General features: G+C 56.7%; 87 protein-coding genes, 2 tRNA genes and 3 pseudogenes (1 of these 92 cut by a window edge). 48 read left to right on the forward strand and 44 right to left on the reverse strand.

The genetic code is table 11. From position 1 onward, the window contains the following. The 3 genes in view from BN871_RS00885 to BN871_RS00895 are tightly spaced (at most 15 nt apart) and all read left to right on the forward strand, a layout consistent with a single transcriptional unit that may run on beyond the window. On the forward strand, positions 1 to 748 hold the 3' portion of the coding sequence (locus BN871_RS00885; RefSeq protein WP_048743773.1) for an ROK family protein. 149 nt of this gene lie to the left of the window's left edge; the window shows 748 of its 897 coding nt (coding positions 150-897); its start codon lies beyond the left edge, outside the window; its stop codon occupies positions 746 to 748. A gap of 15 nt (positions 749 to 763) precedes the next feature. Then, positions 764 to 1,681 (forward strand): dihydrodipicolinate synthase family protein, encoded by a 918-nt coding sequence (locus BN871_RS00890; RefSeq protein WP_232312735.1) that lies wholly within the window; start codon positions 764 to 766, stop codon positions 1,679 to 1,681. A gap of 1 nt (position 1,682) precedes the next feature. Further along, positions 1,683 to 2,384 (forward strand): N-acetylmannosamine-6-phosphate 2-epimerase, encoded by a 702-nt coding sequence (locus BN871_RS00895; RefSeq protein ID WP_048743776.1) that lies wholly within the window; start codon positions 1,683 to 1,685, stop codon positions 2,382 to 2,384. 107 nt (positions 2,385 to 2,491) lie between these two features. On the opposite strand, the gene BN871_RS00900 is transcribed toward BN871_RS00895, so the two are convergent. From BN871_RS00900 to BN871_RS00935, 8 genes are all read right to left on the reverse strand, one after another. Further along, positions 2,492 to 2,857: a hypothetical protein gene (locus BN871_RS00900; protein ID WP_021879667.1), complete on the reverse strand. Its 366-nt coding sequence runs from the start codon at positions 2,855 to 2,857 to the stop codon at positions 2,492 to 2,494. A 230-nt stretch (positions 2,858 to 3,087) separates the two neighbouring features. Then, positions 3,088 to 3,723 carry a DUF1796 family putative cysteine peptidase gene (locus BN871_RS00905; protein WP_048743778.1) on the reverse strand — a complete coding sequence of 212 codons (636 nt, stop codon included), beginning with the start codon at positions 3,721 to 3,723 and terminating at the stop codon, positions 3,088 to 3,090. A 290-nt stretch (positions 3,724 to 4,013) separates the two neighbouring features. Continuing rightward, complete coding sequence (locus BN871_RS00910; protein WP_053086922.1) at positions 4,014 to 4,745, reverse strand: hypothetical protein; 732 nt, start codon at positions 4,743 to 4,745, stop codon at positions 4,014 to 4,016. A 420-nt stretch (positions 4,746 to 5,165) separates the two neighbouring features. Further along, positions 5,166 to 6,305, reverse strand: coding sequence for a toxic anion resistance protein (locus BN871_RS00915; protein WP_048743783.1), 1,140 nt, complete (start codon positions 6,303 to 6,305; stop codon positions 5,166 to 5,168). A gap of 17 nt (positions 6,306 to 6,322) precedes the next feature. Continuing rightward, positions 6,323 to 8,011 (reverse strand): VWA domain-containing protein, encoded by a 1,689-nt coding sequence (locus BN871_RS00920; RefSeq protein ID WP_048743785.1) that lies wholly within the window; start codon positions 8,009 to 8,011, stop codon positions 6,323 to 6,325. 10 nt (positions 8,012 to 8,021) lie between these two features. Next, on the reverse strand, positions 8,022 to 8,411 hold the full coding sequence (locus BN871_RS28740) for a hypothetical protein (RefSeq protein WP_232312737.1): 390 nt from the start codon (positions 8,409 to 8,411) through the stop codon (positions 8,022 to 8,024). A 575-nt stretch (positions 8,412 to 8,986) separates the two neighbouring features. After that, positions 8,987 to 10,591: a helix-turn-helix domain-containing protein gene (locus BN871_RS00930; protein WP_048743787.1), complete on the reverse strand. Its 1,605-nt coding sequence runs from the start codon at positions 10,589 to 10,591 to the stop codon at positions 8,987 to 8,989. Between the two features lie 24 nt (positions 10,592 to 10,615). Next, positions 10,616 to 12,322: a sensor histidine kinase gene (locus BN871_RS00935; protein ID WP_048743788.1), complete on the reverse strand. Its 1,707-nt coding sequence runs from the start codon at positions 12,320 to 12,322 to the stop codon at positions 10,616 to 10,618. A gap of 303 nt (positions 12,323 to 12,625) precedes the next feature. On the opposite strand from BN871_RS00935, the gene BN871_RS00940 reads away from it, so the two are divergent. From BN871_RS00940 to BN871_RS00950, 3 genes are read left to right on the forward strand one after another with little or no spacing between them, the layout of a single operon-like run. After that, on the forward strand, positions 12,626 to 13,552 hold the full coding sequence (locus tag BN871_RS00940; protein WP_048743883.1) for a sugar ABC transporter permease: 927 nt from the start codon (positions 12,626 to 12,628) through the stop codon (positions 13,550 to 13,552). A 13-nt stretch (positions 13,553 to 13,565) separates the two neighbouring features. Beyond that, the gene (locus BN871_RS00945) at positions 13,566 to 14,492 is read left to right on the forward strand and encodes a carbohydrate ABC transporter permease (RefSeq protein WP_232312738.1); all 927 of its coding nucleotides are present in this window, start codon (positions 13,566 to 13,568) and stop codon (positions 14,490 to 14,492) included. A 58-nt stretch (positions 14,493 to 14,550) separates the two neighbouring features. Beyond that, positions 14,551 to 16,152 (forward strand): extracellular solute-binding protein, encoded by a 1,602-nt coding sequence (locus BN871_RS00950; RefSeq protein ID WP_021879658.1) that lies wholly within the window; start codon positions 14,551 to 14,553, stop codon positions 16,150 to 16,152. 140 nt (positions 16,153 to 16,292) lie between these two features. Here the strand turns inward: BN871_RS00950 and BN871_RS26425 are convergent. Beyond that, positions 16,293 to 16,481: pseudogene (locus tag BN871_RS26425) on the reverse strand (methylated-DNA--[protein]-cysteine S-methyltransferase); the annotation flags it as partial. 10 nt (positions 16,482 to 16,491) lie between these two features. Between BN871_RS26425 and BN871_RS00955 the strand changes: the two are divergent. From BN871_RS00955 to BN871_RS01040, 18 genes are all read left to right on the forward strand, one after another. Next, positions 16,492 to 17,139: a LysM peptidoglycan-binding domain-containing protein gene (locus BN871_RS00955; RefSeq protein WP_083436175.1), complete on the forward strand. Its 648-nt coding sequence runs from the start codon at positions 16,492 to 16,494 to the stop codon at positions 17,137 to 17,139. Beyond that, a complete protein-coding gene (locus BN871_RS00960) occupies positions 17,136 to 18,218 on the forward strand; it encodes a hypothetical protein (protein WP_021877141.1) in 1,083 nt (360 codons plus the stop codon). The genes BN871_RS00955 and BN871_RS00960 overlap by 4 nt, the downstream gene beginning before the upstream one ends. Further along, on the forward strand, positions 18,215 to 18,586 hold the full coding sequence (locus BN871_RS00965; protein WP_048743794.1) for a DUF2577 family protein: 372 nt from the start codon (positions 18,215 to 18,217) through the stop codon (positions 18,584 to 18,586). Before BN871_RS00960 ends, BN871_RS00965 begins: the two co-directional genes overlap by 4 nt. Continuing rightward, positions 18,555 to 18,941 (forward strand): DUF2634 domain-containing protein, encoded by a 387-nt coding sequence (locus BN871_RS00970; protein WP_048743796.1) that lies wholly within the window; start codon positions 18,555 to 18,557, stop codon positions 18,939 to 18,941. The genes BN871_RS00965 and BN871_RS00970 overlap by 32 nt, the downstream gene beginning before the upstream one ends. A gap of 42 nt (positions 18,942 to 18,983) precedes the next feature. Further along, entirely contained in the window at positions 18,984 to 20,030 is a 1,047-nt protein-coding gene (locus tag BN871_RS00975) for a baseplate J/gp47 family protein (protein WP_048743798.1), read from the forward strand. Between the two features lie 18 nt (positions 20,031 to 20,048). Beyond that, positions 20,049 to 20,435, forward strand: a complete 387-nt coding sequence (locus tag BN871_RS00980) for a hypothetical protein (protein ID WP_021877144.1) — start codon at positions 20,049 to 20,051, stop codon at positions 20,433 to 20,435. A 12-nt stretch (positions 20,436 to 20,447) separates the two neighbouring features. Next, the gene (locus BN871_RS00985) at positions 20,448 to 21,335 is read left to right on the forward strand and encodes a putative phage tail protein (protein ID WP_021877145.1); all 888 of its coding nucleotides are present in this window, start codon (positions 20,448 to 20,450) and stop codon (positions 21,333 to 21,335) included. Then, on the forward strand, positions 21,336 to 23,231 hold the full coding sequence (locus BN871_RS00990) for a right-handed parallel beta-helix repeat-containing protein (RefSeq protein WP_021877146.1): 1,896 nt from the start codon (positions 21,336 to 21,338) through the stop codon (positions 23,229 to 23,231). It begins immediately after the preceding gene. A gap of 16 nt (positions 23,232 to 23,247) precedes the next feature. Further along, on the forward strand, positions 23,248 to 23,550 hold the full coding sequence (locus tag BN871_RS00995) for a hypothetical protein (protein ID WP_021877147.1): 303 nt from the start codon (positions 23,248 to 23,250) through the stop codon (positions 23,548 to 23,550). A gap of 1 nt (position 23,551) precedes the next feature. Next, entirely contained in the window at positions 23,552 to 23,971 is a 420-nt protein-coding gene (locus BN871_RS01000; RefSeq protein ID WP_048743801.1) for a holin family protein, read from the forward strand. Next, on the forward strand, positions 23,952 to 24,617 hold the full coding sequence (locus BN871_RS01005; protein ID WP_083436168.1) for a M15 family metallopeptidase: 666 nt from the start codon (positions 23,952 to 23,954) through the stop codon (positions 24,615 to 24,617). The genes BN871_RS01000 and BN871_RS01005 overlap by 20 nt, the downstream gene beginning before the upstream one ends. Positions 24,618 to 24,743: 126 nt before the next feature. Then, positions 24,744 to 25,001, forward strand: a complete 258-nt coding sequence (locus tag BN871_RS01010) for a hypothetical protein (protein ID WP_021877149.1) — start codon at positions 24,744 to 24,746, stop codon at positions 24,999 to 25,001. Between the two features lie 238 nt (positions 25,002 to 25,239). Then, on the forward strand, positions 25,240 to 25,566 hold the full coding sequence (locus tag BN871_RS01015; protein ID WP_021877150.1) for a hypothetical protein: 327 nt from the start codon (positions 25,240 to 25,242) through the stop codon (positions 25,564 to 25,566). A gap of 345 nt (positions 25,567 to 25,911) precedes the next feature. Further along, positions 25,912 to 26,265 carry a hypothetical protein gene (locus BN871_RS01020; RefSeq protein ID WP_048743804.1) on the forward strand — a complete coding sequence of 118 codons (354 nt, stop codon included), beginning with the start codon at positions 25,912 to 25,914 and terminating at the stop codon, positions 26,263 to 26,265. Further along, entirely contained in the window at positions 26,262 to 26,927 is a 666-nt protein-coding gene (locus BN871_RS01025) for a M23 family metallopeptidase (RefSeq protein ID WP_048743805.1), read from the forward strand. Before BN871_RS01020 ends, BN871_RS01025 begins: the two co-directional genes overlap by 4 nt. A gap of 13 nt (positions 26,928 to 26,940) precedes the next feature. Further along, the gene (locus BN871_RS01030; protein WP_021877154.1) at positions 26,941 to 29,352 is read left to right on the forward strand and encodes a hypothetical protein; all 2,412 of its coding nucleotides are present in this window, start codon (positions 26,941 to 26,943) and stop codon (positions 29,350 to 29,352) included. A 187-nt stretch (positions 29,353 to 29,539) separates the two neighbouring features. Then, a tRNA-Leu gene (locus BN871_RS01035) sits at positions 29,540 to 29,625 on the forward strand. Positions 29,626 to 29,886: 261 nt separating this feature from the next. Next, entirely contained in the window at positions 29,887 to 30,144 is a 258-nt protein-coding gene (locus BN871_RS01040) for a YuzF family protein (protein ID WP_374725866.1), read from the forward strand. A gap of 253 nt (positions 30,145 to 30,397) precedes the next feature. On the opposite strand, the gene BN871_RS01045 is transcribed toward BN871_RS01040, so the two are convergent. Beyond that, on the reverse strand, positions 30,398 to 31,369 hold the full coding sequence (locus tag BN871_RS01045) for a DMT family transporter (RefSeq protein WP_021877156.1): 972 nt from the start codon (positions 31,367 to 31,369) through the stop codon (positions 30,398 to 30,400). Between the two features lie 119 nt (positions 31,370 to 31,488). Between BN871_RS01045 and BN871_RS01050 the strand changes: the two genes are divergently transcribed. Continuing rightward, positions 31,489 to 32,925 (forward strand): PLP-dependent aminotransferase family protein, encoded by a 1,437-nt coding sequence (locus BN871_RS01050; protein WP_021877157.1) that lies wholly within the window; start codon positions 31,489 to 31,491, stop codon positions 32,923 to 32,925. A gap of 70 nt (positions 32,926 to 32,995) precedes the next feature. On the opposite strand, the gene BN871_RS01055 is transcribed toward BN871_RS01050, so the two are convergent. Further along, positions 32,996 to 33,253, reverse strand: coding sequence for a hypothetical protein (locus tag BN871_RS01055; protein ID WP_021877158.1), 258 nt, complete (start codon positions 33,251 to 33,253; stop codon positions 32,996 to 32,998). 181 nt (positions 33,254 to 33,434) lie between these two features. Continuing rightward, positions 33,435 to 33,704 carry a hypothetical protein gene (locus BN871_RS01060; protein ID WP_048743809.1) on the reverse strand — a complete coding sequence of 90 codons (270 nt, stop codon included), beginning with the start codon at positions 33,702 to 33,704 and terminating at the stop codon, positions 33,435 to 33,437. A gap of 111 nt (positions 33,705 to 33,815) precedes the next feature. Between BN871_RS01060 and BN871_RS01065 the strand changes: the two genes are divergently transcribed. Together BN871_RS01065 and BN871_RS01070 are read left to right on the forward strand one after the other, a co-directional pair. After that, a complete protein-coding gene (locus tag BN871_RS01065; protein ID WP_083436170.1) occupies positions 33,816 to 34,601 on the forward strand; it encodes a uracil-DNA glycosylase in 786 nt (261 codons plus the stop codon). After that, on the forward strand, positions 34,591 to 35,406 hold the full coding sequence (locus BN871_RS01070) for a radical SAM protein (protein WP_048743811.1): 816 nt from the start codon (positions 34,591 to 34,593) through the stop codon (positions 35,404 to 35,406). The genes BN871_RS01065 and BN871_RS01070 overlap by 11 nt, the downstream gene beginning before the upstream one ends. Here BN871_RS01070 and BN871_RS01075 read toward each other — a convergent pair. Both BN871_RS01075 and BN871_RS01080 read right to left on the reverse strand, forming a co-directional pair. Then, positions 35,369 to 36,295, reverse strand: a complete 927-nt coding sequence (locus tag BN871_RS01075; protein WP_198157986.1) for an S-layer homology domain-containing protein — start codon at positions 36,293 to 36,295, stop codon at positions 35,369 to 35,371. The genes BN871_RS01070 and BN871_RS01075 overlap by 38 nt on opposite strands. A 231-nt stretch (positions 36,296 to 36,526) precedes the next feature. After that, entirely contained in the window at positions 36,527 to 36,865 is a 339-nt protein-coding gene (locus BN871_RS01080; RefSeq protein ID WP_048743816.1) for a L,D-transpeptidase, read from the reverse strand. Positions 36,866 to 37,114: 249 nt separating this feature from the next. Between BN871_RS01080 and BN871_RS01085 the strand changes: the two genes are divergently transcribed. The 4 genes from BN871_RS01085 (at position 37,115) to pstA (ending at position 41,335) form a co-directional block, all read left to right on the forward strand. Then, positions 37,115 to 38,485 carry a hypothetical protein gene (locus tag BN871_RS01085; protein WP_021877161.1) on the forward strand — a complete coding sequence of 457 codons (1,371 nt, stop codon included), beginning with the start codon at positions 37,115 to 37,117 and terminating at the stop codon, positions 38,483 to 38,485. Positions 38,486 to 38,548: 63 nt separating this feature from the next. After that, complete coding sequence (locus BN871_RS01090; protein ID WP_021877162.1) at positions 38,549 to 39,409, forward strand: phosphate ABC transporter substrate-binding protein; 861 nt, start codon at positions 38,549 to 38,551, stop codon at positions 39,407 to 39,409. 98 nt (positions 39,410 to 39,507) lie between these two features. Further along, the gene (gene pstC, locus BN871_RS01095; protein ID WP_021877163.1) at positions 39,508 to 40,440 is read left to right on the forward strand and encodes a phosphate ABC transporter permease subunit PstC; all 933 of its coding nucleotides are present in this window, start codon (positions 39,508 to 39,510) and stop codon (positions 40,438 to 40,440) included. Position 40,441: 1 nt separating this feature from the next. Next, positions 40,442 to 41,335 (forward strand): phosphate ABC transporter permease PstA, encoded by an 894-nt coding sequence (gene pstA / locus BN871_RS01100; protein ID WP_048743819.1) that lies wholly within the window; start codon positions 40,442 to 40,444, stop codon positions 41,333 to 41,335. 57 nt (positions 41,336 to 41,392) lie between these two features. Here pstA and BN871_RS01105 read toward each other — a convergent pair whose 3' ends face one another. From BN871_RS01105 to BN871_RS01110, 3 genes are all read right to left on the reverse strand, one after another. After that, positions 41,393 to 41,626, reverse strand: a complete 234-nt coding sequence (locus BN871_RS01105; protein ID WP_021877165.1) for a hypothetical protein — start codon at positions 41,624 to 41,626, stop codon at positions 41,393 to 41,395. Between the two features lie 120 nt (positions 41,627 to 41,746). Then, a complete protein-coding gene (locus BN871_RS26430) occupies positions 41,747 to 41,890 on the reverse strand; it encodes an aspartyl-phosphate phosphatase Spo0E family protein (RefSeq protein WP_021877166.1) in 144 nt (47 codons plus the stop codon). A 135-nt stretch (positions 41,891 to 42,025) separates the two neighbouring features. After that, positions 42,026 to 42,469, reverse strand: a complete 444-nt coding sequence (locus tag BN871_RS01110; protein ID WP_164762994.1) for a VanZ family protein — start codon at positions 42,467 to 42,469, stop codon at positions 42,026 to 42,028. A gap of 208 nt (positions 42,470 to 42,677) precedes the next feature. Between BN871_RS01110 and BN871_RS01115 the strand changes: the two genes are divergently transcribed. Further along, positions 42,678 to 42,750, forward strand: a tRNA-Val gene (locus BN871_RS01115). Between the two features lie 147 nt (positions 42,751 to 42,897). On the opposite strand, the gene BN871_RS29825 is transcribed toward BN871_RS01115, so the two are convergent. Continuing rightward, positions 42,898 to 43,119 (reverse strand): DUF6199 family natural product biosynthesis protein, encoded by a 222-nt coding sequence (locus BN871_RS29825; protein WP_048743823.1) that lies wholly within the window; start codon positions 43,117 to 43,119, stop codon positions 42,898 to 42,900. Positions 43,120 to 43,284: 165 nt separating this feature from the next. Between BN871_RS29825 and BN871_RS01125 the strand changes: the two genes are divergently transcribed. From BN871_RS01125 to BN871_RS01140, 4 genes are all read left to right on the forward strand, one after another. Continuing rightward, a complete protein-coding gene (locus BN871_RS01125) occupies positions 43,285 to 43,791 on the forward strand; it encodes a DUF3231 family protein (protein WP_048743895.1) in 507 nt (168 codons plus the stop codon). A 222-nt stretch (positions 43,792 to 44,013) separates the two neighbouring features. After that, positions 44,014 to 45,360 carry a spore germination protein gene (locus tag BN871_RS01130; RefSeq protein ID WP_048743826.1) on the forward strand — a complete coding sequence of 449 codons (1,347 nt, stop codon included), beginning with the start codon at positions 44,014 to 44,016 and terminating at the stop codon, positions 45,358 to 45,360. After that, positions 45,353 to 46,423: a GerAB/ArcD/ProY family transporter gene (locus tag BN871_RS01135; protein WP_048743828.1), complete on the forward strand. Its 1,071-nt coding sequence runs from the start codon at positions 45,353 to 45,355 to the stop codon at positions 46,421 to 46,423. The genes BN871_RS01130 and BN871_RS01135 overlap by 8 nt, the downstream gene beginning before the upstream one ends. After that, positions 46,420 to 47,502: a Ger(x)C family spore germination protein gene (locus tag BN871_RS01140; RefSeq protein ID WP_048743831.1), complete on the forward strand. Its 1,083-nt coding sequence runs from the start codon at positions 46,420 to 46,422 to the stop codon at positions 47,500 to 47,502. The genes BN871_RS01135 and BN871_RS01140 overlap by 4 nt, the downstream gene beginning before the upstream one ends. A gap of 79 nt (positions 47,503 to 47,581) precedes the next feature. On the opposite strand, the gene BN871_RS01145 is transcribed toward BN871_RS01140, so the two are convergent. Together BN871_RS01145 and BN871_RS01150 are read right to left on the reverse strand one after the other, a co-directional pair. After that, on the reverse strand, positions 47,582 to 48,604 hold the full coding sequence (locus tag BN871_RS01145) for a cytochrome d ubiquinol oxidase subunit II (protein ID WP_048743833.1): 1,023 nt from the start codon (positions 48,602 to 48,604) through the stop codon (positions 47,582 to 47,584). Then, complete coding sequence (locus BN871_RS01150; RefSeq protein ID WP_021877173.1) at positions 48,601 to 49,944, reverse strand: cytochrome ubiquinol oxidase subunit I; 1,344 nt, start codon at positions 49,942 to 49,944, stop codon at positions 48,601 to 48,603. Before BN871_RS01150 ends, BN871_RS01145 begins: the two co-directional genes overlap by 4 nt. A 162-nt stretch (positions 49,945 to 50,106) precedes the next feature. On the opposite strand from BN871_RS01150, the gene BN871_RS01155 reads away from it, so the two are divergent. From BN871_RS01155 to BN871_RS01180, 7 genes are all read left to right on the forward strand, one after another. Next, on the forward strand, positions 50,107 to 50,529 hold the full coding sequence (locus tag BN871_RS01155; protein WP_048743835.1) for a hypothetical protein: 423 nt from the start codon (positions 50,107 to 50,109) through the stop codon (positions 50,527 to 50,529). Positions 50,530 to 50,758: 229 nt separating this feature from the next. After that, positions 50,759 to 51,919 (forward strand): YhgE/Pip domain-containing protein, encoded by a 1,161-nt coding sequence (locus BN871_RS01160; protein WP_048743837.1) that lies wholly within the window; start codon positions 50,759 to 50,761, stop codon positions 51,917 to 51,919. 64 nt (positions 51,920 to 51,983) lie between these two features. Next, positions 51,984 to 52,589 carry a TetR/AcrR family transcriptional regulator gene (locus BN871_RS01165; RefSeq protein ID WP_048743838.1) on the forward strand — a complete coding sequence of 202 codons (606 nt, stop codon included), beginning with the start codon at positions 51,984 to 51,986 and terminating at the stop codon, positions 52,587 to 52,589. 82 nt (positions 52,590 to 52,671) lie between these two features. After that, complete coding sequence (locus BN871_RS01170) at positions 52,672 to 52,962, forward strand: hypothetical protein (protein WP_048743840.1); 291 nt, start codon at positions 52,672 to 52,674, stop codon at positions 52,960 to 52,962. A gap of 140 nt (positions 52,963 to 53,102) precedes the next feature. After that, complete coding sequence (locus BN871_RS01175) at positions 53,103 to 53,384, forward strand: phage holin family protein (RefSeq protein WP_021877179.1); 282 nt, start codon at positions 53,103 to 53,105, stop codon at positions 53,382 to 53,384. Between the two features lie 6 nt (positions 53,385 to 53,390). Then, a complete protein-coding gene (locus BN871_RS27315; protein WP_021877180.1) occupies positions 53,391 to 53,558 on the forward strand; it encodes a hypothetical protein in 168 nt (55 codons plus the stop codon). A gap of 77 nt (positions 53,559 to 53,635) precedes the next feature. Then, positions 53,636 to 53,923 carry a hypothetical protein gene (locus BN871_RS01180; protein WP_048743842.1) on the forward strand — a complete coding sequence of 96 codons (288 nt, stop codon included), beginning with the start codon at positions 53,636 to 53,638 and terminating at the stop codon, positions 53,921 to 53,923. Positions 53,924 to 53,947: 24 nt separating this feature from the next. Here the strand turns inward: BN871_RS01180 and BN871_RS27320 are convergent, their stop codons facing one another. Further along, entirely contained in the window at positions 53,948 to 54,103 is a 156-nt protein-coding gene (locus BN871_RS27320) for a hypothetical protein (protein WP_021877182.1), read from the reverse strand. A 109-nt stretch (positions 54,104 to 54,212) separates the two neighbouring features. Here BN871_RS27320 and BN871_RS01185 point away from each other — a divergent pair, with 109 nt between their 5' ends. The 4 genes from BN871_RS01185 to BN871_RS28130 all read left to right on the forward strand — a co-directional run bounded on the left by BN871_RS01185 (position 54,213) and on the right by BN871_RS28130 (position 55,972). Next, entirely contained in the window at positions 54,213 to 54,464 is a 252-nt protein-coding gene (locus BN871_RS01185; protein ID WP_048743844.1) for a DUF3892 domain-containing protein, read from the forward strand. A 141-nt stretch (positions 54,465 to 54,605) separates the two neighbouring features. After that, a complete protein-coding gene (locus BN871_RS01190) occupies positions 54,606 to 54,818 on the forward strand; it encodes a hypothetical protein (protein WP_021877184.1) in 213 nt (70 codons plus the stop codon). 209 nt (positions 54,819 to 55,027) lie between these two features. Further along, complete coding sequence (locus tag BN871_RS01195; RefSeq protein ID WP_021877185.1) at positions 55,028 to 55,588, forward strand: stalk domain-containing protein; 561 nt, start codon at positions 55,028 to 55,030, stop codon at positions 55,586 to 55,588. Between the two features lie 75 nt (positions 55,589 to 55,663). Continuing rightward, positions 55,664 to 55,972 carry a DUF1292 domain-containing protein gene (locus tag BN871_RS28130; protein WP_049867624.1) on the forward strand — a complete coding sequence of 103 codons (309 nt, stop codon included), beginning with the start codon at positions 55,664 to 55,666 and terminating at the stop codon, positions 55,970 to 55,972. A gap of 180 nt (positions 55,973 to 56,152) precedes the next feature. Here BN871_RS28130 and BN871_RS28745 read toward each other — a convergent pair. From BN871_RS28745 to ahpC, 23 genes and pseudogenes are all read right to left on the reverse strand, one after another. Next, positions 56,153 to 56,617: pseudogene (locus BN871_RS28745) on the reverse strand (glycosyltransferase); the annotation flags it as partial. A gap of 16 nt (positions 56,618 to 56,633) precedes the next feature. After that, positions 56,634 to 57,782, reverse strand: a complete 1,149-nt coding sequence (locus BN871_RS01205) for a glycosyltransferase family 4 protein (protein ID WP_048743848.1) — start codon at positions 57,780 to 57,782, stop codon at positions 56,634 to 56,636. Further along, the gene (locus BN871_RS28135; protein WP_048743850.1) at positions 57,779 to 59,176 is read right to left on the reverse strand and encodes a hypothetical protein; all 1,398 of its coding nucleotides are present in this window, start codon (positions 59,174 to 59,176) and stop codon (positions 57,779 to 57,781) included. Before BN871_RS28135 ends, BN871_RS01205 begins: the two co-directional genes overlap by 4 nt. A gap of 8 nt (positions 59,177 to 59,184) precedes the next feature. Then, positions 59,185 to 60,180, reverse strand: a complete 996-nt coding sequence (gmd, locus tag BN871_RS01215) for a GDP-mannose 4,6-dehydratase (RefSeq protein WP_048743853.1) — start codon at positions 60,178 to 60,180, stop codon at positions 59,185 to 59,187. A gap of 204 nt (positions 60,181 to 60,384) precedes the next feature. Continuing rightward, positions 60,385 to 61,323 (reverse strand): GDP-L-fucose synthase, encoded by a 939-nt coding sequence (locus BN871_RS01220; RefSeq protein ID WP_021879274.1) that lies wholly within the window; start codon positions 61,321 to 61,323, stop codon positions 60,385 to 60,387. Between the two features lie 25 nt (positions 61,324 to 61,348). Next, positions 61,349 to 62,020 (reverse strand): sugar transferase, encoded by a 672-nt coding sequence (locus BN871_RS01225; RefSeq protein WP_021879275.1) that lies wholly within the window; start codon positions 62,018 to 62,020, stop codon positions 61,349 to 61,351. 79 nt (positions 62,021 to 62,099) lie between these two features. Then, positions 62,100 to 63,866: a sensor histidine kinase gene (locus BN871_RS01230; protein WP_048743858.1), complete on the reverse strand. Its 1,767-nt coding sequence runs from the start codon at positions 63,864 to 63,866 to the stop codon at positions 62,100 to 62,102. Beyond that, positions 63,863 to 65,476: a response regulator gene (locus BN871_RS01235; protein WP_048743859.1), complete on the reverse strand. Its 1,614-nt coding sequence runs from the start codon at positions 65,474 to 65,476 to the stop codon at positions 63,863 to 63,865. Before BN871_RS01235 ends, BN871_RS01230 begins: the two co-directional genes overlap by 4 nt. Positions 65,477 to 65,618: 142 nt before the next feature. Beyond that, the gene (locus tag BN871_RS01240) at positions 65,619 to 66,647 is read right to left on the reverse strand and encodes a YhcN/YlaJ family sporulation lipoprotein (protein WP_048743861.1); all 1,029 of its coding nucleotides are present in this window, start codon (positions 66,645 to 66,647) and stop codon (positions 65,619 to 65,621) included. A gap of 204 nt (positions 66,648 to 66,851) precedes the next feature. Further along, positions 66,852 to 67,274: an OsmC family protein gene (locus tag BN871_RS01245; protein ID WP_048743862.1), complete on the reverse strand. Its 423-nt coding sequence runs from the start codon at positions 67,272 to 67,274 to the stop codon at positions 66,852 to 66,854. A gap of 41 nt (positions 67,275 to 67,315) precedes the next feature. Then, the gene (locus BN871_RS01250; protein WP_373864517.1) at positions 67,316 to 68,065 is read right to left on the reverse strand and encodes an amino acid ABC transporter ATP-binding protein; all 750 of its coding nucleotides are present in this window, start codon (positions 68,063 to 68,065) and stop codon (positions 67,316 to 67,318) included. Positions 68,066 to 68,084: 19 nt separating this feature from the next. Then, a complete protein-coding gene (locus BN871_RS01255) occupies positions 68,085 to 68,729 on the reverse strand; it encodes an amino acid ABC transporter permease (RefSeq protein WP_048743864.1) in 645 nt (214 codons plus the stop codon). A gap of 84 nt (positions 68,730 to 68,813) precedes the next feature. After that, positions 68,814 to 69,692, reverse strand: coding sequence for a transporter substrate-binding domain-containing protein (locus tag BN871_RS01260; RefSeq protein WP_048743865.1), 879 nt, complete (start codon positions 69,690 to 69,692; stop codon positions 68,814 to 68,816). Positions 69,693 to 69,762: 70 nt separating this feature from the next. After that, the gene (locus BN871_RS01265; RefSeq protein ID WP_083436176.1) at positions 69,763 to 70,344 is read right to left on the reverse strand and encodes a TetR/AcrR family transcriptional regulator; all 582 of its coding nucleotides are present in this window, start codon (positions 70,342 to 70,344) and stop codon (positions 69,763 to 69,765) included. Between the two features lie 305 nt (positions 70,345 to 70,649). Then, positions 70,650 to 71,957 carry a glycosyl hydrolase family 18 protein gene (locus BN871_RS01270; protein ID WP_021879593.1) on the reverse strand — a complete coding sequence of 436 codons (1,308 nt, stop codon included), beginning with the start codon at positions 71,955 to 71,957 and terminating at the stop codon, positions 70,650 to 70,652. A 199-nt stretch (positions 71,958 to 72,156) separates the two neighbouring features. Continuing rightward, a complete protein-coding gene (rpmG, locus tag BN871_RS01275) occupies positions 72,157 to 72,306 on the reverse strand; it encodes a 50S ribosomal protein L33 (protein ID WP_021879594.1) in 150 nt (49 codons plus the stop codon). A 97-nt stretch (positions 72,307 to 72,403) separates the two neighbouring features. Then, entirely contained in the window at positions 72,404 to 72,748 is a 345-nt protein-coding gene (locus BN871_RS01280) for a DUF3024 domain-containing protein (RefSeq protein WP_021879595.1), read from the reverse strand. A gap of 9 nt (positions 72,749 to 72,757) precedes the next feature. After that, positions 72,758 to 73,027, reverse strand: a complete 270-nt coding sequence (rpsN, locus tag BN871_RS01285; RefSeq protein ID WP_048743869.1) for a 30S ribosomal protein S14 — start codon at positions 73,025 to 73,027, stop codon at positions 72,758 to 72,760. A gap of 69 nt (positions 73,028 to 73,096) precedes the next feature. Next, entirely contained in the window at positions 73,097 to 74,008 is a 912-nt protein-coding gene (locus BN871_RS01290; protein WP_083436174.1) for an AAA family ATPase, read from the reverse strand. A gap of 37 nt (positions 74,009 to 74,045) precedes the next feature. Continuing rightward, entirely contained in the window at positions 74,046 to 75,248 is a 1,203-nt protein-coding gene (locus tag BN871_RS01295) for a GTP-binding protein (RefSeq protein WP_048743870.1), read from the reverse strand. Positions 75,249 to 75,716: 468 nt separating this feature from the next. Continuing rightward, positions 75,717 to 77,255 (reverse strand): sensor domain-containing diguanylate cyclase, encoded by a 1,539-nt coding sequence (locus BN871_RS01300; RefSeq protein ID WP_048743872.1) that lies wholly within the window; start codon positions 77,253 to 77,255, stop codon positions 75,717 to 75,719. Between the two features lie 368 nt (positions 77,256 to 77,623). Further along, the gene (gene ahpF, locus BN871_RS01305) at positions 77,624 to 79,153 is read right to left on the reverse strand and encodes an alkyl hydroperoxide reductase subunit F (protein ID WP_021879601.1); all 1,530 of its coding nucleotides are present in this window, start codon (positions 79,151 to 79,153) and stop codon (positions 77,624 to 77,626) included. Positions 79,154 to 79,165: 12 nt separating this feature from the next. Beyond that, positions 79,166 to 79,729, reverse strand: coding sequence for an alkyl hydroperoxide reductase subunit C (gene ahpC, locus BN871_RS01310; protein ID WP_048743873.1), 564 nt, complete (start codon positions 79,727 to 79,729; stop codon positions 79,166 to 79,168). Positions 79,730 to 80,262: 533 nt separating this feature from the next. On the opposite strand from ahpC, the pseudogene hxlA reads away from it, so the two are divergent. Beyond that, positions 80,263 to 80,899 (forward strand): annotated as a pseudogene (gene hxlA / locus BN871_RS01315) (3-hexulose-6-phosphate synthase). Positions 80,900 to 80,994: the final 95 nt, after the last annotated feature.

Consider the following 80,994-nt stretch of genomic DNA (forward strand, 5'->3'; position numbering starts at 1 on the left):
GGAATCGCTGCTGGCCAGGCATCCCGGCATAGCGGGAATCGGGGTCAGCACCGCGGGAGTCGTCGATCCCGGCAGCGGGGAGATTCTCTACGCCGGAGGGACGATTCCAGAGTACCGGGGCACGAATTGGAAAAGCGCTCTCGGCCGCCGGTTCGGCCTCCCGGTCTCGGTCATGAACGATGTCAACGCCGCCGCGCTGGGCGAATGGTGGAAGGGCGCGGCGCGCGGCTGCCCGCATTTTGCCTGCATCACGCTCGGCACCGGCATCGGCGGCGCGCTGTTCACAGAAGGAGCCGTCATGGCCGGGCCTCGCTTTCGAGCCGGAGAAATCGGCCATTCGCTCTATGACAAGGATGCCGGCACGACGTACGAGCAGCGGGCGTCGACTTCGGCTCTGCTGAACCGCGCGGCTGCGCAATGGCCCGGCTTCAAAGGCTCCGGCCCGGAGCTGTTCGCAGCCGCCCGATCCGGCGACGCCGCATGCGGAGCGCTGATCGACGAATGGGCCGCAGAGGTGGCGCGCGGAATCGCGGAACTGATGCTGCTGTTCGACCCGCTCAAGGTGCTGATCGGCGGCGGCGTGTCTGCCCAAGGCGAAGAGTTGCTCCGCAGGATCGGCCCTCATGTGCGGAGCTGCCTGCCTGCCGGGTTCGCTCCCGCCGAGCTGGCCGTCGCCGAGCTTGGCAACAGGGCGGCGCTGTATGGAGCCGTTCATGCTTACTATACGAAAGAGACGGAGACGATCTAGATGAGGAAAAGCAATGTGTCAAATTTCCAAGGGATGTATGTCGCCTTGTACTCCGCTTATGACGAAGCGGGCGCCGTAAGTCCCGGGCGCGCGGCCAAGCTGGCTCGCTATTATGTCGGCAAAGGCCTTGCCGGCCTCTATGTCGGCGGCAGCTCGGGAGAAGGAATTCTCCAGAGCGTCGAGGAACGCAAGGCGATGCTGGAGGCGGTTCTGGAGGAAGTGCGCGGCGAGCTCAAAATCATCGTGCATGTAGGAGCCAATTCCACGGCGGACAGCGTGGAGCTGTCCCGCCATGCCGAAGCCTGCGGCGCCGATGCGATTTCGGCGGTGCCGTCGATCTACTACCGGCTGTCCGAAGCCGCGGTGGAGAACCATTGGCAGCAGATGATCGATGCGGCCTCGCTGCCGTTCATCATCTACAACATTCCGCAGACGACCGGCTTCAGCTTGTCCGCTTCCCTATGCGCCAAGCTGGCCAAGCAGGACAAGGTCATCGGCGTCAAGATGTCCGGAGAGAGCACTTATGGACTGCAGCAGCTGAAGGCGGCGGGCGGGGAAGACTTCCTCGTTTTCAACGGTCCCGACGAGCAGTTCCTGGCCGGCCGGATGATGGGGGCGGACGGCGGCATCGGCGGCACCTACGGCGTCATGCCGGAGCTCTTCGCAGCGCTCTGCAAGCTCGCGGACGAAGGAAGGATGAAGGAGGCGCAGGCGCTTCAAGTCCGAATCAACTCGGTCATCTCGCAGCTGCTGAATTATCCGTCCCTGTACGGTGCCTGCAAGGCGATTCTGTCGCTGCGCGGCATCGAGACGGGCTCGCCGCGGCTGCCACTCCTGCCGGTAAGCGCTGCAGACGGCGATTCCTTGAAGGCTCTCAATCGGGACATCGAGGCGGCCGTCGCCGAGTACGCGGCATTTCCGGGGAAATACTGATATGCTGGAGCGGATCAGAGGCGGTCTGGTCGTCTCCTGCCAAGCGTTGGAGCAGGAGCCGCTGCACAGCCCGTTCATCATGGCCAAGATGGCGCTGGCGGCGGAGCAGGGTGGAGCGGCAGGCATCCGGGCGAATACCAAGCCCGATATTCTCGCCATCAAAAGCGAGGTCGGCCTGCCGGTCATCGGCATCGTGAAGCGCGACTATGCGGGCAGCGAGGTGTTCATTACGGCTACGAGGCGGGAGATCGACGAGCTGCTGGAATCAGGCTGCGAGATGATCGCGCTGGATGCCACGTCGCGCCCGCGTCCGGGCGGCGAGACGCTGAGCGGACTGGTCGGCTACTGCCGCAGCGTCAACTCTTCCGTGCAGCTGATGGCCGACATCTCGACGCTGGAGGAGGCGGCCGAAGCACAGCGGCTCGGCTTCGACTGCGTGTCCACGACTCTGCACGGCTACACGCCTGGCACTTCGGGACGGCATCTGTACGATGACGACTTCCGGTTTCTGCGTGATGTCGTAGAGACAGCGGCGATTCCGGTCGTCGCCGAGGGCAATGTGCTGACGCCGGAAATGTTCAGCCGCTGCCTGGAGCTCGGGGCGGCAGCGGTCGTCGTAGGAGGGGCCATTACGCGGCCGAAGGGAATTACGGAGCGTTTTCTCTCGGCAGCGGGCGGCAAGGCTAGCATGCAGCTGAAATAGGCAAAGCCGGTCCCGTTTGGGGACCGGCTTTTTTGCATGTTGAGGATTTTTGTTTCAAAGACTCTAAGGGTTTTGATTATTGATAGGGACAATAGCGCCGCCATCAATTAATGATCCGATTTGTAAATCAATTTGATCGAGTTGGGATCCGATCCCTGGAGGTATATTTCATGAATATCGCCACAGGTGTTTTTAATATGGATTTCAAATTCGCCGCTAGAGTGGGGCCATTTAATGAGGCTCCCCTTTATTTTTAGAACTAATTTATTTTCAGGGCAGGTCTTGCTGTATCCGCTATAATTTAAGGCACTATCCATGAATGTTCCCTTCAACAAAATCGTTTCCTCTTCAATTCGGGTACTGGTTATTGCGATGGAATTAGGATTCATTACATTTGTGAGCATGAAATAGGCTGCTGCCAATCCTAGTATGACAACGATCAGGGTCGTTAGCAGCAGAATTTTACCTCTCATTTGATCCTCCTGAGCCTCGCATAAATAAACTTGCATTTGCTTGATGCATGGAGCGAGAACTATCGCGTTGCTATACTCAGAATACCATTTATTCTAAATAATGCCATAGCTAATGAACAAAGATTGCGGATGAAGATGGAACTTTGACAGCATTCGCCTGCTGCCGAGAGAGTGATTGAAATCTGTCATCTTGCCAAGCCGGGTGCAGCGAGCTATCAGCCGCATCCTTTTCAACGATGGCTTATGCCGGAAAGAATCTGCCTCCAGTAGACATCGTTGTCATGGAAGAGATCGGCGACCTGAGGAATATGCAGGGCGCATACATGGGGAATCCGCCAGCCAAGCTCCTCGATTCCGGCCGCCGGTCCATGCTGCACGTAGAGAATGTTGAACTTGCCTCGGACCATTTTGCTCAGCACCTGCTGAAGCTCGTACAGCTCCGGGTAACTTCCTTCCGTCCGGATGAACAGCATCCTTTCGGCTGTGCCGATTTTATGCAGCATTCTTTCGGTGCGCCGCTTCATCTTGGCCCTGAACTCCGGATAAGGAAGCAGGGCGTACGGCGTATCCGGATGGATCGCAGGAAAGTCGTGATTGGAGACGATTCCATAAGCTTGATCCTTGACGAGATAACAGCCGGCATTGGGGTCGATCCCGACGATGCTCATGTTTTCGAGCTCCATGAAGTGGGCGAAGCGTTCCTGCAAAGCTCTCGATACGCCGGACAGATGAGGCGAGCCCATCCAATCGATCGGACCGGAGTAAAGCCGAAGGCCCGAACGGGTCATCTGCACGCCTGGCAGGCAGTTGTGGCCAAGGCTGTAGATCGCGTCATACGATCCTCCCAGGTCGGATAATGTAAGCACTTTCCATCCCTCCCGTTTTTCCCTCTCGTATAGTAAATGCAAGACCGATAGAGCCGGGCCGGGCAAGCTGTCGGGGAAGGGGGAAATATGCTTTTGTCCCGGAGACTCTCGCCATGGGCATGATCCGCCGAATATCGTCCGACTGGCAGGCTAGTCCGCCATTGCGGCGGAGACCGCCGTCGCCTGCGCAATCGGAACACGCGGAAGGCAACGTTCGGTCAGGCTGATGAGGAGCGTTTTCGCATCAGGCATACGTTTCGTTCCGGCTTTCCGTTCGACGCCGCTAAGGCTTACGACTCGACCGGCGTTATTTTCAAGGAAGCTTTGCCGTTGTTCAGCGTCAGCACGCCCTCGTAATATCCTCTGCCGCAGCCGGTCGTATCGCATTTGCACTCGTAATCGCCGGAACACCCGCAGACGTAGAATTGAGTTTCGTTGAAGCCGGGGTAGATATGCGATAAGTTCTGGTAGAACGTATGCGCGTGATGGGTGAAGATCGCCAGCACTTTGTCTCTGACGTTGGCCGGGATAGCGTGGAAAAAATGGGCTGTCTCCTGCGCGTCCAGCACATGCGAAGGATCGACGGTGATGCCGTTTACTTTCAGCGGCCAGTGACAATCGATGATGTAGTAGAAATTCGGATCGAGCTTGGTCAGCAGATCGATGCTCGCGAAGCTGAATTTTCCCGGAGCGTTGTCGAGCCAGACGTACTTGACCTTGCCCTGCGTGCCGGGAAAATCCATCTTGCCCATCACGTCGCCAAGGTATTGTTTGAACTGGGCGCGCGTGTTGTCCTCCCAGTTGCCGATCGACGCTTTGAAAGGAATGTGCTTGGGGCCAAGAATGCCCGTCGCGACGTTCTTGAACGCCTTGTAGTCCGTCGTGGCTTGCGTTCCGGTCGATCCGTGCTTGTTGTCGCCGCCAAAAATGCAGAAGCTCTTGCGGCCGGACTTCACCGCTTGCTGAAGCAGACGCTTATAAATGCTCAGGCTGTTCCCAAAACCGACATGGCTGTCGCCCATGACGAGGAAGTTGACGGTTTGGACGGCATTCAGGCGCCTTTTTTTGAGTGGGCAGGCGGTTATTTTGCGTTTCGCAACGCGCTGGACGGGTTTAACGCTTTTGATTCGCTTGGCCGGTTTGGCGTTTTTGACGCGTTTGGCGGTTTTGGCGGCGGGAGAAGCGACACCGGATTTCTTGTAGAAGCGATTAAGCCGCAGCTTCAGCTTGAATCATCCTTTCATAGACCGGAATGGACTATATATATTCTCGCCCCGCCGGCATTGGAAGACGGAGGCGGCCCAATTCGTGCCGGATCTGTCTCGTCAGGCAGACCCCATGACGAAACGAACAAAAGCAGGCACCTATATATGTACAGGTGCCTGCTTTTGGGTGTGCTCGTTGTTCGAAGGGAGACCGCAGCGGCATCGTTCCGCTGGAGGTCAAAGCCCCAGCTTATGCCCCTTCTCCAGCCGGACGATCTGCTTCTCGCCGTTGTCGGCGAGCTCGCGGAACTGCAGGATGGTGTCGCGCATCTTGGGCAGAGCCTCCTGCTTGTAGGCGCTGATGGAATCGAGAGCCGACAGCACCTCGGTGAACGCCTGCTTCAGCGTATCCACGGAGATGCTGGCCTCCAGAGACTGCTTGTGGATCGCGGCTCCCTGCGTATTGAGCATCCGGGAGGTAGAGGAGATGATGTCGTTGGTCGTCTGATTGAGCAGCTCGATCTTCTTGAGCACGATCTTCTGGTTGTAGAGCGCCGAAGCGACGATGACGGAGATTTTGAGCGCCGAGATCGTGACGTTCTTGGCTCTGTCGACGCCCCGGATCAATTCCTTGTTGTTGCGGATGACGACCTCGATTGCCATGATGCCCTGCTGGTTGACGACGAGCATCTGCTGCAGGTCCATCACGCGCTGGCGCATCGGGAACAGCACCTCTTCGGTAATGAAGCGAACCTTCTCGGGATCCTCGCCGCGGATTTTGGCGGCCTCGATCTGGGCTTCGATCGATTCGTCCATGAGCCCGCCGAGCTGGATTTCCTTCTGGAGCTTCTTGGTCAGCTCCCGAAGGGCCTGCTGCTCGATCTCCAGCGTCGTGTTGTCGTTCTTCAGCGTCGACCGGCCCTTGTCGAGAGAGACGACGATATCGGAGATGACGGCGTCGGCCTTCTGGAATTTCAGGAAGTACGCCCGCAGCGGATTGAACAGCTTGCCGAGGAAGCCGCTCTTGGCAAAGTCGACAGCGCTCGGGTCGAGATCCTTGAGCTGCGTATGCAGCTCGGACAGTCCCTTGGCGACTTGGCCGCCTTCGTCTCCCGTCCTGGAGAGATTGCCGACCGATACCTGGAGCAGCGAGTTTTTGTCCGAGGAAGCCTTCATCGTTTTCATGCCGAAGCCGTCGATCGTCTGGAGTATCTCCCTGCGTTTGTCCAGCGATTCCGTGTCCAGCTCCATGATGGCGGCGACGTTGGCGTCCGCCAGCTCCTTGAGCTTGCGGATCTCCTCCGGCACGGGCTTAACTTCTTCTTCTACCGCCGCCTTGATCTCTTCCGGGCTGGCTACCTCAAGCGAAAATGTCATGGTCATCCTCCTCCGAGTTACATCTGGACATTGAACAGATTGCCGATCTTGTAGACGACATCATCCGTATCCGCATTGATGCTGGCGGCCTCGTTGATGCTCGATATGCTTTGCAGCGCCTTGATGTTGGCATTGTAGCCGATCGTATAGATCGGGACCTTGTAGATTTCGACGAGCTCCTTGATGTCCTTGAGCGTATGGCCCTCATTCGTCTCGCCGTCGCTGAGCACGAAGATGAGCGGTTTGACGCCGGGGTTGGCCGCCATCTCGTCCTGCAGCATCTTGAGCGCGACGATGATGCCGTCGAAGGTGGCGGTGCCGCCTCCGGCCTGCAAGCCTTCCACCGCGCCGACGAACATGGACTGCTGGTTCGTGTCGTACTTCTTGATCGGAAGGTTGACCGTGACCGAGCTGGAGTAGGAGACGAGGCCGATGCTGTTGTCCTTGCCGAGGTATTTCTGGCCCTTGAGCAGCGATTCCTTGAGCTGGTTCAGCGGCGCGCCGTCCATGCTGCCCGATACGTCGGCGACGAACACGGCCGCGATCGGCTTGCTGCCGTTCTTCTTCTCTTTCCATACCTTCTGGGCGGAGCCGAGCAGGCTGCCGTCGACCGAAGGGAGCTCCGACTTGTAGTCCTGCAGGCCGTTGAAGCCTTTGTCCGCCGCGGCCTTCTGGTAGTTGTCCTGGGCGGTGAATTCGGCGAATTTCTTGATGATGTCGAGCTTCTCCCGGGGGAGCTCGCCCAGGGCGTACAGCGGGCTGTCATGCCGCGCTCCGAATGGCGTGAACACGTATCCGCTCTTCAAGTCGGCCGCATTGACGTATGTCTGGTATTCCAATACGAATCCGTCCAGCATGCCCGACTTGGCCGCATCGCGCATCTGGATTGTCGTCGACGCGGTGAACGGAATGTTGGCCTGGAACTTCTCGAAGCCTTGGACCGCTTTGTCGCTGAGAATATTGGCGCTGTCGAACGTGCTCAGCGCCGTGACGAGAAAGTTGAGTCCGGTGGAGCTTGCGAACGGATCCGTGTAGCCCATGGAAAATTCGTTGTTCGCGATCGCTTCCGTCACCGTTTTGACGTTGACCGAGCCGTATGTATCCACGAGGGCATCATACTTGGCTTTGGCGATGACGATGCCGGGAACGTTGCCGGTGAGCCGCTTCGAGATCAGCTCCGTCTTGACTCCGGCCGCTTTGACCATCTCGCCCCACAGCTCGTTGGACGGGGTGAACGCATCGGGGATATATTTGCCGGACTTAATGTAATCGGCTGCCGTGCCGGAAGCGATGTTGCGGATCTTGACCGATGCCGGCTTGCCGTCCACGACGATGCCGGCCTTGTTGAACTCGGCTGCGGTTTCTGTCAGCCAGCCATCCACGCCGGTTCCCGATTTTTCGGTCGACGAGAAGATTTCGACGAATTGATCCGTGGAATTATTGACCGTGACCGGAAACTTGGAGATGTCCGGCAGCGATTCGGCAATGTCCGCAGGGTTCAGGTCGATCTGTCCTTTGACCGGGGTTTCCGTCGCGACCGACAGATCGCCGTACAGCTTGTTCAGACGTTTGCCCGCATCCTCGGCCGATACCTGGGCTTTGCTCTTGCCCAGGTTGGAGGTCAGGGATATGCCCGCGTAGACGCCCGCGAACACAAGCACGACAATGACGGCGGATAGAAGGAAAAACCTGCTTTTCTTCGGCATTCTGCACCTCTTACTGTTTGTAGAATTTGGTCTGCTTGATGAGGGAATCCAGCTCCTGCATGCCCGGCATCGCATCGATGTCATCGGGATCGATGCCGTCGAGGCGGGAGATTTCGAGGAGCAGCCGGTCGAGCTTCATCAGCAGCTCCTCGTTGGCGGACAGGGAGCTTTTGACGAAGGCAAGGTGGTCGTTGTACATGGCCGCCTTCTCCTGGATGAGCTCGCTGGAGAAGGAGCTTCTCTTGCGGCCCGACATGCTGGAGAACTCCGCCTCGTCGAACACATGCAGCCGGTTCAGCAGGCTGCGCACGTTGAGATAGAACAGCTTCTCCGCCTCTTCGGTTACGGAGGCGAACTTCTTGAAGCTCAGCTCGCCGCGGTCGAAGCGCTGCTCCAGCACATTTTCCAGCGCGAGCTTTTTTTTTCTTCAGCCGGGCGATCTGCTCCAGCGCCGTCGCGATATCGTTCTCAAGCGCCTTGACGCGCCTGTATGGAGACAGCGCTTCCGCGTAATCGTCATAGGATTTGATCTGCTTGACGGGCAGAGCGGCAGGCTCCCGGAATACGATCGCATAGCTTCCGTAGAACAGCGCCAGCGCGCTTGCCAGCAGCAGGCTGACGCCGGAGGCGGTCTCCAGCGCGCTGCCGCCGATCTCGACGTTCAGCAGTCCGGGCGACAGCACCGCGATATCGGCGGCAGCCACGACGACGATCAATCCAGCGAGTCTGAACAGCTTGGAACCGTTCATTTCTTCTTTCCCCCCTTGCCCTGCGCCGAACGGGGCTCTCAATCTATCTTCCAATGTTTTACTAGGAAAAGTATACCATAGGTTTCGCTGCCTCTCTCTTGCAAGAAGCGAAATAATCCTCAGAGTTTTAAAATATTCCCAATCTGTCCGTTATATGTTCCGGGCCGCGCTGCAGCTCCCCGGGCCGGCTTTCCCTTCAGCGCAAAAAAAGCCGGCCCGGACCGCGTCACGGTCTGGCCGGCTTTTGGAACTTCTTGCGGTAGTCGGCCGGACTGCAGCCGGTCTCCTGCTTGAACAGCTTGGAAAAATGAGAGTCGTTGGCGTATCCGACCTGATTGGCGACGGCGCGGACCGGCAGGGAGGTGTCCTGCAGCAGCCGCTTGGCCTCCGAGAGCCGCGCCTGGATGATATAAGTGCCGAGAGGCATGCCTGTCTCCTTCTTGAACAGCCGGGCCATGTAGTCGGGATTGAGAAAGACCGTCTCCGCCAGGCTGGTGCGGGTAAGATCATGCGCGAGATGGGCATGGATATGACGGGCGACCTCGTCCGCGATGGACTTGGGATGCTCGGCGAAAGGACGGGAATGCGCCGCCGTACGGACCAGATACCGAAGGTAGCCCTGCATGTCTTCGACGGAATGGAGGGACTGGGCATGCAGCCGGTCCCCTTCCGAGCCCGCATACAGCTGATGGGCCTGAATTTCCCTGCTCTTCAGATGGGCGTAGACGATCTGGACCATATCGTGCCGGAACGGCCGTAGCACGGAAGCGCATAGAGCGTTCTCCCGCATCAGGCGCTTCAGATACGCCTCGGTTTCATCGAGAAAAGAGCCGTATGCCCCCTCGCCAAGCAGCCGCTCGAGCAAGTCCAGATTGGGCGGCATATAAGCCGCCTCCTGACTGGAGCCGCTTTCGACGAAGATCGTCTCATTGCGGTGCTTGATCCATTCCTCATTGACATGCAGCAGCTCCTTGACGGCTTTGCGGATCTCCCCGAGCGGCCGGGACGTCGCGATATGGCAGCTGCAGTCGCATTTCAGGAATTTGCGGACCTCGGATATCAGCGCGTCGCAGAGCCGCATCGGGATATCTCTGTCGGGAGCAAGCGTCCATTTCAAGATGAGCATCCAGTTGCCTTCCTTGAACTCGGAGATGGCTTCGACGGATAAGGAGGGGTGCTGAAACAGCTCGTACATGACATTGAGCAGCGCGTAGTCGAACAGCGGCTTGTCTTCGCGGCCGAGGCTGGCCTCATGCGGAAACAAGGTCACAAGCACGGGCAGGAACAGATCGCTCAGCCGGTAGGGTAGATTCTCTTCCGTGATGGCGCCTGCAGCCGCAGAAGGACTGGAGGGGAAGGCCTTGCCGGCGACGAGCCGGGTCCAGAAATCCTCCAGCACGCTCTTGCGGCTCTTTTGCCACAGCTCCCCTTCATGGATCGCCAGCTCGTTATGCTTCTGCTCGCGGGCTTTGGCGATCGCCTTCCGGATAATCAGAGTCAGCTTGTCGACCTCGATCGGCTTGAGGAAATAATCGAAGCTTTGCAGCTCGATCGCTTTCTGCGCATAGTTGAAGTCGGCGTAGTTGGTCAGAAAGATCGCCTGGACCGGGCAATTCTCCTGTCGGATCCAGGCCAGCAGCTCGAGCCCGCTGCCTTGGGGCATCTCGATATCGCAAATGAGGATCTGCACGGTATATTCCAGCAGAATCTCCCTTGCCTGCGCGACATTGTAGGCGGTATGGACATGCTCGACGTTCATCGCGCGCCAATCGATTTTGCTCTCAAGCGCCTTGACGACGAAGTAATCGTCGTCCACAAGAAGGACGTTCATGGCAGGCTTCCTTTCGGGATGGGATTAGTCGCTGCCGGCCGGGAGCGTCATCGTGATGCGGGCTCCGCCGTCGATTCCATTGGCGAAGTCGACCGTCGCCCGCTCGCGGTACATCAGCTTCAGCCGCTGCAGCGTGTTCATGATGCCGATCCGGTTGCCTCCTGTCTGATCGAGGCTCTCTCCGCTGTGCAGCCGCTCCAGGATGGGAGGCGGGAATCCGGGGCCGGTGTCCGCGATAGCGATGACGGCCATCTCCTCCTCCTCCTTTCTCTGCATCGACACCGTGATGGAGATGCTGAGCTCCCGCTCTCGCGAGACAGCATATTTGACGGCATTCTCGATGAACGTCTGGATGACGAGAGGGGGAATCTTTACGCCCGAAGCACGGTCCGGCTGGCAGATCGTATAGGACAATGCGCTCCGGTAGCGGGATCGCTGAATATCGAGATAGATTCGGGCATGCTCGATCTCGTCCTCGAGGAGGACCAGGTTGTCTCCGCTCTGGAAGATATAGCGGAAGTAGCGCGTCGTGGCCATCGACATGCTCTCGATCTCCTCGTGCATTTCCATTTGCGCCATGCTGTAAATGCTCGTCAGGCAGTTCAGAAAGAAATGCGGGTTGATCTGAAGCTTCATGTAATCCAGCTGAATCTTCTTTTTTTCCAGCTCCTGCTCGTACATTTCGATCTTGTATTTCTTGAGCTGCCTGACGAGATCCCGGAACTGCGCGTTCGCCTGCTCCAGCTCGATGATGCGGCTTCCGGCGCCTGATCCGGAGTCGCCGTCCTCGTAGATGCGGGCCAGATTGTAGGAGAAGCTCTTGACGGGCCCGAGCACCTGCTTGCGGAAGAGGAACAGGAACGCGCTGAGCGTGCAGGTGACGAGAAAGAAGAGCAGCATGATCAGCAGCTGCACAATCATGATCTTCTCGAACGCCCCGTAGTGGATGACCAGCTCGGCGGTGAAGGTGGCGTTGCTGAAGCTGCTGTCCACGACGGTCGGCGCCCGGAGCAGATTCAGCCAGAACGGCTTGCGGGCGCCGGGCGGGCTGCCGCTCTGGGGAGCGGACAGGCTGCGGCCTTCCTCGTCGACCAGCGATGCGTACCCGCTTGCCCCGAGATCCATCTGCCGGAGCGGCCGGATCATATTGTCCGCCGAGACGAGTCCGATCAGGTAGCGGTCATGGTAGGGGACGATGTTGACGATGTAGGAAATTCCCCGAACCGTAAGCGGCGTCCATTTGGAATAATAGTTTTCATAGACCCCCTTGTCTTCCGTCAGCGATCGGATCTGCTGCTTCAGCTCGAGAAAATGCCCGTAGGATATCCCCATCGGCGCGCAGTTCTGGAACAAGTCCCGGCTCTTCAAGTAATAGAAGAAGTTGTATTCCTGCTCGTAGTTTTTCGTCAGCTCGGTGAACCGCTTAAAGAGCTTCTCCTGAGCCTTCAGGAATTCGGTGCTGTTGTCCGGATAATCGTTCATGTCCGTGATCGTCTCGTCGTTGGCCAGCGTCCAGCCCATGTAATGGTTGATATAGGCGAAGTCATGGTCGATCCGGTTGACATAGAGATCGGCCGTATCCTGGACATTGCTCGTGGATTGCTGCTTGACCAGGGACATGGAGATGACGCTGATGACAAGGTCGAGCGCAAGGGCCAGGAACGAGAGGAAAACCAGCAGCCTGACATAATGGATGATCGGGTAGGGCTTTTTCCGGTTGGATGGATTCATAGGCGGGAGGCTCCAGTCCTTTCCGCGCTTCCAATCTTGAATGCGCTTTATTTCTAGTATAAAGGTTTTCGTCCAGAAAATGGATCGGATGTCGGCGGCTCGGAATGCCAAAGTCCGGATAGCGCAAAAACAAGTCCGGATAACCGCATGGAGGGAGGGATGACCGAGGGCGGATTCCTCCCGGCGCGCCTCGGAAGTCCGGATAACGGTCCTTCAGGTCCGCCGTCCGCGCCCTGGGCGGGGCTATACTGGAGGAGTTCAAGAGGGACAGCGACAGTGCCGCTGCATGGGGGGGGAATGAAGATGGCATCCGGTCAAGCCGGAACGACGGGACGGACGGTCAGGCAGATCAGAAGGGGAGCGGGACTGTATGTGCTGCTGCTGCCCGCATTTATCCTGACGCTGCTTTTCGCGTACAAGCCGATGTACGGCGTCGTGATCGCGTTCAAGGATTACAGTCCTGCGCTTGGAATCATGGACAGTCCATGGGCGGGATTCAAGTATTTCGAGAAATTTTTCCAATCGTATCAATTCGACAATACGATCCGGAACACGCTGGTCATCAGCCTGTACAGCATGGCCACGTTCCCGATACCGATCGCGCTGGCGCTCATGGTGAACCAGATGCGGGCCAACCGGTTCAGACGCTTCTTCCAGACGGTGACGTACATGCCGCATTTCATCTCGACGGTCGTCATGGTGGGGCTGATGCTCATTCTGTTCTCGCCAAGCACAGGCCTGCTGGGCAATCTGTACGCGCTGTTCGGAGTGGAGCCTCCCGATCTGATGGGCTCCTCGGGCCTGTTCACCAGCGTTTATGTCTGGTCGGACGTGTGGCAGCATGCCGGCTGGGACAGCATCATCTATATCGCGGCGCTGTCGGCGGTCGATCCTAGCCTCTATGAGGCTGCGACTGTCGACGGAGCGAGCCGCTGGCAGAAGGTCCGCTTCATCGATATTCCGATGCTGCTTCCGACGGCCGTGACGCTGCTGGTATTGCGGGTCGGCGGGCTGCTCGGGGTAGGCTTTGAAAAGGTATACCTGATGCAGAACGATCTCAACATCACCTCGAGCGAGATCCTCTCCACCTATGTGTACAAGATCGGCCTGCTCAGCAGCCAGTACAGCTTCTCCTCCGCGATCAACCTGTTCAATACGGTCATCAACTTCGCCCTGCTCGTCATCGTCAATCAAATCGCCAAAAAAACAAGCAGCAACAGCTTGTGGTAAGCCGGAGGAATTCATGATGGAGACACGGAATGCCGCTGTTGCGGGCAAAACGGCCGGAGGCGTCAACACCCGCTCTTCCGATGCCGTCCTGGAGGCGGTTCTGTACGGACTCGCCGTCCTGATGCTGATCGTGCTTTTGTATCCGCTTTATTTTATCGTCATCGCCTCCTTCAGCAATCCGTCCTCGGTTGCCGGCGGCAAAGTGTGGCTCTGGCCGAGCGGCTTCACGCTGGACGGATACAAGGAGCTGCTGAAGCATGCCAACATCTGGATCGGCTACCGCAACACGATCCTGTATACGGCAGCGGGCACGGCGATCGGCCTCGCAGTCAACCTGTCTGCGGCGTATGCGCTGTCCCGCAGGGATCTGCCCGGGCGCAAGCTTCTGTCCCTTTACTTCATCTTCACGATGTTTTTCAGCGGCGGCCTCATTCCGATTTTCCTGACGGTCCGCGACTTCCATATGTACGATACCTTTCTCGTCATGGTGCTTCCCTTCTCCGTGTCGGCCTACAACATCATCGTAGCCCGGACGTTTTTCCAGACGAGCATTCCGGGCGATCTGTGGGAAGCGGCGCAGATCGACGGCTGCGGCAATCTGAGGTACTTCGCGCAGGTCGTGCTTCCGCTCTCCAAGGCGATTGTCGCCGTGCTCGGATTGTGGATCGCCGTCGGCTATTGGAACTCCTACTTCAACGCGCTGATCTATCTGAAAAATCCCGAACTGTACCCGCTGCAGCTCATCCTGCGCAACATCCTGATCACCAATCAGATGCAGTCCGGCATGGGGAGCGGGGAGGCGGCGCAGATCGCGCTCAGGCTGGCCAGCCTGATGAGGTATTCGGTCATCATCGTCTCTACCGTTCCGATCATGCTGCTGTACCCGTTCGTGCAGAAGTATTTCAATCAGGGGGTGATGATCGGCGCCGTGAAGGAATGAGCAATCGGCTTGACCGTCATGTGATCTCGCGACAACAATTAATCGGGGGGAATGAAAGATGGGTTACCGTTCCGCATCTAAAACCGTGATGGCCGCGCTGCTCTCCGGAGCTCTGCTGGTCGGGCTGACCGCCTGCAGCGGCGGCGGAGGAGACAAGGCCGCAGCCGTGAAGACCGGCGAGTTCAACAAGGAAGGCCTGCCGATCGTCAAGACGCCGGTAACGCTCAAGGCGCTGACCGTCCGCTGGGGCAACATGGGCGACACGTTCACCAAGAACCAGTGGATGATCGATCTGGAGAAAAATACGAATGTGAGGATCGAATGGCAGGTCATGTCCTCCAACGACTGGAACGAGCAGAAGTCGATCATGCTCGCCAGCGGCACGCTGCCGGACATCATTTTCGGCGATCTCGCGTTCTCGGACTCCGACATCGTCAACAATCTGAGCTACTTCCGCCCATTGGACGAATACATCGATTCCTACATGCCGAACCTGAAGGCCGCGCTGCAGGAAACGCCGGAGCTGAAAAAGCTGAGCACGTTCCCGGACGGCAAAATCTACTCCATGCCGGCAAGGCTGCCGTCCCGTCCGAAAACGAAGTTCCAGCCGGTCATCAACAAGACGTGGCTGGATAAGCTCGGCCTCAAGGTGCCGGATACGATCGACGATCTCTACAACGTGTTCAAGGCGTTCAAGGAGCAGGATCCGAACGGAAACGGCAAGAACGACGAGATTCCGTATACCGAGAAAGGGCTGAGCATGGACTTCCTCAATCCGTTCGGCATCACCGATCCGAACGGCAACAACATGCTCGTCAAGGACGGCAAGCCGGTCTATTATCCGGTGACAGAGGAATACAAGGAAGGGCTGAAGTGGGCCAACAAGCTGTATGAAGCGGGCCTCATCGACAAGGAGATGTTCACGCAGGACGCCACCATGACCTCGGCCAAGCAGCAGAACGCGGACGCGCCGATCGTCGGCTTCTCCTACCAGTGGACTCCGGACGCCGTGTTCGGCAAATGGAAGGACCAGTACGTCACGATTCCGCCGCTCGCAGGACCGGACGGCAAGCGGTATCAGTCCGGCATTCCGGTCGGCATGAGCCTGTACCGCAACGAGCTGCTCATTACGGCCTCCTGCAAGCAGCCGGAGATCGCCGCGCGCTGGGCGGACCAGTTCTACACGAACGAAGCCGGCATCCAGAACTTCTGGGGAGCGATCGGCACCGTCATCCAGAAGAACGACAACGGCACGTACACCCTGATGGACCCTCCCAGCGGCACTAGCGCCGACGCCTGGTACTGGGAGCAGTCGGTCCGCGACTTCGGACCGAAGTACGTGAGCCCTTCCTTCGAGAAGAACATCGTGCTCAATCCGAAGACCGGCGACGGCCTGAAGCTGGAGATCGACAAGCTCGGCAGCGAATACGTGACGACGCCGTTCCCGAACGTCATGTACAGCGCGGAGGAATTCCAGGAGCTGCCGACCTTGACGACCGACATCGACGGTTATGCGGCGACGATGCGCGCCCAGTGGGTGACCAAGGGCAACATCGATGCCGAATGGGATGCTTACATCAAGAAGCTGAACGACATGAAGCTGGATCAGCTGCTCAAGATCCGCACAGCCGCGTATGAACGGTATATGAGCGTGAAATAGATCGGGCGGGCCGCATCGCGGCCCGCTTTCGCTATTCCTCGGGCGAGCTCCGCCGCGCTGGATCGGGCTGGGCATATGCTGCTGGCCAAGCAAGTGAAAACGCCCCGGGACCGTTTCCATGTCCCGAGGCGCTGCTTTTGCTATGCCTTCCCTTGATTACAGGCCCTTCGCGCTCGCTCCAGTTCCAACAGCGTCGTCTTCATTTCCATCCCGCCCCGGTAGCCGGTAAGCGCGCCGCCCTTGCCGATGACCCTGTGGCAGGGCACGGCGATCAGCACGAGGGGTTGGCGCACAGCATCGCGAAACACAKCGCGTGGTAAAGGAGGACGCTAATTGGAAATGTACCTGAAATTCAATAATGGCGCGGAGTCTCTATGGCTCCCGGTAAACCCCGAACGAATCGGAGCAACGTCGGCGGGCGCGTACGAAGATGTTCCAATACTCAATTTCGGCGAGTATACCGTACCTTCCGCGCCAAAGACAACGACATATACCCTATCGTCCTTCTTTCCGCGCGATTACAACGCGAGCTATTGCAATTATATCGATTTACAGCGGCCGTGGGATATCGTAAAGACGCTCCTGCGCTGGCAGGCGTCGGGCAAGCCGTGCCGCTTTATCGTTACGGGAACGCCGATTAACGTAGCGGTGACGATTCGAACGTTTGAGTACGAGGAGCGCGCAGGCGAGCCGGGCGACGTCTACTATACGCTCGAACTAAAGGAATACGCGTTTATCTCGCTACCGAAGAAGTCCGACGCGCCAGCCACGAAAGCGGCCGCTATAACAACGTCAACAGCGCGCCCAAGCACGAAAACGGCGCCCGCAACGTATACCGTTAAGTCCGGCGACACACTGTCCAAAATCGCAGCCCGGACGCTCGGTAGCGCGGATAAATGGCGAGCGATCTACGATAAAAATAAGGCGGTCATCGGCGCTAACCCGAACGCGCTCAAGCCGGGTACGAAGCTGGTGATGCCGTCATGATTCGTGTGTTATACGATGGCAAAACGTATATCGATGCGCTAGTCACATCGGTCGAATGGTCGGGCGATATCGCGAAGCCTTACCGGACGCTAACGGTGCAGCTCTCCAATACGCTTGATGGCGATGAACAGGCGATTAATTTCGAGGTCGGCAAAGAGATCCGGTTTTATGCGGACAATGCCGGCCTTTTTCGCGGCATCATTTTTACCTACGAAGTCAGTCAATCCGGAAGCGCGACGATAACGGCGTACGACGAAAACGTGTATCTTACGAAAAACATGGATACGCGCAAGTTTGTCGGCAAGACGGCATCCGCAATAATACGCGAAATATGTTCGGCGTTCGGCGTACCGGTTGGAACGATTGCCGAAACGGGCTACGTGATTCCGCGCATGGTTCTCCGCAATAAAGACTTATGGGATATGATGCTGACCGCGCTGACCGAAACGAGTAAACAAAACGGTAAGAAATACCGCGTGTACTCGTCGTCCGGTCGCCTGTATCTCGCGGAACGTAAAGACGCCGCCGTCCGATGGATGCTCGAAGATGGCGTGAATATCCTGACCGCAAGCCGTTCGCAATCAATCGAAGAAACGCGCACGACCGTAAAGGTCATCGGCGGGGATGACGAAAAGGCTCCGCTAACGGCGACCGCGACAGATAGCGCGATGAAAGCGAAGTATGGAACGATGCAACATCTCGAAACTGCGGACTCAAAACTGACGCAATCGCAAATACAGCAGCTCGCGAAACAGCGGTTAGCCGATCTCGCGAAAATAGGCGAAGAAGTAACGGTTGAAGCGCTCGGCCTGGCGGATGTGGTCGCGGGCTCCGCCATCTACGCATTCGAGTCGATGACGGACGTGGCCGGCGGCTATTACGTTTCTACCGACCGCCATACGTGGGAGGGCGGAGTACACCGGATGAGCGTTACCTTATCGCGTACGTATGACTTGCCCAAGCTTCCGTACGAAGACGACGAGGCCGCGAAGGCTGCCGCGAAGAAGAAGAAAAAGAAAAAAGGCGGCGCGGAGGATTGGCTGCTGGCCGAAGTAAAGGCGGTGAACGGCATTAAATGAGTACGATTGAACTACCGGAAGGGTCTGGCATGGCAAAGCTTGCTCACGTAATTAAGGCGCTAGGCTACAACAAAGACGTAGACTTCGAATTCGGAACGGTGACGGCTGGCGGCGTTAAACTCGATAACGAAACATTCGAACTCGATGCGGAGGACTTCGATATCGCGGAGCATCTTACCGCTCATACGCGAACAGCAACGATAACCGGCAACGGACTCCCGTATTCCGTTTCGATCGCGTTCGACTCCGCCCTTACTATCGGTTCCCGTGTCATCGTCGCGTCATACAACGCCGGCCAACGTTACATTATCCTTGATCGCGTAGGAGGTGCGGCCGATGGCGTTAAGTCCGCTGAGTATGGACAATGATTTGACGGATGTGAGCGCGGCCGACACATCGATTACGGAGCCATTACCGCTAAAGACGTACGCGCTCGATTTTGCAGGCGGTAATATTGGCGGCATGGTAGACGGGCAAGAAGCGATCCAGCAGGCGGTAATAAAAGCGATTGCGACCGCGCGCTACCGGTTCCCTATTTACGATTTTGATTACGGCTCGGAGCTAGACGATTTAATCGGTCAGGGCGCGCCGTTGTCCGTTTTGCAAACGGAGGTTCCGCGTGCCATAACCGAAGCACTTATATACGACGACCGGATAAGCGGTGTCCATACGTTTTCAATCTCGAAAGAGGCGGACGCATTGTACGTCTCTTTTTTTTGTTGACGTCGACAACGACTCAATTCCGGTGGAGGTGACGTTATAGCGATGTTTGACGATCAAACAACGGCCGCGATTCTTCAGCGCATGCTTACCGCAATCGCGCCGGATATTGACAAGCGGCAGGGCTCGGTCGCGTACGATTTGCTTGCGCCGTCTGCGCTAGAACTCGCGCAGGCTTATATCGCGTTGACGACCGCGTTCGATCTCGGATACGCGGAAACGGCGAGCGGCGAATACCTGGACCGTCGCGCTGCCGAGCGAGGGATCACGCGTAAGGCCGCCGCAGTAGCGGAGGGCTACGTTACCTTTGCGGGGGCGGCCGGCACAACAATTCCGGCGGGAACGACCGTCACGACAAGCGGCGATATTCCGATCGCGTTTACAACGCAAGCGGCGGCAGTCGTCGGCCAGTCGGTCGCGGTCAAGGCGGTCGTGGCGGGAGCGTCCGGTAACGTTGCGGCAGGCGCGATCAATCTCGTAGTCGGCAACTTGGCCGGCGTATTGACCGTTTCGAACGTGGCGGCGATGACTGGCGGATCGGATACGGAATCGGACGATAGTTTGCGCTCCAGATACCTCGAAGACGCCCGCACACCGGCGACCAGCGGCAACGAGGCGCATTACCGCCAGTGGGCGAAGGAAATCGCAGGCGTTTACGATGCGCGCGTATTCCCCGTGTGGAACGGTCCCAATTCGGTGAAGGTCGCGCTATTGGCGGACGATAAGACGGCGCCGAGCCAGTCGGTCATAGACGCAGCCAACGCGCATATTCAGGAGATGCGGCCGATTCTCGCTAACGTGACGGTGGTGGGCGTGACTGAAATTCTGGCGAACATATCCGTTAAGTTGACGCTCAAGGAGGGCGGCGTGCTGGCGGATGCGGTCGAACAGATTCGCGCCAATGTGACGAAGTACCTCGCGGATCTCGCGTTTAACGACCTCGTCGTTCGGTACGCGAAGATAGCGGAGTGCATTCTTAACGCGCCGGACGTATTGGACTACGAAAACTTGACGGTTAACGGTGGCACCGGCAACTTCCAGCTCTCTGCGGATCAGGTCGCGGTTACGGGCGCAATAGTAACGACTAATTAACGAAATGGGGACGAATAAATGGCGGGAATGAGTACGTATCTCGAAAATAAGCTGCTCAATTACGTTTTAAAGGGAACCGCGTATGCAGCGCCAACAACGCTTTATGTCGCGCTCTTTACGAGTGACCCGACGGATGCCGGCACAGGAACGGAAGTAACCGGAGGTGCTTACGCACGCCAAGCGGTCACGTTCGCGACTTCTACGGCATCAAAATCGAGTACGGCTACCGACGCTCTGTTTCCGGTTGCAACCGCGGCATGGGGAACGGTTACACATATCGGTATTTACGACGCGCTAACGGCGGGCAATTTGTTGTTCTCTAGCGCGCTGACGACGTCTAAATCCGTATCGGCCGGCGACCAAATTAAGATTGCGGCGGGCGACGTCTATATCACGCTCGACTAAGGAGGATCGCGCATGGCAGTCGTAAATATCGGCGCGATCGTAACGTCGGCGGCGGCCCTATCCGGAAAGGTGACGCTAGTTACTCGTGCGGGTAGCGCGATTGCTTCGGCAGCGGCAGTTAGTGGCGCGGTCATCCGGAGGGTAAGCGCGAAGGGCGGCGCGATTAGTAAAGCGGTGTTGGCCGGAAATACGGTGCGACTACTTTATACTGGCGCTCCTATCGCATCAAAATCCGCAGCCATCGTTCGCGACGTCAAGCAATATAAGACGCTGACCGCCGCTATCAGCGCCAAAGCAACCGTTGAGGCTTACCGGTATGACCGTGATATCTCGCGCGATGTTAGCGAGTATCTTCCAAAGTATTACGAAGATTTCCGCGTTGTACTTGAAATGATGGCGCGCACGGCTAACGAGTCGACGCGTCTCCACGCGTTGGTGCAGCGGACACTTGACGACATGTATCCGGATACAGCGAGCGAGGCGGGCATTGAGCGGTGGGAGCGCGACTACGGGATTACTCCGGTGGACGGGGCGACGTTGGTGCAGCGGCGGGCGGCGGTTGTGGCGCGGATGAAGGCGCCTGGAGTAACGACGCTTGGGCGGTTTAAAGCGTTGGTGAACGGGTTTTATGACGTCAATGTAACAGAGATATACGATGCTGGGCGCGTCAAGTCAACGATTATGTCTAAGCGCGGCGTGCCGGACAACATTGCGGAAATGGTAACGGCGGTCGGCGAAGTTATTCCGGCACATGTCGCGCACGACTTCGAGTTTACGTATCTGCCGTGGGATGAGGCGGAACAGGTCGCTTTAACGTGGGATCAGGCGGAACAATTTCCGTCAGGTGACGCGTTGGAGGCGGCTTTTTTAATTCCGTATAGCGGAGGGAGCAACGGATAAATGGCGTCAAAACGAACGACAAATATGGGCATGAACGACTGGATCGGCTCGGACGGAATTCGGCGCGATGAGATGAGCGTTAACTTTCAATATATCGACTCGGAATTTGAGCAGCGCGGAATTAGTGTAAAGTGGTACGGAGCGGTTTGCGATGGAATTGCGGACGATACACAGGCACTTATCAATGCGTTTGGTAAGTTGAAGGACGGGGACACTCTTGTCTTTCCGAAGAAAGGCCGCTGTAAGACGAATGTTATCGGATTCCTAGCTACTGTCTCGAAGAAAAATATAACCGTGCTCGGAAATGATTGCGTAATTCAAATTGAAGATCAGGGTTTAGGCTTTACGAATTGCCGAAGCCTCAGGGTTTCACGGCTGCAAATAGAGCGCAGAGTACAGGCACCTTGGGGAGCAGGGAAAACTGGTGTTTATATTTACAACACCGTTGGAGTGGATTTCGATAGGAACGAGGTATCAAAGTTTACCGACGCGGTGTCTTTTACAAGCTGCACGAACGTTCGTGCTTACAAGAACGTCATGCATGATCTTGGAGAGGAGCCATTCGCAGCTCGTGTTAGCAAAAACGTTATCATCGAGGAAAATGAAGCATTCAATTATCTCGGCGACGGAGTTTTAAACAAGGGTACGGAAGATATGTCGGTCATCCGAAATTATCTCCACTGTGAAAACACCAAGACATCTAACTTGGCCCTATGGAATGCCCTTTCAGGCGCAAACCCCGCTGCACCGGTTCAAGGCGGAGGAGTCACGAGCAACGTAGAGGACGGCAATTATAACAACCTCAACATGACCATCGATGACAATCGGATTTACAGCACTATCTATGGCATCATTCTCTCCGGGGTAACAGTTGCTAAGATCATTAATAACCGGATCAAGAATGTCGGAGTTGCGGCGGGAATTGCGCTATCCGATTCGGCTACGTATAACCCAGGGAAGGTCGGTAACTATGACGTCATTATCGCGCATAACCATATCGACAACCTGCTTAACCCTGGCCCGCAGTACGGGATTTACGTTAAAACAGGCGCAGTATTGACGGATCGCGTTCAAATCGGTTTCAACACGGTCCGTCCTGTAGGGCCGCATAAAGGAATCTCAGCGAGTGGTAAGGCACATCTATTCGGGAACACAGTCGATAAGTGCGAAATAGGCATTGAGCTGTTCGCGGGAGCAAAAGCAACGGGTAACACCGTTCTTGATTCGTTCGTTACTGAATATGGTCGCGCAATGTCGCTCTACGACAACGCCATCGCAATTAACAATACGATTAATTCGAGTACGTCTGTCCTTCTATGGGGCAGCGGCGCAACATTCTCGAATAACGAAGTTATGAATACGGGCGTCAACGTATGGGCCGTCTATGTGACTGCGGGAGCTGTAGGAAATACGGTAAAGGATAATATCATTTCTTCCGCAGGACTAAAGGAAGCCGCGGGCGCTGATGCAGACTGGAAGGATAAAAATGTCTATTCCGGATGGCTTGATCGTGCAGGCGTGAAGACTTATATTCCGCAAGGTATGCCGCGATACGCTTCTCGTCCGACAACCGCTGAAGCAGGCCGCATAACAGGCGCGCCTATATTTGATACGACAATCGGCCTTCCAGTCGTCTGGAACAATACGCGCTGGGTTGAAGCAAACTACGGGCGCGTTACGATGAGCGGGGACGGGGTGACGAAGTTTGTTCAGATTCCGCACGGTCTTTATGCAGCCCCGTTAATTTGCACGGCAACAGCTAGCACGAAAGATGCCGGAACAGCCCGCATTGGATACGTCGATGCAGACGCAGTCAACATAACCGTACACTTCGATAACCCCATGCCAGCGGGTACGAACAATATCGTTCTGTACTGGGAAGCGAAAAATAAATAAGGGAGGCGCGCTAAAGTTGCGAAAAATTAACGAGGTTGTAACGTCGCAACAACTTTCTATCGTGCAAAAAACGGTAATCAGCGAAGATGTACAGTCAATTTACGAACATCAAACAGAGAGGTTTGTTAACGTAACAACCGCTTTGCGGGACACCGAAGGGGCAATCGTCAGCACGCGAGTACATGCGATAACCGGAGTATTCTACGACTTACTAATGTCGCAATCGCCAGATTTTGCTCCCGGAAAGCCGGCGAACGAGTATCGCGAAGCTGACATTTGGCACGTTATCGATTTAATTACAGCGGAGGCGGGCGCGTAAAATGAACGGTCAAACCGCAATAAACACGGTCGTAGGCGCAGCCGCCGGCCTTATTTCGTATGCCTTCGGGTCGTGGTCGCAAGAGCTCGCCTTCCTGGCGCTGCTAATCGCGCTCGACATCGTAACGGGACTTACCGCATCTGTACGCGAGGGCTCCGGCCTATCTTCCGCAGTCGGTGCGCTCGGTCTCGCGAAAAAGGGGCTGACGTTTCTCGTAATTTTACTCGCGCATCGGATGGACGTACTCGCGGGGACAAACGTAATCATGGTCGCGGCGGTATGGTTCTATATCGCGAACGAGGCGGTATCCGTGCTCGAAAATTTCGGTCGGGCCGGCGTACCGATTCCGGACATTATCCGCGATAAAATCGCCGTACTCAAATCGAAAGGTGGCGTTAAGGATGACGTTGACACTCGATAACGTACGCGCCAAATCCTCCGCGAAGCTGATCGGCCTCTTTCCCGTTGTGGCTGCGGCGAGTAACGTTCTTATCGAACGCTGCTATAATCGCGGCGTGCCGATCGTCATTACGCAAGGTCTGCGGACTTATGCGGAACAGGACGCTCTCTATACGCAGGGCCGAACGAAGCCCGGCGCAATCGTAACGAATGCTCGCGGAGGCTACTCGAACCATAACTTCGGCGTCGCGATTGACTTCGCGCTACTCCTGCCGGATGGTCGTACGTGTTCCTGGGATACGAAGCGCGACGGTGACCGCGACGGCGTGGCGGACTGGAACGAAGTTGTGGCGGAAGCTAAGCGCCTCGGCTTCGAATGGGGCGGAGACTGGCGGACGTTTACGGACCTGCCGCATTTCGAAATGACATTCGGAATTTCTACGGCTGCCTATCGCGGTGGTCAGCGGCCGACGGCGGCACAGGTTGCGGCAGCCTACGCGAAAATTAACGAGGGGGCAACGGAAATGAAACGTGAAGATGCAGACGCGGTAATTGCGTATCTTAAAACGGCGTACGGCGCCGCCAAGACGGCAGCCGAACGTAAAGAACTCGGCAGACTTGCGGATGTACTACGAGTGGCATCCGGACAGCAACCGCAGAATAAATAACGAATCATAACGCGCCCATCGGCGTATCTTAACGATATAAATACGTTGAGGTACGACGGTGGGCGCTATTTTCGTTTCCGCTCAAAACTGGTAAGATTACGGTAATTACGTCGAGGAGCGTGCGAGATGATCGATAACGCGGAGATTAGGAAACGCCAGCGTCGCGAAAAGGACTTCGTTATATACGGGTGGGCTACGGTAGTCGGCGTCTTTTTAACTCCGCTGGTTATCGGCATACTTTTCGCGGCGGCCGGCGTCATTGTCGGATATCACGTTAAAAAGAAGTACGGACGCGATACGATGGGGGTCGCGATCATGGTCGGAAACATTGCGGCGATACCCGTCCTAACCGCGCTACTATATACGCTGAGATTATTCGGATAGGACACGCATCATATACAAGCCCGCCGGCATACGCTGGGGGTAGCGTAGCCCCTACGGGCGTAGCGCTTGGAGCGATCTGGACGGTTAACGCCGCCTGGGTCGCTCCTTTTTTGCGTTTAGTGCTGAATTGGACATACGCTAGATCTTCGCAAACTCTGCGTTAATTTGTCGTCAACATGGGCAAGCGCCCCGCATAACATGTAACATACGCAACACGACACGCAGAGGAGATGAGTGCATGGATAGGACGCTTGTTAAGAAGATGGCGCGCGAAGTATCGGTCGAAACGCTGGGCGGCTTTATCGTTAGTTACGCGCAAGAGTTCGCCGGTAAAACGGATGTCAACGCGGAAATGGAGGAGACGCTGGCAACGCTGGAGGATTTAATCGCGGAAATGAGGCGGCGTGTAGGCGGAGGAGAAACGAAAGCATCGCGCAAGCCCCGCAAGCCGAGGACCGAAATTCCTACGCCAATAATAACGAACTCTAACGCAGACGAAACGGATGACGACGATACACCATCGCGGCCGACGTCATTCATCGGTAACGGCGGTGGTAGCCGATGAGCTTCGTTAATAAACCGGTCAGCTTCAACCTCGCTAACGCACATCAACGCGAACTATACGAATGGGTGTCGGCCAAAAGCGCAGGCAATTTCAGCGGCTACGTTAAAGCGCTCCTGTTCGCGGCAATGTCCGCCGATAACGCGAAAAAGGACCGGAAGTAATCCGGCCCGATATCGTATGAGAGTGGCAGCGCGCTTCTACAGCGAACAGTTAACGATAAATCCAATAACCGCGCCAACAATCACGCCAATTACGAAATGCATTCGCCGCCACTCTCCTTCACCGGTTTATAGCTGTATTATTGCCGTCTGACTGCGTCAATATTCGTGAGGGAGCGTGGAGGTAATGGGAAGCGAAGCGTTAGATTGGAACGCGTTTATGCAGGGCGAAATCAAGGCGAAAACATGCGCGCCAAGTTCGTTAGGGCTCGTTGGAAAAACGGCGGCCGGCGTTCACATGTTTCTGATTCCGAAGGCTGTATTCGCGGCGGGGGCAGACGGTGGGGATACGTGGCTGGAGATCTTTTCGACCGTTCTCAATATCGCCGATTGGCTCTGCGTCGGCATCATCGTATTTAGCGGCGTAACGTGGATGTTCGGCAATCGTACAAAGGCGATGGAGCTGATAATGGGAGGAGGCGCCGGCTACCTTATTATCCGCCATGCGGTCGATATCCGTAACTGGCTGAAGACGCTATGATTACGCGCATAAACGGATACCCGATCTCGGCGGGCTTCGGCGACATTGACTCGGTCCATAAGATTCCGCATAAAGGCGTAGATATCGCTGTTCCGATCGGCACGCCGCTGCACGCCATCTCTGACGCAACAGTAACGAGAGTAAACGATTCTGGCGCGCTCGGCTTCGGCAAGAGTGTCCGCATGAAAACGGAAGACGGCACGGAAATCATATACGGTCATCTATCGCGTGTAACGGCGCAGCATGGTGATCACGTTTCGGCGGGCGACATCGTAGCGCTTAGCGGCAATACCGGCCACTCGACCGGTCCGCATGTTCACGTTCAAATCGTCTCGGACTCTGGCGCGCTTATCGATCCGACGCCAGTCGCGCAGCTCGCCGCGGAACCATCCGGAATTATGGACCACGTGCGCGGATTCGCGGATTGGTTCGTAGGCAAGGAGCGCGACATTATCGCAGGACCGGTCCGGTCAACGTTAAGCGCGTTTCTACACGATTTAATCGCGGTGCTGAATATTAACTCGGCCGAAATTATAACGCTCGCCATCGTATCTTGCGCTGGCGGCATGATGATATCGCCAATCATCGGTGATCGCGGCAAATGGATGGGGCGCCTCTTCATCGCGTTTTGGGGCGGAATTATATGGCGAGTCACAACGTAAGGAGGTCGTAGTCATGCCGCTTGTCGAACGCGTTCAACCGCAGCGCGTCATCTTCCGAATCATTCCGCATCATACCGTCCTCAACTCGGCTTCGCGTAATTTTCAGCGCAGCCTATACGAACTTTTTTCCGTACGACACGCGCCAGAACGACGCGGCCTTCACGTTGTCTTGCGGCCGGCTCCCGACTTTTGGTGGATAACGAAACTTGCCACGGACTCGATCGAATACTTTGTCGCGATGCCGGCCGAGTTTGCCGATGCCTTCCGTACGAAATTTCGCAATCACGAGCAATGGCGCAAGTCGACGCTGGAACTGGCGCCGGACTTCGAGATGCCTCCGGAGGATAATACGGAACTCTACGCGATCAAGTATCGCCGGCACGACATGTTCTCGCTCGACTTTCGTTATAACGAGCAAGCGACGCCTGTGCGCGATCTTGTCGGGGTAACGCGGGAGTTGGCGCCGGGCGAGTCTGTAGCGCTATTTATCCGCCAGGAGACGGTCGGCCGCGCCCGCTGGAAGAAACTCGCCGACTACGCATGGCAAACGTGGGATAAAGGCGGCGTACCTTATCGCGCTGGCTTCGACCCTTTGCGCATGCTGCGTACGGTCGCGTCAGCCGCGGTCCATATCGCGTTCGAGGTGAAGACGTTGGCCGACGATTTGCTCGCGGGCATTGAGCGGACTTTTTACGCCGGAAGTAGCGCGCCGAAAACGAAGGCCGCCCGCCCAACGCTGCCTAACGCTGATCGCGCGGAGCTACTCGTTAACGGCGACCTGAGCGCCTTGACGAAGAACAAGCGCAACCTGCCGGTATTCAAAACGTCGATTCGATACGCGGTAACGTCAGCGGACGAAGTGCGACGCGGGATGCTGGCGCGGTCAGTCGCGAACGCATACGGCGAGCTGGCGGGCGATAATCGGCTTGAATCGGTGCGCGTCAATATCCGCGGTAAACAGGCGCTCAACGATTTGCGGGGTTGGCGTTTACCCGAAATGACCGCGCAGATGATGAGCGTAGATGAGCTCGGCAAATTAACGCAGTTACCGACGGCCGACATACAGGCGGAGTTCGCGGATCTCATGCGCTCGAACAGGCGCGTTGAGACGGAGCTGCCGCGCGTATTTCTCGATGACAGCGGGATTCTCGCCGGCACAACTACGGATCGCGGCGCTACTCATAACGTACACATACCGACCAAGGACGCCGATTTCCTGTTCACGCCGCGCATCATCAACGGGTCGCCGCGCATGGGCAAGGATCAGCACGCGATCAACCTTATAGTCGAGGCGAAGTGTAAGCACGGAATAGGCGCGGTCATTATTGATGTCATCGACGAGCGCAACGGCCACCGCGGCATGAGCGATGCTGTGCGCGATCACCTGGCGCCGGCCGACGTAATCGATATCGATCTCGGTGATACGGAACATCCGGTCTATCTCGGATTGGATTCGATTATGCGGAACCTCACCGACAAGCGGATTGCCGCCGATAGGATCGCGGAGGAAATCACGTCATTCTTGTTATCGGATGGTGACGCGGAGCACCTGCAGACGGCGGATTACTTGCGCGAGGCCGCGAAGATAACCGGCGGTGACATTGGCGGAATCAAGCGCATGTTTACGGACGACGCGTATCGGGGCCGCATGATCGCGAAGAATGAAGCGTTGTTCGATGTCGATATCTGGCGCGACTATACGAAGATGTCCGAGAACATGCGCGCTCAAAAATACGCTCCCGTTGCGCGGCGTATCGGTCAGATTATGGGAAGCGAGTTCCTGCGTCCGTTATTCTGTCAGGCGCCGGACCCGCGCATCGATTTGTTCCGGTGGATATCCGAAGGCAAAGTCGTCCTGTTCCGCGTGCCCGCCCGCCAGATATCGGAGCGCGCGGTCGAGATAATCGCTTATTGGCTGACGCTTAACGTATTCCTGGCGAAGGTGGCGCTCGGCGGTCGCGGTGCCGGAACGTATCTCGTATTGAACGAGCCGCATCAGTTTCTTAGCGCCGGCCTCGTGCATTTTATGGAGCGCATGTTATCGGAAGGACCGAAATACCGGCTGGCTCCGATTATCATCTTCCACCATTTCGCGCAATTCCGTAAGTATCCGGGCTTTGTCGATATGATGATGGCGGCGTCCGCAAACTGGCACATCTTCAAAAATACGAACGAGGGCGTCTACTCGCGCTTGATGCCGTACCTATCGCGTACGTTTGCCGACGCTCAACATGCGTTCGAGGCGACCAAACGCTTCCAATATATAGGCGTATGGCTGAACGCGTCTGGCGAATATGAAGCGCCATTCGTTGCGGACGCGCTGCCGATGGTTGGCGATCGTTACGAGGCGCGCAAGGCTGGCGCTCCGTTGACGCGATATGGGCGTCCGATTGCGGAAGTGCTGGCGGGGATAAAGGCGCGCTAAGTAAACGTTGACGCGAAATGGCGAAGTATGCTATGATAGCGTTCGTCAATGTTGGACGTACAGGTACGCGACAATTGCGCGATTGTGCATTTACGAATGCTTTCGCCTGCTGACCGCATCCCATACGCCGAGACGAATAAAGCGCGGTGCGGTATCGTAAAGAATCGCATAACAGCGCGGTTAATGCGCCGAGGTGGCGGAACTGGCAGACGCACAGGACTTAAAATCCTGCGGTAGGTGACTACCATACGGGTTCGATCCCCGTCCTCGGCACTTCTTATCGGCTGAGATTCGGTCTTGTTGCCGAACTAGCGGATCAGCGATTAAATGTCCTGCTTTGCGTGCAACTCATTAAAAACGCAAACCTCGTTGAAAACCTCCTTTCACTCTGTGAAAGGAGGTTTTTGTTGCACAGGTACCTTTCGGTACGAGGAGGATAGAGAGCTGCTCCCGAGCAGCCCAAAAGGCAATTTTGGCAAAATCCATTAACCTCCGCTAGGCTGCTGCATATACTGCCGTATCAACCTAATGGGAGTGAAGAGTTTGTATTATCAAATGCCTCAGCAGGTATCCCCTCAAGCCACAAGCCCTATGCACACGGTTTTTCCCGTCAATCCATATGTCGTGGAAACGCTTATGTCCGTCAAAGGAAAATGCGTCATCATTGAAACGACCAGGGGCCGTATCGAAGGGACAGTCGCAGGCGTCAAGCCCGATCATGTCATCCTGCAGCTCCATGAAAAAACCGCTTTTATCCGGATTGCCGAAATCGTCTGGATCATGCCGGAATAAGGATCAGGCTCGGGAGCTGCGCATCGCAGCTCCTTTTATGTTGGACAAGGCTTGTTTTTTCAAGTCTTGAATGGCTTTCAATCCGAATCGAATCGATAAGAAGAGGACTGGCGTCTCATTTGCCGATAGAACGTCCCGAACGTACGGGCGGCAGCGTAACGGAACCGCCGCGCTTGAGCTGGCAGCCGGCTTGCGATGTGAACACAAATGGAACTTTACCCTTGAAGCAGGCAGGGAGTTTGCCCAGGGTGGTTTACAGGCTAGTAGTTTTTTCGGTCTGCCCTACGGTCGAATTTTTGATATCTGCGGCATGAGCAGTTCTGCTGCCGATCAGCAGCATGCCTCCGATGACGAGCGCTCCGCCCAGCCACTGGACGACCGGCGGCTTCTCTCCCAATAGGAGCATGGACAGGAGCAGGGACGTCAAAGGCATCCAGCCGGCATAAGCGGCGGTGGTGTATACGTCGCAGCGCTTGATGCCCGCATAGAAGCAGCCGTAGGACAAGGCGGTTATCGCCAGTCCATACCAGGCGAGCGCCAGCCATTCTCGAGACCCGATATTGCCAAGCGACGGCACCGGATGCTCCAGCATGGCGGGGACCGCGCACAAGGCCAGCGCGGCGGCGCCTACCAGCAGCGTCTGAACCATGGGATGGGCGTCTGCCATCGCTCCGGACGAGCCTTCATTCGAACGGGAATTGCGGGACAGCACATTGAAGATGGCTTCGCAGGAGACGGCGCAGAGGATGAGCAGGTTGCCGGCCAAATGGTCCAAGGGAAAGCCGTTGCCTCCCAAGCTCATTCCCTGCAGCAGCGCGATTCCTGCCGCTGTGCAGCCGACTCCAAGTCCGGCCTTGGCCGTCAGCGGCTCCCGGAGGACGAAATAAGCGAGGCAAGCAGTGAGAGCCGGAGCGGCGCCGGTCAATATCCCCGCTTCGCCGGCGCTTGTCATCGTCAGGCCCAGCAGAAGGAAGGTGCGGAACCCGAAAATGCCGAAAACCGCCTGGAGCCAGACAGCCTTCCAATCTTGCCTACGCATGGATCGGATGGTCCGCACGGCCCGCGCGGCATAAATAGGAGCCAATCCTAAGAGCAAAATGGCCAGGCTCACCGAAGAGATGGTGAACATGCCGAGCGAAGCCGACAGCAGCCGGGCGGTGACGACCGAAGTGCCCGCCAAGGCAAAAGCGAAAAACAAATACATTTTACCGATTTGAATGCCCACGTTTCACGATCCTTTCCTGTCAATGTCGATTGCCATGAAATCAAGTATAAGAGTAAACTGGACTTATGGAAGATCCAGTTCAAGGGCAATGATAGAGATCCAGTTGGAGGCGATTATCAATGTGGGGAATCCGGCTGCAGCCGGGTCAAGAGGTGCCGATGTCCAGGCAGCTGTTTCTGGCGCTCAAGGATATAATTCTGAGTGGAGAGATCGCGCAAGGGGAGGAGCTGCCCTCGACGAGGGAAATGGCGAAGCTTCTCGGCGTATCCCGCAATACCGTCACCGAAGGGTATGATATGCTTCTCACCGAAGGATTTGTCGTGAGCCGTCCCGGCGCCGCCACTCGAGTGGCGGACGGCCTGCGGCTGAGCCCGTCCGCTGCCGATTCCGGCGATGGGCAGGCACAGAGGGGCGGGCTCCAGTCCCTGGCCCCGCCGCTCCTGGCCGACTTCAAAACCGGCCAGCCGGATCTGTCCCGGTTTCCTTGGACGGCGTGGAACCAGCTGCTCCGGCAGGCCGCCGAAGGCATGACACCGGAGCTGCTCGGCTACAGCGGGCCCAAGGGGCATGAGCCGCTCTGTACGGAGATTGCCGCCTGGATGCTCCGCAGCAGGGGAGTGAAGGTGGATCCTCGTCATATTTTCATCACCGCGGGAACGACTCAAGCGCTTCACATTCTGGCGGATCTGCTTCATAAGGACGGCTGCAGCTTCGTTGTGGAGAATCCGTCCCATCCATCCACCTCGACGATCATGATGGATAAGGGATATTCTTGCCGCTGGCTGAAGGCGGACGGGGCGGGAGCGGATGTCGACTCTCTGGATGGAGAGCGGGTATCGGCCGTCTGCGTGACTCCTTCGCATCAGTTTCCGCTGGGAGGCATCCTGCCGGCCAGCCGCAGAGCCGCTCTGATCCGCATGGCCGAGGAGCATGGCTTCTACATTGTCGAAGACGACTACGACAGCGAGTTCCGGTATTCGGGAGCTCCTGTGAGCCCGATCTATTCCATGGACAGTTCGAGGACGATTTATGCGGGCACATTCAGCAAAACGCTGTTTCCCGCCCTGCGGATCGGCTTCGTCATCCTGCCGGAGCCTCTTCATGAGGAGTGGAGCAGGAGGCGCACGTTCGCCGGCGTCCAGAATCCGATGCTCGAGCAAGCCGCGCTGGCCGAGTTCCTGCGCAGCAGAAGGATGGACAAGCATATGCGTCTGATGCGGCGGGAGTACGGCGAGAAGCGCTGTCTTCTTTTAAGCGCGATCGACAGGGTTTTCGGCAGCGGCGCAAGCTGTCAGGGCGACGCCTCGGGCCTGCATCTCGTTCTGGAGGTTGCGGGATTGCAATGCGGGAAGACGTTTGCGGCGGAGAGCCTGGAGGCAGGCGTGCGTGCGTATCCTTTAATCGAGTATTGCCATGACGGGGAGGATGGAGAGAACGGCTTCCGGAGCAAGCTGCTGCTCGGGTACGGCCATCTGGATCCCGCGCGGATCGAGGAGCAGGTACGTATTTTGCATGCTTTTCTGGCTCGGTGGATGAGCAGGCAGGCGAGGATTTAAGCAGGGCTTCCCGTTGAAAAAAAGCCCACGGCCGTTTTCCTCCAAAGGAAAACGTTCATGGGCTCCACTATCATTTGCTGCCGTCCTTCACCGGAACGGCGCTGCCGGGCACGGCTTGCTCCGCTTGGGCGCGTATGGCCTTGGCCTGCACTTTCTGTGCCGGATTGCCTCCGGAAGAGGCGGATAAGAGAGTGGCTGCGAGCACAGCCAGAAGCACGGCCGTCCAAAGGCCGCCCCAAGCTTTTGCCGACCCGGGAAGTTTCCTCCACAGCGCCGGCAGCATGAGAAATGGAGCCACGATCCAGCCCGCAACCATCATCGCGCGCATTTTCCGCTCTCCTTTCGTTCCCTTTTTTCCTATATCGGCAAGTTTTTAATGGAATTAAACCATTTCCCGAAATTGGAAACGATGTTTTCGAGGAGCCGCCTTCGGGGTAAGCTTTCCATGCCGCTTGCCGCAATAGGAATGGAGAAAAAAAGAGAAAGAAAAAAGAGCCTCCGAGGGGCTCTTACTTGGATGCCGGCTGAGCGGCCTTCAGTTCTTCCAGGTCGACCTGACCGGAGATCTCTTCAACGAAGTTGTCCATGCAGCTGCAGTAGTAATCCCTGCGGCACACCGGACATGGGGTCGTTTGCAGACGGTTGATTTTGGTTCCCAGCGGACTGTAGAACAGACGGCATTCGCCCCCGTCTTTGAGCTTCACGACAACCTGGTACAGCCCCGTGGAGTCATTGCGCTCCGCAAGCTTGCTGCCGGTAACGATCGGACGGTAACTCAAGGTACAATCACCTGCTTCTTTCTTTCATATATACGCTTGATTTATCTTACTTTCTACAGCTATCATTGTCAAATTACAGCGGGTCGATCCCGTCATGGAGGAGGGGCTTGCATGGCCGCATATTTCAGCAACGATTGGGACGGACTGCTGCAGGAGGAGATGACTCTTCCCTATTATAAAGAGCTTCGCAGCAAGCTTGCAGAGGAATACCGCACCGAGACCGTCTATCCAGGCATGCACGATATTTTCAACGCTCTTCATTATACGTCTCTGGCGGACGCCAAGGTGGTGATTCTCGGTCAGGATCCGTATCACGGTCCCGGACAGGCTCACGGCCTCAGCTTCTCGGTCCAGCCGGGTGTCCGCATTCCGCCTTCCCTGAAAAACATCTACAAGGAGCTGAAGGAGGATGTCGGCTGTGCCGAGCCGGAATCCGGCGATCTCCGGGGCTGGGCGAGCCAGGGAGTGCTGCTGCTGAACAACGTATTGACCGTCCGGCGCGGACAAGCGGCCTCGCATCAGGGACTTGGCTGGGAGAGGTTCACCGACCGCATCGTCCGCCTGATCGGAGAGAGGGAGCGTCCGGCTGTCTTCATTCTCTGGGGCAGGCATGCCCAGGAGAAAGCTTCCTTCCTCGACGGAAGCCGGCATCTGCTGATCGCTTCCCCGCATCCGAGCCCGTTTTCGGCGCACAGAGGGTTCCTGGGCAGCCGGCCTTTCTCGAGGGCGAACGATTTCCTGCTTCAAAACGGCATGACGCCGATCGACTGGTGCCGGACATCTTCCCTGGATGCGGACGGCCTCGGCGACGGGAAGCGCTCGGCAACGCTCGGCGCCTCCGGATCGGAGCGGAAGGCAGAGGCCTCAGCGCGGGGGAGGGCGCAGGATGGCCGTTAGTCAGGGACGCAAGCCCTCGCGCTGGCTGAATCCCGCAGGCGGCTACCTCGCCGGCTACAGCCATACCTTGAATCCGTACAGCGGCTGCAGCTTCGCATGCAGCTACTGTTATGTCCGCCGCATGCCGGTCGGGCTGTTCCGGGGCGAGCCGTGGGGCAGCTGGGTGGACGTCAAGCAGCTGGACGAAGCGGCGTTCCGCCGGGAGTGGGCAAGAGAGTCCGCCAAAGGAGCGGTCAGCGTCTTTTTCGGCTCGGCGACAGATCCCTATCAGCCCGCGGAGGCCGAGCACAAGCTCACCGGGCGGCTTCTTGAGCTGATGCTTGAGCGGCCGCCCGGGTTCGTGCTGCTGCAGACCCGGAGCCCTCTTGTGACGAGAGATGCCGCTCTGTTCGCTGAATTCGGCGATAGGATTCGAGTCAGCCTGACGATTGAAACGGATGACGAGACGATGCGGAGGCGCTTCTCGCCCTCGGCTCCGCCGCTTGCCGCGAGGTGGAAGGCGCTGCATGCCCTGCGTGAAGCCGGCGTGCCTGTACAGGCGGCTGTGTCTCCGCTGCTGCCGCATACGTCCGAATTCGCGCGCAGGCTGGCCGAATCCGGCGCCAGAATCGTCGTCGACGATTTTCACCGCGGGGACGGCAGCGGCGGCCGGCGCTCGGAGCAGCTCGGCATGCGGGAGCTGTACCGCAGCCTGGGGCTGGAATCCGATTATGCGCCGGCCGCCGCGGACCGGTTCTATGAAAGGTTAATCAGACGATATCCCGGCGTCAACGCGCATTTTTCCCAGGAAGGATTCCTCCCTTGAACGGACGGGCCGTTATGCCGCCTTCATCCTGCGTCTGCCGAAGCTCTGGCGTATAGGAGGAGCCGATGTACGTAACGGCCGATACCTCGGTAATGACTTGCGGGTTCATCTGCCCCGGCTTCGGCGGGACGACCTCCACGGAGAGGATGGCTTTGGTGCCGGAAAATTCGATGCCGGTAATGACGAGGCCGTAACCCGGATTGGGCGCCTGCGCCGTGACCTTCACCTCCTGCACCTTGTCGCTGAGCTTGCTGGCCGTCAAGGCCAGCTTCTGCAGCGGCGATACCGAAGGAGCAGGGTTTTGCACGCTTCCATTGTCTTCATTCATTTTGTCCACAAAAGTCACCCCTCCATTGATCCATGCGGCCGCCTCGCTTCGAGTTGCGGCCGTTTTCGGCTTGAATTCCTTCCCATCATCCAGCTTGGCGATGCCGAGCTTGAGAAGCATCTGCACGCTTGCCCGGTAAGGCTCGGCTACGGCGCTCTCGTCCTTGAACACAACCGCTTGCTGGGTGAAGGAGTAGTCGCCCGAATGATGGATGCCCTGGGCGACCAGATCGGCGAACTGCTCGCGCGTTACGGATGCTCCCGGACTCATGTCCTTGGGGAACTGCACGCCGTTCGCGGCTGCGGCGAGAAACGGGGAGGCGTACCAGGCCTTATCGTTCATGCCGGGGAAATACTGGCTGGCCAGCGGCTCGCGGATGAAGCGCAGCCTGTCCAGATTGAATCCGAAAGCCTTGACGACGAGCGACACGGCTTCGGCGTAGCTGAGCTTCTCCTGCGGCTTGAACTGCCCGCTGCCGGATCCTCCGACAATGCCGGATTGCTCCAGCTGCCGGATCGCCGCCGCATGGGGATCATGGTCGATATCTGTGAATGCCGACACCACAGGCACGCATCCAAGCAGCAAGGCGCAGGCAAGGGCGCCGGCCAAAAGCGGCCTTTTTCGCATCCGCAGGCTTTTTTCATGATCATGGCCTCTATCTTCTGCATTCGCCGGATGTGCCGGCGAAGCCGGTTTGCGGTGCTCTTTCAATTCCATCGCCTCCATAAGGGAAGTATTCCCACACTCACCCATACAGACGCAGAAATCAGAGTGGATGTTGCGTTCTTCCGCTCAGGAACGGATCGTCACGCGCGTCCCGACAGGCGCCATCGCGGAGAGGGCGAGCACATCCTCGTTGTACATCCGGATGCAGCCGTGCGAGACGGCTTTTCCGATGGAGGAGGGATCGTTCGTGCCGTGGATGCCGTAATGCGGCCGGGACAGCCCCATCCAGAGCACCCCGAACGGGCCGCCCGGATTTTCCTGCTTGTTGATGATCCGGTATTCTCCCTCGGGAGTGGAGGTGAGCACCTTGCCGACGGCGATGGGGTATTGGCGGACAACGGTATCCCCGTCGAGCAGATACAAGGCCCGGTCGGACAGGTCCACGATGATGCGGTAGCTGGCCATGGCATTCACTCCTTTGGAACCAGTATATTCCGCTCCGGCAAGTCTCTGTACGGAGTTTTCTTTACAATAGATCCACATTGCCAAAATATTCCCTAAACAATCCGTTGTTAGGATGAGGTTGTACAGGACATTAGTCATACATACGGCTTCAACAGCCAGAGGTGTGACAGGCCCGAACAACAAGCCGACTGGGCCGTCGGTCATACATTACAGGCGACAATCGTCGCGAAGAAGGGTGAGCATCGAACTATGTCCACGGGATCCAAGTTAGCCGCAGTCGTACTTACCGCTGTGCTCGGCACAGCATCCGCAGGAGCCGTTCAAGCTGCCGCATCGCAACCAAGCACGGGAAAGCTTCAATGGACCGTCAACGGCCAATCCTCCGAAATCCGCACGCTCGTTCTGAACGGGCAGCAGCTCGTCTCGGTATCGGACGCAGCCAAGGCGCTCGGCGCCGAAGTGGAAATCATGCCGGAAGGTGCGGGAATCCGCATTACGCTTGGCGAGCATTCCGTTCTGGTCAAAGCCGGTTCCAAGCCTCTGAATGAAGACGGAACGGCTTTCGGTCAAGTGGTGCAGTCGTGGAAGCAAGCGAACTACGTCGACGGAGCCTCGTATGTGCAAGCTCTCGGCGGAAGCTATTCGCTGCTCGACGGCAGCGGCATCAGCATCCAGACGCTGCAGCTGCTTGAAGGCGCGGAAACGGCTCAATGGGCCGGCGACGGCCGCCTGATCGTCTCCGTATCGGACGAAAGCGGACGCACCGACTACTTGGTCGATGCCACCACGGGCGCATACAGCCAGCTGCTGAGCTCGAGCGGCGCTTCGGATCTCGTCGTGTCCCCGGACGGCGGAAAAGTCGCTTTCTCCGAAACGGACGGCACGCTCCGCACGGTCGACCTGAGCACCCTCCGCATGGCCAAGATCGGCACGGACACTTCGATCAAGAGCAATCTGCAATGGTCTGCTGACGGCAAGTCGATCTACTTCCTGCAAGGCGACAAGACGAATGTCATCGCGGCAGCCGACGTGGCGACGGGAGCCGTCAGCAAAGTGCTGGACGACAAAGTCGAATACAAAGGCGATCTGTCCGTAACGGCCGGCGGCCTGTCCTACTCCGTCGTCAAGGCCGGCACGGTGACGGCTGACGCTTCCAAGGCGGTCGATCTCGACGATGTCTCCATCGACGATTCCCAGACGAACCCGCAGCTGTTCGATCTCGATCTGAGCAAGAGCGATGCGAAGCCGGTGCAGGTGACCAAATCCGACGACGGCAAGCTGTTCATCCAGCGTTCCGCGGCCGGCAAAGTCTACTATGTGCAAGCTGGAGACGAAGGCTCGAATTCCAAGCTGGCCTCCGCCACGGCAGCCGGACAAGCCGTCGCGTTCGACAAGGAGGACGTGCAGGAAGCTGTGCAGGCCGGTTCCTATGTCGGCATCCTGACAGACCGTTCCGTCTATGTGCTCAACGAGGAGTCGGGCAGCGTGAGCAAGCTCGCCGACGCTCCGGAAGGCGCGAGCAATCTTGCTCTTTCCAAAGACGGCAGCAAGGCGGCTCTTATCGCGGACGGCAAGCTTCAAGTGCTGAGCGGCGGCAAATGGATTTCCCTGACGAAATAATCGTTTCGGTCTGAAGAGGCCTTATTCGGAACATTCCCCCAATACGAGAGGAGATTTTACACAATGAAATGGTATGGAAAACTTACGACTCTTACACTCGCGGCAACACTTCTGCTTGGTGCGGCAGGCGGCGGCGCGGCTACGGCCGCAGCCTCCAAGCTGAGCGGCAAAATCGTCGTCAACGGATCCTCCGCTCTGCTTCCGCTGACGCTTCAAGCCTCCAATGAATTCAAAAAGCTGAATCCGAAAGTCCGCATCTCCGCATCGGCAGCAGGCTCCGTAACGGGTCCGCAAGCCGTGCGCAAAGGCATCGCCGACATCGGCGCCTGCGACTGGGACGCTTCCACGGACGTTCCGGGCTTCAGCAAATTCGACGGCCAGGTAGCGAACAAGGTAGCGGTCATTCCCTTCGCAGCGATCGCCAACAAGAGCGCAGGCGTAAGCGGACTGACGACCAAGCAGCTGCAGGACATCTTCTCCGGCAAAGTGAAAAACTGGAAAGACGTAGGCGGCAAGGATGCCGACATCGTCGTCGTCAACCGTGCATTCGGTTCCGGCACGCGCGTCAACTTCCAGATGAAAGCCCTGCAAGGCACGGACTTCATCACCAAAGGCGACAATTACAAAGAAGTCAAATCGAGCGGCGACATGAAAACCGCCATCGAAACGACTCCCAACTCCATCGGATACATCGACCTTGTATACGTGACGGACAAAATGACGGCTCTGAAAATCGACAACGTCGCTCCTACGACCGACAACGTCATCAACGGAAGCTACAAAGTATGGAGCTACGGCTACTTCATGACCAAAGGCCAGCCTACAGGCGCGACGAAAGCATTCATCGAGTACATCCAAAGCGCGAAGTTCCAGAACGGCTCGCTGAAAAAGCTTAAATTCATTCCGCTTACGGCCATGAAATAAGATTCATCCTCTCTTCGATTCTTGAACAAAGTCCGAAGCCGAGCTGAAGCTCGGCTTTTGGGCATCCATTATACGGCCAGAAAGGACCGGCCCTTCCTATGAGCAAATCCATTTCCGCACCCGCCCGGCAGCAATCCGGCGGAGTGCCTGCAGGCATCGGTCGCAGGATGCGTCTGCGGCTTGCCCATCGCTCCTTCCGCATACTGTGCGCGGCAGCGGCTGTACTCGTGAGCGGCGTCCTGCTGACGATGCTCTTCTTCATGTTCCGCACCGGCGTGCTGACCTTCCAAAGCGTCTCCTTGCGGGAGTTTTTCCTGTCCGCCGAGTGGGAACCGGAGAACGACAAGTACGGAGCGCTCGTCTTCATCGCGGGCACCTTCATGGTTACCGCCCTTACGCTGGCGATCGCGGTGCCTATATCTATTCTGGCGGCATTGTTCCTTGCCGAGCTCGCTCCGTCCAGACTGGCCCGGGTAATCCGTCCGATCCTGGATCTGCTCGTCGGCATCCCATCCGTCGTCTACGGATACATGGGGCTTACGCTGCTCATTCCGGCGCTGCGCACCGTGACGGGGAGCAATCTCGGGGATGGGGTGCTGGCGGCCTCGCTGGTGCTGGCCGTCATGATCCTGCCGACCATAACCCGCATCAGCGACGATGCGATCCGCACCGTTCCCCGCAAATATATTCAGGGCTCGTACGCTCTGGGAGCGACCCGCTTTCAGACCGTGACCGGCGTCATCCTGCCCGCTGCGAGCCGCGGCATCGTCCAGGCGTGCATTCTCGGCATGGCCCGCGCCATCGGCGAGACGATGGCCGTCGTCATGGTCATCGGCAACACGCCGCAGCTGGCCGACAGCCTGCTGAAGCCGACATCCGTGCTGACGAGCAACATCGTCATGCAGATGCCGAACGTGCCCTTCGATTCGACCTGGAACAACGCCCTCTACATGATGGGCTTCCTGCTGCTGGCCATCTCGCTGCTGATGATCGCGGTCGTGCGCCTGCTGCAGAAGAAAGGGGAGAATTAGGATGAGCATGTCCGCAACTGGAATGTCGGACCGCAGGCAGGTCAGGCGCAAGCGCAGATCGGACCGGATGTTCACCGCTCTCGTGTGGGCCGTCGGCATCGGCTGCACGCTGTTTACGCTTGCTCTGATCGCCATGATTCTGGAAAAGGGCATGCCCGGCCTCAGCTGGAGCTTCATCTTCGGGCTGCCGAGCGAGATCGATGCCGGAGGCGGCATTGGGCCGGCGCTGTTCAACTCCTTCTATATTCTGATCCTGTCGCTCGCCATCTCCATCCCGCTCGGGCTCGCGGCAGGCATCTATCTGGCCGAATTCGCCCCGGACAACAAGCTGATCGGATTCGTGCGGATTTGCGTGGAGGGGCTAGCCTCCGTGCCCTCGTTGATTTTCGGGCTGTTCGGCATCGCCCTGTTCGTCGAGGGAATGGGAATCGGTCTGACCATCCTTGGCGGAGCGATCAGCCTGGCGCTGCTCAATCTGCCGCTCCTGACAAGGGTGACGGAAGAGGCGATGCGCTCCGTTCCGCCGGAATACAAGCAGGGTTCGCTCGCACTCGGGGCGACGCATACCCAGACCATCTTCAAGGTATGTCTTCCGGTCGCTCTGAACGGCATCATGACCGGCATTTGCCTGACGGCGGGCAGGGCATTCGGCGAAAGCGCCGTGATCGTCCTTGTGGCAGGCGTATCGACCTCCGGCATCATGTGGGATTTCGATCCGTTGTCTCCCGGAGCGACTCTTGCCGTGCATCTCTGGTATGTACAGTCGGAGGCTATCGTTCCGGATGCGGCCGAGATCGCAAGCAAGTCTGCGGCTGTCCTGCTCATCGTGGTGCTTCTCATCAACATGGTGCTGAGAATTCCGCTGTGGCTGGTCGACCGGAAAAAACAGGCTTGAGTTTATACGATAATAACCGCCTCCGGCAGGAGGCGGTTATTTGTGCCGGTCGGAAGCTCAACCGGTTTCGGATGCCTCCGAGGAAGCGGGCCGTACCTGCTGGCAGCTCTCGAACTGGCATTCGTCCCGGAAATAATAGTTCCCCCGGATCTTGACGGTATGCTCATTGAACAGCTGCAAAGGAGCGCCGGGCTCCAAAAGTCTGCCGTTGCGGTATACGGCGACGGAAGCTTTGGCCGCAAGGGCCGCTTCAAAATGGGCGAGAGTGGTGAGCATACGAAACAGCAGCATGGGCAGCTCCTAAGCAAGGATCTTTTAATGATACAAATCGTATCATAAAAAGATCCCGGATAGAAGAGTTCTTTGCCAACTGCTGATAAAAATACAACTATATGACGATAACGGGACCGTTTACCCGGCTTTATAATAGGAAACAATCAATTCATCCAGGCGTTGGCTAAGCTCCAGATTGTATCCGGATTTTCCCGTAGCCGTTTTGTTCAAAATTTCTCTCAATATTTCGATATTTCTCATGATTTCATGTTTATTCGACATTGTTCATTCTCCTATTCATTAAAAGATCAATAAGATGTCGAACTTACGGACAAATTTATACCTAAAATTTAACATATCGCATATTCAATATTAACCGATCTAATTGCATTGAAACAGAATGTTGATTGAATATGACTATTGCTTTTTTATTGGTGCAGAGATCGGATGCAGTCGGAATAGAGAGCGGGAGACGAGTCCGGCTGTCAGGGCTCCAAAGGAATCAATGAGCACATCGTAAAGGCGGCCGTCGCGGTTCAGATATAGCTGCAGGATTTCAGTCGCCAAGGCGAACAAAATGGACACAAGAAGCGAGACGGGCCGGTTGCGCAGCCAGTTGTATACGAGCAGATCAAGAATGCCGAAGCCGATGAAATGGCCCAGCTTGACGATGACCCAGACGTGATGAATGCGGGTAACGTCGGCCCAGTTGAAAAATTCGCCGAAATCCGGGTGGGGATTGAAGACAAAGACGAGCTGCTTGTGCAAGAGCAGATTGTTGAGGTTTTCGGTGCCGGTAAAGATCAGCAGCACAAGAGCCCAAAGCAGGGCCGCGGCCGCCCTTGTACGTTTCGAAATCATATCGAGCAAGCCCCCCATGAAAAAACTTCCATTTTGTAAATGCTGACGACACGGAAGGGGCAATGGTTTCGGTGGAGAGAAGATGTAAACGCTCCCTAAAAGAAAAATAAAAATATCTAGAAAAAGTGTTGACTGTGATCTGGGGTTTTGATATATTAATAACTGTCCTCGAGACGAGGTCGAAAAACAAAAGAGAAATACTTAACATGATCTGTTAGCTCAGCTGGGAGAGCACCATCTTGACAGGGTGGGGGTCAGTGGTTCGAGCCCACTACAGATCATACTGAAAAACCCTTGCGGAGCAAGGGTTTTTTGCTTTCTACGGAGAATTAGCGTACTGAATTTAGTGCGAGCTATGCTGCGTGCTGCTTGCCGGACCGGCCGCAGAGGGTCAGCGTGATGACAGCCTGCGTAAGGCCAGGCGGATCTTATAATAAGTAGGCAAATCCAATAAGCAGAAATATGGATCCGAAGAGGATAATTGCCACGCCACCTGCTTTGGAGAGAGCGAGATACATGTCGCTTGGCTCTGAATCCCCGTCTACTTTCCATCCCTCTCTTATGTACCAAGCAAACGAAGGATAAATGACGTTTACGATTCCCAACCCCAGTAAAAATAAGCCGCCTAAAAGATACCCCACCCGAATCATCTCCTTTGTTAATAACTACGCGGTAAATGGAAATTTGTTGCCATGTTGATGCCGAACGATTCGAAAACGACAGCTAAAAGCTGGGATGATAGGGATGCATACAAGCTATATCCAGAGGGAACCATCTTAACCGTCGATATCAATTTGCTAAAAAGGAGCATGGAAATGTCTATTTTAGGCGGGAACCCGAAAGATGAGCCCTTGCATTACGGAGAGATATTTGCAATTTGGACCTACTCTGTAGGTGCGAAAGGAATGGTCTCGGCCTATCAAGCCTTCCTTTCGCATGCTGGAGACAAAGATCTGAGGAAAATACTTGAAAACCTTATCGAACAGGCAAAGAAGGAAGCCAAAGAAGTGGATGTTTTATTGACAGCAAACGGCATCGCACCTGCACCTGCTCTTCCTGAGCGCCCTCCCGTTAATCTGGAGGATATCCCCGTCGGGGCAAGATTCAGTGATCCAGAGATTGCAGCTGCATTGTCGATGGACATTGCTGCAGGCTTAGTCAGTTGCAGCCAGGCGATGGGAATGTCCATTCGTGAAGACGTCGGCGCTTTGTTTTTGAAATACCACACCGTCAAAGCAGCCGATGGCGTGAAAATCTTGGAAATGAATAAAGAAAAAGGCTGGCTGATTCCACCGCCTCTTCAAGTAAAACGGCCCGAATAGGCAAGCTTCACTAAAATCACTAGAAGAGGTAAAGGCCGCAGCTGTTGTTGCGGCCTTTATTCTTGAAGCATGAGCACATCCTCGATTGTACATTTTTTTCTGATGTCTCCGAGACCTTCATGCCCTTTAACCGTCCGCGCTTCATACGCACAGGAAAAGCAAGAGCCAATTGCATAAAGAAGTTGGAAAACCGGCATAATACCTCCAAAGAGGTGGTAAATTTTGCAGCATTTTGATCCGGAAATTGTTCAAAGCTTGGAGAGCGGGCTGCAGGAGCGTTTTCATCAAAGATCGGATTTTCTTTGCAAGCACGTTGTCATTGCAGGAGAGAAATTCAAAGCCTATTATTTCCGTACTCTAGTCAACCTTCCGAAGACGCTGTCGATTCTAAATCAGATCGGCATCGATAGAAAGAATGACTTGAAATGGAATTCCATTCATTCAATGGAGGTCGATGCTCCCGTCTCGTTGAATGAGTTGTACAATCATTTGCTGCGAGGAAAGCTTATCCTTCTTGGCCAAGAGGGATTTGTCGCCGTTATTGAACCTGAACATGCGGAACTTTCCAGGCCGGTCATGAGTCCCAACAGCGAAAATCCCCTGCAGTCGGCATTTGATGCCTTTACGGAAGATCTGGATACCAATATCGGGCTGATCCGAAAAAAAATGATTTCGGACCAATTGGTGATCGAAACTCGATCCGTCGGCAGCCAATCGATAAAGAAAATCGCCCTTGTGTATTTAAAAGGAACAACGCTTCCGGAAGTAATTGAATCGGTGGAGAAAAAGCTGGAGGAAAATGCCCATCATGAGCTTACCACCGTACGGGACTTGACCCAAATTTTGGGGCATCCTAAATTCACTCTTATTCCAACCTATATTTCCTCCGAGTTGCCCGAGGAGACGGTGCAAAATCTGCTCAATGGAAAAGTGGTTATTTTAATGGACCAATTTTCCTTTGCTTTCGCATTTCCAGCAATCGTCTCTGATTTGTGGTCCACCACCCTGGATGTCCAATACCCGCTTCTGTTTCAACAGTTTCTCCGAACCATTCGCGGCGCATCCTTATTGTTATCCGTCACGCTTCCAGGCTTATATGTTGTTCTCAACTCCGTGAACCCAGAGCTTCTCCGCATCCAGCTGGCCATCACCGTAGCCAAGAGCAGGGAGGGCGTACCGTATCCATCGCTCATTGAAGCGCTGCTGGTTTTATTGCTGCTGGAGTTGATCGTAGAAGCGACCATACGGCTGCCCAAAAACATTGGTCCGACCATAACGATGATCGGCGGCATCCTGCTGGGACAGGCGATCGTACAGGCCAAGCTGGTCAGCAATCTGCTTATTATTATTTTGGTGGCGTCTGCCATTTCGAATTTTGCCTTGACGAGCTACATGAATGCGGTCGGAGTAAGGCTGTACAAGTATGTGGTGCTGGTGGTCAGTTCCATTTTCGGCATTTGGGGTTTAGAGGCTGCCCTAGTTTGGGTCATTCTTTACTTCGCGTCGTTGACGACCTGTACGGTGCCTTACTTGAGCTGGAGTGTGAAGGGAAAGACGGCTGATGAATAAATTCCCGACGATCATCCTTTTCTTCCTGCTGCATTTGGCTTCCATATTCGCCATTTTTCCCGAGCGAATGATGGTTTCCGCCTCCAAAGGACACTGGATGCCGGTTGCGATCATTTTTTTGGTTGAGCTGCTTGTCGTGAGGCTCTACCTGAAGGCCCTGTCCAAATTTCCTGGGAAAACGATCCTGGATCTTTGCTCGGATGCAGCCGGAAAATGGGGGGCCAGGCTGATCGTGCTCCCGCTGTTGGTTTTTTTATTCCTGGAAGTAGTCCTGCTGACTTATTATCTGTCTGTAGAGATCCGAACCGTTCTGCTCCCGAAAACACCTACATACGCTACATCGGCCATTTTTGTCGCCCTCTGTTTCTACGGAGCCTGGAAGGGACTCAGCGTAATGATCCGGGCGAGTATGGGATGGTTTATTTTGTTCATGCCTTTCATTCTTTTCTCCATGCTGATCAGCATAGGCAATTTTAATGTCCGCTATATTTTTCCGGTCTGGGATAGCCAGTTTTCTTTCCTGTGGCGGCCGGATTTTTATGTGGGGACTGTTATTTTCGCGGGTTTTCTGTTTCTTGGCATGACTCCGTCCCATTTGAGGATCCGTTTTGGCACTGCTGCTGCGCTGGTCGGAGTTATCTTCCTGTTTGCGCTGACCGCCGTCTACGTCCCTTTGCTCATTTTCGGACAGGAAACGGCGATTCATTTTCAATATCCGATGCTCATGGCTTCGGATACCGTCGATTTGGAATGGGTCGTTTTTGACTGGCTTCCGAGTTTTTATGTCGTGTCTTCCAGCGGACTGGGATTAATAAAGGTTGCTGTTTTGCTCTCGATGCTGATGACTATGCTGAAACAGCTCTATTTGCCTAAGGCGAAAAGCCGATGGATCCTGGCCGTTGTATGCCTGTTTCTGTATGCCGCTTGCCAGTGGATCCCAAATGCAAAAGCTCTCGATAAATTTCTGTACATCAACTCCTGCTTATGCTTGTATTCCACCATAGGTTTTCCAATCATCGTTTACCTGTCGACAAAGTGGCGCAGAAAGGAGGCTCGCGCGTGAAAAGCTTCAGGGTGAAGATCATTGCCGTCATCATGGGAATGATGGTTTTGCTGGAAGGATGTTGGGATATGAAAGATATCAATAAGGCTTATCTTCCTGTCGTTATGGGAATCGGGAAGGGAAGCAAGGAAAAATATAAGATTATTCTGGAAATCCCCGATGCGGCCGGAAAAATTCAGTTTTTGGAAAAGGAGGCGAAATCCATCAGCAAAGCGATCGACCTCATTCGCACCGATTCCGAAAAAAGCATTAATCTGGTGCATTTAAGGCTGATGTTGTTTGATCGGAAGGTTGTCGACGATGGAATTCGGGATATTATCGATTATGCCGTAAGAGCAAACGATATTTCCATAAAAGGAATGATCGCGATTGTGGATGCAGATTTTGACAAGACGCTTTATCACGTCATTTCGCCGACACCTGAAATATCGACCTATGATTTTTTCAGCAAAGAAGCAGGATGGACGCCAAATCAATCGCTGGTAACCATATGGGAAGCCTATCGCAGCCAGAATTCCTATTCCGAAGATATGGCCGTACCGCTTCTTCAGAATGGCGAGCGCACCATCTACACCTTTAAAGGAACGGCTGTCATGCGGGAGGACCGCATGGTCGGAAAGCTGAACCGGGAAGAGACGTTTCTGTACAATTTATTCAAAGGAAACTATTCCGGCGGAACGATCGAGATTGCGGAGAATACGAGCGTTCTGATCAAACAATCCAAAATAAAGCATCATCGCCATTGGTCGGATAAAGGGCCATCGCTGGCAACGGATATTACGCTCGATGTGGTCATTGCTGAAAGCCCGAGCGGTAAAAGCAATGTGCAAATTGAGAAAGAGGTCAGGGATCAACTGAATCGGAACTTTGAAATGACCCTAAAAAAAATAAAAGGCTACCGGTCGGATGTTCTAGGCATCGGGGTTATGTATCGTCCGCAGTTGACTGAAGAGCAGATCAAGAATTGGAAATCAAAATGGTTTCCAAAACTGGAGCAGAAAATCAATGTTCGTGTGAACGTCATCAACGAAATCTTGATCAAAGATGAAGCTCATCTTGATCAGACCTTCATTCGGTAGAAGTGCAGCATCTTATGAATCAAAGGCTCATCAGGAAAGAGGCTTGCAGCCGCAAGCCTCTTTTTCCATGCCTTCCTTCTCAAGGCTTCAAGTAACGCTTGTCCTTGAGGAACAGCAGCCAGAACCAGATGAACACCGGGACGAGAACCAGTGTGCTCACGCTGTAGCCTGCCAGCAGCGACACGAACATGGCGTGGTTCGTGAAGCCCTGCTCCACCGTCATATGCGGGTAGATCAGATAAGGAAGATGGGCGCTGCCGTAGCCGAAGCTGGCCATGGCGTATTGGATGATGACCAGCACGACGGCAGCGCGGGGAACACCCGTCCAGCCGCCTCTTCCTTTCCACCATAAAGCGCTGTACCCGGCGACGAAGAACAGCGCGGACAACGCGAACCAGATCCACTGCTCCTTCATTCTCTCGACAATCCACTGGGCTTCCGGATTCATGGCGACAGCGGCCAGCATGCCGGTCAGGAGAGTCAACGGGCCGATGGTCATCGCAATATTGCGGTAGATGCCGTACGCTTGGCGGTCTTCCGATTCCCGGGCGTAATCGGCCAGAAATACGGCGGACAGGAACAGCTCGCTTGCGATCCCGAAGCCGAGATGGGCATAGAGGGTACGGCTGGTCAGCAGCTTGTCGGCAAGAACCTGAAGATGGCCTTCCCGGAGCTCCACGAACCCTCCAAGGGTAACCGGAAGCACGGTAATGAGCAGGCCGGGAATGAGCAGGCCCGTCACCCCCGAGACGATCCGAAGCTGGGCCACATATTTGGCCGACATTTGCGAGTAGACCATGAAGGTGCTCCGCAGCGCAAGCAGCAGCAGCACGAGACAGACCGGCACGACGAGCAGGGAGCTGAGCATCGGCATCGCGAACGGGAAAAAACCGACGAAGGCGACGACGAGCAGGACGAGAAAGACGTTGGTGACCTTCCAGGTCGGGGACAGGTAGCGGTTGGCGATATCCGCCGCCGTGCTCCCTTGCCGGCCGGCAAACACCATCGACCAGAAGCCGGCGCCGAAATCGATCGAGCCGAGTATGGAATACGCGAATACGAATATCCAGATCAGCAGGATGCCCAGGCTGGAATCGCTCATCGGCCGCTATGCCCCATATGCTTGACCGTCAGCTCGGCATGGACCGGATTGCGCTTGAAATAAGACCACAGCACCAGGATGGTGATGCACATCAGCATCACATACAGTCCGATGAAGAGGATGAACAGCGTTCCGAGATTCTGCGACGCGGTTGCGGCTTCGGCCGTGCGCTGGATATGGTAGATCGTCCATGGCTGCCGGGCGCTGCAGCTGAAGATCCAGCCGGTCTCGATGCCGATCAGAGACATCGGCCCGGTCAGGACGAGCACCCTCAGCATCCAGCCGGGGAGGGGGCGTTTTTTTCTCCAGCGGTAGAACAGCGCCCCGAAGGAAATTACGATCAGCAACGATCCGAGCATGACCATCAGATTGAATAGGGTATGCACGAATAGCGGCGGCCAATTTTCCACCGGGAACTCATTCAAGCCTTTGACGACCGTATCGAAGCGGTTGCCGGCCAAAAAGCTCAGCGCTCCGGGAATCTCGATGGCGCCTTTGATCTCTCTGCTTTCCTTGTCGACGATTCCTCCGATGGCGAGAGGGGCATAAGCCTGCGTTTCGAACAGCCCCTCCGCTGCGGCCAGCTTCTCTGGCTCGTATTGATGAAGCATTTGAGCCGTACTATGGCCGTTCAAGGCGGTGGCAAGCGACATTACGCCGCCGATGACGAGTGCAAGCATGAGGCCTTTGCGGTGATAAGCCGTCTCGCGCGGCTCCCGGTTCCGGGAGAGCAGCTTCCAGGCTGCGATCGAAGCGATCGCGAATGCGCCTGTCATGTAGCCGGATAAGGAAACATGGAGCGCCGTGTTGAAAAAGCTGGGGTTGAAAACCGCCGCCCACGGATGCACATTCGTAATTTTGCCGTCTGCAATCGTGAATCCTCGCGGCGTATTCATCCAGGCATGCGCATCGGTGATGAGGACGGCGGAGCCCGTAGCTCCGACAGCCACGAAAACAACGCTGACGATTCTCATCCATGGACTCAGCCTGTCTGCGGCATAAACGTATATGGACATGAACAGGGCTTCCAGGAAGAAGGCCCAGATCTCGATCTGGAAAGGCAGCGAAATCACTTGCCCCACGATTTCCATGAAGCCGGGCCAGAGCAGGGCGAGCATGACGCCGACAATCGTTCCCGAAGGGATCGCGACGCCGAGCAGGATGGCAAAACCTTTGGTCCATCTGCGGGCCATGGTGGCGTAGTCCGAATCCTTGCGGAGCTGGAACAGCACCTCCGCCGCGATGATCATCAGGGGAAGGCCGACGCCGAGCGTCGCGAAGATGATGTGGAAGGCCATGGAAGAGCCGAATAGAGAACGGGCGAGCTGAACATGATCCATACCAAAAACTCCCTTTTCAAATTGATGCGGGTATTATTGGCAGAAGCACCCATGATTATGTAAGCCTCCGTCTCTTCCATTAAAAGGCGCATTCCCTCTCACAATCTATCAATCTGCGAATATAGTATAGTATTCTTCGCCGGAGAAAGGAGGTGCACGAACATGTCTACTTTCCTTGATGCACGAACATCCCAGAACGCCAGCACCGCCGGTTCGATCGCCATTCCGATCACGGTTCTGAACACCCCTCAGCTGTGGGCGCAGCTGGGATTGATCACTGCGGGCGCGGGCGCCAACCCGCGGGCCATCTTCACGGGAACGATGACCGTCACGCTGCCGCTCGCGCTTGTCGGAATTACGATTACGGTCGTTCGCGGAACCGCGATCACGGATCCGGTCATCTTTTCCGCCACTTCCACATTCGAGCTTACCGTTCTCGCTCCGCAAATCATCACCTTCACGGCTGCGGATTATCTCCCTCCCATTACACCCCAGCTCACGTACACCGCATTTGTCTCCTCCAACCTGCTCGGCACGGTGCGCGTCGGCCCCGAAAGCTTCCAGGGCATCCTCGTCAGCGACTAATCTCGTCCACGCCGCCAGCCAAACACAGCACGCCGAAGGGGCGCCTGAACCAGACTTCCATCATGAGGAAGCCAGGGGGAGGCGCCTTTTTTTCATGCCCGCCGAAACCGCTTTAATTGAAGCGGCTTGAAAATTTATTGACAACTTAAAGATAAAGGAGATAAACTTCGTTTAAACATTTGTTTTAAACAAGTGTTTAAATACAGATAGCCTGGGAGGGCATATAGGCATGTGGAGAGGGATCACTCTGTTTTTAAGAAAGCCGATGACGATCGTCGGAATCGTGACGGCTGTTTTGTTCCAGGTCATTTTCTCGAGCATCTGGATGACGGCTTACAAGGGCGTCAATGACCGGGCAGGCAATCTCAGCGTCGGCATCGTCAACGAGGACAGCGGCCTCGGCGCCAAAGTGGTCGAGTCGCTGGAAGCCCAGTCGGCCTTCCATCTGATCTCGCTGGGATCGGCCGAAGAGGGCATGGAGCGGCTTAACGCCCGCGAACTGCAGATGCTGGTCACCATTCCCCCCGACTTCACCAAAAAAGCGACCTCGCTTCAGGACAAGGCCGAGCTGAAATTTACGGTCAACGAATCGAACCCCGCTCTCATCAAAAGCATCATGACCTCGGCGGCAGGCGGAATTGCAGGAGCAGTCAATGGACAGGCCGTTCAAATGGGAACTGCCGGCCTGCTTGAGCAGCTGAATGCGCCTGGGGAGCTGGCGAAAACCGCAGCGGCCGGGCTGGGGCAGCGGGTTGTCGCCGACATCCAATCGGTCAATCCGGTCAAAGGCATGAACAACCAGATGGTTCCGATGATGCTCGTCCTGGCTTCTTACGTCGGAGCGATGATCATGGGCATGAACTTCGAGCAGGCATCGATGATGCTGCGCAGGGAGGGAATGGGCAAATGGCACCGTCTGCAATCCCGATTCGCTCTCAATTTCGCAGCCGCGATTCTCGTATCCCTGATCGGAACGATCATGCTGTTCTCTCTCGGAGGCCAGCATGGCCACGGCTTCCTGGCACAGTGGGGCTTCCAGGCATTGTTCGTCGCCGTCTTCATGTTCGTATCCCAGATGTTCCTGGTCGTGCTGGGAATGCCCGGCATGCTGTTCAATATCCTGCTGTTGTCCGTGCAGCTCGTCACGTCCGGCGCCATGGTTCCGCGCGAGCTGCTGTCCGGCTTCTACAGCCGTCTCGGCGATTTCCTGCCGGCAACCTATGCGGTACAGAGCTGCATGAACCTGCTGTTCGGCGGCGCGGGAACCGGCAAGGCTTCGTGGCTGCTCGTCGCGATCGGCGCCGCCGCAATCGTCATCAGCGCAGCGGGAGTCGCTGTGCGCAAGGAAACAGCGCGTCAAGCCGAAGCATCGCCGGCGACCGCTTCATAAGGCGGCGGAGCCGGCATCGGCAGCAGCTTCGATGAAGAATCAAGCCTAAGAGGAGATGAGAGCCGTGAGCGAGGAGACGTCTATCCGGGAAAGGCTGCTTGCCTCCGCCCGCTGCCTGTTCGCCAGGCAAGGCTATGAAGGGACATCCGTCCGTCAGATCTGCGAAGGCGCAGGGGCGAACCCGGCTCTCGTATCTTATTATTTCGGTGGAAAGGAAGCGATGTTCGAGGAAGTGTTCCGGAGCCTGGAGATGTCTCCGGCGCTCGCTTCCTTGCTCTCGCAGCCTCATCAGGCGCCCGATGAAGGCCTGAGGACCTTCATCCGCGAGGTGATCGCGCACAGGCTGGACAATCCGGATATTTCCCGCATCATCCAGATCGAGAAATGGACGGAAAGCGAGCGGAGCCAACTGATCCGGGAATGGAGCATGCCGATCTGGAGAAACCTTCGCACCTTCATCGAAGAAGGCGGCAGGCAAGGCTTGTTCCGTTACCGTTCTCTGGATACGGCGCTCAGCTGCGTGCAGGCGCTGCTTCTGAACAACAGCTCATCCCCTTATTGGAAGGACCTGATTTCGTACGGGACAGAAGAAAGGGAAGCGTTGGTGGAGGATATGACGAGGTTCATATTCAGAGGACTCGACTACGATCCCAATCGTTCCTGCCCGTGACACGGGTTCTGGGCCGGGATTTTGAAGCATGCTTCTAGGTCCTGCCTCCTGTTTATTAATACTTGACAGGAGGTTGAGAGAGATGATGAGTACAGATGATCGCCATGCGCTGCAGCATCTGCAGCTTAAAGTTGTCGAGCTTGAACATAGCAGGGACTCGCTGCGCCGCATCAGCCTGGAGCAGGCCGCTGTCATCCGCTCCCAAAACGAGAAGCTTGATGCCTTGGCCGCCATGCTGGCGGCTCCGGACTGGTTCATGGCCGAATTCGGGCCCGCAGCCGCGCAGTCCGGGGACAACCCGGCCAATATTCAGCGCACAACCGAGTTCTGGAGCGGAATCGCCGCAGCGCTGCGGGCGGCGGACCGCCGTTAAGCGAGGCGCCTAGAATATCGATCAAGCCAGCCGCATGCCAGCGGCTGGCTTTTTTTGTGCTTGTTCCGCTTCAATTCGAAGTCATGAAGAGGCTCACCGCTTCATATAGTAGCTTGTCGAAGAAATAGGGGGTGACCGCCATGTCGTTGGATTCGCTGTCGGAGGTTCTAGACCCGGGCTTGGCCATCGTCGTTGCCGCATGCTGGGTCATCGGCATGATTCTCAAGGGGACGCCGCAAATCCCCGACTGGTCGATCGTTTACGTCGTGACTGCGCTTGCCGTCGTTCTGGCGATGGCTTTGCAGGGCTGGACGCTGCATAATGCCCTGGAAGGGCTTGTCGCTGGCGCCATGGCGATATACGGCCATCAGCTGTTCAAGCAGACGCGGGAAGCGGTTCAATCCGTTTCGGGAAAGGAGTGAGGGGAGATGGCCATCTGGACGGCTCACCTGGCGGTATGGCTGCTTGGCCTGGGGGCGCTGATCACGGCTGCGGTCGTTCCGCTCGCCAGGCTCATCCGCCATGATTCCACCCGTCATGATGAAGTCTATGTCTGGCAGCGCAAGCTGGACGGACCTCCGAGGGAGGACAAGTAAAGCGGAGGACAGCGGTTGAAGCCTCCATTCCCGGTGCATACTTTCCTTATAGGAAGGAAATACCGAGGAGGCTGGACATGGCAACGAGGACATATCGCAGGGGACAAATAGGGAAGAAGCTGCTCATGCAGCTTGCCGCCGCGCTGCTTTTGGCCGCATCGGCAGGCTGCAGCGGAATCCATCACGCAGGAGAAGATGCCGGAGGCAGCCGATCCGCCGCGGAAGAGCTTGATCCTCTTGCTACTTCCGTAAGGGCCTCGCTGTATCCCGATTCCGTACGGGCCTCGATCTACGGAGACGAGGACAGGCCTCGGCTTGCTGCGCCTCATGCCCATGACCGGGGACGCGATTGGAAGAAGTCATGAGGATAGAAAAAGGGACGAGGATCTTTATTCCTCGTCCCATTTTTTGGAGTACGCCTTTTTGGTGACGGCCAGCAGGAGCCATACCATAAGGACGACCATCAAGGCGGATAGAATATAGACAACGACCATGCGTTCCTTCCTCCGTTCGTAGTTGGACAGCTTCCTGCTGCATGCTTCCATGATACCTTATGCCTTCTTTGGAATGCCACCCTTTTATAAAGAGCTCCCTCTCTGGGCAAGCTAGGATGGCATGCCGAAGATCACCTAACGGAAAGGAACGTGTCCAATTATGGAAATCAACAGCAGCGGACAGCAGGCGAGGGAACGGATTGTGGCCGTCCAAAAAAACGGGGATGGCGATCTGACGTCGTTCAAAACCGAGAATGGGCGCATCCTCGCTTATGACGAGGCGATTGCCGAAGCGGGGCAGGGCAGGCTTGCCGGAGTGAATGTGTTCAAAGGGCGGGACGGAGGCCATTATCTGCGCGGCGACGCCGATGGGGATCCGACCAACAAACTGGACAATTTGCCCCTTTTCTGACGTTTCGATTCGATTGAAGCCGTCCTTATGGGACGGCTTTTTTGCTGCGTCCGAATAGGGATTCAGGAGAGCCAACCATCCGGCTCCTGCATAGGATAGCAGGGAAGCGCCCGCCCAGGCGCCCGGAAGGAGAATGACATCATGAGCAAAGGCAAGGGCGGCTCATCGAAGGCGGCAAAAAAGAAAGTGCCGGCAAGCGACCGCAGGCAGGTCAATATGAAGCTGGTGCTGTCCGATACATGCGCCGTATGCAAAACCCCCTGCAGCCGGGGGATGCGCTACCTGGACCGGATGCGCCAGCCGGGAGCGCTTGGCAAAGGCGTTCCGTGCGTGCTCACGCGAACGTACGGCTGAGCGGGAAATAGACGGATCATTTCCCGGGGAAGCGCATCGTTCTACATGTTGCGACAGCTTGCGGCAGGCGGGTAATCGCTTGCCGCGACGGCTTCGTTCGCGATTCGGGACCATAGTCCCGAATCGCCATGGGGAGTCTCGAAACCCGCGCAACTTTGGCCTGCGGGCTGAGTATAAAGCTGTAACGAACAATCGGGAAGAGGGATCGAATGAAAGGAAAAAAAGTCCTTGTGCTTACGCTTGCCATGGCTCTCTGGGGAGGAACGATGATATTTGCGGACTCGGCCACCCAGGCCGTGAAAGTCATGTTCAACGGCAGCGAGCTCCAAGAGACGGGAATCATGTCGGACGGCAAGACTTACTTGCCGCTGCGTCAGGTGGCGCAAAAGATGCAGGCTCTCGTTGTATGGGATGACAGCAGCAAGAAGGCCAGCATCATCAAGCCCAACGTACATATGGTGCTGTTCGACAAAGACAACAGTCCGTTCGGCTATGTCAAAAATAAAGGAACGACCTCGTTCAGCCTGCTTGCCCAGGTGGACAGCCTAGCGGCGGAGGTGGACTCGTTCCGGATCACGATTATGGATCCTGCCGGCAAGGAGACGGTCCTCGCGACAAGCGCGACGAAGAAAGACAATTTCTTCTACCTCTCCAAGGAGATCAAATACAGCTTCGACAGCTCCGGAACGTATGCGATCCGCTTCGCGCTGCGCCTGAGTCCGAACGATGATTGGAGCGTCGTGTCGGAGAAGAACATTACAGCCGGATAGCCGTTTGACCCGGAGCGGGACAAGTGATACGATACGGAAGGTACTTTAAGGCAGACAGAATTGTGAGGGATAACGATGAGCGAGCATCAGCATGACGACAACTGCGGCTGCGGCCAAGACCATGACCATGAAGAGCATGTCTTTCTCGTGACGGATGAAGAGGGCAACGACCGCGAGATGGTGATGGTATATACGTTCGAATCCGAGAACCAGGCGTATGCCGTGCTTCTCGACCGCAACGATCCGGAGGAGGACGGCGTCATCTTCCGCATCGAGGAAGAGGAAGAGGAAGCCTTCCTCGTCGGCATCGAGGACGATGCGGAGTGGGAGCGCGTGACGGCTATCTACGAGCAGATCGCCAAGGAACAGAACGAAGGCAAATAAGCAGCAAAAGCAAAAGCCCGGCGGCCAGCCGGGCTTTTGCTTTTGGGAGCGGGATTGGCCAGAACCAGGGGCAGCCCCGGCGGCAATTCGTTGATGAGCTGAATATCGGGATGGACCGGAGCAATCGACAGCGTCTCCATGACGAAGCCGGTCGAGATGTACAGATCGACGGGCGTGGAGGGCGTCGGCGAGCCTGATGTTGCGGTTCTCGAACAGCGTCTCCATGATCCGCTTGCGGCCGCGGTGCCTGGCATACATGACCGGATCGAGCGTGCCGTGCGGACGCACGATGTAAGGCACGCCGTGCTTGCGGGCGAAATGCCCGGCAGCCATGCCGTGGAACAGGTACAGCGAATGGATATGGACGATGTCGAACTTCGGAATTTCCTTGTTCAGCGCCAGCGCCATCGCCGGCGATGTTCTCCAGAATTTAGGCTGGATGACCGGGAAATAGCGGATCGTCACCCCGTTTTTGACGATGGGCGTGTCCACGGGCACGTCGAGCACGCCGTCGCCGTCCTGGTTCGTCGTGAAAATCGTCACTTCATGTCCTTTGGCCGCCAGCACAGCGGCCATCTCCAGCCCGGCCTTGGCCGGCCCTCCGTAACGGGGGGCCAGATTCGCGATGACATGCAGAATTTTCATCTTTGCTTCCCCCTTGTCAGTGAATGGAACTAGGCCGCCTTCCCGTACCCCGGCCTTGCTGCGGAATCGCAGGCTTGCCCAGCCGATCCAGGATGTCGTGGAGCCGGGCCGTGTAATTGCCGAACGAGAAATAGCCGAGCTCCTCCGGAACCTCGCCTTTCGGCTTGGCCAGCAGCCGCCGGATGCCAAGCTCCACCTCGGATGGAACCGATGGATTCACCAGGATGCCCAGCTTGCCGCGCATCAGCGCCTCGCTGCTGCCGTCGGCCTTGCTTGCCAGTACGGGAATGCCGCAGGCCATCGCCTCCAGCAGCACGATGCCGAAGCCCTCGCCGTGGCTCGGCATGGCAAAGCCGTCGGCCAAGCGGTAATGGTCCGCCTTTTCTTCCTCCTTGATCATGCCGGTGAACACGACGGCTTCCTCCAGGCCGAGCCTGGCGGCCTTCTGCTCCAGCCGGCCGCGGTCGGCTCCGTCTCCTACGATGAGATATTTGAGAGAAGGCTCGTCCTGCAGCAGGGAAGGCATCGCCTCGAGCACTTCATCGAAGCCCTTGCGGCGCTGCTCGCCGGCAAGCCGGCCCAATGTCATCAGGATGCGGTCGGACCGCTGCAGCCCGTACCGGTCGAGAAGCGCCTCCGGGGCCGGTCCCGGCACGAACAGCCCGGGCTCGAAGGAGTTCGGAAGCACGAACGAGGGTACGTTCTCTAGGCCTGCCCAGCCTTGAAAGCGGTCCAGCGTCAGCTTGCTCACCGCGATGACCGCATCGACCTGGTGCAGAGAATAGCTCGTTCCCTTGCGGGCAACGGGATCCCAGGCGTCGATTCCGTGAATGACAAGGGCGAGCTTGGCGCCCGTCAGCTTTTTGGCCAGGACGGCGAACGGCAGCAGATTGATATGGCCGCATACGATGAGATCGCTCTTCCGCGCCCGGCCCAGGACGGAGCGCAGCACGGCGCTCAGATAACGCCTCTTTCCTCCGAGCCCATCCGTGACGTAGTTCAAGTTGGCCGGAATCGGCTCAGGCGGGAACGGCATCAGCCGCGGAATCGCGGTCGCCTCCCGCAGTCCCGGATAAGAGCTGAGCGAGGTCAGCAGATCCCGGTTGAACTTGGCGATGCCGCCATGTCCCCCGTATGCGTCGGACAGCAGCACGAGCGGCTTCATGTTAGACTCTCCTTCATCCGTCCGCGGGAGAGGAGGCCTTCTGTCCCTTGGGACGGCTCTTCTTCCGCGGCGGCTTGTTGATTCCGGCGGGCCAATACGGCCGCCGATAGGGCGAGCAGGAACAAATACACGAACTGCTCCAGGATGTTGGTTGAAATGCATAACACGACATTGACGACGAGCAGCACGTACAGCTGCATCGACTGTCCCTTCAGCCTGCGGAGCACGGCGGGCGCCGCCGCGATCGCGGCCGCCGCCAGCAGAAACAGGACGAACAAGCCGTATTGGGTCAGGATCGAGTTGATGGTGCCGTCCATGATTTTGTGCTCCAGCTCCACGTCAAGCTGCTTGTTGAGGTTCACGCCGCTGTTGGTTCCGTACCCGATGCCGTCGCCGAACAGCACGACGGAGAGCGGATTGTCTGTGAAGAAGCCTGTGACCATGTCGATTCTTCCTCCCTTGACCTGGGCCTCCACGATGCTCCCGCGGTCCGCCATCAGCGTCGCGGCCTGAATGCCCGCCGTGAGCACCAGCATGGAGAAGCAGACGACAGCCGGCATAAGCAGGCTTTTACCCGGAAGCTTGCGGCCGCCGAACGCTTTCTCCACCAGCAGGAAGAACAGGATGAGGAAGCAGCCGATAATGGCCGAACGCGTTCCCGAAAAGCCGGCGATGCCCAGGCAGAGCAGCTGCAGCAGCGGAGACAGGCGTTGCATCGTTCTGTCGAGCTGTCCCCTCGAAGAATAGAGGAGAATGGAGCTGCCCAGCGCCATGTAACCCGAAATCGAGATGCCGCCGAAGGTTCCGATCAGACGCAGGGAGAACGGATTGACGACCCCGAACCTTCCCGTGAACAATACATACTGGGCGACAAGAACCGCGAACTCGATGACGAGCAGCCATCCTGCGCAGCGGCACAGCCTGCGCACGAACGCGGGCCGTCCCGCGTAAGCCGCCGCCTTCAGGCAGAACACGATCAGCAGCAGCGACCGCCCTCCCGCAGCGACCTGGTACACATTGAGGCCGGCTTCGCGGAAGACGAGCACGCAAGTGCCGTAAGCTATCAGCAGGAGTACCGGCAAATACCATTTGGCAAGCCGATAGCGCTCCCCCTTCCGGGCATCCAGGGCGAAGAACGCAGCGGTCATCAGGACCAGAATCGCGTCCTTGAAGTACCGGATGTTCAGTCCGAACAGCGGCTCGTTGATGGAGAATTTGGCGTAGGAGATTCTGGCGTTCAGAATGTCGTTCAGCGCCTCGGGCAGATAAGCCATCGCCGCGAAGATCAGGTACAGCAGGATGCCCCTCTCGATCCACTTGCGTTCCGCCGGCTCCGGAAACCCGCCCTCCAGGACGGCGCCGGAAGCGGCTGCCGCCGGCTGCCTCTTCTTCATGGCAGCCCCTAAGCGTTCACGCTCATGGCATGAAGGTACGCATTCTCCAGGCCGACCCGCTTGAGGTCCTCATCGACCATCATGGTGATGAGCTGCTTGAAGCCGACCTCCAGCTCCCAGCCGAGCTTCTCCTTCGCCTTCGTGCAGTCGCCCAGCAGCAGGTCGACTTCGGCCGGACGCTCGAATTCGGGATCGATGACGACATAGTCCCGGTAGTCCAGGCCGACATGGGAGAAGGCGACATCCAGCAGCTCCCGCACCGAATGCATTTCGCCGGTAGAGATGACGAAATCATCCGGCTCGTCCTGCTGCAGCATCAGCCACATCGCCTTGACATAGTCGCCGGCGAAGCCCCAGTCGCGGAGCGAATCCAGGTTGCCCATCCGCAGCTCGGCCGCCAGGCCCAGCTTGATGCGGGCGACGCCGTCCGACACCTTGCGGGTGACGAACTCCACGCCGCGGCGCGGCGACTCATGGTTGAAGAGGATGCCGGAGCAGGCGAACATGCCGAAGCTTTCGCGGTAGTTCACCGTGATCCAGTGGCCGTAGACCTTGGCAACTCCATAGGGGCTGCGCGGATAGAACGGCGTCGTCTCCTTCTGCGGCGTCTCGACGACCTTGCCGAACATCTCGCTGCTGGACGCCTGGTAGAACCGGGCCGACGGCTTCACGATGCGGACCGCCTCCAGCATGTTCGTCACCGCGATCGCGGTCAGGTGCGCCGTCGCAAGAGGCTGCGGCCACGATGCGGCCACGAACGATTGCGCCGCCAGGTTGTACACCTCGTCGGGATCGGAAGCCCGCACCGCTTCGATGAGCGAAGCCAGATCCGTCAAGTCGCCCGACAGCCACGTGATGCTGTTCTTGATCCGCTCCACGTTCTCGTAATTGGGCGTGCTCGTGCGGCGGCGCATGCCGTACACCTTGTAGCCCTTGGACAGCAGGAACTCCGCCAGGTACGATCCGTCTTGACCGGTTACTCCTGTAATTAGCGCTCTCTTCATCTTCCGCATCCCCCAATAGTTTGTTAGATTAAGCCGTCCATTCCGGACGGCGACAGTACGGTTCATGCCTGCCGGTTCGCTCCGCCATGCGCTTCTCCCGCGCTTCTGTGCGGCGGAGCGCTGCTTCCACTCCCGGTTGATCAAACTCTCTGGCCGCCAAGCTCCCGGATCCGCGGCGGGCCGTGCGGCAGGGCGCCTCGGCGGTCAGCCCAGCGCCGGCTCCGCTTGGCGGTAGGCGGCATAGACCTTGCGGATGCCTTCCGGCAGCGGCGTTCCCGCCCTCCAGCCGAGACCGTTGATGCGGCCGGTGTCGACCAGCTTGCGCGGCGTCCCGTCCGGCCGCGAGGAGTTGAACGCCAGCCGGCCTTCAAAGCCGACGACCGAAGCGATCATCTCCGCCAGCTCGCGGATGCTGATGTCGTCCCCGACGCCGACGTTCACGATGTCATCGCCTTCGTAATTCTCCATCAGGAAGATGCAGGCGTCGGCGAGATCGTCCGAATGGAGGAATTCCCGGCGCGGCGTTCCCGTTCCCCAGATCTCCACCTCCGAGGAGCCGGTCTCCTTCGCCTCATGGATTTTGCGCAGCAAGGCCGGAAGCACATGCGACGTTTCGAGGTCGAAGTTGTCGTTCGGCCCGTACAGATTGGTCGGCATCGCGGAAATGAATTTCGTGCCGTATTGGCGGTTGTACGCCTGGCACATCTTGATCCCGGCGATCTTGGCGATCGCGTAAGCCTCGTTCGTCGGCTCCAGATCGCCGCGCAGCAGGCTGTCCTCCTGAAGCGGCTGAGGCGCCAGCTTCGGATAGATGCAGGTCGAGCCGAGGAACAGCAGCTTCTTGATGCCATGCCTGCGCGAAGCCTCGATGACATTCGTCTGGATCATCAGGTTGTCGCGGATGAAGTCCCCGCAAAAATCGTTGTTGGCGACGATGCCCCCGACCTTGGCCGCCGCGAGAAACACATACTCGATTGCCTGGCTGCCGAAGAAGGCTTCCACTTGAACCGGATCGCGGAGATCGAGCTCGCGGCTCGTGCGGCCGATCAGATTGCGGTAGCCCTTACTCTCCAGCGCCCGCCAGATGGCCGATCCCGCCAGGCCGCGATGGCCCGCTACGTATATCGCTGCTTGCTTGTCCATATCCGTTCTCCTCCAGTAGGGTTGTTTAGAAAGCGTCCTTGCTGCCCGCCAGCACCTTCACCGTCCGCAGCAGAATCCGGAAATCCATGCCGAGAGAGCGTTCCCGCACATAGCGCAGGTCCAGCTCCACCATCTGCTCGAAGCTCAGGCTGCTGCGTCCGCTGACCTGCCACAGGCCGGTGCAGCCGGGCGTGACGTCCAGGCGCTGCCGGTCGTACGGCGTGTATTCCGCCACCTCGCGCGGCAGCGGCGGCCTTGGACCGACGAGGGACATGTCCCCGAGCAGCACGTTCACCAGCTGGGGAAGCTCGTCGATGCTCGTCTTGCGGATGAAACGGCCGACGCGGGTGACGCGGGGATCGTTCTTCATCTTGAACATCGCCCCCTGCACCTCGTTCTGCGCCATCAGCTCCTTCAGCTTCTCTTCCGCGTTCGAGACCATGGAACGGAACTTGTACATGCGGAACGGCTTGCCGTCCTTGCCGACGCGGGTCTGGTAGAAGAACACCGTGCCGCGGGGATCCTCCAGTTTGATCAGCAGCCCGATCAGGACGAATACCGGGCTCAGCAGCAGCAGGCCGGCCAGCGAGCAGCCGATGTCGACCGACCGCTTGAGCTGCTCGTAGATCGCCAGCTGCCGCGCTTGCGCCGGACAGCCCCCGCCGACCGCTTCCTCGCTTCTGTCGTGAAATGCCAAGTGAAATCATCCTCCGCTCATTTGGATTAAAGGCAGAAGCGGCAGCCACAGCCGTTTGGTTCTCATGATTGCCTCCTCCTCAGCGCACTTGCGGAATCTTGATCGCGACGGTCGTGCCTTCGCCCGGCTCGCTCTCGATGGAGACGCCGTAGTCGGAGCCGAAGGCGAGCTCGATCCGTTCGTTGACGTTGCTCACCCCGATATGATCCCGGTCCGAATCCCTGCGGACGGCGCCCATGATCAGCTTGATCGTTTCCTCGGACATGCCCTGGCCGTTGTCGGACACCCGGAATTCGATGCCGTTGTCCGCCTGCCGGGCGGAGATGGCGATCATGCCTCCCTCCGGCAAATTTTTGATTCCATGATAGATCGCGTTCTCCACGAACGGCTGCAGCAGGATTCTCGGCGTTTTGAAGGCATGGAGCTCCCTCGGAACGTCGATGGCATAATCGAGCTTGTCGCGGTAGCGCATCTTCTGGATCTGGAGATAGCTGTCGATATGCTCCACCTCCACCCGAATCGGGACCAGCTCGTCGTCCTTGGCGATGCTGGCCCGGAACAGCTTGGCCAGAGCCGATGTCATCAGCACCACTTCCTCGTTCTTCCGCTGCTCGGCCATCCATATGATCGAGTCCAGCGTGTTGTACAGGAAATGCGGATTGATCTGGGACTGAAGAAGCCTGAGCTCCGTCCGCCGTTTGATCTTCTCGGTCTGGACCCTCTCGTCCAGCAGCCTGCGGGTCTGGCCGACCATCATGTTGAAGGCGCGGCCGAGCTGGCCGACCTCGCCCGCCTGCCCGACCTCCGCCCGCACGTCGAAGTCTCCCCGCTCCACCTGCCTCATGACGGCTTGCAGCCGCCGGATCGGGCGGGTGATCCGATGCGAGATGATGAAGGAAATGATGAGGGTGACGGCAAGGCCGGCAGCCGCCCACAGCAGGAATGAATTCCGCATCGCGGACGGATTGGAAATCAGCTCGTCCTGATAGGCCACGCCGACGATCTTCCAGCCGAAGCTCGTATCGTGGATCGTATAGATGCGGCCGCTGTCCTTGTCCACGAAGCTTCCTTGCTCGGAGGCCATGACGCGGCCGATCTGCTCCGTGCGGAGCTTGCTGTAGATGAGCTGCTGCTGCGGATGATAGACGATGTTCCCGCTGCTGTCGACGATGAAGACGTAGCCGCGCTGGCCGAGCTTCACGTTGCGGCAGATGTCGTTGATGACGTTCAGCTTGAGATCGACCAGCGCGACGCCCTGGCCGGTCATGCCGTTGATGCTTTTGAGCTCCCGGCTCAAGGAGACGACCCAGCTGTATTCCCCTTGCAGGACATTCTGGACATGGGGCGGAGAAATGACGGACCTTCCGCCTTCCTTCACCGCCTGCTTGTACCAGTCCTGGTCCTGGGGCGGCACGTTCGGATTGAGCTGGGTCAGCCTCCGGTCGGACACCACCCTGCCGTTGTACCCGAATACCATGATCGAGGCGATATCCTTGCGGGTGTACAGCAAGGACTGGAACAGGTCCGAAATGTTCTTCTGATAGGAGCGCACCTCTTCGCGGCTGATGAACGGATTGCTCGAAATATAATACTTGACGTCCTTGTTGGTGAAAATAATGAGGGAGATGTTCTCCATATTGTCGATATAGGACTGGATGTTGTTGTTGACCTGGGTAATGATCTCTCCCATGTAGGCTTCCGAATTGCTGATGACCGCATCCTCCGAGACGTTGTAGCTGATCAGGCTGGTGACGGCGATGGCCGCCAGGATAAGCAGGGAGAATGCCGTCGAGATGGCGGCATGGATCGTCTTGGGATAATAATCCAGAAAGCGCCTGCCTCTCATGGCTGCTCCCTGGATTTCTCCCGGTATTCGCGCGGCGTAAGGCCTGTATGCTTCTTGAAGGAGATGCTGAAGTAGTTCGGATCGGCGTAACCGACCTTGGCAGCGATTTCATACAGCTTGAGAGGAGTGTTGCATACAAGCTCCTTGGCCTTGCCGATGCGGATCCGGGTCAGGTATTCCACGAATGTTTCGCCCGTCTGCTGCTTGAACACCGTGCTGAAATAACTCGTGCTCATCAAGACATGCCGGCATATGTCCTGCAGCGTGATGCGCTCGTCCGCGTAATGCTCCTCGATATACGCGATCGCCTGTCCGATCTGATTGCGCATCGTCTGGCTCCGGTTGTCGGATACGGTCTCGATCGCTCCGACCGCGATTTCCTCGAGCCATTGGCCGACCTCGTCCAAGGTGCCGAGCCTGTACAGCTCCGAGAACAGCATCCGGTGCCTGCTGACGATGCGCGTCTCGTCGATGCCCATCTCCTGCATCGTGTTCATGAGCAGGACGATGACCTTCTGGATCTGCAGGTAGCATACGTCCAGCGGCGCATGGGATTGCTTCAGTCCCGCGATGAACGGCCCGATGAGGCTGCGGATCTCGGCCGCGGAACCGGTGCGGATCGTCCCGGCAAGCAGGCGGCTCCACTCGAGGCTGACCGATGCGGGCGCCGTTTCCTTGCCTTCCAGGTCAAGAATGCTGAGCACCCGGTTTTTGCCGTATTGAAACCGGTAATCAAGCGCGGCCGAGGCGCTTTTGTACGAATCGGGAAGATTTTGCGGTCCTGCGGCGGCTCGCCCGATGGCAGCCGTGACCGTATAGCCCAGGTACCGCTCGATATGATGGCGCGCCTCCTCGGCGGTCCGCAGCGCCAGCTCATGCAGCAGGCTTTCCGGCTGGCCTCCGATCAGGGCGGCGATCCGGTCCTCGCGAGTCCGGAAGACGACTCCGCCCTCCCTGGAGATGATCTCTTCGATGATGTTGAAGCCGGCGAAATGAAGCAGCTCCACATCCTGCTCGGAAGCATCGGAATGCCTCGAGGCTCCATCGTAGTCGTACAAGGTGATCAGATAGGGAGGCTGGAGAGCCGGTATGCCGAAGTAGGCCAGGCGCTCGGCCATGTTCCGCGCTCCCGCCCCCGTGGCGGCCAGCCGCTCCAGAAACCGCTCCCGCAGCAGCGGCAGGCTCTGGTTGAGCTGGCTGTACAGCCTGCCGACATCCTCGCCCCTGCGCTTCTCCTCCTCCATCTCCGCATGGACCTTGTCCAGCAGCGCTCTCGTCTCGCTGGCCGTGATCGGCTTGAGGATGAAGTCGTGGACCTTGAGGCGGAGAGCCTGCTGCGCATATTCGAACTGATCGTATCCGGTAAGGATAATGATCTTGATATAGGGATAACGCTGCAGAATGTGCTCGCTCAGCTCGAGGCCGTTCATGAACGGCATGTTGATATCCGTCAAAACCAGGTCGGGCCTCAGCGTCTCGATGGCTTCAAGCGCATCCCGTCCGTTGGTGAAATCGCCCGCCAGCTCGAACCCGTGGCGGGGCCAATCGATGATGTTCCTTAAGCCTTCCCGGACGACGGCTTCGTCATCCACCAGCATGACTTTGTACATGGACGCCTCCTGCAGGACTGCTTGAAAAATGGGTAGTATGTACCTCCATACTGATCACCGCAGCGAAATTTGTCAATTGCTAGGACTGGCGTCCGGTCCGTTCAGCCAAGTCAAAAGGCCGCCTTGCGGCGGCCTTCGGACGTTATTGGAACAGATGCTCGTTTTTGCTTCCGCGCGTTCCATTATTCATGTTGGTGTTCGTGCTCATGCCCTTGTAGGAGGAGTTGCTGGCCGATTCGGCCGGGAACACCCGCTCCACCATGGCATTGAACTCGGCCACGAAGCCCTTGATCGGATGGCCTTGCTTCACGTCGTTGGCGTAGCCTTGCATCCGGCTGAAGAAGTCCGGATTCGCAGATACGTATACATTCTGGATGCCCGGATGGTTCTTGTGCACGATATCGGCGACCTTCGCCTTGAACTCGCTCGTCAGCTCCCGGTCCATGTACCGGTTGTTGTTGTCGGACAGGCCGTTCATCATATGGCCGCGGTTGTTCGTGGATGCTCCCGTGCCGTAGGCGTTGAAGCCGTTCGTATACGAGCTGTACCCGTTGGATCCGGGGCGGTCCATGAATGTGCCGTAATTGGACTGGCCGATGACGCCTCCGGTCAAATCCCGGGCGCCGCGCTTGACGTCGTTCGTCAGCGTACGGGCTCCCATGCCGACGTCGTTCGTCAGCGCACGGGCTCCCATGCCGACGTCGTTCGCGAGGCTGCGGACGCCGCTTCCGATATCGGCTCCCATCCGTTCCATCCCGCCGACGATGCCTTTGCCGTCGCTGTAGCCTTGGGCCGTACGGCCCGTCGAGGTCAAGCCGGTCACGCTGTGCCCGTCAAGCCCGATGGCGACATAAGCGTTCTTGTCCGTCGTGAAGACGTGGGCCGTCCGCACGCCCGGCAATTTGTTCAGCTCATCCGACAGCTTCTTGTTCGTGGACAAATGATAATTTTGATGATTGCCGACGATGTTGTTCCCGTTTTGCTGGTAGCCCTTCACGCGGTTCATTTCGTTCATGCCGTCATCGGCAAAGCGCTTGCTGAGCAGATTGTAGTTGCCGGCCGCATTGTTGCGGATGTTTTTGTTGCCGAGCTCACCATGGTGCGTTCCGCATCCGGCCAAAGCCGTACTGATTACGATACCGGCAGCAAGCACTTTCCAGGGCTTTTTCATTCGGTTTCCTCCAGTATAGTCCAATGGTGTCCGCAGCCTTGTTCAGGTACGGCCCGATTAGTTTCTCCCGACAAGGAGAGGCTATCCCGCTCAATGGTTCCCATCCAGGGCGGATGCCGGGTCCCGCTCCTGCAAAGCCCCGGCATGCGGAAAAGCCGCAAGCTCCCGACTTAGGGCGGCTTGCGGCTTCCAGAATCTCTATATTCAAGGCTTGGCGGCTTCGGCCCCGTTCAGCACAAGCTTGTAGCTGATGTCGGCCTTGAGCGAGTCGGACACCGCGCAATACTTCTTGCTGCCCATTTCGATTGCCTTCCACACCCGGACGGCCGATATGTCTCCGTCCACGCGGAAGGTAAGCTCGATTGCGGTGAAGCCGGTCGGAGCTTCCTCCTTGCGGGCTCCATCGGCCTCGATCTCCATTCGCTGGATGGAATCGAGGTAATGGTTGAGGATCATCGTGACGTCGATGCCGATGCATCCGGCGAGGCCGGCCAGCAGCAGCTCCATCGGCGTAGCGCCCTTGCCCTCGCCGCCATACAGCGGCGTCGCGTCCATTCCGACCGGATAACCGGAATCTCCGACGGAAGTAAACGCCCGCCGGCCGTTCCAAGTGGTCATGACTTTCATTTCACATACCCGCTTTCTCGTGAAAGTAGTGGTGTTGCCCCTTAATGCTCGCTGAGCTGATTCAGGAATTTACGAGCCCGATCGGACTCTGGACTGCGGAAGAACGACTCCGGCTCCTGTTCCTCGACAATGATGCCTCCGTCCATGAATACAACCCGGTTGGCTACCTGCCGGGCGAACTTCATCTCGTGGGTGACGACGACCATCGTCATCCCCTCCTGAGCCAGCTGCCGCATCACTTCCAGCACTTCGCCGACCAGCTCCGGATCGAGCGCCGATGTCGGCTCGTCGAACAGCATGACGGACGGCTCCATCGCAAGCGCGCGGGCGATGGCGACGCGCTGCTGCTGTCCGCCCGACAGCCGGGAAGGGTATTCGTCTTTTTTGGCCGCCAGGCCTACCCGCTCCAGCAGCCGATAGCCGATGCGCTCGGCTTCCGCCCGCGGCAGCTTCTTGACGGTAAGCAGCGACTCGATGACATTGCCCAAAGCCGTCTTATGGGGATACAGATTGAACTGCTGAAAAACCATTCCTGCGTTGCGCCGGATCTCCCGGAAGCCCGCGCTCTTCTTCCTCGCCGGCATATCCGAAGCCACGCGGACGCCGTTCACTTCCACCGAACCGCCGCTGAGCTCCTCGAGCCCGTTGAGACAGCGCAGCAGCGTGCTTTTGCCGGAGCCGCTCGGTCCGAGAAGGACGACGATTTCCTTCGCCGCCACCTGAAGATCGATGGTTTTCAACACTTCCGTTCCGCCAAAGGATTTCGACAGCCCGTTCGTCTGAATCATCATTCGGTTCGCTCCTCCTCTCTCAATAGACTTTGGACAGCCGCTTCTCGATCGCTTCGAGAATGGCCGAGAACAGAGTGCTCATCACCCAGTACATCGCCGCTACGCCCAGGTAAAACGGCATGTACACATAATACTGGGCGACCAGCAGTTGAGCGGAACGCAGCAGCTCGGTTACGGTAATGACGGAGACGAGCGACGTTTCCTTGAGCATGCCGATGAACGTGTTGCCCATCGGGGCGATCGCCACCCGGGCCGCTTGCGGAAATATGATTCTTCTCAAAGCTTGCCAGGGGGTCATGCCCGTCGCATAGGCTGCTTCGGTCTGCCCCTTCGGTATGGCCAGAATCGCCCCCCGGAACGTCTCCGACAAATAGGCGCCGACATTGATGCTTAACGCCACATAGGCGGCTGTCAGCGGTCCAAGCGTAATGCCGTAATCAACAAGCCCATAATAAACGATAAGAATTTGAACGAATGCGGGCGTGCCGCGAACGACGGAGACGTATGCTCGCGCCAGCCAGCGGACCGGCAAATTCCCCTTCAGCCGGGCAAGAGCAACGACGATGCCGATCAGCAGGCCGAAAAACATCGCTACGACGGTAATCAGCAGCGTATAATAGGCGCCCTTCAACAAGAAGAGGCCGTTATCCCATAGCAGATTCATGAACGCTCGAAGCTCCTTTTGATCCGTTGGATATCGCATAGGGCCATGACGCTCATGCGCCACAGCCCTCAGCAACCCTGCTTCTTATTTGGAGGCAGGCTCCTCGCCGAACCATTTCTTGAAGATGGTCGTGTACGTTCCGTCGGACTTCATATCCGTCAGAGCTTGATCCAGCGCCGCCAGAAATTCCGGATTGTTCTTGCGTACGGCGATCCCGGCGGAATCGGATTTGATCGCTTCTCCGACCGCCTTCACCTTGTACCCGTTCTTGTCCACGATCGGCTTCAAGGCGTACAGATTGTTGATCGTGGCGTCGATCCGGCCGGCATTGAGGTCCTGGAGGGAGGTGATGACATCGTCGTAGGTTTTGATATTGAACTTGCCTACTTGGGGCAGCACTTCATTGCGCAGGTAGGCTTCATCGTTCGTACCGAGGCCGACGCCGATATTTTTGCCTTTGAAATCCTCCAGCTTCGTAATGGAGTCGTTGCTTTCGCGGACGATGATCTTCACTTGGTTCGTAATGTAAGGCTGAGTGAAGTCGATCTGCTGCTTGCGCTCGTCGGTTATGGTCACCTGGCTGATGATGACATCGATCTTGCTTGCCTGCAGGCTCGGAATCAGGCCGGAGAAGTCTTGAGGCGCGAATTCCGCCTTCACTCCAAGGCGCTTGGCGACATCCTTGGCGATGTCTGCGTCGAAGCCGTCGATTTCCTTGTTCTCGTTCAGGAAATTATAAGGCGCGTAGGTGCCCATGAGCCCTACTTTCAGCACGCCGGCCGCCTTCACTTGAGCGAGGAGGTTGTCGTCTCCTTCCGCTGGCGCGTTGCTTCCGGATTCGCCGGCAGGAGCCGGGCTTGCGGTATTCTGGGCATTGTCGTTCGTTTTCGCTCCGCATCCGGCCAGCGCAAAGGCGAGCAGCATGAGGATGGATACAGCGAGGTAAAGCGATTTCTTCCGCATTGGATTTCTCTCCCTATCCTTTTTTTATTATGGTGTCCGGCTCTGACCGGATCATTCCGCTGCCGGCCCGTTAAATGCCGAGCAGCCCGAAAAATTCGAATCTGGCCGTCTCGGACGCCAGCTGCTCCGCTGTCCTGGAGCCGATCCCGCTCCCCGGCGCGTTCAAGCCGAACAGCCAGCGCGCAATGACGCCTTCGATCAAGCTCATGATGAGGGCGGCCCGCACTTCGGCATCGATTGCGGCAGGCAGCATTCCAAGCTCGATCGCCCGGCGGATATTTTGCAGGAAGGCCCTCTCCATCGCAGCCCGCGACTCCGCGATCTCTTGACGGATCGGTTCAATGGCGCCGCTGCCGCCGAGCAGCATCTCCATAAGGTCCCGGTTGGATTCCGCAAACAGGAACAGCCTGGCAAGCAGAGCTTCCGAAACTTGCACCATGTCCTGCACCGTGCCCGCCTCCCGGCGGTAGCCTTGCGCGATGACTTCCAGCAGCTGGCGGCGTCCGTCTTGCACGATTTCCAGCGCAATCGCTTCCTTGCTCTTGAAATGCCAGTAGAAGGTTCCTTGCGCCACGCCGGCTTCGGCAACGATATCGGAAATTTTCGTGACATGGTAACCATCCTTCGCGAACCGTCTCAAGGCGATTTCCATGAAGCGCCTGCGCCGCTCGCTGCCGGCCTGCGAATCCTTGTCTTCGTTCAAGATGTTTCTTCACCTCACCCGATTGACTAGTCAGTCAGTTATGTTTTAAATCCTATTGGATTGCTGAGGTATTGTCAAGCGATTCCACGATCCAGATTGAAATCGCATCAAAGCAAACCTCCCGTCCACTTTCGGACAGGAGGCTTGCTGAGAAAGCTTGGCGGGTATATAGGCATGGGGCGGAATCATTGAGACAACCGGGCGGCATCCTATTCTGGCTCCGGCAACCGTTTCCGCCTCTGTTTAGAAAAGGGTCATTCCAGTTCCTTTTTGATGACATTCCATATTCCGCTGTCCATGAACGAGCGGCTCCAGGTAGCAACGCCTGCCAGCCCGTATTCTTTCGCTATCGCAACTCTTGCTTTGATGGAAGTGCTGTCTTCCAGCCAAATCCGTTTCAATTGCCCGTCCTCCCGATACTCCACGTAATTCTGCCCGGTTTTCCGGTCATACGCGGGAGTCAGCTTGCGGGCGGCCACCAGCTCGGCCGCCTTTTTCATTCCAAGCGCTTTGGAAGTGACCTTGCTCCCTCCCGAGCTCTTCGGCGTCTCCGTCCAGATTCGAGTATACAGAGGCATGCTGAGAACGATTTTAGACGGCGGAATCCCATCTTCGTCCAGCAGCCGTTCGACCGACCGCCTCACCCAGGGGAGGGAAGACACCGAACCGGATTTCGGGCTGGAAGCCCAATGCTCGTCATAGGCCATCAGCATCATGAAATCCACATAGGGAACCAAGGCCGGCCGGTCGAGGAACAAGGACCAGTATTCGCTGTCCGACTTCGGGGTGACGTCGACAGATACGACGAGGTTCCGTTCGTGAAGAAGCGGCGCCGCTTCCTTGATGAACTGAACGAAGTTTTTCCCATCCTCCGTTTTCACGTTTTCAAAATCAAAGTTGATTCCTTGCAGGTCATACGATTCCGCGTATTGAAGCAGCTGCTTGATCATATGTTCCCGCGACTTTTTCGTCGACAACGCCTTTGACGTCCGGATCGGCTCGAATCCGTTGCTGAACATCGCCCAGATCTGGAGGCTGCGCTCCTTCGCCCACCGGACATAGTCCAGATCCGCTTTGCTGCTTATATCCCCGGCTCCGTTGGCGAGCTCGAACCAGGTCGGACTCACCACATTGACCCCGTCCAGCTCCGGAAGCCGCTCCGGATCGGGAGATTTGCCGTAGACGGCTTCCCAGGTCATATTGACTTTGACATTCCCGGAGCTGAACGCTTGTCTGTTGGGGACCATGTCGTCCACATGATCGATCGCGCCTCCGGCAAGCGGGCCGACAGGAAAGATATCGTCGCCTTCCGAAGCGGAAGCTTGCGCAGGCGACCGGGATGGAAGCTCTCTTCCGCCGCCAGTTGCCGCAAGGCTTGTCCGATTGCCGGCAAGAGCCTGTTCGGACGCCGTGCGCTTCCCAAGCAAGGCCGGCATTTGCTTGAACGGCATGACCGGCAGGGCAAGAAGATGGAACAAGATGATGGTGCATGTGGAAGAAAAGATGAAATACACGAGAAATAGACGGCCCAGCCTGCGCTTGGCCACATGGTGATGGTCCATCCAGCATCCCTCTCTAACTCTCTGATCCTTTCTTCCATTCTATGAACCTATCCCGGTTCTCATGACGCTAGAGGCGCAGGAAGAATCCTCAGCATACAAAAAAAGACTTTTCCCTTTCGATGCAAGAAAGGGAAAGTCTTTACGTTCGCCGGCATGGCCTGACAGGCAGCTTCAGCCGGCTGCTTGTTCGTCTGCTTCCTTACCGCGTCTCCCGGTGAAGCGTCACCTTCTTCAGACGCGGACAGTATTTGCGGAGCTCGATCCGTTCCGGGTTGTTCCTTTTGTTTTTGGTCGTCGTATAATTGCGGTCCCCGGATTCCGTGCAGGCAAGCGTAACTGTGACTCTCATTTCCCTTTTCCTCCTTGTGCTTTACGATCACTGAAAGTGTTCCATGCTCGCTTAGAATACAAGTAATATTTACTATTTGAAGCCGTTCCAAAGAGACTCATTCACCCCAAAACAATCCATGCCGGTCGAGCTCCACCTGTTCGAGCTGATGCTCGAAATCGCCGTGCAGAGGAATCATCGGGACTTCGCTCCAAGCTCCTTTTCTTTTCATGCATACCGCCCATTTGCCGTTGTTCAGCCGAAAATGGACGATATCCTTGCTATGCCATCCCGATTCAGGGAGGGCGGGCCTCAGCTCGCTGAGCGTTAGACCGTTCTCTTCCCAGCAGTAGGCCAGCCGGATGTCTCGGCGCATGCTGCCGGGAACTTTGAGCTGGATGTATCCGTCCAGCAGCCTGCCGATCCGATACCGGCTGAATTCATCCCGTTCAATGGCCGCCATGGCGCGGAATTACCAGCTGGCCTTTTTGACGCCTGGAATATGCCCCTTGTAAGCCAGCTCCCTGAAGGCGATCCGGGATACTTTGAACTTCCTCAGATAGGCATGCGGCCTGCCGGTCATGGCACAGCGGTTATGCAGCCGGGTTGGGGAAGAATCGCGCGGCAGCTTGGCCAGAGCTTCGTAATTGCCCTCTTCTTTCAGCTTTTTCCGAAGCTCGGCATATTTTGCAACCAAAGCCTGTCGCTTCAGCTCTTTTACGACCTTGGATTTCTTCGCCATGATCATTCTCCTTTAATCGTAATTTTTACTTTTTCAGTATATCAGACGATCATCTCGAAGAAAAGACGATCATCCTGCCCTGCGAAAGCGGGCTGGTCTCCCCTCAAGCCGTGTGATGCCTTTCATCTCCATCCCCCCCGCCCGAAGCGAGCGCTCCTGTCCGGCTTCCAGCCGCTCAAGCAGCCTCGGCTTATATTCCGCATAGGAATCCTCAAGCATCGGCAGAGAGACCGATGCCTCCTCAATGATCGCCTTGCGCTTGGCTTTGAGCACGATCTGCTCCATATCGGCAAAGCTGCATCCTTCCAGCATCTGCGAGGCTGGCTCCAGAAGCTCTTCCCCTCCGGGGAAATCGCCCAGCAGCTGGCTCAAATACGCCTCCCGCGAAGCTCGGTTCGGGCTGTCGTACCTCATCTTCGTATCGAAGCGGCGCCAGATGGCGCGGTCCAGATCCTTCTCCAGATTGGTGGCCGCCATGAACACGCTGCTTCCGTCGAACTCATCCAGACACTGGAGGAGAGTGTTGACGACACGGGTCATCTCTTTCACTTCATCATTGTTTTCCCGGGTCCGGGCTATGGCATCGAACTCATCGAGAAACAGCACGCATGGACTGGACCGCGCATGATCGAATATTTTACGGAGATTCGTCGCCGTCTCGCCCAGATGGCTGTGGATGACGGAATCCAGCCGGACCAGAAGCAGGGGAACGTTCAGCCTTTGCGCCATATAGAAGGCGGTCAGCGTCTTGCCCGTTCCCGGCGGGCCGAACATGACGATCTTGTTGGGAATAGGCACGTCATGCTCCTCGAATTTCTCCTTCATGTCCAGAATCCGGATGAATTCCTCGACAATGCGGTTGTTTTCGGGCTGTAGCACGATGCGCCTCACTTTGCGGCCGCAATCCTTCGCTGAATAATAGGAAGCGATGTCTGTCCCTTTGGAGCGGGGGAGCCTGCTCGCTGCTGCTGACTTGCTCATGAGATGAACTCCTCTGACTGTAGGATTAGGCTCTGCTTCATACGGCCTTGAATGCCGGCAATGGGTCTTTGAAATGACGCCATACGCTTTTCATTTCTTCTCCCGTGAGAAGCGCCCGGTCCAAGGAGCCGCTGATCCGCTCTTTGTCGAGGCCGATGCCGATGAATACGAGCTTGGTTACCCGATCTCCCCATTGCTCGTCCCAATCCGGCGATTTGGGGAAATCGCTGCCGAAATAGGCGAACCTCTCTTCCTCCGACAACGCGGCTACCCACAGCCCCGCAGGGGACAGCTGCCGGGATACGCCGGCCTGGCTGAAGGATACAGCGGTATGGTTGCGAGTGGCGATCCACATGACGCCTTTAGAGCGGATTACTTCCTGAGGCCAGCTGGCGAGCTGCTGAAGCAGCCGCTCCGGATGGAAGGGGATTTTCCGGGTGTAGACGAACGAGCCGATTCCATACTCCTCCGTCTCCGGCTTATGCTCCTCCTTCAACAGCTCCTGAATCCAGCCCGCGGATTGGCTCGCTTTGTCAAAATCGAATAGATGCGTATTCAGGATGGCCTTCGGATCTACGTTTCCATAGCTCGTCCGAATGATTTTCGCCGCAGGCTGCAGGCCTCGCAGCGCCTTCTCCAGCTTGTCGAGCTCCTCCGCGCCGACCATATCGCATTTGTTCAAAATCAGGACATCGCAAAATTCGATCTGGTCGGTCAGCAGGTGGACCACTCCCCGAGTATCGTCGTCGCCCGCTTCCTGGCTGCGGTCCTTCAGCGATTCCCGGGTATTGAAATCCTGCCAGAAATGATAGGCGTCCACGACCGTCACCATGCAGTCCAGACGGGTAAGCTTGGACAAGTCGATATTCTGGTCCTCATCGACATACGTAAAGGTTTGGGCGACCGGAAGCGGCTCCCCGATCCCCGTCGACTCAATCAAGATATAATCAAATCTCTGCTCCTTGGCAAGGCGCTCGACCTCCTGCAGCAGATCGTCACGCAGCGTGCAGCAGATGCAGCCGTTGGACATCTCCACGAGCTTTTCTTCCGTGCGGCTCAGCCCTGCGCCGTCCCGGATCAGCTCCGCGTCGATGTTCACCTCGCTCAAATCGTTGACGATCACGGCGACCCTAAGGCCCTCCCGGTTGTTGAGCACATGATTCAATACGGTCGTTTTTCCTGCGCCCAGATAACCGCTGAGCACGGTCACCGGAATTTTCTCCGCCATCTCCTGTATCATTCCTTCAACTCCTTTATGGCTCCTCCATGGGTTCATGGGTTCATGATTTCACTCGAATACCAACGAGTCTGATCTTACCCGCATAATATAATAGTAATTATTACGATTAAAATCATCTTACCTTCCGCTCACAAACCTGTCAAGTCAATCATGGCACTCATCCGATCAATAATCTGCGTACGGACTGTGAAAGACAGCGCGCCTCGATCGAAACCGTCCATGGAATGAAAGGAGGAAAGAAAGCCTCCTGTCCGGCGGATGTCAGCCAGGTTATGCCTGTTCAAGGAATTCAGAGGAGCCGCAAAGCGCCCATGCAAAAAAGCCGGAATCATCCGGCTTTCCGTTTAAGCGATTCACGTTTTATAGTCGTACAAAGCGGCTGAAGGCACGCTCAGGCTCAATTTATTCAAGACAGCCTCACGACAGTTCATATTCCTTTCGCATTTACATGATCCTATTGTTGCAGCGCTAGAGGACGGTCGTACGGTTTCTCCCGCCGGCTTTGGATTGATACAGCGCCATATCCGCCCTATGAATGAATTCCTTTGCCGAACCCCATTCCGGGCTGCAATGAGCGACCCCGACGGACACCGTCAGACGGCCTACAGGGTCAAACGCCGCTGCGGCAATCTCTTCGCGGATCCGCTCGGCCAGCAGCTCGGCCAGATGGACATCCGCGGTTCTGACAAGCACGCCGTATTCTTCGCCGCCATATCGGAAGGCAACATCGCGAACACCGGCAAGCGCGCGAATCTGGGATGCCAGCTCGATAAGCACCCGATCGCCCATGACATGTCCGTATGTATCGTTGATCCGCTTGAAATGATCGACATCAAGCAGAATCAACGAGAATTGAGTCCCCTCGTCGATCCATTCCGCGATCGTAAGATCGAACATTTTACGGTTCCAGAGCCGCGTCAGTCCGTCCAGGTGGGCTTCGTCGGATAAGACCTTGACATAATTGTCAAAGCTTTGAGCAAGCTGCTGAACCTCGTAGATGTACGTTCCGCGCAGCCTGGTGTTCACGGAAAGGACATGCCGCGAGGAGACGGCCGCTTCCTCCGAAATTCTGGCGAGCTTATAGAGCGGAGATGAAATTTGTCTGGAAATCCACAACGCCGCGATCAGGATAAGAATGAACAACGGCAGCGCTTGGAGGATCATGGATTTTTCAAGCGTTCGAATAGGCTCGTCCAATATGGTCTTTGGAGTTTGGGAAACAATTCCCCAACCGCTGTCGGGCTCATAGGCATACCCGGCAAAATAGCTTTGGCCATCGGAATTTTCGATCGTTTTGTAGCCGCTGTTTCCTGACTTGACCCGTTCGATGACTTCATTGCCTTTCACGAATTCATTGATCCGAATGGGATTCGGGTGGAAAATCAATCTGCCGTGCTTGTCCACGACGTATACGTACGAGCCGTTGCCGTAGTAGTGCTCGCTCAGCTGCCGGCTGAGCACATTATCCTCTTGAAGATAGATGGTGCCTCCGATAAACCCTTCATACTCCCCGTCCTTGTCGAATACAGGCGTCGAGATCAGCACAAGAAGACGGCCGGAGGCGCCTACATACGGATCGGAGATGAACGCCGTCCGCTCTGAAGCAGCCTGTCCGGAGGCGCTCGACGTCAGCTTCGTGCCGGCTCCGATGCCCACATTCGTCGGGCTGATGGCTTGGATCGTCCGGTTGGCGTCGGCAAAAAACACGGAGTTGAAGTAGCGCTGATTGGTTTGGAACCAAGTATCCAGCTCATTTTGATTGATCTTGTTCCGCCAGGATACCGCTGCCAGCGACACCAGGTTGCTGTGCATCAGATCAAGCAGCTCCTCGGTATTGGAAGCAAGCTTCTTGGCATATTGAGCGTTGTTTTGCAGGTAGCTCGAAGAAAGGGAGGCGCTGCTCGCGCGCACAGCCGCATAAACGCCGACGGACGCGGTAAGGAACATCGCACTGATTACCAGAAGGCTGAGTATGTGGCGGAGCTTGATTTTTTTGTAGGATCGCATAACCTTCACTCTAAGCCTCTTTGCTGTCTGATTTAGATGGCGCAAAACCATACGGATAAGCTCTGCAATTATACCACGATCTCGGAAATTACAACTAAGGCAACACGGATGGACATTCCTTGGCGACAGCCTGCACAGGTTCAACGGATTCAGGCGGAGATTTGCGCAAAAGCCATCTTTAGAATGAATGCCTTCCATCAACTCCTATGTTATCGGCAATTTCACATTTATGTTTACATGTAGCTTTCCCCAAGATTGACATAGAGCATTTCCGTTAGGGCTTTTTTTTCGTCCCTCTATTCCAAAGAAAATAAAAGCCGCCCAACTACCCATCAGGTAGTTAGGCGGCCTATTGAACGATAGCTGCATTAATTGCGGATAAGATAGTCAAACGCGCCTAATGCGGCATTTGCTCCCGATCCCATCGAAATGATGATCTGCTTGAACGGACTGTTCGTGCAGTCGCCGGCAGCGTATACACCCGGCAAGCTCGTCGCGCCGTGGTTGTTGACGACAATCTCGCCCATGCGTGTGAGCTCGACGGCATCGCCGAGCCAGTCCGTGTTCGGTACGAGTCCGATCTGGACGAATACGCCCTGCAGCTCAATATGCTTGACTTCGCCTGTTTCGCGTTCGATATACGAAACGCCGTTCAGCTTGTCCGTTCCGGTGAACTCTTTGGTCTGAACGTTCTTCAGCACCGTAACGTTAGGCAGGCTGTACAGGCGGTCCTGCAGCACGGCGTCCGCCTTCAGCTCCGAATTGTATTCGAGAACCGTCACATGGCTGACGATGCCGGCAAGGTCGATCGCCGCTTCGATGCCGGAGTTGCCTCCTCCGATGACCGCTACATGCTTGCCTGCGAAGAGAGGACCGTCGCAGTGAGGGCAGTAGGCTACGCCTTTGTTCTTGAACTCTTCCTCGCCCGGCACGCCGACATTGCGCCAGCGGGCGCCCGTCGACAGGATGACGGTCTTGCTCTTCAGAACGGCGCCGTTTTCGAGCTCAAGCTCGATGTAGTCGCGCTTCTCCAGACGTTTGGCCCGTTGAAGCTTCATCACATCGACCTGGTACTCTTTGACATGTTCTTCAAGGCTTGCGGCGAGCTTCGGACCTTCGGTATATTTCACGCTGATGAAGTTCTCGATGCCTACCGTGTCCATCACTTGGCCGCCGAAGCGCTCCGCGACAATGCCGGTACGGATGCCCTTGCGCGCCGCATAGATGGCGGCGCTGGCGCCGGCAGGACCGCCGCCGACGACAAGCACGTCGAACGGCTCCTTGTTGTCGAATTCAGAGGCGTCCGGAGCTTCGACAACCTTGGAGAGGACCTCCTCGATCGTCATCCGGCCGCTTCCGAAAAATTCTCCATTCAAGAATACGGAAGGAACAGCCATGACATCTCTGCTTTCCGCTTCTTCCTTGAAGGCGGAGCCGTCGATCATCGTATGCGAAATGCCCGGATTAAGGATGCTCATCAGGTTCAGCGCCTGAACGACGTCAGGGCAATTGTGGCAGCTGAGGCTGATGAACGACTCGAATCGGTAGTCGCCTTTGATGCCTTTGATTTGGTCGATCACGCTTTGATCGACTTTCGGGGCTCGTCCGCTCACTTGCAGCAAAGCCAATACGAAGGAGGTGAATTCGTGGCCCAAAGGAATGCCGGCAAACGTAACGCCGGTTTCCTCGCCGATGCGGTTGACGCTGAAGCTCGGCGTTCTGGGCAATTCGGCTTTTTCCACCGTAATTCTGGACGTCATGCCGACGATTTCATCCATAAGCTCCAGCATCTCTTTTGAGACGGGATCGGATGCCGCGCTGACCTTGATCAGCACATCGCCTTCCATAAGCTGAAGGTATTGGTTCAATTGTGACTTGATATCTTCGGATAATACCATTGGAACAGCTCCTTAGATTTTGCCGACCAGATCAAGGCTAGGCTTGAGCGTCGCGCCGCCTTCTTGCCATTTTGCCGGGCATACTTCGCCTGGATTGTTGCGCACATATTGAGCGGCTTTGATCTTGTTGATCAGGGTGCTCGCATCGCGGCCAATGCCGCCGGCGTTGATTTCAACCGTCTGAATGACGCCGTCCGGATCGATGATGAACGTGCCGCGGTCAGCAAGGCCGTCCGCTTCGATCAATACGTCGAAGTTGCGGGAGATCGTATGGGAAGGATCGCCGATCATGATGTACTCGATCTTGCCGATCGTATCGGTCGTATCATGCCATGCTTTATGGGTGAAGTGAGTGTCCGTGGATACCGAGTATACTTCAACGCCAAGCGATTTCAGCGTCTCGTATTGGTCCTGCAGATCGCCGAGCTCAGTCGGGCATACGAACGTGAAGTCGGCAGGGTAGAAGCATACGACGCTCCATTTGCCTTTGAAGTCGGCATCGGAAACCTCGATGAACTTTCCTTTTTGAAAAGCGGATGCATTGAACGGCTTTACTACGGTTCCAATTAGAGACATGAATGGTTCCTCCTGAGGATGATTATTTATTTGTAATAACTCTAAACTAATACTAATTAACCGGAAATGACATGTCAAGTGTTTTGATGACTTTGTTCGACATATTCTTCATTGTCGTGGCTGTCCCTCTATGATTGAATGCAATATGAAGGCTATATTTACGGCAAATCCAAATAATTTCCGGTCAAATCCAACCTGCAGCCGCCTGCCTTCCGGCCCCACCCTACCGTCTTCGATCCTTGCCGACCCCCATTTGCGACGGAACCAACCTTGCCGTCAGGCTTGCTCTATCCGTTTCTTCTAACGGAGGTCAGAATGGCTGGATATGTCGGAATGGCTGGACGCGGCCAGGCTGCTATAAGTCTATCGAGTCGCAGAAGCTCATGGTTACGCCGGAGTAACTATCCCACTTCAAAGTGCCTACTTACAAAAAGTGCGTTAAAATCCTAGAATGAAGGACATGCGGGAGCGGGCAGCCTGATTCGGCTTATCGCCTAAAACCGACATTTCATTCCGAAGGAGTGTTGAAATAGATGGAACTTCAACTTGCACTGGATCTCGTCGATATTCCTGAAGCGATAAAAGTCGTCGCCGAGGTGGCGGACTCGATCGATATTGTCGAAATAGGTACTCCGATCGTCATCAATGAAGGCCTTCATGCCGTCAAAGCGATGAAGGAAGCCTTTCCGCAGCTGCGGGTGCTTGCCGATCTGAAGGTCATGGATGCAGGCGGCTACGAGGTCATGAAGGCTTCCGAGGCGGGAGCGGACATCGTGACGATTCTAGGCGTATCCGACGACGCCACGATTCGAGGCGCTGTCGAGGAAGGCCGCAAGCAAGGCAGGCAGATCATGGTCGACATGATCAACGTAAAGAATCTGGAGGAGCGGGCTCGCGAAGTGGATGCCATGGGCGTCGACTACATCTGCGTGCACGCAGGCTACGACCATCAGGCCGAGGGCAAAAACTCCTTCGAGCAGCTGCGCACGATCAAGAGCGTCGTGAAAAACGCGCGCACGGCCGTAGCCGGCGGAATCAAGCTGGCCACTCTGCCGGAGGTCGTGGCTGCCGGTCCTGACCTGGTCATCGTCGGCGGCGGCATTACGGGCCAGGACGACAAAAAAAGCGGCGGCGGCGCAAATGCGCGAGCTCATCGCTGCCGGAGCCTAAAGCCGCCATGAACACGACGGCTTATGCGAACACTGTCGCCGCCGAGCTGGCCATGTCGGCGGCCGGCATCGACGAAGCCGCTGCGGCGGCCTTCG

Source organism: Paenibacillus sp. P22 (assembly GCF_000469945.2).
GTDB classification, from domain to species: Bacteria; Bacillota; Bacilli; order Paenibacillales; family Paenibacillaceae; genus Paenibacillus_O; species Paenibacillus_O humicus.

What these genes read in the sequence shown, in the direction of transcription:
- BN871_RS00895 (WP_048743776.1), top strand. Translation starts at nt 1,683, where the DNA reads ATGCTGGAGCGGATCAGAGGCGGTCTGGTCGTCTCCTGCCAAGCGTTG.
- BN871_RS00900 (WP_021879667.1), bottom strand. Translation starts at nt 2,857, where the DNA reads ATGAGAGGTAAAATTCTGCTGCTAACGACCCTGATCGTTGTCATACTA.
- BN871_RS00910 (WP_053086922.1), bottom strand. Translation starts at nt 4,745, where the DNA reads ATGGGCGACAGCCATGTCGGTTTTGGGAACAGCCTGAGCATTTATAAG.
- BN871_RS00915 (WP_048743783.1), bottom strand. Translation starts at nt 6,305, where the DNA reads ATGACATTTTCGCTTGAGGTAGCCAGCCCGGAAGAGATCAAGGCGGCG.
- BN871_RS00920 (WP_048743785.1), bottom strand. Translation starts at nt 8,011, where the DNA reads ATGCCGAAGAAAAGCAGGTTTTTCCTTCTATCCGCCGTCATTGTCGTG.
- BN871_RS00930 (WP_048743787.1), bottom strand. Translation starts at nt 10,591, where the DNA reads ATGAACGTCCTTCTTGTGGACGACGATTACTTCGTCGTCAAGGCGCTT.
- BN871_RS00935 (WP_048743788.1), bottom strand. Translation starts at nt 12,322, where the DNA reads ATGAATCCATCCAACCGGAAAAAGCCCTACCCGATCATCCATTATGTC.
- BN871_RS00940 (WP_048743883.1), top strand. Translation starts at nt 12,626, where the DNA reads ATGGCATCCGGTCAAGCCGGAACGACGGGACGGACGGTCAGGCAGATC.
- BN871_RS00945 (WP_232312738.1), top strand. Translation starts at nt 13,566, where the DNA reads ATGATGGAGACACGGAATGCCGCTGTTGCGGGCAAAACGGCCGGAGGC.
- BN871_RS00950 (WP_021879658.1), top strand. Translation starts at nt 14,551, where the DNA reads ATGGGTTACCGTTCCGCATCTAAAACCGTGATGGCCGCGCTGCTCTCC.
- BN871_RS00955 (WP_083436175.1), top strand. Translation starts at nt 16,492, where the DNA reads ATGTACCTGAAATTCAATAATGGCGCGGAGTCTCTATGGCTCCCGGTA.
- BN871_RS00960 (WP_021877141.1), top strand. Translation starts at nt 17,136, where the DNA reads ATGATTCGTGTGTTATACGATGGCAAAACGTATATCGATGCGCTAGTC.
- BN871_RS00965 (WP_048743794.1), top strand. Translation starts at nt 18,215, where the DNA reads ATGAGTACGATTGAACTACCGGAAGGGTCTGGCATGGCAAAGCTTGCT.
- BN871_RS00970 (WP_048743796.1), top strand. Translation starts at nt 18,555, where the DNA reads ATGGCGTTAAGTCCGCTGAGTATGGACAATGATTTGACGGATGTGAGC.
- BN871_RS00975 (WP_048743798.1), top strand. Translation starts at nt 18,984, where the DNA reads ATGTTTGACGATCAAACAACGGCCGCGATTCTTCAGCGCATGCTTACC.
- BN871_RS00980 (WP_021877144.1), top strand. Translation starts at nt 20,049, where the DNA reads ATGGCGGGAATGAGTACGTATCTCGAAAATAAGCTGCTCAATTACGTT.
- BN871_RS00985 (WP_021877145.1), top strand. Translation starts at nt 20,448, where the DNA reads ATGGCAGTCGTAAATATCGGCGCGATCGTAACGTCGGCGGCGGCCCTA.
- BN871_RS00990 (WP_021877146.1), top strand. Translation starts at nt 21,336, where the DNA reads ATGGCGTCAAAACGAACGACAAATATGGGCATGAACGACTGGATCGGC.
- BN871_RS01000 (WP_048743801.1), top strand. Translation starts at nt 23,552, where the DNA reads ATGAACGGTCAAACCGCAATAAACACGGTCGTAGGCGCAGCCGCCGGC.
- BN871_RS01005 (WP_083436168.1), top strand. Translation starts at nt 23,952, where the DNA reads ATGACGTTGACACTCGATAACGTACGCGCCAAATCCTCCGCGAAGCTG.
- BN871_RS01010 (WP_021877149.1), top strand. Translation starts at nt 24,744, where the DNA reads ATGATCGATAACGCGGAGATTAGGAAACGCCAGCGTCGCGAAAAGGAC.
- BN871_RS01015 (WP_021877150.1), top strand. Translation starts at nt 25,240, where the DNA reads ATGGATAGGACGCTTGTTAAGAAGATGGCGCGCGAAGTATCGGTCGAA.
- BN871_RS01020 (WP_048743804.1), top strand. Translation starts at nt 25,912, where the DNA reads ATGGGAAGCGAAGCGTTAGATTGGAACGCGTTTATGCAGGGCGAAATC.
- BN871_RS01025 (WP_048743805.1), top strand. Translation starts at nt 26,262, where the DNA reads ATGATTACGCGCATAAACGGATACCCGATCTCGGCGGGCTTCGGCGAC.
- BN871_RS01030 (WP_021877154.1), top strand. Translation starts at nt 26,941, where the DNA reads ATGCCGCTTGTCGAACGCGTTCAACCGCAGCGCGTCATCTTCCGAATC.
- BN871_RS01050 (WP_021877157.1), top strand. Translation starts at nt 31,489, where the DNA reads ATGTGGGGAATCCGGCTGCAGCCGGGTCAAGAGGTGCCGATGTCCAGG.
- BN871_RS01055 (WP_021877158.1), bottom strand. Translation starts at nt 33,253, where the DNA reads ATGCGCGCGATGATGGTTGCGGGCTGGATCGTGGCTCCATTTCTCATG.
- BN871_RS01065 (WP_083436170.1), top strand. Translation starts at nt 33,816, where the DNA reads ATGGCCGCATATTTCAGCAACGATTGGGACGGACTGCTGCAGGAGGAG.
- BN871_RS01070 (WP_048743811.1), top strand. Translation starts at nt 34,591, where the DNA reads ATGGCCGTTAGTCAGGGACGCAAGCCCTCGCGCTGGCTGAATCCCGCA.
- BN871_RS01080 (WP_048743816.1), bottom strand. Translation starts at nt 36,865, where the DNA reads ATGGCCAGCTACCGCATCATCGTGGACCTGTCCGACCGGGCCTTGTAT.
- BN871_RS01085 (WP_021877161.1), top strand. Translation starts at nt 37,115, where the DNA reads ATGTCCACGGGATCCAAGTTAGCCGCAGTCGTACTTACCGCTGTGCTC.
- BN871_RS01090 (WP_021877162.1), top strand. Translation starts at nt 38,549, where the DNA reads ATGAAATGGTATGGAAAACTTACGACTCTTACACTCGCGGCAACACTT.
- pstC (WP_021877163.1), top strand. Translation starts at nt 39,508, where the DNA reads ATGAGCAAATCCATTTCCGCACCCGCCCGGCAGCAATCCGGCGGAGTG.
- pstA (WP_048743819.1), top strand. Translation starts at nt 40,442, where the DNA reads ATGAGCATGTCCGCAACTGGAATGTCGGACCGCAGGCAGGTCAGGCGC.
- BN871_RS01105 (WP_021877165.1), bottom strand. Translation starts at nt 41,626, where the DNA reads ATGCTGCTGTTTCGTATGCTCACCACTCTCGCCCATTTTGAAGCGGCC.
- BN871_RS26430 (WP_021877166.1), bottom strand. Translation starts at nt 41,890, where the DNA reads ATGTCGAATAAACATGAAATCATGAGAAATATCGAAATATTGAGAGAA.
- BN871_RS01110 (WP_164762994.1), bottom strand. Translation starts at nt 42,469, where the DNA reads ATGATTTCGAAACGTACAAGGGCGGCCGCGGCCCTGCTTTGGGCTCTT.
- BN871_RS29825 (WP_048743823.1), bottom strand. Translation starts at nt 43,119, where the DNA reads ATGATTCGGGTGGGGTATCTTTTAGGCGGCTTATTTTTACTGGGGTTG.
- BN871_RS01125 (WP_048743895.1), top strand. Translation starts at nt 43,285, where the DNA reads ATGTCTATTTTAGGCGGGAACCCGAAAGATGAGCCCTTGCATTACGGA.
- BN871_RS01135 (WP_048743828.1), top strand. Translation starts at nt 45,353, where the DNA reads ATGAATAAATTCCCGACGATCATCCTTTTCTTCCTGCTGCATTTGGCT.
- BN871_RS01145 (WP_048743833.1), bottom strand. Translation starts at nt 48,604, where the DNA reads ATGAGCGATTCCAGCCTGGGCATCCTGCTGATCTGGATATTCGTATTC.
- BN871_RS01150 (WP_021877173.1), bottom strand. Translation starts at nt 49,944, where the DNA reads ATGGATCATGTTCAGCTCGCCCGTTCTCTATTCGGCTCTTCCATGGCC.
- BN871_RS01155 (WP_048743835.1), top strand. Translation starts at nt 50,107, where the DNA reads ATGTCTACTTTCCTTGATGCACGAACATCCCAGAACGCCAGCACCGCC.
- BN871_RS01160 (WP_048743837.1), top strand. Translation starts at nt 50,759, where the DNA reads ATGTGGAGAGGGATCACTCTGTTTTTAAGAAAGCCGATGACGATCGTC.
- BN871_RS01170 (WP_048743840.1), top strand. Translation starts at nt 52,672, where the DNA reads ATGATGAGTACAGATGATCGCCATGCGCTGCAGCATCTGCAGCTTAAA.
- BN871_RS01175 (WP_021877179.1), top strand. Translation starts at nt 53,103, where the DNA reads ATGTCGTTGGATTCGCTGTCGGAGGTTCTAGACCCGGGCTTGGCCATC.
- BN871_RS27315 (WP_021877180.1), top strand. Translation starts at nt 53,391, where the DNA reads ATGGCCATCTGGACGGCTCACCTGGCGGTATGGCTGCTTGGCCTGGGG.
- BN871_RS01180 (WP_048743842.1), top strand. Translation starts at nt 53,636, where the DNA reads ATGGCAACGAGGACATATCGCAGGGGACAAATAGGGAAGAAGCTGCTC.
- BN871_RS27320 (WP_021877182.1), bottom strand. Translation starts at nt 54,103, where the DNA reads ATGGAAGCATGCAGCAGGAAGCTGTCCAACTACGAACGGAGGAAGGAA.
- BN871_RS01185 (WP_048743844.1), top strand. Translation starts at nt 54,213, where the DNA reads ATGGAAATCAACAGCAGCGGACAGCAGGCGAGGGAACGGATTGTGGCC.
- BN871_RS01190 (WP_021877184.1), top strand. Translation starts at nt 54,606, where the DNA reads ATGAGCAAAGGCAAGGGCGGCTCATCGAAGGCGGCAAAAAAGAAAGTG.
- BN871_RS01195 (WP_021877185.1), top strand. Translation starts at nt 55,028, where the DNA reads ATGAAAGGAAAAAAAGTCCTTGTGCTTACGCTTGCCATGGCTCTCTGG.
- BN871_RS28130 (WP_049867624.1), top strand. Translation starts at nt 55,664, where the DNA reads ATGAGCGAGCATCAGCATGACGACAACTGCGGCTGCGGCCAAGACCAT.
- BN871_RS01205 (WP_048743848.1), bottom strand. Translation starts at nt 57,782, where the DNA reads ATGAAGCCGCTCGTGCTGCTGTCCGACGCATACGGGGGACATGGCGGC.
- BN871_RS28135 (WP_048743850.1), bottom strand. Translation starts at nt 59,176, where the DNA reads ATGAAGAAGAGGCAGCCGGCGGCAGCCGCTTCCGGCGCCGTCCTGGAG.
- gmd (WP_048743853.1), bottom strand. Translation starts at nt 60,180, where the DNA reads ATGAAGAGAGCGCTAATTACAGGAGTAACCGGTCAAGACGGATCGTAC.
- BN871_RS01220 (WP_021879274.1), bottom strand. Translation starts at nt 61,323, where the DNA reads ATGGACAAGCAAGCAGCGATATACGTAGCGGGCCATCGCGGCCTGGCG.
- BN871_RS01230 (WP_048743858.1), bottom strand. Translation starts at nt 63,866, where the DNA reads ATGAGAGGCAGGCGCTTTCTGGATTATTATCCCAAGACGATCCATGCC.
- BN871_RS01235 (WP_048743859.1), bottom strand. Translation starts at nt 65,476, where the DNA reads ATGTACAAAGTCATGCTGGTGGATGACGAAGCCGTCGTCCGGGAAGGC.
- BN871_RS01240 (WP_048743861.1), bottom strand. Translation starts at nt 66,647, where the DNA reads ATGAAAAAGCCCTGGAAAGTGCTTGCTGCCGGTATCGTAATCAGTACG.
- BN871_RS01245 (WP_048743862.1), bottom strand. Translation starts at nt 67,274, where the DNA reads ATGAAAGTCATGACCACTTGGAACGGCCGGCGGGCGTTTACTTCCGTC.
- BN871_RS01250 (WP_373864517.1), bottom strand. Translation starts at nt 68,065, where the DNA reads ATGATGATTCAGACGAACGGGCTGTCGAAATCCTTTGGCGGAACGGAA.
- BN871_RS01255 (WP_048743864.1), bottom strand. Translation starts at nt 68,729, where the DNA reads ATGAATCTGCTATGGGATAACGGCCTCTTCTTGTTGAAGGGCGCCTAT.
- BN871_RS01260 (WP_048743865.1), bottom strand. Translation starts at nt 69,692, where the DNA reads ATGCGGAAGAAATCGCTTTACCTCGCTGTATCCATCCTCATGCTGCTC.
- BN871_RS01265 (WP_083436176.1), bottom strand. Translation starts at nt 70,344, where the DNA reads ATGGAAATCGCCTTGAGACGGTTCGCGAAGGATGGTTACCATGTCACG.
- BN871_RS01270 (WP_021879593.1), bottom strand. Translation starts at nt 71,957, where the DNA reads ATGGACCATCACCATGTGGCCAAGCGCAGGCTGGGCCGTCTATTTCTC.
- rpmG (WP_021879594.1), bottom strand. Translation starts at nt 72,306, where the DNA reads ATGAGAGTCACAGTTACGCTTGCCTGCACGGAATCCGGGGACCGCAAT.
- BN871_RS01280 (WP_021879595.1), bottom strand. Translation starts at nt 72,748, where the DNA reads ATGGCGGCCATTGAACGGGATGAATTCAGCCGGTATCGGATCGGCAGG.
- rpsN (WP_048743869.1), bottom strand. Translation starts at nt 73,027, where the DNA reads ATGGCGAAGAAATCCAAGGTCGTAAAAGAGCTGAAGCGACAGGCTTTG.
- BN871_RS01290 (WP_083436174.1), bottom strand. Translation starts at nt 74,008, where the DNA reads ATGAGCAAGTCAGCAGCAGCGAGCAGGCTCCCCCGCTCCAAAGGGACA.
- BN871_RS01295 (WP_048743870.1), bottom strand. Translation starts at nt 75,248, where the DNA reads ATGATACAGGAGATGGCGGAGAAAATTCCGGTGACCGTGCTCAGCGGT.
- BN871_RS01300 (WP_048743872.1), bottom strand. Translation starts at nt 77,255, where the DNA reads ATGCGATCCTACAAAAAAATCAAGCTCCGCCACATACTCAGCCTTCTG.
- ahpF (WP_021879601.1), bottom strand. Translation starts at nt 79,153, where the DNA reads ATGGTATTATCCGAAGATATCAAGTCACAATTGAACCAATACCTTCAG.
- ahpC (WP_048743873.1), bottom strand. Translation starts at nt 79,729, where the DNA reads ATGTCTCTAATTGGAACCGTAGTAAAGCCGTTCAATGCATCCGCTTTT.